This window comes from Micromonospora sp. NPDC047738 (genome assembly GCF_040642675.1).
GTDB lineage: Bacteria > Actinomycetota > Actinomycetes > Mycobacteriales > Micromonosporaceae > Micromonospora.
The window spans coordinates 1-115,343 of the sequence record NZ_JBEYSO010000016.1; the positions used below are offsets into that span (position 1 = coordinate 1).

78 protein-coding genes and 1 pseudogene (1 of these 79 running past the window's edge) are annotated in these 115,343 nt (G+C 72.1%); 35 read left to right on the top strand and 44 right to left on the bottom strand.

Going from position 1 to position 115,343, the window contains the following annotated elements:
- Nucleotides 1-432: 432 nt before the first annotated feature.
- From ABZ783_RS23235 to ABZ783_RS23255, 5 genes are all read right to left on the bottom strand, one after another.
- Nucleotides 433-1,086, bottom strand: coding sequence for a hypothetical protein (locus ABZ783_RS23235; protein WP_357441651.1), 654 nt, complete (start codon nt 1,084-1,086; stop codon nt 433-435).
- A gap of 93 nt (nt 1,087-1,179) precedes the next feature.
- Nucleotides 1,180-1,845 carry a hypothetical protein gene (locus tag ABZ783_RS23240; RefSeq protein WP_357441653.1) on the bottom strand — a complete coding sequence of 222 codons (666 nt, stop codon included), beginning with the start codon at nt 1,843-1,845 and terminating at the stop codon, nt 1,180-1,182.
- Nucleotides 1,846-1,862: 17 nt separating this feature from the next.
- The gene (locus ABZ783_RS23245; protein ID WP_357441654.1) at nt 1,863-2,210 is read right to left on the bottom strand and encodes a hypothetical protein; all 348 of its coding nucleotides are present in this window, start codon (nt 2,208-2,210) and stop codon (nt 1,863-1,865) included.
- 203 nt (nt 2,211-2,413) lie between these two features.
- Nucleotides 2,414-2,953, bottom strand: coding sequence for a hypothetical protein (locus tag ABZ783_RS23250; RefSeq protein WP_357441656.1), 540 nt, complete (start codon nt 2,951-2,953; stop codon nt 2,414-2,416).
- A 132-nt stretch (nt 2,954-3,085) separates the two neighbouring features.
- A complete protein-coding gene (locus ABZ783_RS23255) occupies nt 3,086-5,281 on the bottom strand; it encodes a BTAD domain-containing putative transcriptional regulator (RefSeq protein ID WP_357441658.1) in 2,196 nt (731 codons plus the stop codon).
- Between the two features lie 495 nt (nt 5,282-5,776).
- Here ABZ783_RS23255 and ABZ783_RS23260 point away from each other — a divergent pair, with 495 nt between their 5' ends.
- Entirely contained in the window at nt 5,777-7,108 is a 1,332-nt protein-coding gene (locus ABZ783_RS23260; RefSeq protein ID WP_357441660.1) for a low temperature requirement protein A, read from the top strand.
- Between the two features lie 13 nt (nt 7,109-7,121).
- Here the strand turns inward: ABZ783_RS23260 and ABZ783_RS23265 are convergent, their stop codons facing one another.
- Nucleotides 7,122-7,394 (bottom strand): hypothetical protein, encoded by a 273-nt coding sequence (locus ABZ783_RS23265; protein ID WP_357441846.1) that lies wholly within the window; start codon nt 7,392-7,394, stop codon nt 7,122-7,124.
- On the opposite strand from ABZ783_RS23265, the gene ABZ783_RS23270 reads away from it, so the two are divergent.
- From ABZ783_RS23270 to ABZ783_RS23280, 3 genes are all read left to right on the top strand, one after another.
- Nucleotides 7,359-8,456 (top strand): low temperature requirement protein A, encoded by a 1,098-nt coding sequence (locus ABZ783_RS23270; protein WP_357441837.1) that lies wholly within the window; start codon nt 7,359-7,361, stop codon nt 8,454-8,456. The two genes, ABZ783_RS23265 and ABZ783_RS23270, sit on opposite strands and share 36 nt — an antisense overlap.
- Before the next feature lie 86 nt (nt 8,457-8,542).
- Nucleotides 8,543-10,507 (top strand): multicopper oxidase family protein, encoded by a 1,965-nt coding sequence (locus tag ABZ783_RS23275; protein ID WP_357441662.1) that lies wholly within the window; start codon nt 8,543-8,545, stop codon nt 10,505-10,507.
- Nucleotides 10,508-10,770: 263 nt separating this feature from the next.
- Nucleotides 10,771-12,519, top strand: coding sequence for a hypothetical protein (locus ABZ783_RS23280; protein ID WP_357441664.1), 1,749 nt, complete (start codon nt 10,771-10,773; stop codon nt 12,517-12,519).
- Between the two features lie 72 nt (nt 12,520-12,591).
- Here the strand turns inward: ABZ783_RS23280 and ABZ783_RS23285 are convergent, their stop codons facing one another.
- On the bottom strand, nt 12,592-13,053 hold the full coding sequence (locus ABZ783_RS23285; protein ID WP_357441665.1) for a pyridoxamine 5'-phosphate oxidase family protein: 462 nt from the start codon (nt 13,051-13,053) through the stop codon (nt 12,592-12,594).
- The gene (locus ABZ783_RS23290) at nt 13,050-14,330 is read right to left on the bottom strand and encodes an MFS transporter (protein WP_357441667.1); all 1,281 of its coding nucleotides are present in this window, start codon (nt 14,328-14,330) and stop codon (nt 13,050-13,052) included. The genes ABZ783_RS23285 and ABZ783_RS23290 overlap by 4 nt, the downstream gene beginning before the upstream one ends.
- A gap of 205 nt (nt 14,331-14,535) precedes the next feature.
- On the opposite strand from ABZ783_RS23290, the gene ABZ783_RS23295 reads away from it, so the two are divergent.
- From ABZ783_RS23295 to ABZ783_RS23315, 5 genes are read left to right on the top strand one after another with little or no spacing between them, the layout of a single operon-like run.
- The gene (locus ABZ783_RS23295; RefSeq protein ID WP_357441669.1) at nt 14,536-17,262 is read left to right on the top strand and encodes an amino acid adenylation domain-containing protein; all 2,727 of its coding nucleotides are present in this window, start codon (nt 14,536-14,538) and stop codon (nt 17,260-17,262) included.
- A complete protein-coding gene (locus ABZ783_RS23300) occupies nt 17,262-20,384 on the top strand; it encodes an amino acid adenylation domain-containing protein (RefSeq protein WP_357441671.1) in 3,123 nt (1,040 codons plus the stop codon). The genes ABZ783_RS23295 and ABZ783_RS23300 overlap by 1 nt, the downstream gene beginning before the upstream one ends.
- The gene (locus ABZ783_RS23305; protein WP_357441673.1) at nt 20,381-26,584 is read left to right on the top strand and encodes an amino acid adenylation domain-containing protein; all 6,204 of its coding nucleotides are present in this window, start codon (nt 20,381-20,383) and stop codon (nt 26,582-26,584) included. The genes ABZ783_RS23300 and ABZ783_RS23305 overlap by 4 nt, the downstream gene beginning before the upstream one ends.
- Nucleotides 26,581-36,786, top strand: coding sequence for an amino acid adenylation domain-containing protein (locus ABZ783_RS23310; RefSeq protein WP_357441675.1), 10,206 nt, complete (start codon nt 26,581-26,583; stop codon nt 36,784-36,786). Before ABZ783_RS23305 ends, ABZ783_RS23310 begins: the two co-directional genes overlap by 4 nt.
- Nucleotides 36,787-36,802: 16 nt before the next feature.
- Nucleotides 36,803-37,051 (top strand): MbtH family protein, encoded by a 249-nt coding sequence (locus ABZ783_RS23315; RefSeq protein ID WP_357441677.1) that lies wholly within the window; start codon nt 36,803-36,805, stop codon nt 37,049-37,051.
- Nucleotides 37,052-37,056: 5 nt separating this feature from the next.
- On the opposite strand, the gene pepN is transcribed toward ABZ783_RS23315, so the two are convergent.
- The 3 genes from pepN to ABZ783_RS23330 all read right to left on the bottom strand — a co-directional run bounded on the left by pepN (nt 37,057) and on the right by ABZ783_RS23330 (nt 44,352).
- A complete protein-coding gene (pepN, locus tag ABZ783_RS23320) occupies nt 37,057-39,486 on the bottom strand; it encodes an aminopeptidase N (protein ID WP_357441678.1) in 2,430 nt (809 codons plus the stop codon).
- An 81-nt stretch (nt 39,487-39,567) separates the two neighbouring features.
- Entirely contained in the window at nt 39,568-41,148 is a 1,581-nt protein-coding gene (locus ABZ783_RS23325) for a methyltransferase (protein WP_357441680.1), read from the bottom strand.
- A 90-nt stretch (nt 41,149-41,238) separates the two neighbouring features.
- Nucleotides 41,239-44,352: an amino acid adenylation domain-containing protein gene (locus ABZ783_RS23330; RefSeq protein WP_357441681.1), complete on the bottom strand. Its 3,114-nt coding sequence runs from the start codon at nt 44,350-44,352 to the stop codon at nt 41,239-41,241.
- 230 nt (nt 44,353-44,582) lie between these two features.
- On the opposite strand from ABZ783_RS23330, the gene ABZ783_RS23335 reads away from it, so the two are divergent.
- Nucleotides 44,583-45,197 (top strand): DinB family protein, encoded by a 615-nt coding sequence (locus ABZ783_RS23335; protein ID WP_357441682.1) that lies wholly within the window; start codon nt 44,583-44,585, stop codon nt 45,195-45,197.
- Here the strand turns inward: ABZ783_RS23335 and ABZ783_RS23340 are convergent.
- The 3 genes from ABZ783_RS23340 to ABZ783_RS23350 all read right to left on the bottom strand — a co-directional run bounded on the left by ABZ783_RS23340 (nt 45,154) and on the right by ABZ783_RS23350 (nt 52,169).
- A complete protein-coding gene (locus ABZ783_RS23340; RefSeq protein WP_357441684.1) occupies nt 45,154-46,758 on the bottom strand; it encodes a carboxylesterase family protein in 1,605 nt (534 codons plus the stop codon). The two genes, ABZ783_RS23335 and ABZ783_RS23340, sit on opposite strands and share 44 nt — an antisense overlap.
- Nucleotides 46,759-47,207: 449 nt before the next feature.
- Nucleotides 47,208-48,863 carry a bifunctional 3-(3-hydroxy-phenyl)propionate/3-hydroxycinnamic acid hydroxylase gene (locus ABZ783_RS23345; RefSeq protein ID WP_357441686.1) on the bottom strand — a complete coding sequence of 552 codons (1,656 nt, stop codon included), beginning with the start codon at nt 48,861-48,863 and terminating at the stop codon, nt 47,208-47,210.
- A gap of 162 nt (nt 48,864-49,025) precedes the next feature.
- A complete protein-coding gene (locus ABZ783_RS23350; protein WP_357441687.1) occupies nt 49,026-52,169 on the bottom strand; it encodes a BTAD domain-containing putative transcriptional regulator in 3,144 nt (1,047 codons plus the stop codon).
- Between the two features lie 275 nt (nt 52,170-52,444).
- Here ABZ783_RS23350 and ABZ783_RS23355 point away from each other — a divergent pair, with 275 nt between their 5' ends.
- On the top strand, nt 52,445-53,776 hold the full coding sequence (locus tag ABZ783_RS23355; protein WP_357441689.1) for a low temperature requirement protein A: 1,332 nt from the start codon (nt 52,445-52,447) through the stop codon (nt 53,774-53,776).
- 181 nt (nt 53,777-53,957) lie between these two features.
- Here the strand turns inward: ABZ783_RS23355 and ABZ783_RS23360 are convergent, their stop codons facing one another.
- Nucleotides 53,958-54,941 (bottom strand): helix-turn-helix domain-containing protein, encoded by a 984-nt coding sequence (locus ABZ783_RS23360; RefSeq protein ID WP_357441690.1) that lies wholly within the window; start codon nt 54,939-54,941, stop codon nt 53,958-53,960.
- A 68-nt stretch (nt 54,942-55,009) separates the two neighbouring features.
- On the opposite strand from ABZ783_RS23360, the gene ABZ783_RS23365 reads away from it, so the two are divergent.
- The 11 genes from ABZ783_RS23365 to ABZ783_RS23415 all read left to right on the top strand — a co-directional run bounded on the left by ABZ783_RS23365 (nt 55,010) and on the right by ABZ783_RS23415 (nt 63,333).
- Nucleotides 55,010-55,165, top strand: coding sequence for a hypothetical protein (locus tag ABZ783_RS23365; RefSeq protein ID WP_357441692.1), 156 nt, complete (start codon nt 55,010-55,012; stop codon nt 55,163-55,165).
- Nucleotides 55,166-55,195: 30 nt separating this feature from the next.
- Nucleotides 55,196-55,747 carry a dihydrofolate reductase family protein gene (locus ABZ783_RS23370; protein ID WP_357441693.1) on the top strand — a complete coding sequence of 184 codons (552 nt, stop codon included), beginning with the start codon at nt 55,196-55,198 and terminating at the stop codon, nt 55,745-55,747.
- 27 nt (nt 55,748-55,774) lie between these two features.
- Nucleotides 55,775-56,482: a DJ-1/PfpI family protein gene (locus ABZ783_RS23375; RefSeq protein WP_357441694.1), complete on the top strand. Its 708-nt coding sequence runs from the start codon at nt 55,775-55,777 to the stop codon at nt 56,480-56,482.
- Nucleotides 56,483-56,515: 33 nt separating this feature from the next.
- The gene (locus ABZ783_RS23380; RefSeq protein WP_357441696.1) at nt 56,516-56,914 is read left to right on the top strand and encodes a nuclear transport factor 2 family protein; all 399 of its coding nucleotides are present in this window, start codon (nt 56,516-56,518) and stop codon (nt 56,912-56,914) included.
- 4 nt (nt 56,915-56,918) lie between these two features.
- The gene (locus ABZ783_RS23385; RefSeq protein WP_357441697.1) at nt 56,919-57,299 is read left to right on the top strand and encodes a VOC family protein; all 381 of its coding nucleotides are present in this window, start codon (nt 56,919-56,921) and stop codon (nt 57,297-57,299) included.
- Nucleotides 57,300-57,476: 177 nt separating this feature from the next.
- A complete protein-coding gene (locus ABZ783_RS23390; RefSeq protein WP_357441699.1) occupies nt 57,477-57,614 on the top strand; it encodes a hypothetical protein in 138 nt (45 codons plus the stop codon).
- Between the two features lie 47 nt (nt 57,615-57,661).
- Complete coding sequence (locus tag ABZ783_RS23395) at nt 57,662-58,288, top strand: dihydrofolate reductase family protein (RefSeq protein WP_357441700.1); 627 nt, start codon at nt 57,662-57,664, stop codon at nt 58,286-58,288.
- A gap of 43 nt (nt 58,289-58,331) precedes the next feature.
- Nucleotides 58,332-58,538: a DUF899 family protein gene (locus tag ABZ783_RS23400; protein WP_357441701.1), complete on the top strand. Its 207-nt coding sequence runs from the start codon at nt 58,332-58,334 to the stop codon at nt 58,536-58,538.
- Nucleotides 58,539-58,614: 76 nt separating this feature from the next.
- The gene (locus tag ABZ783_RS23405; protein WP_357441702.1) at nt 58,615-59,136 is read left to right on the top strand and encodes a hypothetical protein; all 522 of its coding nucleotides are present in this window, start codon (nt 58,615-58,617) and stop codon (nt 59,134-59,136) included.
- On the top strand, nt 59,070-60,041 hold the full coding sequence (locus ABZ783_RS23410) for a DJ-1/PfpI family protein (protein WP_357441704.1): 972 nt from the start codon (nt 59,070-59,072) through the stop codon (nt 60,039-60,041). The genes ABZ783_RS23405 and ABZ783_RS23410 overlap by 67 nt, the downstream gene beginning before the upstream one ends.
- Before the next feature lie 193 nt (nt 60,042-60,234).
- Nucleotides 60,235-63,333: a glycoside hydrolase family 38 C-terminal domain-containing protein gene (locus ABZ783_RS23415; RefSeq protein WP_357441706.1), complete on the top strand. Its 3,099-nt coding sequence runs from the start codon at nt 60,235-60,237 to the stop codon at nt 63,331-63,333.
- Nucleotides 63,334-63,355: 22 nt separating this feature from the next.
- Here the strand turns inward: ABZ783_RS23415 and ABZ783_RS23420 are convergent.
- Both ABZ783_RS23420 and ABZ783_RS23425 read right to left on the bottom strand, forming a co-directional pair.
- Nucleotides 63,356-63,529: pseudogene (locus ABZ783_RS23420) on the bottom strand (TetR/AcrR family transcriptional regulator); the annotation flags it as partial.
- Nucleotides 63,530-63,662: 133 nt separating this feature from the next.
- Nucleotides 63,663-63,830 carry a hypothetical protein gene (locus ABZ783_RS23425; protein WP_357441708.1) on the bottom strand — a complete coding sequence of 56 codons (168 nt, stop codon included), beginning with the start codon at nt 63,828-63,830 and terminating at the stop codon, nt 63,663-63,665.
- Nucleotides 63,831-63,894: 64 nt separating this feature from the next.
- Between ABZ783_RS23425 and ABZ783_RS23430 the strand changes: the two genes are divergently transcribed.
- Nucleotides 63,895-69,051, top strand: coding sequence for a PxKF domain-containing protein (locus ABZ783_RS23430; protein WP_357441710.1), 5,157 nt, complete (start codon nt 63,895-63,897; stop codon nt 69,049-69,051).
- A gap of 129 nt (nt 69,052-69,180) precedes the next feature.
- Here ABZ783_RS23430 and ABZ783_RS23435 read toward each other — a convergent pair whose 3' ends face one another.
- The 5 genes from ABZ783_RS23435 to ABZ783_RS23455 form a co-directional block, all read right to left on the bottom strand.
- Nucleotides 69,181-69,678 carry a hypothetical protein gene (locus tag ABZ783_RS23435; protein WP_357441712.1) on the bottom strand — a complete coding sequence of 166 codons (498 nt, stop codon included), beginning with the start codon at nt 69,676-69,678 and terminating at the stop codon, nt 69,181-69,183.
- Between the two features lie 29 nt (nt 69,679-69,707).
- Nucleotides 69,708-75,836, bottom strand: a complete 6,129-nt coding sequence (locus ABZ783_RS23440) for a DNRLRE domain-containing protein (protein ID WP_357441715.1) — start codon at nt 75,834-75,836, stop codon at nt 69,708-69,710.
- A 130-nt stretch (nt 75,837-75,966) separates the two neighbouring features.
- Nucleotides 75,967-79,188: a BTAD domain-containing putative transcriptional regulator gene (locus tag ABZ783_RS23445; RefSeq protein WP_357441717.1), complete on the bottom strand. Its 3,222-nt coding sequence runs from the start codon at nt 79,186-79,188 to the stop codon at nt 75,967-75,969.
- A gap of 198 nt (nt 79,189-79,386) precedes the next feature.
- Nucleotides 79,387-80,004 (bottom strand): LuxR C-terminal-related transcriptional regulator, encoded by a 618-nt coding sequence (locus ABZ783_RS23450; RefSeq protein WP_357441719.1) that lies wholly within the window; start codon nt 80,002-80,004, stop codon nt 79,387-79,389.
- Nucleotides 80,005-80,375: 371 nt separating this feature from the next.
- The gene (locus tag ABZ783_RS23455) at nt 80,376-81,659 is read right to left on the bottom strand and encodes a phospholipase D-like domain-containing protein (protein ID WP_357441721.1); all 1,284 of its coding nucleotides are present in this window, start codon (nt 81,657-81,659) and stop codon (nt 80,376-80,378) included.
- Between the two features lie 242 nt (nt 81,660-81,901).
- Between ABZ783_RS23455 and ABZ783_RS23460 the strand changes: the two genes are divergently transcribed.
- The 3 genes from ABZ783_RS23460 to ABZ783_RS23470 all read left to right on the top strand — a co-directional run bounded on the left by ABZ783_RS23460 (nt 81,902) and on the right by ABZ783_RS23470 (nt 83,668).
- Complete coding sequence (locus ABZ783_RS23460; RefSeq protein ID WP_357441723.1) at nt 81,902-82,030, top strand: hypothetical protein; 129 nt, start codon at nt 81,902-81,904, stop codon at nt 82,028-82,030.
- A gap of 149 nt (nt 82,031-82,179) precedes the next feature.
- Nucleotides 82,180-83,067, top strand: coding sequence for a glucose 1-dehydrogenase (locus ABZ783_RS23465; protein ID WP_357441725.1), 888 nt, complete (start codon nt 82,180-82,182; stop codon nt 83,065-83,067).
- Between the two features lie 181 nt (nt 83,068-83,248).
- Nucleotides 83,249-83,668 (top strand): cyclophilin-like fold protein, encoded by a 420-nt coding sequence (locus tag ABZ783_RS23470; RefSeq protein ID WP_357441727.1) that lies wholly within the window; start codon nt 83,249-83,251, stop codon nt 83,666-83,668.
- Nucleotides 83,669-83,928: 260 nt separating this feature from the next.
- Here the strand turns inward: ABZ783_RS23470 and ABZ783_RS23475 are convergent, their stop codons facing one another.
- The gene (locus tag ABZ783_RS23475) at nt 83,929-85,212 is read right to left on the bottom strand and encodes a hypothetical protein (RefSeq protein ID WP_357441728.1); all 1,284 of its coding nucleotides are present in this window, start codon (nt 85,210-85,212) and stop codon (nt 83,929-83,931) included.
- 248 nt (nt 85,213-85,460) lie between these two features.
- Nucleotides 85,461-86,138: a Crp/Fnr family transcriptional regulator gene (locus ABZ783_RS23480; RefSeq protein ID WP_357441730.1), complete on the bottom strand. Its 678-nt coding sequence runs from the start codon at nt 86,136-86,138 to the stop codon at nt 85,461-85,463.
- Nucleotides 86,139-86,363: 225 nt separating this feature from the next.
- On the opposite strand from ABZ783_RS23480, the gene ABZ783_RS23485 reads away from it, so the two are divergent.
- On the top strand, nt 86,364-87,431 hold the full coding sequence (locus ABZ783_RS23485; RefSeq protein WP_357441839.1) for an LLM class F420-dependent oxidoreductase: 1,068 nt from the start codon (nt 86,364-86,366) through the stop codon (nt 87,429-87,431).
- A 66-nt stretch (nt 87,432-87,497) separates the two neighbouring features.
- Here the strand turns inward: ABZ783_RS23485 and ABZ783_RS23490 are convergent, their stop codons facing one another.
- The 19 genes from ABZ783_RS23490 to ABZ783_RS23580 all read right to left on the bottom strand — a co-directional run bounded on the left by ABZ783_RS23490 (nt 87,498) and on the right by ABZ783_RS23580 (nt 104,836).
- Nucleotides 87,498-88,826: an LLM class flavin-dependent oxidoreductase gene (locus tag ABZ783_RS23490; RefSeq protein WP_357441732.1), complete on the bottom strand. Its 1,329-nt coding sequence runs from the start codon at nt 88,824-88,826 to the stop codon at nt 87,498-87,500.
- Nucleotides 88,827-88,892: 66 nt separating this feature from the next.
- Nucleotides 88,893-89,573 (bottom strand): peroxiredoxin-like family protein, encoded by a 681-nt coding sequence (locus tag ABZ783_RS23495; RefSeq protein ID WP_357441733.1) that lies wholly within the window; start codon nt 89,571-89,573, stop codon nt 88,893-88,895.
- A gap of 34 nt (nt 89,574-89,607) precedes the next feature.
- Nucleotides 89,608-90,861: a cytochrome P450 gene (locus tag ABZ783_RS23500; RefSeq protein ID WP_357441735.1), complete on the bottom strand. Its 1,254-nt coding sequence runs from the start codon at nt 90,859-90,861 to the stop codon at nt 89,608-89,610.
- A gap of 5 nt (nt 90,862-90,866) precedes the next feature.
- Entirely contained in the window at nt 90,867-92,420 is a 1,554-nt protein-coding gene (locus tag ABZ783_RS23505) for an AMP-binding protein (RefSeq protein WP_357441736.1), read from the bottom strand.
- Nucleotides 92,421-92,431: 11 nt separating this feature from the next.
- A complete protein-coding gene (locus ABZ783_RS23510; RefSeq protein WP_357441738.1) occupies nt 92,432-93,166 on the bottom strand; it encodes a class II aldolase/adducin family protein in 735 nt (244 codons plus the stop codon).
- Nucleotides 93,166-93,903, bottom strand: coding sequence for a DsbA family protein (locus ABZ783_RS23515; RefSeq protein ID WP_357441739.1), 738 nt, complete (start codon nt 93,901-93,903; stop codon nt 93,166-93,168). The genes ABZ783_RS23510 and ABZ783_RS23515 overlap by 1 nt, the downstream gene beginning before the upstream one ends.
- The gene (locus tag ABZ783_RS23520; RefSeq protein ID WP_357441740.1) at nt 93,900-94,838 is read right to left on the bottom strand and encodes a thioesterase family protein; all 939 of its coding nucleotides are present in this window, start codon (nt 94,836-94,838) and stop codon (nt 93,900-93,902) included. The genes ABZ783_RS23515 and ABZ783_RS23520 overlap by 4 nt, the downstream gene beginning before the upstream one ends.
- Nucleotides 94,835-95,632, bottom strand: coding sequence for an alpha/beta hydrolase (locus ABZ783_RS23525; RefSeq protein WP_357441742.1), 798 nt, complete (start codon nt 95,630-95,632; stop codon nt 94,835-94,837). Before ABZ783_RS23525 ends, ABZ783_RS23520 begins: the two co-directional genes overlap by 4 nt.
- The gene (locus ABZ783_RS23530; RefSeq protein WP_357441743.1) at nt 95,629-96,684 is read right to left on the bottom strand and encodes a beta-ketoacyl synthase N-terminal-like domain-containing protein; all 1,056 of its coding nucleotides are present in this window, start codon (nt 96,682-96,684) and stop codon (nt 95,629-95,631) included. The genes ABZ783_RS23525 and ABZ783_RS23530 overlap by 4 nt, the downstream gene beginning before the upstream one ends.
- On the bottom strand, nt 96,681-97,799 hold the full coding sequence (locus ABZ783_RS23535; RefSeq protein WP_357441745.1) for a beta-ketoacyl synthase N-terminal-like domain-containing protein: 1,119 nt from the start codon (nt 97,797-97,799) through the stop codon (nt 96,681-96,683). Before ABZ783_RS23535 ends, ABZ783_RS23530 begins: the two co-directional genes overlap by 4 nt.
- Before the next feature lie 3 nt (nt 97,800-97,802).
- Nucleotides 97,803-98,876: a beta-ketoacyl synthase N-terminal-like domain-containing protein gene (locus ABZ783_RS23540; protein WP_357441747.1), complete on the bottom strand. Its 1,074-nt coding sequence runs from the start codon at nt 98,874-98,876 to the stop codon at nt 97,803-97,805.
- A complete protein-coding gene (locus tag ABZ783_RS23545; protein WP_357441749.1) occupies nt 98,873-100,078 on the bottom strand; it encodes a beta-ketoacyl-[acyl-carrier-protein] synthase family protein in 1,206 nt (401 codons plus the stop codon). Before ABZ783_RS23545 ends, ABZ783_RS23540 begins: the two co-directional genes overlap by 4 nt.
- A 3-nt stretch (nt 100,079-100,081) precedes the next feature.
- Nucleotides 100,082-100,336: an acyl carrier protein gene (locus tag ABZ783_RS23550; protein ID WP_357441751.1), complete on the bottom strand. Its 255-nt coding sequence runs from the start codon at nt 100,334-100,336 to the stop codon at nt 100,082-100,084.
- Nucleotides 100,326-100,877, bottom strand: a complete 552-nt coding sequence (locus ABZ783_RS23555; protein WP_357441753.1) for a beta-hydroxyacyl-ACP dehydratase — start codon at nt 100,875-100,877, stop codon at nt 100,326-100,328. Before ABZ783_RS23555 ends, ABZ783_RS23550 begins: the two co-directional genes overlap by 11 nt.
- Complete coding sequence (locus ABZ783_RS23560; protein WP_357441756.1) at nt 100,874-101,335, bottom strand: hypothetical protein; 462 nt, start codon at nt 101,333-101,335, stop codon at nt 100,874-100,876. Before ABZ783_RS23560 ends, ABZ783_RS23555 begins: the two co-directional genes overlap by 4 nt.
- Nucleotides 101,332-102,072, bottom strand: a complete 741-nt coding sequence (gene fabG / locus ABZ783_RS23565) for a 3-oxoacyl-ACP reductase FabG (RefSeq protein WP_357441758.1) — start codon at nt 102,070-102,072, stop codon at nt 101,332-101,334. Before fabG ends, ABZ783_RS23560 begins: the two co-directional genes overlap by 4 nt.
- 163 nt (nt 102,073-102,235) lie before the next feature.
- Nucleotides 102,236-103,429, bottom strand: coding sequence for a CoA transferase (locus ABZ783_RS23570; RefSeq protein ID WP_357441760.1), 1,194 nt, complete (start codon nt 103,427-103,429; stop codon nt 102,236-102,238).
- Nucleotide 103,430: 1 nt separating this feature from the next.
- Entirely contained in the window at nt 103,431-104,606 is a 1,176-nt protein-coding gene (locus ABZ783_RS23575) for a steroid 3-ketoacyl-CoA thiolase (protein ID WP_357441762.1), read from the bottom strand.
- Nucleotides 104,603-104,836, bottom strand: a complete 234-nt coding sequence (locus ABZ783_RS23580) for a ferredoxin (protein WP_357441764.1) — start codon at nt 104,834-104,836, stop codon at nt 104,603-104,605. Before ABZ783_RS23580 ends, ABZ783_RS23575 begins: the two co-directional genes overlap by 4 nt.
- A gap of 137 nt (nt 104,837-104,973) precedes the next feature.
- Here ABZ783_RS23580 and ABZ783_RS23585 point away from each other — a divergent pair, with 137 nt between their 5' ends.
- The 5 genes from ABZ783_RS23585 to ABZ783_RS23605 all read left to right on the top strand — a co-directional run bounded on the left by ABZ783_RS23585 (nt 104,974) and on the right by ABZ783_RS23605 (nt 111,198).
- Complete coding sequence (locus tag ABZ783_RS23585) at nt 104,974-106,605, top strand: AMP-binding protein (RefSeq protein ID WP_357441766.1); 1,632 nt, start codon at nt 104,974-104,976, stop codon at nt 106,603-106,605.
- A gap of 12 nt (nt 106,606-106,617) precedes the next feature.
- On the top strand, nt 106,618-108,003 hold the full coding sequence (locus tag ABZ783_RS23590; RefSeq protein WP_357441768.1) for an FAD-dependent oxidoreductase: 1,386 nt from the start codon (nt 106,618-106,620) through the stop codon (nt 108,001-108,003).
- Between the two features lie 23 nt (nt 108,004-108,026).
- Nucleotides 108,027-108,518, top strand: a complete 492-nt coding sequence (locus ABZ783_RS23595; protein WP_357441769.1) for a VOC family protein — start codon at nt 108,027-108,029, stop codon at nt 108,516-108,518.
- Complete coding sequence (locus tag ABZ783_RS23600; protein WP_357441772.1) at nt 108,515-109,723, top strand: cytochrome P450; 1,209 nt, start codon at nt 108,515-108,517, stop codon at nt 109,721-109,723. Before ABZ783_RS23595 ends, ABZ783_RS23600 begins: the two co-directional genes overlap by 4 nt.
- Nucleotides 109,724-109,788: 65 nt before the next feature.
- A complete protein-coding gene (locus tag ABZ783_RS23605) occupies nt 109,789-111,198 on the top strand; it encodes an FAD-dependent oxidoreductase (protein ID WP_357441774.1) in 1,410 nt (469 codons plus the stop codon).
- Nucleotides 111,199-111,293: 95 nt separating this feature from the next.
- On the opposite strand, the gene ABZ783_RS23610 is transcribed toward ABZ783_RS23605, so the two are convergent.
- Nucleotides 111,294-112,352, bottom strand: a complete 1,059-nt coding sequence (locus ABZ783_RS23610) for an MBL fold metallo-hydrolase (protein ID WP_357441776.1) — start codon at nt 112,350-112,352, stop codon at nt 111,294-111,296.
- 183 nt (nt 112,353-112,535) lie between these two features.
- Here ABZ783_RS23610 and ABZ783_RS23615 point away from each other — a divergent pair, with 183 nt between their 5' ends.
- The 3 genes from ABZ783_RS23615 to ABZ783_RS23625 all read left to right on the top strand — a co-directional run.
- Nucleotides 112,536-114,029: an aldehyde dehydrogenase family protein gene (locus ABZ783_RS23615; RefSeq protein WP_357441840.1), complete on the top strand. Its 1,494-nt coding sequence runs from the start codon at nt 112,536-112,538 to the stop codon at nt 114,027-114,029.
- A gap of 44 nt (nt 114,030-114,073) precedes the next feature.
- Nucleotides 114,074-114,310, top strand: coding sequence for an acyl carrier protein (locus ABZ783_RS23620; RefSeq protein WP_073834367.1), 237 nt, complete (start codon nt 114,074-114,076; stop codon nt 114,308-114,310).
- Nucleotides 114,311-114,560: 250 nt separating this feature from the next.
- Nucleotides 114,561-115,343, top strand: the beginning of a protein-coding gene (locus ABZ783_RS23625; protein ID WP_357441778.1) for an amino acid adenylation domain-containing protein. 3,135 nt of this gene lie beyond the right edge of the window; only the first 783 of its 3,918 coding nucleotides appear in the window; the start codon lies at nt 114,561-114,563; its stop codon lies beyond the right edge, outside the window.

Below are 115,343 nucleotides of genomic sequence, written 5' to 3' on the forward strand. Positions count from 1 at the left end.
GGTCGCGCTGGTCGTCGGGGGCTGGTCAGGCTGCGGCGGCGAGGGCGGGACGGGAGGCGTCATCGGCGCCAGCGGCGATGGTGGCATCCCACGCCACCAGGGCAAGACCGTCATCGACAAGACCAGCGGGCACATGGTCATCCGCACGGTCGTCGACGAGGTCGAAGCCACAGCCGTCATCACCAGGACCAGTCGGGGGGACCGGTCGAAGACCGGCCCTACCCGGCACAGGGCAACACGCCCCGCGCCCAGGCGACGCAGGGCACCCTTCCCCGCTAGACCTCATGGCCTGGCGGGCAAGCGTCCGGAGGGACACGCACCAACGGACCGGACCCGGCTGCCCCGCGCAGCCCACCGGCACCAGGGCGTGAACGCGATCAGCACACCCACCACCGGTCACCGGCCACGCGGAGCAGCACTGGGCGCGGGATTTCACCTGCACGCCCATGCATCCCCGCCACGGTGGGAAACGATCCCGGAAACTCCATCCGACTCAGGATCACTTTGCTGACCAGAGACGCTGATGCCCTCACCGGCTCGTACGGTCAGGACGAGCGTGGATCCCCGGCATTTCACCCCCGGCCCGACGGGCAGCGGCAAGCCGATCCGGCCGGCCGCCGATCCGTTGGTCACCCCGACCGACGCCACGATGCCGACGAACGGCCCGGCACCCGCGACCGGCAGGCCGAGCATGAACCCGAAACGGAACTCCGCAGCCACGACGATGCCCTCGGCACCGATCGAAACGCCACGGATGGACTTCACGATGCTCTCCTGCACGGAGAAGGCCGGCGTCAGGACACTCGATTGGACGTATCCGATGGGTCCGTCGAGGCCCCACTTGCCGGTGGCCTTGATGTTGCCGTTCTTCGCCGAGAACCCGGTGCTGACGAGAAACTTGAACGTCTGCTTGAGGGTCGCCGGGAATCCGCCGATGATGATGGGCTGCTTCACCTCGATGGGCAGCTCGATCCTGACCTTCTTGTTGTCCGCCAACCCGCCTTCGGCACCGGCGGCGATGGTGATGGCGAGCCCCTCGACTCCGTCGATCCGGAACTGCGGGTGGGGGATCACGCCGTTGGTCACCCGGATGTCCCCCCCACGCCCGGAGGTTCCGGAGCAGCAGTTGGATGTCGAAGTCGACCTTGAGACGCTGCACGGCCGTCGAGTGCGAGGCGGTCAGCCCCATCTTCGACTTGTCCCTGTAAGCCTCGATGTCCCAGTCGCCGACCTTCTGGTTGATGCTCTTGGCCCGCGCGAACCCGGCTCGGGCGCCGGGGCGAAGACGATCGGCGGCACGGCGAGCCGGACATCGCCCGCGCCGATCGCGTTCACCCCCAGCCCGGTCGCCTGCCCGGCGTCCGGAACGACCGCCCCGGCCGGACCTCCGTCGACGACCTCGCCGAGCAGGTCAGGCAGCGGGCCGAAGGTCTGCGCCTCAGCGTCGAGCGGTTGGTCGAACGTGAAGTGGCCGTCCCGCACCACATCGGTCAGCCGCACCGGGGCCAGGGTGACGGCCTTGTCGCCGCCGGACCGCTCGATCTTGACCACCCGGCCGACCGCCTCGCTCGTGGCGAACATGATCTTACCGACCGCCACGTCCTTGGCACCCCGGGCGCTGCCGTCGATTACGTAGGTGAACCCGTCCCTGCTCACCGACCGGATGACCCTGCTGCCGCCCTCGACGAGCACCACATCGGGCTGGTAGACCACGGACCTGTCCGGCTTCGGGCCGTACCCGTACCGGTCGTCGGCCGGATCGGATCCGCCGAGGCCGACCTTTCCGCAGCCGGCGGTCAGCAGGATGACGACCAGCCCGGCCGCCATCCGTGCACGCCTACGCATGTTCGCTCTCGCCCCGCTCACAGCCGACCGGCCACCACCTGGATCAGGTCCTGCAACGGCTTGTGGTTCTCTTTCGGGTCGTTGAGCAGCACTAGGCGGATCGCGACCCATGTGCCCGTCTTCTGGACGAAGACCTCATTCGCCTGCGTGTCCAGGTACGCCTCGTCACCGATACCGGGCAGCGTCTCCAGTTCGTGTCCCAGCTGGCGCTCGATGTCGAGCATCTTCTTCGCGCCGTCGCCCACGTAGACCTCCACCTGGCCGGTCGGGCCGGTGGTCGGTGCCGTCCAGGTGCAGCTCTGTTGGCCGGCCTGGTGCGGGTCGAGCTTGAGCCGGGCCAGCGCGGCCGCCTCCTGATCGGTCACCAGGTCGCACGCCGTCGGTTCGGGCTTGTCGGCCGGTGCGGACGATGCGGCGTCTCCCCCGGGAGCCGTGGCAGTGGTCGCTGACGGTTGACCCCCGGCGCTCGCCGCCCGCGGCTCCTCCGATCGTCCGCACCCGGTCGCCGTGAGCAGCAGCACGGTGGCCGGCGCCAGGAGCAGCCGCCGGCCGGTACCCGCCCGCGTGGTCACGACACGCCCACCTGTTCCAGCGACTTCTCGAGCCCCGGGCAGTGCTTCGTCGTGTACTCCGACACCGGCGGCAGCGCCGTCTTGACCTTCGCCATGGTCGGGTTGAGGCGCGCGTAGGCCGCGGGGTCTTGGGCCATGCTCTTGCCCGTGGTGTCGATGACCGCGTCGTAAAATTCGCTGAGCGCCGCGACCTGGGTCTTGATCTCGGCCGGCGCCGCTGCCTTCAGATCCTTCACCCGGGCGTGCGCGCTGGCCACATCGGCTTTCCTGTCGGTGGCGCCCGGCGCGAACAGCGGATCGATCGAGGCGGTGAAGGCCTTCACCGCCTCGCACCAGCGGTCGCCGCCACCCGGCTTGCCCTGGCCTGTCGCGTCCCCGCCATCGGATGTCGCCTGCCCGCCGTCGGCCGCAGCGCTGGCACCTGCGCTGCCAGCCGGGCCGGCACCGCCCGCCGCGGGTGCCGCGTCGTCGGGCCCGCAGCCCGCCAACAGGAGCCCGACCGCCAGTGCGGCAACACTCCCCCGAATTCGTGTCATCGATCCCCCTCTGACGAGAGCGAGCTGACCGCCTCGCATAGGTCCAACCTCGCTGGACGACCCGCGGCACACGCCGGCGGCGTCCACTTGATCAGTCTGATCGGCCGGCTTCGGGAGTCGTTCAGGAATTGTTCAGGCGGACGGGCGCACCCGCTCGGGGAGCGGAAAGGCGACCGGCTCGACGTCCATCTCCCGCATCCGCGCGACGTACTCCTGGTAGCGGCGGCTCGCCTCGCCGTGCCGCCCGGCGGCCGACAACGCGTCGATCAGCCCCAGGTGGGCCGGCTCGTCGTAGCCGTCCTCGACGGTGAGCCGCAGGTACCAGCCGATCGCCGCCTCGGTGCGGCCCAGTTGCCGGCACCGCCTCGCCAGCCGGTGGATCACTTCGCGATGCAGGTCGGCCAGGACGGCACGGGGACGCTGCACCCAGTCTCCGACGACCTCGCCGTCGTCGCAGAGATCGCCGGTGTACCGGGCCACCACCGCCTCGAGGCGGCTCAGCAGCCGGATATCGCCATCGGTGCCCGCGGCCTCTGCCGGATCTGGGCTGCCGCTCGGCCGGGCCTTCGTCGTGCTCGCGCCGTCCGCCGCGATGGCCGCGCGGGCCGCTTCATAGAAGCGCAGCGCGTCCACCGCGACGTGCGCCGGGTTGATCCGGACGGTGGCCGGGTCGGTGGCGAGGTAGCGGTCAGCCGGATGCTGCCGGTCCGGATCGAGTACGCCCCGGACGGTCGAGATCAGGACGGACAGGCGGCGCAGCGCCACGTCCGTCCGGGCCTCCGGCCACAGCGCGGTGGCCAGGGCCTCCCGGGCGACCGGCTTCCCGAGCTGCCCGATCACCATCTTGAGCAGGTCCCGCGCCTTGCGGGACTGCCAGCTACCCACCGGCACGGGCACCCCGGCCAGCCGTACGGTGAACTGGCCCAGGGTTTGCACCTCGACCGCGGGGACGGGCGCCGGGCCGATCGACGCCAACGGGCCGGCGATCTGCCAGGCGCCGTCCTGCACGCCGATCTGCTTCAGCCGCTCGTATGCCATCTCCTCCGCCAGCTGGTCGCCGGAGAGACGTGCCTGCAGTAGGGCGTTGGTGGCGAGGGCGAACTCGTTGCCCAGTTCGGCCCAGATGGTCGCTGCCTCGGCCAGGCTGGCGAGGAGGCGGCGGACCCCCCGGCCGGACGCCGCCTCGGGGCCGGCCCGGTGGGCGGCGAGCGCGGCGAGCTCCATGGCCTCGGCCAGTCCGGCGGCGTCACGACGGCGGCCGGCCTCTGATCGGACCTGTTCGCCGTAACGTAGTGCGGCCTGCGAATCACCGGAGCAGAGGGCGACCCAGCCCGCGGCCAGTTCGGCGACGGTGGGCCCGGCGGCGCTGGGCATGGCCAGGGCGCGCCCGGCGTACTGCTCGGCCGCCACCGGATCGTCCGCGTAGCTGATCCGCGCGAGCCCCGCGCACGCCTCGACCAACACCTGGGCGTTGCCGTCCGGCTCTCCCATCGCCAGCGCCGCCTGGTAGGCGACCATCGCCTGGCGGGCAGCGCCACGGACCCGGTGCACCCGAGCGGCCAGCGTCAACCCGAAGGCCGCCAGCGGCGACCCGGCCTGCTGCCACCGGGCCACGGCCTCGTCCGCGTCGCTGCGCGCCCGGCGCAACTCGCCCAGCCCCAACCAGGCCTCCGCCCGGTTGTGCAACGCCAATGCGAGCAGCGTCTGGTGCCCGAGCAGCTCGCCGAGCCGGACCGCCTCCCGGAGTTCGTCGACGGCCGACCGGTAGCGTCCCTCCTCCACCAGGCGTGAGCCGACGTTGCACCGGATCCGGAGTTGCTGGCCGAAGTCGCCGGCCCGCTCGGCCGCCGCGAGCGCCCGGGCGTACGCGTACTCGTTGTCGGCCCGGTTGCCGTCGCTGAACGCGACCAGCGCCTGCGCCACGTACGCCGCCGCAACCGCCGAGTCGTCCCCGCTCTGCTCCGCGACGCGGACGGCCTCCTCGGCGAGTTGCCGGGTCTGCGCCTGGTCGCCCCTCGCCCAGCGGGTCGCGGCCAGGCCGGCGAGCACCTGGGCGCGGTCCGCCAGCGCGGACGGCCCATGGTCGGCAGCGTCCAGTGCCGCGCGTTGGTAGCAGCGTTCGGCCGCGTCGAACCGCCCCCGATGGTGCAGCAGCACACCGAGGCGCCAAGCCACCGCCGCCGGCAACGGCGCGTCCGCCGGCACGGCCGCGAGATGGCGCAGGGCCTCGTCGTAACGCCCGTCGTGTACGGCCGCCTCGACCAGACCGAGAACTTCAAGCCGGTCAGGACCAACCGGGTCGGTGGTCTTGGCGCCAACGCCTTTCATCGGAGTCACCTGTCACTGGTCCTCGTCATCCGATCCGGGTTGACGGCACCGTCAACTGCCGACCGTATCCCGCATCGTCAAGTGTTCTCGCTGCCTCGTGGTACGCCACGACAAGCACACCGAGGAGGCTGGCAAGGACCAGCCCGACAACAATGCGAAAGCGCATCATTTCTCCTTGGACCCGGGGAGATATGGCGGATTTTCGCAGCCTAGGCCGCTCCGCCCGGTTCGCGGATCAGTGCTACCTCGAATCTGGAGCGTCGCCTCGCCGATGGCGATGTGCGGGCCTCCTTCCCGCCGCTCGGGCCGGCCGGCCGATCCCGGTCGGCCTGGTCGCTGCCGCCAAGTCGGATGTCCGGCGACTTCGTCAGGCCCACGTCGGGCCGCCGCCAGCCGGCGTAGGGTTTGCCCTAGTCACCGCCCCGGGGAAGCCACCCGGCACCCGTTGGTGGCGGTGACGAAGAAGTTGTCCTGTCGGTCCTCGGACTCGCTCGCGTGTCCTGGCCGCGCTTGACCGCGGGGGCGCTGGTGGAGCGGCTACGCCGGGGCTTACGTCCGGTCACCGAGAAGACCAACGTCACTACCGCCGAACTGTTCTTCGACGTGGTGTTCGTCTTCGCGTTCATCCAGGTCACCACCCTGATGACCGCGGAGCACAATGCGCTCGGTGTGGCCCACGGGCTGCTGGTGCTCACCTTGCTGTGGTGGTCGTGGTCGCTGTTCGCCTGGCTGGGCAACCGGGTGAGGGCCAACTACGGTCTGTCGCGGCTGGTGATCCTCACCGCCACGCCGGTCCTGTTCCTGCTGGCCGTCACCATCCGGGAGGTGTTCGACGACCTGCCAGGCGGAGTCGACAGCGGGCTTCTGTTCGTCACCCTTTTCGTCCTGGTACGCGTGTTCTACCTGGCTCTGCGGCTGTACGCCACGCCGGGGCTGCGCGTGCGCGACGTTTCCGCGCTCACCATACCGTTGAGCGTCGCCACCGGCCTGTTGCTGACCGCGGTGCTGCTGCCCACGTCCGGCCTGCCTGCCGAGCGGGTCAGGCTCGGCCAGGTGCTGCTCTGGGGGGTCGCCGTGGCCGTCGACTACGGCTTCGGCATGGCGCTACCGATTCCCGCACGGGCCATCTTTTCCGCCCGGCACTGGGCGGAACGGCACAATCTGATCATCATCGTGGCGCTCGGCGAGGTCCTGGTCGCCATCGGCATCGCGGGCACCGACCTGCCCAACACACCGGGCCTGCTCATCGCCTCCGCGTTCGCGGTCCTCGTCGCCGGCGCGCTGGAGTGGATCTATTTCGACCTCTCCACGCTGACCGGGGAACACGCCATACGCGGGGCCCAACCGGTCCGCCGGGTGGCCCTCGCCCGGGACGGCTACACCTATCTGCACCTACCGATGATCGCCGGCATCATGCTGCTCTCCGTCGGACTCAAGCACACCCCGTCACTGATCGGAGACATCAACGCCTACCACCGTGGTGACCCGCTCGACACACTCGGCCGCTACGCCCTCTACGGCGGGGTCGCGCTGTTCCTGGCGGCCCACGCGGCATTCCAGTGGCGGCTGAGCCGCAGGGCCCGCGCCCTGGTCTGGCCCCGGCTCGCCACAGCAGTCGCGCTCCTCTCGCTGCTGCCCGTCACCGCCCGAATCTCCGCCCTCCAGGCGCTGGGATGGCTGGCCGTGGCCTGCCTGGTCACCGCCGTGGTGGAGGTCGTGGTCAGCCGGCCGCTACGGCGCCAACTGCGACAGGCACTCTCCGCGGAAGCGGAGACTGGCTCCCCCGAAAACCGCGAGGCCGACCCGGGCGGGACGGGCTTCTCATAGTCGCGCCACCACCTCAGTTGACCGGATGGACGGTGATACCCGCCTGGGTGGCCTTGTCGGACGCATCCCTCCGGGTGTACGACGTCCAACCGCCGGTGTGCCGGGGTGGTGTCCGGCGACGATGAGCGGTGTGGGACTGCGGGAAGGCGGTGGAGAGGGTCAGGAGCTGTTGCAGCGTCGCGAGGACGTGCGGCAGGCCAACTTTCTGGAACTGTTCGTCGACCTGGTGTTGGTGTTCGCCCTGGCCGGGGTGGTCAGCCGGGTGGGGCGGGACCTCGTCAGCCACGACATTGTCGTCCGATGGCGGGCGATGGCCTACCTGCTCGTGCTGGCGCTGCCGCTGATCTGGTTGTGGATCACGACCGCGCATATCACCAGCTGGTTCGACCCTCGCCGCCCCAAGATCCAGTGGATCGTGCTGGCCAGCGCCTTCGGGATACTGGTCATGTCGTCGTCGCTGCCGTCCGCGTTCATCGGCCGCGGGTTGGCGTTCGTACTGCCGTACGTGATCCTGCAGTTGGGCCGGCCGCTCATCCTGATGCCCGCGCTGCGCGGACACCCCCTGCAACAGCTCTACCGCCGGTCGCTGCCATGGCACGCGGTCTCGGCGGGGATCTTCTTCGCCGGCGCCGCCGTCAGCGGCGGCGCCCGCGCCGCCCTGTGGGGGGCCGGCGTGACCGTGGACATCGTCGCCGCGCAGCTGCGCTGGCCGGCACCGGGAACGCCCGAACCGCCGGTCAGTGCTTGGGCCACGGACAGCAAGCACCACCTGCCCGAGCGCTACCAGCAACTCCTGATGATCGCCCTCGGAGAAACCGTGCTCGCGGTCGGCACCACGTTCACCAGCGAGCCGATCAGCCTGGCCACCTCGACGCTGCTGGTGGTGGCGTTCCTGTCAGTAGTGCTGCTGTGGCGCATCTATTTCTACCGCTCCGGGCAGATCCTTGCCGATGCCCTCGCCGCCGCAGGGGACAGGGACGCCGCCGGCCGCGCCACCGGCACTGCCCACGTCCTCATGGTGCTGGGCATCGTCGCCACCGCCGTCGGCTTCGAGGCCGTGCTGAAACATCCGGGAGGCACGCCTGAACCCGCGTGGCTCATCGCCAGCCTCGGCGGCCCGGCGCTGTTCCTCTACGGTCGTATCCGTCTGGAACGCATCGTGTACAACCGGCTCTCCATCCGCCGCGTCGTCGCCATCGCCGCCCTGGCAGTCGGCGCCATCCCCCTGTACTTCGCCCCGCCGCTAGCCTCTCCGGTCGTTGCCGGACTCATACTGCTCGCCGTCGCCCTCGCCGACGCCCATCACGCCGCCGGCCGTCCCCCCGAAGCCCCCTCCCCGGCACACTAGGCCGGCCAAGCGAGACGCTCCCGTTGACGTCGCCGGTATGGTCCGGTGGCGGCGGGTAGATCATCGACGTTGAGCAGGGGTGACCGGTGTTCCTCTGGGTGCATTACACCGACATGGTGATCGCGCTGCTGGCTGTGCCCATCGCCGTGGCCGCGGGCTGGGTCGTGATGCGTCCCCCGGCCTCGGCAGGCACCAACGGTTCGCGGATGTGGCGGCTGCTGTCTGGGCTGCTGCTCGGCGGGGCTGCGCTGCGGGTGGTTGCGGCTCTGCTCCTGCTGCCGAACGGGTGGGACTTCGCGGGGCCGAGGTTGGTCTTCGTCGCCCCGACGCTGGCGGTGGTCGCGACGGTTCACGCGGTGTGGGTACGCCCGATGCCGGGGTCGCCCGGTGGCGAGTGGCGGGCAGCCAGGTGGCTCGGCGACTACTGGGCGGCGGCGGTCGCGGTAGGTGCGGTGCTGGTGGCCAGCGCGGCGCAGTTGGCCGGCACGGGCGCCGCTGCGGTGACCGGTGTCGGTGTCCTCGGCGCTGCCGCGGTGGGATCGGTGTGGCGGCGGACCCGATGGAGTCGGCGGTCGGCCGGCCGGTGGTGGCGTACGGCGGCGAAGGGCGCTCTCGGCGCCGCGGTGGCCGCCGCGGTGCTCGCGGCGATGTCCACGGCCAGCCGGCTGCCGGCGAGCAACAGCATGACCGGCGGCCCCGCCGACATCGGCGGCGGCGGCATGGTCGGTCATCGCCACCACGGTGGTGTCAGTGTGACCACGTTGACCGGCACCGACACCGACGGCGTGCCGGCACGCCGGTTCACCTTGACCGCGCAGCCCGCCAGGATTCGACTGGATTCGGGGCAGCAGGTGGAGGCATGGACGTTCAACGGCGTCACGCCTGGCCCGCAGCTGCGGGTCCGGCAGGGGGACCTGGTGGAGGTGACGCTGGTCAACCGGCTGCCCGGCGTGGGAGTGACCCTGCACTGGCACGGCGTGGACGTGCCCAACGCGATGGACGGCGTGGCGGGGGTGACCCAGGACGCGGTCCCGCCAGGCGGCCGGTTCGTGTATCGGTTCCGGGCCACGCAGGTCGGCACCTACTGGTACCACTCCCACGAGATGTCCTCCGTCCAGGTTCGTCGGGGCCTGTTCGGGGCGCTCGTGGTCCTGCCCGCGAACGCGCCCGAGCAGAGCGGTGACGTCGATGAGACGGTGCTGCGGCACACCTGGGTCGACGAGGACGGCGTCGCGACCCTCGGCGTGACCACCGGCGTGCAGCGGCGACAGGCGCCGGCCGGCCAGCAGGTGCGGCTCCGGCTGGTCAACACCGACGGCAACCCCGCCACCTTCACCCTGACCGGCGCCCCGGTACGGGTCGTCGCGATCGACGGCACCGATGTGCACGAACCGAATCTGCTCAAGGGCGTGCGGATCCTGGTCGGCGGTGGGGCCCGCTACGACCTGGCGTTCACGATGCCCGACCGGCCGGTTGTCCTCCGCGCAGACGGCCCGGCGATCGTCTACAGCCCCGACGGGCACGCAGGCCCCGGCCATCCGGGTCCGGCACCGGCGCTGCTGGACCCCGCCCGCTACGGCACGCCCGCCGCCACCCCGTTCGGAGCGGCCAGCCACATCGACCGGCGCTTCACGCTACGCGTCGACGAGCGGCTCGGCTTCTACGACGGCCGCCCGGCGGTGCGGTACACGTTCAACAACCGGTCGTTCCCGGACGTGCCGATGCTCATGGTCTCCCCCGGTGACCTGGTCGAGGTCACCTACGTCAACCGCAGCGGCCAGCACCATCCGATGCACCTGCACGGGCAGCACATGCTGGTGCTGAGCCGGGACGGCAGGCCCACGAGCGGGAGCCCGTGGTGGGTCGACACCCTCGACGTCGGGCCAGGCGAGACCTACCGGGTGGCGTTCCGGGCGGACAACCCCGGGATCTGGATGGACCACTGCCACAACCTCGAACACGCCGCCAACGGCATGATCCTGCACCTGGGCTATTCGGGCATCACCACGCCCTTCCAGACCGGGCACGGCACCGCCAACCATCCGGAGTAGGCCTGCTGGGAGGCCTGACCCGGGCCCGGAATCTCCACGCTGGCGCCACGGCGGACCGTCACCGGCAGCGCCGCCCGGCGTCCCGCCAGCTGCCCTGCCGATCACGCACTGTCGGCATGCCGGGCGCGCCGATCACGTTGGGTCATCGGCGGAATGTCACTTCCCGCACCAAGCTCCAGACGCGGTTCACGCTACAGACTGGCGACGATCACCCCATAGGGTTTCCCAAAAGATCTACCAGAGTGGATCAACGGGAGGACCACGTGATCGACGGAAGTCAACGACGACGGATCCGGCGCCTCGCGGCCCTGGGAGTCGGCGTACTCCTGGCCAGCCTGCTCACGCCCACCCACACCGCCCAGGCGCAACCGGACCCGGCGCCCGCGGTCGGCAAGGCGTCCTTCAGCAAGCCCGCCGCCTTCGACGTCACCGCGCCGCTGCGCGACGTCGCCCGCACCGCCCGGCGCTCGGTGGCGCCCACGCCGCCGCAGTTGCCCGAGGAACGCGGCCCGCGGCTGAGCGACCGCGGCCACACCCCCGACCAGGCGGTCCAGGCCAAGAAGCCGCCCCGCACGATCGGCGGCACCACCGCGAACTTCGAGGGCCTCAGCAACCAGGACAACTTCAACGTGCTGGGCGGCCGGGTCAACCCGCCCGACCCGATCGGCGACGTCGGCCCGAACCACTACGTCGAGATGGTCAACCTGGTCTTCGGGGTCTACGCCAAGACGGGCCGGCTGCTGCTCGGTCCCCTCGCGCTCGGGGACCTGTGGGCCGGCTTCGCGGTCGACGAGTGCACCGAGCACTCCGGCGACCCGGTCGTGCTCTACGACCAGCGGGCCGACCGCTGGATCCTCACCCAGTTCACCACCCGCGGCTCGGACTACCCGAACGAGCCGGCCAACCTCTTCTACAACTGCGTCGCCATCTCCACCACCGGCGACCCGACCGGCTCCTACTACCGGTACGCCTTCAACACCGGCTACAACTTCCCCGACTACCCGAAGTACGGGATCTGGGGTGACTCCTACCTGATCACCACCCGCGAGTTCGGCACCGTCGACCCGTCCGTCTACGGCATCGGCGTCTACGGCCTCGAACGGGACCGGATGATCGCCGGCGACCCGGACGCCCGGGCGGTGAGCTACCTGCTCCAGGAGGGCCGAGTGCCGTTGAACCTCATCGGCGACGGCCTGCTCCCCGCCGACGCGGACGGACCCAAGCCGCCCCCGGCCGGCTCGCCCGCACCGATCGTCGGCACCCAGGACGACGGTGCCGGCTACGGCGCCACCTTCGACGCCGTCAACGTCTGGGAGTTCAGCGTCACCTGGAACGCGGCCCCCACCGCCTCGATCGGGCTCAAGACCCAGCTGCCGACCGCCGGGTTCGACTCGGTCTTCCCCTGCCAGCCGACCGCCCGCGACTGCCTGCCCCAACCCGGCATCACCAACCGCGACCAGTACCTCGACGTGCTCTCGTACCGGCAACGGCCCACCTGGCGGCTGGCCTACCGGACGTTCGGCTCGTACGAGTCCATGGTCACCAACCAGTCGGTGGAGGCGCTGCCCGGGCAGGCCGGCGTCCGCTGGTGGGAGCTGCGCCGTGACAAGCGCGGCACCTACACCATCCACCAGGAAGGTACCTTCGCCCCCAACGACACCGTCAACCGCTGGATGGGCAGCATCGCGCAGGACCGCAAGGGCAACATCGCCCTCGGCTACAGCGTGGTCAACGGCACCGATGTCTACCCCGGCATCCGGTACACCGGCCGCCTCGCCGGTGACCGGCGCGGCGAGCTCACCCTGGGCGAGGCCACCGTCGTCAACGGCACGGCCGCGCAGACCAGCCTCAACTCACGCTGGGGCGACTACAGCTCGATGAACGTCGACCCGGTCGACGACTGCACCTTCTGGTACGTGAACGAGTACTACACCCAGGCCGGGGCCGCCCAGGCGCCCAACGGCAACGGCTGGCAGACCCGCATCGCCAGCTTCCGCCTACCCGGCTGCTGACCGGCACCATCGGGCGGGCGGCCATGGCGGCCGCCCGCCCGATGCCTCTTCCTCACCCCGCCCAGCCGCGCGTCACGGCTGGAACGGGACGCGCAGGTCGTGGCCGTCCGGGTCGAGGGTGTAGTGCTGCACCGCTCGGGCCCGGTACAGCCGGTACGCCGCCGGGGCCACCACGTCCGCCCGCTCCAGCACGGACACCCCGCGGGCCGCGGCCGGCCCGTTGTAGACGTCGATGCCCGCGTCCAGGTCCGGGCCGGTGAGTTCCTCGCCGATCGCCGTCAGGTAGACCGCCCGGCCCTGGTACACCGCCACCCGCGAATCGAAGATCACGATGCTCAGCTCGGGTCGCGTCGCCAGGTTGCGGGAGTGCCGCGTGTCGGCCTTCGAAGCCCAGTAGAACGCCCGGTAGTCTGCCGTCACGAAGTAGACGGGTGACACCCACGGCGCGCCGGTCTCGTCCACGGTGCCGAGCGTCAGGTAGAAGTTCGCGTCGATGACCGCCCTCGCCACGGCGGAAAGCTGCTCGCCGTTCACGCGACCACCTGCAGCTCACGCGGTTCGGCCGTCGCGCGCTGCCGCTCCAGCCGAATCGACCAGCGGCTGGTGAGCAGCAGCCCGGTGCCGGCCGCGAGGAACAGCCCGCCGAGCAGCAGCCAGCCGGGCGCGCCCCACCCGGCGAGCAGCGCGGTGAGCAGGCCAGGGGCGAGCATCATCGCGGCCCCCTCGCCCACGCCGAACATGCCCTGGTATTCACCGTGCGCCTCCTCCCGGGTCATTCCCACCGACAGACCGTACCCGCTGCCGACGAAGAAGAGCTCGCCCAAGGTGTGCACCGCGGCGGCGGCGAAGAGCAGCGCGATCACCGCGGTCCCGGCGCCGCCGTCGGTCGTCGCGAAGAGCAGACAGGACACCGCGAGCGTCCCACCGGACAGGATGGACAGTCGACCAGCGCTACGCACGGTCGCGGCCGCGCGGGTGAACCGGTTGAGCAGCAGCACGATGACCACGCCGTTGAAGGCCAGCAGCACGCCCATCGTCCACGGTGGCGCCTGCGTGTGCGTGGTGAGCCAGACCGGCAGGCCGGAGTCGAGCAGGCCCCAGTTCAGCGCGAGCACCCCGTTGAGCACGGTGAGCACGAGGAACGGCCGGTCGCGCAGCACCAGCACCTTGCGCTTGACCTTGCGCTCGCGCAACGACTCCACATGCGGCACCCGGGACATCAGCAGGGCGAACGCCAGGTTGGCCGAGCCGCAGAACAGCACCAGGGCGACGTATCCGGCCCGGCTGTCGAAGACCAGTACGACGATGCCCACCAGCGAGCCCGCGACCGCGCCGACCTCCTTCATGACATGGCAGTTGGAGATCGCCTTCAGCCGGTCGGCGCCGCTGGTCAAGCCGGACAGCACCGCGATCCGGATGCCCGGCGCCGCCCGCTCGACCGTCACCACCACGGTCGTCACCAGCATGGCCGACCAGAAGTCGCCGACCAGGGCCAGCGACATGGTGGCGAGCCCCTGCACCACCGCCACGACGATCAACACCTCGCGTGGACCCAGGCGGTCGGCGAGGTAGCCGAACGGCATCCCGGCGACCATGCCGACCACACCCGCCGCGGTGATGCCGAAGCCGAACTCGGCCGGTGACAGCCCGACCGAGCGCAGGAAGAACAACGCCCAACAGGCGTACCAGGCGCCCCGACCGACCGCGAGCACCAGGGTCGCGACGTAGATCGGACCGACCGGCGCCTGCCAGAACACGCGCCTGGTCCATCCGGGCCGCCACCGGACGCCCTGCTCCTCGATCGCCGCCACGCAACCCCCTCCGCCGTTGCCCGCCCAGCATCGCGTCGCCCGACGGCCCGGGCATCTCCGATATTGCGCTTTTGTTCCACCGGGCTGCGGGGCGAGGGCCGTGCGCACGATGGAAGACGACAGACCCGAACGGAGGACGCGAGGCTCAGCCGGTAGTCGAAAACCGGGGGAAGGAAACGGTGTGCACGAGCGGGGATCCTCAAACGTGGGCCGGCCGGACGGCGGGGGACGCCCGATACACCACGCGGTCACGCACTGGGCCCGGCGTACACCAGAGGCGCCCGCCGTCACCTGCGCCGACGGCACGTTGTCCTACCGTGAGCTGGACGAGCGGGCCAACCGACTCGCCCACCACCTGCGCCGGCTCGGCGTGGACCGGGACGTGGTCGTCGCGATCCATCTGGACCGCGGTCTGGACCACTACGTGGCGCTGCTCGGCGTCTTCAAGGCCGGCGGCGCCGCGCTTCCGCTGGACACCGGCTATCCCGCCGCCCGCCTGCGGTACATGCTCGACGACAGCGGTGCCCGCGTGCTGATCACCGGGCAGGACCCGCCCGCCGACGGCACGTGCGCCGTGGTCGACCCGCACACCGACGCGACGCTGATCGCCGCGAACCCCGCCACGGCACCGGCCTGCCGCACCCGGGCCGCCGATCTCGCCTACCTGATGTACACGTCGGCGTCGACCGGGGCACCCAAGGGCGTGCAGCTGGAGCACGGCGGGATCACCGACCTGTGCCGCTGGCACGTCGCGGCCCTCGGGCTGACCGGGGCCGACCGCGGCTCGCTCGCCGCTCCGCTGAGCTTCGACGCGTCGATCCTCGACCTGTGGCCGGTACTCAGCGTGGGCGGGCACGCCGTCGCGGTGTCCGACGAGGACCGGGGCGACCCCGAGCGGCTGGTCCGGGCGCTGCGCGACAACGAGATCACGGTGTGCTTCCTGACCACCGCCCTCGCCGAGATCCTGCTCGCCCAGCCCGAGCTGGAGACGCTGTCGCTGCGCTACCTGGTGACCGGCGGCGAGGCGCTGCGGCGCCGCCCCCGGCCCGGACTGCCCTTCCGCCTGATCAACATCTACGGCCCCACCGAGACCACGGTGTACGTGACCTCGGCCGTCGTGGCCGACTCGGCCACCGAGGACGGGCCGATCCCGATCGGCCGCCCGCTCGGCGCGGTGGGCGTCCGCCTGCTCGACCCGCACGGCAAGCCGGTGCCGCCGGGCGAGGCCGGCGAGATCGTGGTCGCCGGCACCGGGGTCGCCCGAGGCTACCTGCGGCGGCCGGAGCTGACCGCCCGGCGCTTCGGCGAGGACGGGGCGGTGCGCACCTACCGCACCGGCGATCTCGCGCGCCGCAACGCCGACGGCCAGCTCGAGTTCCTCGGCCGCATCGACCGTCAGGTGAAGATCCGCGGGCACCGCATCGAACCCGACGAGATCGAGCGGGTCCTGCTGCGGCATACGGACGTGCGGCAGGTGGCGGTGGCCGCCGTCCGGCCGTCCGGCCAGGCCACGCAACTGGTCGCCTACGTCGAGCGGGTCGGCCGGCCCACCGGGACGGGCTGGTCGGCGCCGCCGGAATCCGCCGGAAACGCCGCCACCACGGTGGCCACGGTGCGGGCGCTGGCACCCCGCGCACTGCTCGAGATCGGACCGGGCGTGACCGGGCTCGACCGGGTGTGCGGCACGCACGTCCGGCTGGACTCCCTGATCGCGGGCGGCCGCGCGGACTACGACGTCGTGCTCGTCGACGCCCACGGGGCGCGGCTGCGTTCGGTCGAGGACCTGCTCGCCACGATCGCCGCGGCGATGCGGCAGACCGTCGCCGGCGGCACCGTGCTGGTCAGCGGCGTGCGGTCGCTCCCGCTGCTGCCGGCCGCCGCCGGCGCGGCCGAACTGGCGGCGGCTCCGGACGCGACGACCGGGGACGAGCTGCGCTGGCGGGCGTACGGCCGGCTGCGGGCCGACCCGGCGCCGGCGCTCCACCCCGCGGTCTTCGCGGACCTGGAAGGGGGGTCGGTGGACATCGTGCCGCGGTACGACCGGGACGATCCCGGCCGGTTCGACGTGCTGATCCGGGTCGGCGAGGTGGCGCCGGCGCCGGAGTTCGACTGGCTGGACTGGGGCGGCAACGTCGACCTGGCCGGCATCCGGGACCTGCTGCGGACCGGCGAGCGGCGCGCGGTCGGCGTCCGGTCGATCCCGTACGCGCAGCTGTCGGCGCGGTTCGCCGCCTGGCAGGACATGGCGGGCCCGGTGACCGCCGGCGAGCTGCGCGACCGGGCCCGGCCCGCCGGCGCGCCGGCGCTGATCGACCTCCGCGCGCTCACCGTCGGCCTGCCCTACCGAGTGCGGCTCAGCTGGGCCGCCAGCCGGCCGGACGGCGCGCTGGACGCGGTGTGGCTGCACGACTCCGTGCCCGAACCCGTCCGCCTGCCCTGGCCGGGCCCGGACACCGTGCCGGCCGTGCGGGCGAACCACGCACCGGACGAGCAGGGCGATGAGGAGTTGCGGCGGGCGCTGCGGGAGGCGCTGGCCGCCCGGTTCGTCCCGCACGAGATGCCGGACCTGTTCGTGCTGCTGGACCGGCTGCCGCTGACCCCGGTCGGCAAGGTGGACCGCAACGCGCTGCCGCCACCGCACTGGCTGGGCGGTGAGCGGCAGGCCGCCGCCGGGCCACGGACCCCCGCCGAGGAGGCGGTGACCGGCCTCGCGGAGGAGGTGCTCGGCCGGGCGGGCGTCGGCCGCGACGACGACCTGCGCTCCCTCGGCGCCCACTCGCTCACCTTCGCCCAGCTCTCCACCCGGATCATGCGGCGGTTCGGGGTCCGCGTCCCGGTACGCCGGCTGCTCGAGGAGCCCACCGTCGCGGCGATCGCCGGCCGGCTGGAGAACTCCTTCCCAACCGCCCTCGACCGGCAGGAGGTCAGCTGATGGATGCCCCGCTGTCGTTCGCCCAGCAGCGGCTGTGGTTCCTCGACCAGCTACACCCGGGCGCCACCGGCTACAACATCCCGTCCGCGCACCGTATCCGCGGTCCGCTCGCGCCCGAGCTGCTCGCCCGGGCCCTGACCGAGGTGACCCGCCGGCACGAGGTGGTCCGGGCCGTGGTCGGCGACGGGCCAGCCGGGCAGCCGGTGCACCGGATCCAGCCGCCCGAACCGGTCGAGCTGCCGGTCACGCCCGTCGACGGCGGGTCGACGCAGGAGCGACTGACCCGCGCGGCCGAGCTCGCCCGGGACCACGTGCTGCGGCCGTTCGACCTGCGCCGCGGCCCGCTGCTGCGGGCCGAGCTGTTCCGGATCGGCGACGACGACCATGTGCTGCTGGTCTGCCTGCACCACCTGGTGGCCGACCAGTGGACGCTCTCGCTGCTGCTGCGCGAGGTGTCCGAGCTGTATGAGGCGTTCCTGCTTGACTACGGGTCGCCGCTGCCCGAGCCACCCCTGCAGTACACCGACTTCGCGCGGTGGCAGCGCGAGACGATCGACGAGGATGTGCTGGACGGGCAGCTGCGGTACTGGCGGGACCGGCTGTCCGGGTGCGAGCCGCTCGGCCTGCTCACCGACCGCCCCCGGCCCCCGGTGCAGCGCTGGGACGGCGCCCGCGTACGGCACCGGATCCCCGCCCCGGTGCTCGCCGCCGTCCGCGAGATGGCCGCCCGACACGACGTCACGCTGTTCGCGGCCGTGGCCGCCGGGCTGGCGGCGGTGCTGGCGCGGCACACCGGGCAGACCGACATCATGGTCGGCGCGGCCTTCGCGCACCGCGACCGCCCAGAGTTCGAGGACCTGCTCGGGTTCTTCGTCAACACGGTCGTGCTGCGTACCGACCTCACCGGCGACCCGGGCTTCGGCGAGCTGCTCGCCCAGGTGCGGGAGACCGCCCTACAGGCCCAGGAGAACCAGGACCTGCCGTTCGAGCGGCTCGCCGACCTGCCCGGGCCGGACCGCGACCTGAGCCGGCCGCCGCTGGTCAACGTCGTGCTGTCGTTCCTCAACACGCCCGCCGAGCCGCTGCGCATCCCCGGCTCGGCGGTCACCGAGTTCGTCTTCGACCCCGGCGTCGTCAAGTTCGAGCTCGACGTCATGGCGTTCGAGGCGGACGGCGAGCTGGTGGTGGACGTCGACTACCGCCGCGACCTGTTCGACCGGTCCACGGTGGAACGGCTGCTGGCACACCTCGAGCGGATCCTGGCCGGCGCGGCCGCGGACCCGGGCCGGCCGGTCTCCGCGCTGCCGGTGCTCACCTCCGCCGAGGAGGCCCAGCTGCTGGCCTGGGGCAACGCCACCACCCCGCCGCCCACCCCGGCGAGGACCGTGCCCGAACTGTTCGCCGAGCAGGTCGCGCTCCGGCCGGACGCACCGGCCGTACGGTGCGGTGCCGAGGTGCTCACCTACGCCGAACTGGACGCGCGGGCCGAGCGGATCGCGGCCGCTCTGGCGGGGCTCGACGCCCCGGCCTGCGTCGGTGTCTGCCTGGACCGGTCGGTCGACCAGGTGGCGGCGCTGCTGGGCATCCTGAAGACCGGCGGCTACTACCTGCCCCTGGACCCCGGCTACCCGGCCGAGTGGCTCGGCAACCTGCTCCGCGACGCCGGTGCCGCCGCGGTGGTGACCGGCACCGCGTACGCGGACCGGACCGCCGGCTGGACCGGGCCGAGCGTGCTGGTGGACGACCTGCCCGCGGCCGTCGGCCGGACGCCGGGGGCGACGCCCGGGCCGGAGGATCTCGCGTACGTCATGTACACCTCCGGCTCGACCGGCCGGCCCAAGGGCGTCCGGGTGCCGCACCGCGCCGTGGTACGGCTGGTGCACGAGACCGACTACGTCGACATCGGACCGGGCGACCGGGTCGCGCACAGCAGCAGCATCTCGTTCGACGCCGCCACCTTCGAAATCTGGGGCGCGCTGCTCACCGGCGCCGAGTTGACCATCCTGCCAAAGGAGACGGTGGTGGAGCCGGCGGCGCTGACGGCCGCGCTGCGCGAGCACGGCATCACCGTGCTGTGGATGACCTCGTCGCTGTTCAATCACACCGTCGGCGAGGTGCCGGACGCGGTGGCCGGCATCGGTACCGTCATCGTCGGCGGCGAGGCGCTCGACCCCGCGGTGATCCGCACCGTGCTGTGCCCGGGGAACGCGCCCCGGCGGCTGCTCAACGGCTACGGCCCGACCGAGAACACCACCTTCAGCACCACCCACCTGATCACCGTGGTACCGGACGACGCCGTCTCGGTGCCGATCGGTACGCCGATCCGCGGCACCCGCTGCTACGTCACCGACCCCCAGCTGCGGCTGGTGCCGGCCGGCGTGCCGGGCGAACTCTGCGTCGCGGGCCTCGGCCTGGCGCACGGCTACCTGGGCGCACCGGAGCTGACCGCGGAACGGTTCGTGCCCGACCCGTACGGCCCGGCCGGTGACCTGCTGTACCGCACCGGCGACCTGGTCCGCTGGCTGCCCGACGGCACACTGGAGTTCCTCGGCCGCAGCGACGACCAGGTCAAGATCCGCGGCTACCGGATCGAGCCGGGCGAGATCGAGGCACGGCTGACCGGCTGCCCCGGCGTACGTGCCGCCCTCGTAATGGTGCGCCGCGCCGACGACGGCCCGCGCCTGGTCGCCTACGTGGTTCCGGACACCGGCGTCGAGCTGTCCGTGCCGGAGTTGCAGAACCGGCTGGCCGGAGCACTGCCTGGATACCTGGTGCCGAGCGACTTCGTGCTGCTCGACCAGTTCCCGCTCAACGCCAGCGGCAAGGTGGACCGGGCCCGGCTGCCCGAGCCCGAACGGGCCGATCACGGCACCGAGGTGGCGCCGCGCACCGACCTCGAGGCGACCGTCTGCCGTGTCTGGGCCGAGCAGCTCGGCGCCGGCGAGATCGGCGTCACCGGCAACTTCTTCCATCTGGGCGGCGACTCGCTGCTCGCCACGCGCGTGGTCGGCAGGCTGCGCCGCGAGCTCGGCATCCGGCTGAGCGTGCGGACGCTGTTCGACCACCCCACGGCCGAAGCCTTCGCCGCGGCCGTGGACGACCTCCGGGGGACACGGGTATGAGCACGACGACTGCCAGCGTGCCGGCGACGAGCGTCCAGGAGCGCATGTGGTTCGCCGAGCGGCTGGAGCCGGGCGACGGGCTCTACAACGTGCCGTACGCGTGGCGGGTGCAGGGCAGCCTGTCGGCCGAGGCGCTGGAACGGGCCGTGGCCGTACTGATCGAACGGCACGAGATCCTGCGGACCACGTTCGCCGAGCGGGACGGCCGGCTCCACCAGGAGATCGGTGACCCGTGGACGCCGGTCCTCGACCGGATCGACCTGCGGGACGCGGCGGAGGGCGGCCTCGCGGCGTGGCTGCGCGACTCGGCGCGCCGCCCGTTCGATCTGGACGGCGGCCGGCTGCTCCGCATCGGGCTCGCCGAACTGGACGAGCGGCGGCAGGTCTTCTTCCTCTGCGCCCACCACCTGGTGTGGGACGCCACCTCGACCCAGCTGTTCCTGCGCGAGCTGCGGGACTGTTATGACGCGGCCGCCGCCGAGCTGGACGCGGGCACCGCAGCGGACGCGGTGGACGCCTGGCTCGAGGAGGCCCGCCCGCTGCCCACGCTCTTCCTCGGCCAGGCGGCCCGCACCCCGGACGACACCGCGCTGGTCTTCGACGGCACCGCCCTCAGCTACGCCGAACTCAGCCGCCGCGCGCACGCCGTGGCCGGCTACCTCGCCGGCCGGGGCCTCGGCCGGGGCGACCTCGTCGGGGTGTACGTCGACCGGTCGGCCGATCTGGTGCCGGCGCTGCTCGGCGTGCTGCTCGCCGGCGCGGCGTACGTGCCACTCGACCCGATCTACCCGCCGGAGCGGATCGCCGGGATGCTGGACGACTCCCGGGCCGGCCTGCTCATCGCCGACCAGCCGCCGGGCACGGAGATCGCGGCGACCGGCGTCGAGACGGTCCTGCTGGACAGGGTGCTCGCCGCCGCGCCGAGCACCGCCCCGGCCGCGGTGACCGGGGACGACATCGCATACGTCATCTACACCTCGGGCTCGACCGGAAAGCCCAAGGGCGTCCGGGTCACCCACCGCGGCCTGGCGAACCTGCTGCGGTCCATGGCGATCCGGCCGGGCTTCGGCGACCAGGACACGATGCTGGCCCTCACCACGGTCTGCTTCGACATCGCCGCCCTCGAGCTGTTCCTCCCGCTGATCACCGGCGGCACGGTCGAGGTCGCCTCCGCCGAGGTCGCCCGCGACGGCGACCTGCTCGTCCGGCACCTGGCCCGGTCCCGGCCCACCCACCTGCAGGCGACCCCGGCCACCTGGCGGATGCTGCTGGCCGCCGGCTGGGCGGGCGACGCGGACCTGACCGTGCTCTGCGGCGGCGAGGCCCTGCCCCGCCCGCTCGCCGACGAGCTGTACCGCCGCGCGCGGGCGGTGTGGAACCTCTACGGCCCCACCGAGACGACCATCTGGTCGACCGCGAGCCTGGTGCCGGCCACCGGCCCGGTCACGCTCGGCCAGGCGGTCACCAACACCAGCCTGCACGTGCTCGACGACAGCATGCGGCCGGTGCCGGCCGGCGAGCCCGGCGAACTGTGGATCGGCGGCGACGGCGTCGCGGCCGGCTACCTGCGCCGCCCGGAGCTGACCGCCGAGCGGTTCCGCACCGATCCCGCCGACCCGGCCGGCGGCACGATCTACCGCACCGGCGACCTCGTCCGCGCCCTGCCAGACGGGCAGCTCGAATACCTCAACCGGGTGGACAACCAGATCAAGCTGCACGGGTTCCGGCTGGAGCCGGGCGAGATCGAGTCGATGCTGCGGGAACGTCCGGACGTCGCCGACGCGGTGGTGCTGCTCGACGGCGTCGACACGCTGGCCGGCTACCTGGTCTGCGACGGGGAGCCGCCGGCGGCCGCGGACCTGCGCGCCTTCCTCGGCACGCGGCTGCCCGGGTACATGGTGCCGTCGGTCTTCCGGATCGTGGACCGCTTCCCGCTGACCGGCAACGGCAAGGTGGACCGGAACGCGCTGCGGGCGCAGGGCGGCGAGTTGCCGTCCGCGCCGCGCGCGGAGCCGTCGACACCGACCGGGCGGCGGCTCGCCGAGGTCTTCGCCGAGGTGCTGGACTGCCCGCCGCCCGGCGCCGACGACTCGTTCTTCGAGTTGGGTGGGCACTCCCTGCTGGTGCCCCGGCTCACCGGGGCGATCGCCGCCCGTACCGGGATCCGGATCTCCGTCCGCGACCTGTACCGGCTGCCCAAGCTGGACGACCTCGCCGCCCACCTGGACTCGCTGGCCGGTGAACAACCCGGCGAGCAGCCGACGGCGGCTCCGGCGGGCACGCCCGCGACCAGCATGCAGGAGCAGATGTGGCTGGCCGAGCAGATGGACCCCACCGGCCCGGCCTACAACGTCCCGCTCGCCTGGCGGATCACCGGCGACCTGGACCCGGCCGCGCTGCGGGCCGCGCTCGGCGCGCTGGTCGAGCGGCACGAGATCCTGCGTACCGCGTTCCACCACCGCGACGGGCGGCTCTACCAGGTGGTCACCGAACCGTGGGCGCCCGAGCTGACCACCAGCGCGGAGGATCTCGCCGGCCGGACCGACCGGGAGGCGACGACCGCCTTCGACCTCGCGTCCGGGCGGCTGCTGCGCGCCCACCTGCTCGCCACCGCGCCCGGCGAGCACGTGCTGCTGCTCTGCTTCCACCACATCGCCTTCGACGCGCAGTCGGTACCGGTGCTCGAGCGCGACCTCGGCCACTTCTACGCGCGCGCCCTCGGCCGGCCCACCGGCGAGCTGCCGCCGCCGGTCCAGTTCGCCCAGGCCGAGTGGGACGAGGACCCGGACGGCATCGGGTACTGGGTGGACCAGCTCACCGGCGCGCCCGAGGCGCTCGACCTCGGCGCACCGCCCCGGCGCCCGGAACCGCACGGCGCCGTGCCGGTCCCGTTCGACCCGGACTTCGCCCAGCGCACCGCCGCCCTGTGCGACGAGTACCGGGTCTCCTGGTACATGGTGGCCGTGGCGGCGGTCTCCGCCTGGCTGCACCGCACCCACGGCGGCGACGACGTCACCTTCGGGCTGCCGATGGCCAACCGGGAGGGCGACGGGCTGGCCGACGTGCTCGGGCCCTGCCTGAACACCGTGGTGCTGCGCTCGCGGGCCAAGGCCGGCACCACCTTCGCCGACCTGCTCGGCGAGGTTCGGGACAGCATGCTGGACGCCTTCGAGTACCAGGCGGTGCCGCTACCGGCGGTGCTGTCCCGGCTCGTCCCGCAGCGCCGGCCGGGCCGTACGCCGTACCTGGACGTCATGCTCAACCTGGTCTCGGTGCCGCACACCGGGCAGCCGCTGGGCCCGGCGACGATGACCGCGCTGCCGTTCGACCGCTGGCAGCACGAGACGAAGTTCGGTCTCACGGTCACCTTCGTGACGGACGGCGGCAAGCTGAGCGCGGTGCTGTCGTACCGTGGCGACCGGCACACCGCGGCCCGCGCCCGGCGGCTGGCCGACCGGCTCGGCCGGGTCCTCGATCAGCTCACCGGCCTGGTGGGGTCGCCGCTCGCCGAGCTGCTGCCGGCCGGGCGGCCGCAGTTTCGCGACTTCGCGGCGGCGCAGGCCGAGGAGCGGGAGAGCGCCGGCGGCCAGGACGGCCTCGAACAGTGGACGCGGCGGCTGTCCGGCGCGCCGGCCTTCCCCGCCCTGACCCCGCCGCTGCGCACCGCGGCACCCGGCTCGGTGCCGATCCCGCTGGCCGCCGAGGCGCTGGAGCGGCTGCGTCGGGTCCGCTCCGCGCACGGCCTCTCCTGGTTCATGGTGGCCGCCACCGGGGTCGCCGCGCTGCTGCACCGGTGGACCGGGCAGGAGGACGTCACCTTCGGCTGCCCGGTGGCGAACCGCGACGAGTTCCCCGACCTGCTCGGGCCGTGCCTCAGCACCGTCGTGCTGCGGTCCGAGTGCGACGCGGACACCACCGTGCTGGACCTGGCGCTCGCCATGCGGGAGACCGTGCTGGGCGCGTTCGACCTGGAGCGGGTGCCGTTCGAGGACGTGGTGAGCCGGCTGCGGCCACCACGGCGGCCGGGCTGGACCCCGTACGTGGACGTGACGCTCGCCGCGACCGCCGCCGGACCGGCCGGCGCGTCGCTCGGCGGCGCCCTGCTCACCCCGATCGAGCTGGACCACGCGGGCGCCGGGTACGCCGCCAAGTTCGGCCTCACCGTCGGTTTCGAGGAGATCGACGGCCGGCTGCGCGGCACCATCCTGTACCGCGGCGACCGGGTGACCGGCGGCGAGGCCGAGCGGATGGCCGCCTGGCTGGGCCGGTTCGTCGAGTCCTTCGCCGAGGTGGCGGACCAGCCGGTAGGCACGCTCCACCTGCTCGGCGCTCCCGAGCTGACGGAGATCGCCGGGTTCGAGCGGACCGCCCCGGCCGGCGAGGCGACCACCGTGCCGGCGCTGTTCGCCGAACGGTGTGCCGCCCAGCCGGACGCGCCGGCGATCCGGTCCGGCCGCGGCGTGCTGAGCTACGCCGAGTTGGACCGGCGGGCGGACGCGCTGGCGGCGGCGCTGCGGCCGCTGGCCACCGGCGCGCGCCCGGTGGTCGCGCTGGTCCTGCCCCGCGGCGCGGACCTCGTGGTGGCCATGCTGGCCGCGTGGAAGGCCGGCTTCAGCTACTGCCCGATCGACCCGGTCTACCCGCAGGCGCGGATCCGGTTCATCGTCGCGGACGTCGGCGCGTGCGCGGTGGTCACCGACGACCCAGCAGCGATCGCCGGTGCCGTGCCGCCGGGCGCCCGGGTCGTCGACGTGGCCGAGGCGACCGAGGACCCCGGCGGTGGGCCCGCGGCGCTGCCCGATCCCGGCACCACCGCGTACGTGCTCTACACCTCGGGCACCACCGGCGAGCCGAAGGGCGTCGCCTACCGCCACGGCAGCCTCGCGCACGTCACCCGGTGGCACGCCGACACCTTCGGCGTCGGGCCGGGCGACCGGGTCAGCCAGATCCACAGCGTGGCGTTCGACATGACGGAGTACGAGATCTGGCCCGCGCTCTGCGGCGGCGCGGAACTGCTGCCATACGAGCGCCCGGTCGTGGTGCCGGAGCTGGCGTCCTGGCTGGACGAGCAGGGCGTGACAATGTTCTTCACGCCGACCCCGCTGGCCGAGGCACTGTGGACGGCGGGCACCACCCCGGCGTCGCTGCGCTGGCTGTTCTTCGCGGGCTCGCCGCTGACCTCGGTGCCGCCGGACACGCCGTACGGGATCTGCGACGCCTACGGGCCGACCGAGACCTACATCACCACCACCCACGTGTTCGACGCGGCCACCGCGACCGTGCTGAACTGCGTGGGCCGGCCGGTCGACGGCGTACACGTCTACGTGCTGGACGCGGCGGGCCAGCGCTGCCCGGTCGGCATGCCGGGCGAGCTGTTCGTCGGCGGCGCGACGGTGGCGCAGGGTTACTGGGGCCGCGACGACCTGACCCGCGACCGGTTCACCGCCCGGACCCCGGACGGCGAGCCGGGCTGGATCTACCGCACCGGCGACCGGGCCCGCTGGCTCCCGGACGGCACGCTCGAATACCTGGGCCGGCTGGACCGGCAGCTCAAGATCCGCGGCTACCGGATCGAACCGGCCGAGATCGAGGCGCAGCTGCTGCAGGATCCGCTGATCCACCGGGCCGTCGTGCGCGGTTTCCCGGGCGAAGCCGCGCCGCTGGTCGCCTACCTGGTGGCGCCGGCCGGTTCGACCCCGGACACGGCCACCGTGCTGGCCCGGCTGAGATCCCGGATGCCGGAGTTCATGATCCCCAACGCCGTGGTGTGGCTGCCGGCGCTGCCGCTGAACCACCGCGGCAAGCTCGACGCGGACGCGCTGCCCAAGCCGCGCCGCGAGGACCGGGTCGGCGAGACCGCGTGGACCGCGCCGGAGTCCGAGACCGAACGGCGGATCGCCGCGGTGTGGTCGGCGGTGCTCGGCCTGGAGCAGGTCGGCGTCCACGACAACTTCTTCGACCTCGGCGGCAACTCCCTGCTGCTCGGCACCCTGCACACCCGGCTCGAACGCGAGCTGGCGCTGACCCTGCCCATCCGGCGCCTGTTCGAGCACCCGACCGTGCACGCGCTGGCCCGGTCGCTGGCCGCCGGCGCGGACCAGCCGTCGACCACGGCGGACGTCCGCGGCCGCGCCGAACGCGCCCAGCGCGCCCGCCGGGCCCGGCCCGCCCGCGCGACGAGGAATGGAGAGGACGCATGAGCGAGAGCAACGCGATCGCGATCGTCGGGCTGGCCTGCCGTCTCCCCGGGGCCGAGGACGTCGGGCAGTACTGGCGGAACCTGCGCGCCGGGGTCGAGGGCATCAGCCGGTTCGAGCTCGCCGAACTCCTCGCCGCGGGGGTGGACCCGGCGCTGGCCCGGCACCCCCGGTACGTGCCGGCGCGCGGCGTGCTGGCGGGCGGCGAGTGCTTCGACCGCCGGTTCTTCGGATACAGCCCGGCCGAGGCGGCGGCCATGGACCCGCAGCAGCGGGTGTTCCTGGAGTCGGCTTCGGTGGCGCTGGACGACGCGGGCATCGATCCCGAACGGTTCGGCGGCTGGATCGGCGTCTACGCGGGCTGCGACATGATGAACCCGGCGCTGCAGGGCTCCGGCGGGGACGGCCTGTCCCGGATGATCGGCTACGACAAGGACTACCTCGCCACCCGGGTCGCGTACAAGCTGGGCCTGCGGGGCCCGGCGATGACCGTGCAGACCGCCTGCTCCACCTCGCTGGTGGCGGTGCACCAGGCGGCGCAGAGCCTGCTGAACTTCGAGTGCGACGCCGCCCTCGCCGGTGGCGCCTCGCTCTGGCTGCCACAGGTCACCGGCTATCTGTACGAGGAGGGCTACATCGAGTCGGCGGACGGCCACTGCCGCCCGTTCGACGCCGCGGCCAGCGGCACGGTGGGCAGCAGCGGGGTCGCCGTGGTGGTGCTGCGGCGGCTCGAGGACGCGCTCGCCGACCGCGACCGGATCGTCGCGGTGATCCGTGGTTCGGCGCTGAACAACGACGGCGGCGCGAAGATCGGCTACAGCGCGCCGTCGTTCGCCGGGCAGCGCGACGTGATCCAGTTCGCCCAGGCGCAGGCCGGGGTCGAGGCCGGCGACATCGCGTACGTGGAGGCGCACGGCACGGCGACGCGGGTGGGCGACCCGATCGAGGTGGCGGCGCTCACCGCGGCGTTCCGCGAGTCCACCGACCGGGTCGGGTTCTGCCGGCTCGGCGCGGTGAAGAGCAACATCGGCCACACCGGCGCCGCGGCCGGCGCGGCCGGACTGATCAAGACGGCGCTCATGCTGAGGCACCGGGAGGTCGTGCCCACGCTGCACTTCCGGGAGCCGAACCCGGGCCTGGAGCTGGACACCTCCCCGTTCCGGATCGCCGCCGAGCTCGCCCCGCTGCCCGCCGAGGGCCCGGTCCTGGCCGGGGTAAGCGCCTTCGGGGTGGGCGGCACCAACGCGCACGTCGTGCTGGAGTCGCCGCCTTCGCGCCAGGCCGCGCCAGCCGGGTCGAAGCCCCGGGTGTTCTGCCTGTCCGGGTCGACGCCGGCGGCCCTCCGCACGATGCGGGCCGACCTCGCCGGGCACCTGGAGTCCACCGACGACGCGCTGGACGACGTCGCGTTCACCCTGGCCGTGGGGCGGCGACGCTTCCCGCACCGCAGCGCCGTGGTGGTCACCGACCGGGCCCAGGCGGCCGAGGCGCTGCGCTCCGGGCCGCCGCCCGCCCGCGCGACCGACGAGCGGGACACCGCGTTCCTGTTCCCCGGCACCAGCGTGCTGCGCTCCGGCTTCGGCGCCGCCGCACACCGCCGGCTGCCGGTCTTCCGCGAGACGTTCGACGCGCTCGCGACCGAGTGCCGCCAGCAGTACGACATCGACCTCTGCCCGGTGCTGCGCCCGGACGCCGGCCTGGACTGGCTGCGCAGCCTGCGCAACGAGCAGCTCGCCCTGTTCGCCATCGGGTTCTCCTTCGCCCGGCAACTGCAGGCGTACGGCATCGAGCCGAAGGCCATGCTCGGCCACAGCGCCGGCGAGGTCGTCGCCGCGGCCGTCGCCGGGCTGTGGACCCCCTCGGACGCGCTGCGGCTCGTACATGAGCGCGGCAGCATCCTCAGCGACGTCGAGCCGGGCCGGATGCTGGCCGTGTCCGCGTCCCCAGACGAGGTACGCGACCTGCTGGCCGCCCGGCCGGGCCTGACCGTGGCGATCGAGGCGCCGCGGTACTCGGTGCTGGCCGGCCCGACCGAGCTGATCGACCGGCTGCAGGCCGACGGGGTCGGCGACCGGGTGCTGGACCTCGGCGGCGCCTACCACACGGAGGCGATCCGGCCGGCCGCCGAGCGGCTCGGCCGGATCTTCGAGGAGATCCCGAACACGACGCCCGCCCTGCCGTACCTGTCCAACCTCACGGGCGACTGGGCCGACCCGGCGGCGACCGGCCGCGGCGACTACTGGGCCGACCACGCGACGAGCACGGTACGGCTGTCCGGCTGCGTGGACACCCTGCTGGCCAGCTCGTGCCGGGTCTTCGTCGAGCTGGGACCCGGCCAGACCATGACCCGGATGCTGCTCGGGCACCCGGCCTGGACCGCCGGGCACCTGGCCGTGCCGGTGCGCGGGCGGGCCGAGGACGACGAGGAGGAGAGCCTGCTCGCCGCGCTCGGCAAGCTGTGGGAGCGCGGCTTCGAGATCCCGATCGAAGATCTGCTGGACGAGCCGCGCCGGTGCGCGCTGCCGCCACACCCGTTCGAGCGGATCGACTGCGAGAGCGCCCGGCCCCGGGCGGCGGGCGCGCCGGGTGCCGTGCAGCAGCACGACATGATCGTGACGGTCGGCCAGGTGCGGGCGCCGGAGCTCGTCGCCGCCATGGCCGCGGACCCGGCCGCGATCCGGCCGGCTGCGCTGACCGACGCGCTGGCCACGGCCGAGGGGGCGGTCGCGCCCGCCGTGGCGGTGGCGGTCGAGGACGACCCCGAGGTCCTGGACGGACTGCCGCGGCTCGCCGAGCAGGCCGCCCCCGCGGGGGTGCGGCTGCTGCTGCTCGGCAGCGGCCTGGTCGGCGAGGGCCCGGTGCCGGACCTGGTGGAGCGCCTGCGCCGGGCGGCGCCGATCACGGTGTTCGACCTCGACCACGGCGACGCACCGGTGCACGCGCCGGCCGCCCTCGGCGGGGTGCACGCGTGGCGCGGCGGCCGCTGGTGGCACCTCGACGAGGAGCCGCGCACCACCGACCCGGACCCGCCGGCCGCAGCCGACGCGCCCGAGGAGGACGACGACCTCGCGGACGGGCCGCGCAACGCGACCGAGGAGGCGGTCGCCGCGGTGTGGCGGGAGTTGCTCGGACTGACCGGCATCGGGATCCACGACAACTTCTTCGAGCTGGGTGGGCACTCGCTGCTCGCCACCCAGCTGGCATCCCGGCTGCGGGTGCGGTTCGAGACGGAGATCCCGCTCGAGGCGGTGCTGGACAACCCGACGGTGGCCGGGCTCGCCCGGGTGGTCGGTGGATCCGGCACCGCCCGGCGGCAGGCGATCGTCCCCCGGCCGGAGTCGGACGAGCCGCTGCCGGCCGCGTTCATGCAGCGGCGCCTGTGGTTCCTCGAGCAGTCCGGGGCCGATCTCGCGTACGCCATCCCGCTCGTCCTGGACCTGGCCGGCGCGCTCGCGGTCGAGACACTGCGCGACGCGATCTCCGAGGTGGTCCGGCGGCACCAGGTGCTCCGGACGGTGCTGCCCGAGCGCGACGGCGAACCGGCCCAGGTGGTGCTCCCGCCCGCGCCGGTAGACCTGCCGCTGGTCGACATCACCGGCGCCGACGAGGCGGAGCAGGACCGGCGGCTGGCCGACGACCTGCGCCGGCCCTTCGACCTCGCGACCGGCCCGCTGCTGCGCGCGACCGTCTTCCGGACCGGCGAGAACCGGCACATCCTCGCGATCTGCGTGCACCACATCGTCATCGACGGCTGGTCGCTGGACCTCCTCTGCGACGAGCTCGGCCAGCTGTACAACGCCTTCCTGGCCGGCCGGGAGTCACCGCTGGCGGAACTGCCCGTCCAGTACGGCGACTACACGCTCTGGCAGCGCGACCGCCTCGCCACCATCCTCGACGCCGACCTGGCGTACTGGACCGACCGCCTCGCGGACGTGCCGGCGGGTCTCGAACTGCCCACCGACCGGCCGCGGCCCCGGGTGCAGACCAACCACGGCGCGATCGCGGACCGCTGGCTCCCCGCCGGCCTGCGGGCCGACCTGGAACGGCTCGGCCGCAAGCACGACGCCACGCTCTACATGACCCTGCTCGGCGGCTTCCAGGCGCTGCTGCACCGCTACACCGGCGCCACCGACATCTGCGTCGGCACGCCGGTCGCCGGGCGCACCGAGGTCGAGCTCGAGCGGATGATCGGCTTCTTCGTCAACACGCTGGTGCTGCGCACCGAGGTCGACCGCCGGCTGTCCTTCGCCGGCCTGCTGGCGCGGGTCCGCCAGACCGCGATGGGCGCGTTCGCGCACCAGGAGGTGCCGTTCGAGCGGCTGGTCGAGGAGCTGAACCCGCCCCGCGACCCCAGCCGCAACCCGCTCTTCCAGGTGATGTTCAACCTGCTGAACCTCAACGACAACCCGCTCGACCTGACCGGGATCGAGGTGCGCGACCGGCCGAACCCCGGCCTCGGCAGCGCTCAGGTCGATCTGTCGTTGGACATCTACCAGCGCGGCGACGGCCTGCTGTGCCGGCTGGAGTACAACAGCGACCTGTTCGACGCCGCCACCGCCGACCGGCTGCTGCGCCACTTCGAGACGTTGCTGACCGGGCTGGCCGCCGACCCGGACGCCGAGCTGGGCAGCTGCGAGCTGCTCGACGACGCGGAGCGGCGGCAGGTCCTCGACGAGTGGAACGACACCGGCCGCGCGATCGAGCCGGTGACCGTGCCGGAGTTGTTCGAGCGGACCGCCCGCCGCACGCCGGACCAGCTCGCCGTGGTGGGCCGGGACGGCCGGCTCACCCACGCCGAACTCCACGCCCGCGCGAACCGGCTGGCCCGCTACCTGATCGCGGCCGGGGTCGGCCCGGAGGACCGGGTCGCGCTGATCCTGCCCCGCACCACCGACGTGGTGGTGGCGATCCTCGGCGTGCTCAAGGCCGGTGCGGCCTACCTACCGATCGACCCGGCCATGCCCCGCGACCGGGCCGCCGCGATGCTCGAGGACGCGGCGCCCGCCCTGGTGCTCACCGAGCTCGATGAGGAGCTGCTGGCCGGCTTCGCCGACCACGACGTCGACCCCGACGAGCGGGTCCGGCCGCTGCACCCGCGGCACCCGGCCTACCTGATCTACACCTCCGGCTCCACCGGCCGGCCCAAGGCGGTCGTCGTGGAGCACCGGAGCGTGGTGAACCTGTACCACGAGCACCGGTCCACGCTGTTCGCGCCGATGGCCGCGCGGCGCCCGGTCCAGGTGGCGATCACCGCCTCGTTCTCCTTCGACACCTCCTGGGAGGAGCTGCTCTGGCTGGCCGACGGGCACACGCTGCACGTCATCGGCGAGGAGCTGCGCGCCGACGCCGAGGCGCTCGTCGGTTACGTGGGGAAGCACGGCATCGACTTCCTCGACGTGACCCCCTCGTACGCGGCGCCGCTGCTGGCCGCCGGGCTGCTCGAGGACGACGGCCGGCACACCCCGGCGATGGTGTCGATCGGCGGCGAGGCCATCGACGCCGCGCTGTGGGAGGAGATCGGCGCCGCACCGCGGACCGCCGCTTACAACTACTACGGACCCACCGAGTGCACGGTGGACACCCTCGGCAGCCCGATCGCGGCCGGCCGGCCGGTGTCGCTCGGCCGCCCGCTGGCCAACACCCGGGCGTACGTGCTGAGCCCGGACCTGCAGCCGGTGCCGCCCGGGGTGGCCGGTGAGCTGTACCTGGCCGGCGCCGGGCTGGCCCGCGGCTACCTCGGCCGCCCCGGCCTCACCGCGACCCGGTTCGTCGCCGACCCGTTCGGCGCGCCCGGTACCCGGATGTACCGCACCGGCGACCTGGTCCGCTGGCAGGCCGGCGGCACCCTGGAATACCTCGGCCGGACCGACGACCAGGTCAAGATCCGCGGATTCCGGATCGAGCCGGGCGAGATCGAGGCGGTGCTCGCCGGTCACCCGGCGGTGACCCAGGCGGTCGTGGTGGCCCGGGCGGACCGGCCGGGCGACCCGCGCCTGGTCGCGTACGTGGTGCCGGCCGAGGAGGGCACGCCCGACCCGGCCGAACTGCGTGCCTTCGCCGCCCGGTCGCTGCCGGACTACATGGTGCCCGCCGTCGTGGTGCCGCTCGACCGGATCCCGCTGAACACCAACGGCAAGGTCGACAAGAAGAAGCTACCCGCGCCGGTCTTCGTCGCGGCGGCCTCCCGAGCGCCGCGCACCCCGGCGGAGCGGGCCCTGGCCGGCCTGTTCGCCGACCTGCTCGGGGTGCCGACGGTCGGCATCGACGACGACTTCTTCGCCCTCGGCGGGCACTCGCTGCTGGCCACCCGGCTGATCACCCGGATCCGCGCGGCCTTCGGCGCGGACCTGCCGGTACGGGCGCTGTTCGAAACGCCGACCGTGGCCGGGCTCGCCGACCAGCTCGCCGAGGCGGGCCGCGGCGGGGAGCGGTCGGAACTGCGCGCCCGCGTACGGCCGGAGGTCCTGCCGTTGTCCTTCGCCCAGCAGCGGCTGTGGTTCCTGGACCGGCTGACCGGCTCGGACTCGACCTACAACCTGCCGTTCGCGCTGCGGCTGACCGGCACGCTGGACACCAATGCGCTCCGGCAGGCCCTCGCGGACGTCACCGGCCGGCACGAGGCGCTGCGCACCGTGCTGCCCGAGGTGGACGGCGAACCGCGCCAGGTCGTCCTCGACGCCGCCACGGCGCGGCCCGAGCTGATCGTCACCGAGGTCGCGGCCGGGGAGCTGGAACAGGCGGTCAGCACCGCCTGCGGTACCGGCTTCGACCTGAGCGGGGCCCTGCCGCTGCGGGCGCACCTGTTCCGGCTCGCCGCCGACGAACACGTGCTGCTGCTGGTGCTGCACCACATCGCGAGCGACGGCTGGTCCCTCGCGCCGCTGGCCCGGGACCTCGGCACCGCCTACCGCGCCCGGCTGGCCGGCGCGGCCCCGGACTGGGAGCCGCTGGCCGTCCAGTACGCGGACTACACGCTCTGGCAACGGGACGCGCTCGGCGACGAGGCCGACCCGGAGAGCACCCTGGCCCGGCAGGTCGCGTTCTGGCGGGACGCGCTCGACGGCATCCCGGAGCTGCTCGACCTCCCGACGGACCGGCCCCGCGGCGCCGCCGCCGAAGGACGGGGCGGGGCGGTCGACTTCCGGATCCCCGCCGACGTGCACCGGAGGCTGGCGGGACTCGCCCAGGAGCAGGGCTGCACGCTGTTCATGGCGCTCCAGGCCGGGCTGGCCACGCTGCTGACCCGCTGCGGCGCCGGCACGGACCTGCCGATCGGCTCGGTCGTGGCCGGCCGCCACGACGACGCCCTCGACGACCTGGTCGGGTTCTTCGTCAACACGATCGTGCTGCGCACCGACACCTCCGGCGATCCCACGTTCCGGCGCCTGCTGGCCCGGGTGAAGGACCGCGACCTGGCCGCGCTGGCCCATCAGGACCTGCCGTTCGAACGCCTCGTCGAGATCCTCAACCCGCCCCGGTCGCTGGCCGGCCATCCGCTCTTCCAGGTGGCGCTGGTTCTGCAGAACACCGCCGAACCCGAACTCGACCTGCCGGGCCTGCGCGCCGCACCAGAGCCGGTCGACGACGTGGGCGCGAAGTTCGACCTCACCGTCAACCTGAGCGAGGACGGCGACGGCATCGAGGGCGCCCTGGTCTACCGGGCGGACCTGTTCGACGCGTCCACCGCGGCGGCGCTGGCCGACCGGTTCATCCGGGTGCTGACCGCGGCCACCGCCGACCCGGACACGCCGATCAGCACGTACGAGCTGCTCTCGGCCGCCGAGCGGCGGGCGGTGCTGCCGGCCGGGACCGGCACGCCGGTGGAGCCGCGCACGTTCCCCGCGATGTTCGAGGCGGCGGCCGCCGCGCACCCGGACGCCGTCGCGGTGTCCGACGACGAGGTCACCTGGACGTACGCCGAGCTGAACGCGCGGGCCGACGAGCTGGCCCGGACGTTCGCCGCGCGCGGCGTCGGCCCGGAGGACGTGGTCGCACTGGCCCTGCCGCGCTCGGCCGGCCTGGTCGCCGCGATCCTCGCCGTGCAGAAGGCCGGCGCGGCCTACCTGCCGGTGGACCCGGAGTACCCCGGCGAGCGGATCGCCTACCTGCTGGAGGACGCTCGGCCGGTCCTGCTGGTCAGCACCGGGCCGATCGCACCGGCGCTGCCCACGCACGACTGCCCGGTCATCCTGCTCGACGCCGCCCCACCGGCCGCCCCACCGGACACCGCCGTGCGCCGGCCGGACCCGCGCAACCCGGCCTACCTGATCTACACGTCCGGCTCGACCGGCCGGCCGAAGGGCGCGGTGGTCTCGCACTCCGGCCTGGCCGCGCTCGCCGCGCACCAGGCGGAGCGGTTCGGCGCCGGGCCCGGCGACGCGGTCCTGCAGTTCGCCTCGCCGAGTTTCGACGCGTCGGTGTGGGACGTGTGCCTGGCGCTGCTGACCGGGGCCCGGCTGGTGCTGGCGCCGCCGGAGCAGCTGCTGCCCGGTCCCGCGCTGGCCGAGCTGGTGACCCGGCGCGGCATCACCCACCTGAACCTGCCGCCGTCATCGCTGGCCGCGCTGGATCCGGGCGACCTCCCGCCAACGGTCACCGTGCTGGTCGGCGGCGAGGCCTGCCCGGCGGACCTGGCGGCTCGGTGGTCGTCCGGACGCACGTTCGTCAACGCCTACGGCCCCACGGAGGCGACCGTCGTCGCTACGATCAGCGACCCGCTCACCGGGACCGGCATCCCGCCCATCGGGCGGGCGGTCCGGGACATGCGCCTCTACGTGCTGGACGCCGCGCTGCGGCCGGTGCCACCCGGCATCCCCGGCGAGCTGTACCTCGCGGGTCCCGGTCTCGCCCGGGGCTACCTGCGCCGGCCGGGCGTCACCGCGGAACGGTTCGTGGCGAACCCGCTCGGCGGTCCCGGCGATCGGATGTACCGCACCGGCGACCTGGTGCGCTGGCGGAACGGGAACCTGGAGTTCCTGGGCCGGGCGGACGGCCAGGTGAAGCTGCGCGGGTTCCGGATCGAACTCGGCGAGGTCGAGGCCGTCCTGACCGAACATCCCCAGGTGGCGCAGGCCGTGGCCGTGGTGCGCGAGGACCGGCCGGGCGACCCGCGCCTCGTCGCGTACCTGATCCCGGAGTCCGAGGCGCCGGAGCCGGTCGAGCTGCGGGACTGGTTCCGCGACCGCGTGCCGGCCCACCTGGTCCCGTCGGCCTTCGTAGCACTGGACGCCTTCCCGGTCACCCCGAGCCGCAAGATCGACCGGAAGGCGCTACCAGCCCCCGAGGCCACGACGACCGACCGCGCCCCGCGGACCGCTCGCGAGGTGGCCCTGTGCGGCCTGTTCGCCGAGACGCTCGGGCTTGAACGCGTCGGGCTCGGCGACGGCTTCTTCGAACTCGGCGGCCACTCGCTGCTGGCGGTCAAGCTGATGGGCCGCATCCGCTCGGCGCTGGGCGTGGACCTGGGCATGCGTACGCTCTTCGCCGCGCCGACTCCCGAGGCGCTGGCGCAGCGGCTCGACCAGGCCGCCCCGCCGGACGCCGCGGTCGACGTGCTGCTGCCCATCCGGGCCACCGGTACCGCGCCGGCGCTGTTCTGCGTGCACCCGGTCTCCGGGCTCAGCTGGTGCTACGCGGGCTTGCTGCCCTATCTGCCGGACCGGCCCGTGTACGGCCTGCAGGCTCGGCGCAGCTCCCCGCCGCAGGATCTGGACGCGCTGGTCGACGACTACCTGGCCGAGCTTCGGGCGATCCAGCCCACCGGCCCGTACCACCTGCTGGGCTGGTCGGCCGGCGGAACCATCGCGCACGCGCTCGCCTGCCGGTTGCAGCGCGACGGCGATCAGGTCCGGTTCCTCGCCCTGCTGGACTCCGTCCCGCGGGCCGGCAGCGCGGACCGCGCGGCGATCACGCTGGCCATCGGCGACGACGTGGGCGCCACCGGCGAGGACCTGGACGCGCTCGTGGAAAGCGGCCTGCACACCCAGCGGATCCTCGAGCGGACCCCGCCCGGGCGGTTCCGCGGGAACGTCGTCTACCTCACCGCGGTCCGCGACGGCGACCGGGCGGCGGCCGCCTGGCACGAGCACGTCGACGGCACCGTCGACGAGTACCCGATCGACTGCCACCACACCACGATGATGCGCCAGGGTCCGCTCACCGAGATCGGCCCGGTCATCGCCGCCGAGCTGAAACGCGCCCGCTGATCCCCGAGGAGCGATGATGACGACGAACCCGTTCGAGAACGACGACAGCGAATACCTGGTGCTGGTCAACGACGAGGCGCAGTACTCGCTCTGGCCGGCCGCCGCGGAGGTGCCCGCCGGCTGGCGCTGCGTGCACCCGGCGGACAGCCGGCAGGACAGTCTCGACTTCGTCGAACGGACCTGGACCGACATGCGACCCGCCAGCCTCGCCCGGGCCATGGACGCGGACCGTCTCGCAGAGGGCCAGCCCTCCGCCGGCGGCTGACTGGCTCAGGTGCGGGAGCGCAGCATCCGGCGCAGCTCGTCGGCGCGCTCCCGCACCGCCTTGCGCACGACCGGCGCGGCCGCCTCGGCGGCCGCCTCGGCCCGGGCCGGGAAGTCGGCGCCGATGCCGAACACCGGGAACATCCGCTGGGAGTACGCCATCGCCGGGATCATCCCGGCGCGGTCCAGTTCGGGCAGGACCTTCAGGTACCGGTCGGCGTACTCGGCGAGCAGCGCGTCCTGCCCGGGGCGCCAGAACGCCGTGGTGACCGTGGTGAGCGAGCCGATCGGCACCGTCCGCTCGACCGCCATGGCCTGCCAGACGGCGGCCTTCCCGTCGGCGTCGGGCGCCGCCGCGCGCACCGCCAGCGCCTGGTACCGGGCGTCCGGGTCGGGATCGCGGGCGAGCAGCTCGCGCGCGGCGTCCCCGGTCGCACCGCCGAGCTCGGCGGTGCGGATGAGGGCGCGCCAGTGCAGGTGGACGTCGTCGCCGGCCAGCTCCCGCAGCCGGGCCACCTCGTCGAGGTCGCGGGCGACCCGGGCCAGCCCGCGCAGCGCCACCTGCCGGCGGCCGGGCTGCTCGGCGAGGGCCAGGCACGCCTCGGCCACCGCGGCCAGCAGCGCGTCGCGCCGGTCGTCGCCCGCCCACAGCTCGGCGGCGTTGCCGGCCAGCCGGAGGTACGGCTCGATCACCGCGTCGGACGTCTCGACCGCGAGCACGGCGGTGAGGCAGCGCACCGTTTGCTCCGGGGTCGCCTCGCCGGTGGTCAGCATGTCCCACAAGATGGCGACGACGACGCCCCGGGACACCGCGGTGGGCAGCTCGCCGGCGGCCGCCACCAGGGCCTCCGCCCCGCCCGCCGGCCGGGTCCTGGCGTAGGTCAGGTCCTCGTCGTTGACCAGGTAGAAGTCGGCTCCGGCCGGCAGGTCGACCGGGGTCCGCGGACCCTGCACGTCGACCTCGGCCAGCGCGGTGCGCGCCAGCCCGGCTGCGCCGCGCGTGTAGGCGCCCACCGCCAGGACCTGCGGTCGCGGCGGGCCGTCCGGCCCGACTCCGGCCAGCACCAGGCCGGCGCCGTCGGGCTCCAGTGTCAGCCGGTCGGTGCCGGCCGTGTCCAGCCAGCCGGCTCGCCACCGGTCCAGGTCCCGGCCCGAGGCCGCGGCGAGCGCGTCGATCAGGTCCTGCAGCGTGGTGTTGCCCCAGGCGTGCCGGGCGAAGTAGGCCTTCATGCCGGTGACGAAGTTCTCCTCACCGACATATGTCGCCAGCTGCCGGAGCACCGCGGCACCCTTGGGGTAGGTGATGGCATCGAAGATCGACGCGGCCTCGGCGACGTCCGGCACCGGCTGGCGGATCGGGTGCGACGTCGGCCCCTGGTCCGCCAGGTACGCCGACAGCTTGTCCCCAACAAGCAGGCCCGCCCACGCGTCGGTGTAGCGGGTGGCGCGCGACGCCGCCCAGTAGCACGCGAACTCGGCGAACGCCTCATTCAGCCAGAGGTCGTCCCACCAGCGCATGGTCACGATGTTGCCGAACCATATGTGCGCCATCTCGTGCAGCAGGACGGTGGCCAGCACCTCACGCTCGGCCGGGGTGGGCGCGGCGCGCCGCAGCGCCGCGTCGGACCAGGTGACACACCCGTAGTTCTCCATCGCGCCGCCGAACTCAGGCATGAACACCTGGTCGTACTTGCGCTGCGGGAACGGCATGCCGAAGACGTCACCGAAGAAGGCCAGGCCCTGCGTGGTGACGGTGAAGATCTCGTCGGCGTCGCGTTCGAGGACCGCAGCCAGCGAGCGGCGGGCGAAGATGCCGAGGTCGTGACCGGCGGCTTCGCGGCGGATCTCGTGCAGCGGGCCCGCGTTGACCACCGTGTTGTACGGCGACAGCGGTGGCGTGGCGGGAAAGGTCCAGCGCCGCACGCCGTCCAGGGTCTCCACCTTGGGATCGCCGCTGTTGCTGGTGACGACCCAGGCGGCGGGCGCGGTGACGGCGAACGTGTGCGGGGCCTTCAGGTCGGGCTGGTCGAAGCAGGCCCAGACCCGGTGCGCCGCGTCGGGCTCGAAGGTCATCCACACATACACCTCGCCGTCGGCCGGATCGACGACCTTGTGCACCCCGGCGCCGTCGGTCGTGTCGGCCTGCACGGTCTCCACCCGCAGGGTGTTCTCCGCGGCGAGGGCGGGCAGCGGGATCCGGCCGTCGGCCGCCGGCGGCAGTGGTTCGCCGTTCTGCGTGCCGGCCAGCACCCGGGCGGCGCAGTCGACGAACGTCTCCGCCCCCGGCTCGGCGCAGGTGAACGCCACGGTGGACACGCACCGCACCGCCGGCCCGGTGGGCAGGTCGGTGAAGTCGACGGTTATCTCATAGTGCCGCACCGACAGCAGGGCGGCACGGTGCTCGGCCTCCGCCTGGGTCAGGCTGCCCGTGCTCATCGGTCCTCCTCGGAGGTCGATCGGCGCGGCCGCCGCCGGGCGGAACACCCGGTCGTCGCGCAGGCTCCCGACCTCTTACGGCTACCCGTGCTCGGACGTGAAGTCCGGCGCAGGCAGCGCCGCACGGTCGAGTTCGCCGTCCACCGTCAACGGAAACTGATCGACGACGACGACGGGAACCATGGATCCGGGTACTCGCTCGGCGACGAACCGGCGCACATCGTCGGCCAACACCGAAGCGTGCGGATAGTTGGCGTATCGGGCCGCCCGCTCCAGCGGCTCCCGCGCCTCGTACAGGTCCGTCAACACCGCGCGGTCGCCCGTTTGCGACGCCTGGGCGAGGGCTCCGGGACCGAGAAAGACCGCGTCCATGCAGTCCGGCTGCACCGACCAGGTCACCGCGGCTTTCCAGCCCAGGCGCTCCGCGAGAAGGTGCAGGTCTTCCGGAAGCCACCCCGCCTCCGCCTGCGCGCCACCGTCCGGCGCGGCCAAGGTCGAGGCCGGTTGTCCGCGCCGGATGCGTTGTACTGCAGCGATTTCATTGACCAGCCCACCGTGCGGGATTCCCGTGACGCGCAGGCTCCCGCCGGGCTGCTCACCCATGATCCGTTCAAGGTGGTCGCCGAAGTCTCCGATGTCGCGGCACGCCAGGTCGGCGAACGCGACCCGAGGTACGTCGGCGAGCGAGTGCACCCGAGTCGGGCCCTTGTGCAACACCACGTCGTAGCGGTACCGGGTCAACTCGTTGACCGCGGCGCCACGCTTGAGCTGGATATCGACCCCCGCGACATCGGCCAACTCCCGGGCCGTCGCCACGAAGTACTCCGGAGCGAGCAGCAACTCGTCCTCCGCCGCCACCGCCCGGCGGGCCCGTTCGTGGATCGTCGCCGGCTCCGCGGACGGGTCCCGCGCGAGTTGCACCGCGGTGAAGAACTCCTCGAGCAGACTCAGGTTCCGGATGTCGCCCAGGAACAACGAGCCACCCGGTGCGAGCACCCGCAGCGCCTGCTCGATCACCCGGCGCAGATACCCGTGCCCGGGAAAGTGCATCGCCACCGAGTTGATGACCACCGTGTCGAAGTACCCTTCGGGCAGCCTGTCGGTCTCGATGGCTTCGGCCACCCGCAGGTGCACCCGGTCGGCCCAGGGCACACCTGTGGCCTTCAGGCGGGCCCGCAGCTTCGCGATGGTCACCGGGGAGAAGTCCGTAGCCCGGTACTCCACGCAGTCCGCGGCCAGGTGCGACATCAGCAACCCCGAACCGACCCCGATCTCGAGCAACCTGACGGGTTTCAAGCCTCGGATCCGGTCCACCGTGGCCGCCCGCCACAGCATCATCTCCTCGACCGGAATCGCCCCACCGGTGTAGCTGCTGTTCCAGCCGCTGAAATCCGAACCGAGCCGACCCAGCTGGGGGTCATCGACCGAAATCACCTCGGAGTACAGGTCGTCGTACACCCGGCGCCACTGCGCCACGAAGTCACCCGCGCTGGCATTCGCGGAGGGCCCGGAATCGCCGTGCGGCACAGTGTCTTCGGGGATGACATAGGTCACCAGGCGACGATCTCCGGGGCCGTCCTCGCGGGCGATCACCACGGCACGGTGTACCTGTGGATGCGCGTTGACGACGGCTTCGATCTCGTCGACCTGACCGGCGAACAACTGCGGAACAGACTTACCTGTCATCTCTCCACCAATCCATCCGGCTCCATCAGCAGCTGCTCCCTCGGCGAACGACAGCTGGTCCTACCCCTAGGCGACCGCGTGCTTGGCCAGGGCCTGCAGGTCCACCTTCGCGTTGCTGGTCAACGGGAACGCATCGGTGAACGACCACAGCTCCGGTACCGCCCAGGACGGCAGCGCGTCTGCGATCCAGGCCCGCAGCTCCGCCACGGACGGGGCCGGGTCGGCGACGATGACGCCGGCAAGCAGGCGCCGGTCGGCGCCGGGATCACCGTCGCCGGCCACGACCGCGTCCCGTACCTGCGGGTGCTCGCGCAGCCGCCGCGCCACCGCGTCCGGCTCGACCCGGAACCCGCGTACCTTCATCTGGTGGTCGCGCCGGCCGATGAAGACCAGGCGCCCGCGCCCGTCCCAGCGCACCAGGTCCCCGGTGCGGTACAAGCGTTCGCCCGTGTCCGGCGCCCGCCCCCCGAACGCTCGGGCGGTCTCCTCGGGCGCGCCCAGGTAACCGTCGGCGAGACCGGCACCGCCGACGCACAGCTCACCGACCGCGCCCGGCGGCACCGGATGGCCGTCCTCGTCGAGCACGAACACCCGGGTACCCGGGACCGGCCGGCCGATCGGCAGCGGGTCGCTCACCTCGGCCGGCGAGTCGAGGTGGTGGACCGTGGTGAACGTGGTGCACTCGGTCGGTCCGTACCCGTTGGTGACCCGTAGCCCCGGGTACCGCTCGAGCAGCCGCCGTACCTGCTCCGGCGGGACCACGTCGCCGCCGGTGAGCACCTGCCGTACGGGCGCGAACGCCTCGGGCCGATGGTCGACCACGAGCCGGAACAGGCCGGCGGTCAGCCACAGCACGCTCACCCGACGTTCGACGAGGAACCGGGCCAGCTCGGTCGGCGCGACCGGCCCGTCGGGGAAGACCTGAAGGCTGGCGCCGGACAGCAGGGGCGCGAACAGCTCCAGCGTGGAGGCGTCGAACGCCAGCGGCGCGAGGCGCAGGTACCGCTCGTCCGGGCCGAGCCGGACGTAGCCGGCGTCGCGGACCAGGCGCACGACCGCGCGGTGCGGCACCGGTACCCCCTTGGGCCGACCGGTCGAGCCGGACGTGAAGGCGAGGTACGCGGTCCGGGCCGGGTCGGCCGGTGCCGGTTCGGGTCCGGGTACCAGCGGGTCGGTCGGCGCCCATGGTGGGATCGCCGGGCAGGAGGCCAACTCGGCCAGCTCGGGCGAGCCGATGACCGCACGTGGCGAGACCTGCCGCAGGATCTCGGCGAGCCATTCCCGCGGTGCGTCGGCGTCGATCCCCACGTACGCCGCGCCCCGGTGCAGAACGGCGAGCACGGCCACGACCTCGGCGACCCCGCGCGGCACGGCGAGGACGACCCGGTCACCCGGGCGGACATCGGCCAGTGCGGACGCGTGAGTACGTGCGGCGGCAAGGAGCTCGTCGTACGTCAGCGTCTCGACCGCGACCGCGTCCGGGTGCCGCGCGGCCGTCTCCTCGAACAACTGCCACAGCCCGGCCGCACAGTCGGTGGCCGGCCCGTCGGACAGCGCGGCGAGCCGCTCCCGCTGCCCCGCCGAGATCGCCCGTACCGACGACAGCGGCGCGTTCACGTCCGCGACCAGCTCTTCCAGCGCCGCCGTGAACCCTTCGACCAGATCGACCGCCTCGCCGGGGCCGAACACCGCCGGCTGGTACTCCAGCTGCAGCACCGGGCGCTCGCCCCAACTGGTCAGGAACATTGTGGTCTCCATGTGCGAGGCGCCGCCGTACCCCTCGTGCAGGGTCAGGTCCAGCTCGCCCTCCCGCACCCGCCCGCCCAGCAGCTCGTCGTGCGCCTCGAACACGGCCTGGATGACCGGCATCCGATCGATGACTTCGTCCTGGCCGAGCGCCGGGATGATGTGCTCCAGCGGCAGCTCGGCCCGCTCGGCGGCGGCCGCCCAGGCGGCGGCGCAGGCCCGCAGATGCTCGGCGACGGTACGAGTGTCGTCGAGCCGGCACCGCACCGGCACGATGCGCACGCACAGCCCGAGGACGTCGTGCAGCTCCGCGACCTGCCGACCGGACATGCCGACCCCGACAGCGAGGTCCCGGAGCCCGGCACGCCGCCCCACCGCCGTCGCCCAAGCGGTGAAGAGTACGACGGTGTGGGTCACCCCGAGCTGCCGCGCCGTCTTCATGACCCGGTCCCGCAGCTCGGCGCTGAGCCCGAACGGCAGGTGTGCCCCGCGGACGTCCGGGGTCTCCGGCCGGGCCCGGTCGACGGGCAGCAGGACGGTTCCGGGCAGGTTGGCAAGGTCGGCGACCGCGAGCTGGGTCAGCTCGGCGAGCCGGCCGCTCTCGGTGAGCTCCTGGTACCGGGACACGATCAGCTCCGGCGACGGGCCCGGCTCTGCGGTGCCGGCGGTGTACGCGCGGGCGAACGCGCGCCAGAACTGGGCCAGCGCCCATCCGTCCAGGATCGCGTGATGCACCAGGATCGACAGCAGGTCCGGCCCGCCGTCGACCTGGCTGTGCACGAACAGCACAGGCGGCTCGGTGAACGGCGCGAGCAGGTCGGGGCTGGCCGCGAGCTGGGCGTGCACGATCGTCACCGGATCCACGCCAGGCGGCGGGGCCAGCCGCTGTTCGATCAGCCGTGGCTGCCAGGTGGCCAGTACCCGCCTGGCATAGCCGGTATCGGTGCGGATGAAAGCGGTACGCAGCGCCTCGTGGCTTTTGGTCAGCTCGGCCAGCGTCGCCCGCAGCCGGTCAGGTTCGAACGGCGTGGCGCTCTCGGCGGTGAACAGCACCCGGACACCGCGACCGCCGTGCTGGCCCTCGGCCATCAGCATGCCATCCTGGCTGGGCAGCAACGGCCGGTACGCCGAGGTCGTCGGCGCGCTGGCCGGCACCGGCCGGTATTCGCCCGCCTGAGCCATGGCCTGCGCGAGGGGCACCGACCCGCGCAGGGCGCGCAGCGGCGGCGAGATTCCGAGGCGACGCTCAACCCTGGCCGCGAAGTCGGCCGCGCGCAACGAGGTACCACCCAGGTCGATGAAGGACGCGGTGTCCGCCCGGTCCTGCACCGTCTCGACCGGGCACCCGATTACCTCCGCCGCCAGTGCGGTCCATTCGTCGCGCACGGCGCCATCCGGGCCGGTCACCGCGCGGTTGAGCTCGTCCGTCGTCATCCCGCCTCCTACTGGTTTCGCCATCTCGGGTCGACACTGGGCGCTACATCTGGATTCATGCTCGTCGTCGCCGTCGACGGGTCGCATCTCCCCGCTTGCTATCGCCGTCGCCTGCCCGCCGGCGCACTCGGATCCCAGGTCCTGCGCCCGCGACGCGTCAGCAGGCCTGGACCCTCGACGACCTCCGCTGATAACCCTTCTCACCACGCTTTGGGGCTAGTGTCGGAGCCGTGGACGTCGACTGGGGCTTCGAGTTGGTCGATCAGCTTGAGTGGCACTGGCAGCATCGACTTCGGCCGCGATTGAACGGCCTGACCGACGATGAGTACTTCTGGCAGCCGGTGCCTGGCTGCTGGACGATCAGCCGCCGCGGCGAGAGCTCGGCGCCGATGTCGATCGGCGGGGGCGAGTTCACCATGGACTACGCCAGGCCGCCGCACGATCGCGAACCGGTCACGACGATCGCGTGGAGGCTTGCCCACCTCACCGACGTCTTCGGGCCACCGGCCGCACCCCACTTCGACGGCCCGTCGGCCGATCACTCGGCGGTCAGCTACTCAGGCACCGCACAAGGGGCGCTGCGTCAACTCGATGAAGGGCACGATGCCTGGATCCGGGACGTGCGCCGCCTCGGCACGGCAGGCCTCGCCCGGCCGCAAGGCGCCATCTCACCACCGGCCTACGCGGATGCGCCGATGGCCAGGCTCATCCTGTACACCCATGTGGAGATCGTCCACCACGGCGCAGAGATCTGCTTGCTTCGGGACCTTTACGGGTGGAAAGGTATTCGCGGCGCGACACTCAGTGAATCGCGTTCCAGAACCCGCATCGGTGGGCCCGGCTGAAGTGCGTCGAGGTGATGCCCGCGGTGCCGGCGACCAGCGACAGTAGGCGCCCGTCGCCCCGGTATGCGGACCAGTGGGGTAGCCCCGTTCTGTTGGGATCGCCGGTGGCGGCAAAGTTGGACCAGTACGCGATCATCTCGCGGGACAGCCGCTGTTGCTGCCGGTTGAGGACTGGGGAGCCGCCGGGAGCGTTGTACGCCCCGTCGAACAGATACGGCAGTTCGGCCCCGTGGCCGACACCCATCGCGAAGCCGCCAACAATCTGGCCCGGGTCCTCGGCGAACTCGTAGGCGTAGACCGGGGCCCGCCTCGACGCCGCCTGGTCGGCGGACAGCACCGTACAACCGCCGAACTTGTGTCCCCAGTCGGTGAGCACGGTGGCAAGCGCGACGCCGGGGCTGGCGTAGGCGCTGGCCGGGTACCGGGCCAGCACTCCGGCTGCGTCGGCACCGAACACCTGGGCGAGGACACCCGGGTACTGGTCGGCTGTCAGCGGGTGGCCTTGGAAGTCGTAGTTGACCCCGACGAAGGTACGCATCTCGTCCCGCGTGCTGCCCTGAATCAGCGGTACGCGGGCGGCCAGGCCTCGTCGCATCGCCTCCAGCGGCTGGTACGGCAGCATGGGGGTGCCGGCCACGGGCAGCCAGGGCAGATCGGCGATGCGGGCGGTGGCGGTGAAGACCCGGTCGCCGCCGATACCGACCAGCCGGCTGGCCGCAACGCCGCGCAGGCAGGCCGGTACGTCGTTCGCCGCTGAACACCCGAGGTCGCGGGCCAGCTGGTCACCTCGGGTCTGGGCCACCGGCCGCGTCACCATCGAATTGCCGCACGGGCCGCTCTGCACGATCGCCTTCTGGAACAAGCCGGCTGCCGGCGGTGACGCCAGCTGTGTGCAGGTGCTGTATGCGCCGGCCGACTGGCCGGCGAGGGTGATGTTGTGAGCGTCGCCGCCGAACCGGGCGATGTTGCGTCCCACCCAGCGCAGTGCTGCCTGCTGGTCGGCGATGCCGAAGTTGCCGGCGGCCGGTTCGGTCGAGGCGAGCGCCGGGTGGTCGAGGAAGCCGAGCGCGCCGAGGCGATAGTTGACGGTCACCACCACCACGCGCCCGGATACCGCGAGTCGGGTCGGGTCGTAGTCGCTGCCGGACCCGGACACGAAGCCCCCACCGGGTAGCCACACCATGACGGGTAGGTGCCGGGTGTTCCTACCGGCCGGCGTGGTGATGTTCAGGTACAGGCAGTCCTCGCTGCCGACCACGCTGGATCCGGCCGGCCCGCCCATCTGTAGACACGGACTAGCGGGCCGGGTCGCGTCACGCACCGTCTGCCACGGGTGTGGCGGCAGCGGGGCGCGCCAGCGCCGGCCACCGACCGGAGGTGCCGCGTAGGGAATGCCGGAGAACGTCCGGTGGTCGGTGGCGACCGTACCCCGTAGGGCGCCGGAGTCGGTGACGACGACGGCCTGATCCGACGACGGTTCGGCGCTGGCCGCGCCGGTCTGGGCCGTGAATGCGGTGACCACCGCGGCTAGCGTGGCGCCGATACGAACTGCTGATCTCATGGCCTCGACGCTATGAGCCATCCCGTTGGTGCCTCATCCGCGCCACGGCGACACCTGGCCTACGTCGGCGAACGCAGCAGACCCGGAGCCGCGGTACGCGCCACGGCGTATGCTCGTCACCCTCCGTGTGCCGGCGGACGCACGTCAACATTCGCTTCTCGTCTGGTCTCGACGCGGCTGCCAGATCGCATCATGGCGGACATCGTCGGAAGCAGCGCCACGAGGAGATTCCGTCATGCCCGATCGTCCACTCGGCGGTAGGCTGGCGGCGGATCCGGCCGACTCGTGGCCGCCCGCCGTGGTCGACATCTCGTTGGAGCCGTCCATGACTGCCCAGCTCCGGGGCGTCGCGGCGTCCAGTCGTCCGCCCGCACGCTGAATGCCGTGTACGTCAGCCGATGTACACGCTCTGGTCAGCCGAGCGCCCGCCAACGCCCGCCGATCCCTCGCTAGGCCACGTTGAGGGCGGCCGCCCCGCTGATGGGCTGTGGCGCGCCGAGGGCCGCCGCCAGCATGCGGCCTACTCGCCCGGTCTGGTTGGCCGTTGCGACTGCGAAGACGAACCGGTCCGGCCGCAGCACGACCGCCCCAGCGCGATGCCGGCGCAGCCAGGCGCTGATGATTCCGTCCACATCGATGAGATCCACTTGTGATGCCCGGCCGTACTGGCGGACTGGTGGCAGATCTTCCGGCGCGGTGCCTGCGGGATGCACGACGACGAAACGCACCGACAACCCCTGCCACTCCCCTGGCCTGAACACCGCACTGTTCGCGAGTCCGAGCACGGCGAACCCGGCGCCGAGCGCTTCGTCAAGGAGGTGCGGCGTGGGTGAGGCCCCAGTGCAAATCCGCGGCTGGGGAAACATCGTCCCCACGCCGCCGGTACGTCGATCGCCCGCCATCAGCCCACTTGGGTGAGCGGGCACCGGCTTGAACTCGAAGTGTCGGACGAACCTGCGTACCCGGGGGACGGTCTGGACAGCCTGCAGGGACTTGTCACGCAACCACGCCGCCGACCGGCTCCGCGCCAGGAAGACCCGCCCCAGGCGTACGCTCGTCCGCGCCATCGCCGCGGCGTGTGGGCGCCGCTCGACCTCGTATGTCTCCAGCAGCGTTGGGTCAGCGTCACCGGCGAGGACCAGGGCGAGCTTCCAGGCAAGGTTTGCCGCGTCTCGCAGTCCGCTACAGAGTCCTTGTCCCATGAACGGAGGCATCTGATGGGCGGCGTCGCCGAGCAGGAAGACCCGGCCGGCGCGCCACTGCCGGGCGACGAGGTGGTGGAAGGTATAGACCACCGCGCGGGTCGTGGTGAAGCGCGCCGGATCGACGTACGGCTCCATCAGCGCGTCCACGTTCTGCGGCTGGCATACTTCGTCGGCGGTCTCACCGGGGCGCAGCATGAACTCCATGCGATAGCTTCCCTTCGCCCCCGGTGACACGAAGGCTGGACGCCACCAGTCACAGACGAAGGTCGTCCGCTCGACGCGGATTCCGCCGGGTGCCACTTTCCCCGAAATGGCGAGCCAGGGCTCGGCGTAGCTGGACCCCGTCAGGGCGATGCCGGCGGCGGCCCGGGTGGTGCTGCGGGCGCCGTCGCAGCCGAGCACGTAGCGGGCTCGCACCGTCCAGGTGTGGCGGGTGGCCATGTCCCGCAGGGTCAGCGTCACGTCCTCGGTGTCCTGCCGCAGCGCCACCAGCTCGGTGCCGAGGCGGAGGTCGACGTGGTCGAAACGGTCCAGGCCGGCGCGCAGCGTCTGTTCCAGCGACGGCTGATCGAAGAAGCTCAACGGCGGGTGGCCGAGGCCGAAGTCCACCTCCGACAGCGCGATGCTCGCGAAGGTCTTTCCCTTGCGGTTGACATACTCGGCATCCGCTACCGGGTACATGTCGCGGCCCACCTGCTCGAGGAGGCCGGCCTGCTGGTAGATGCGCAATGCCTCGTCGTCGCACGAGAACGCGCGCGGTTGGCCGTGCGGCAGCCGGCTCCGCTCGACGACCAGGGTACGGACCCCGTGGATGCCGAGCAGGTTGGCGGTCAGCGCACCGACGGGTCCGCAGCCGATCACCGCAACGTCGACGGTGTGGACCGCATCAGTCGGGGACATGGGGTGGTCCTTCCGGGAAAACTCCGCGACGGCCGTCGTCGCTCCTGCCCGTAGACGACACCAGCCGGGTGCGGAGGTCGTGTGGAGGCCGTGTGGAGGCCAGGTGGAGGTTGGGCGCGCGGGTCGGTACCGACCCGCGCGGTCCGTCCCCGTCGGTGCAGGTCAGTGCGAGTGTGCCGGCAGCATGTCGTCCGGAAAGCGGGTCAGCAGCAGCCGCGCGTCCTGCTCGACGGCGAGCCGGGCCCCGGCACGCAACTCCCCGGCGTCGTGCCGGGCGTCGCCGCGGATCCGGCGCAGATCGGCCTCGCAGACCCGCTCTCCCAGCTGCTCCGCCACGGATAACGCCTGCTCGGCCAGCTCCGCGGCGGTGGCTCGCTCTCCCGCCACCAGATACGCGTCGGCGACGGCACAGAGCGTGATGGTGCGGGTGGAGCGCAGCCCGGGATGGTAGATCGCCTCGCCGGCGGCCCGCGCCGCCGCCAGCCGGCCCCGTTCCCCGCTGTAGGCGGCGGCCCACTGCGTGAGGAATTCGCCCGTCGTCACCACGTGCGGCAGCCCGTTCGCCGCTCCGAGTTCCCGGCACCGCTCCGCCGCGAGTCGTACCGCGATGACGTCGCGTTCCTGCAGCGCCCGCCAGCCGTCGAAGAGTGCGGCGTTGGCGCGGCCGTACGGATCGTCGATCTGGTCGGCGAGAACCTCGGCGGCGAGGATGTCCTCCCGAGCCGGTGCGCCCTCGCCGCGCAGCGAGCGGACCAGCGCCCGAAAGTTGTGGACGGCCAGGACCGGCCGACGGCCGACCTGCCGGCCGAGCAGCCGCAGGTCGACCTCGCGCAGCCGGTCGATTGCGGCGGTGAGATGCCGCTCCGCGTCCGGCAGGTGCCCGGTGAAGTAGCCGACCACGCCCAACAGATACTCGCCCGCCGCACTGATCAGGCCGGTGCCGTCGTCCTCGGCGGTGACAAGCCGCCGGGCGAGGTCACCGCAGACCGCGAAGTCGGCGCGGTTGGCGGCGAGCTCGCCCAGCGCCCACAGCGCCGGTCGCAGGTCCACCTCCGGTCCGACCATCCCCAGCAGTTGCCTCGCCCGGGAACAGACCTCGTCGACCGCGTCGCTGCCGACTCCCACTGTCATCTGGAGCAGGGACGCCCGGTGCAGCTGGACCGCCAGCTCGGTACGCGCCGCGTCCGGCGAGATCGCCGAGTTCAGGGCGAGGCCCCGCGCGACGCGGCCGAGGTGCCCGAGGGCGTCCTCGTACGCCACGCGCCGGGTCGCGTCGTCGGCGGCGACCAGCGACCAGCGCAGCTGGTTTTCGTGGTGGCCGAGTCCGATCGCCTGGCCGTAGTGGTAGGCCAGCTCGGCGGGAGTGAGGCCGCCGGTCCGCTCGCCCGCGGCGGCGAGCCGGGCGTGCAGCGCGGCCCGGCGGGGAGGGGGCAGCTCGGCGTAGGCGACCTCGGCGAAGAGCGGATGGCGGAACCGCGTCTGGCCCGGCCCCGCCTCGACGACGAGCGCGGCTGCGTACGCGGGAACGAGGCGCTCGCCCACCTCCCCCGCCGGCGCGCCGAGAACCGCCGCCATCACGAGCAGTTCGAGATCGTGCCCGGCGACGCTGAGCAGGTCCAGGCACTCCCGCGCCGGCTGCGGCAGCTCGGCGAGCCGCAGCCGGACGGTGTCCCGAACGGTTGGCGGCAGCTCTCCGGTCACCGGATCGGCTCCCGACCGGAGCAGCTCGGTGATGAAGAACGGGTTCCCGCCGGTCCGGGTCACCAGGCTCGCCACCGCTTCGTTCCGCGGACGCACCCCGGTACCGGACGCCACCAGGCTCGCCACCGACGACGCGTCCAGGCCGGTGAGCTGAAGCCGCATGAAGTTCCGCCCACGGGCCAGTTCGGCAACGGTCGACAGGAGCTCGGCACTCCGGTCGTACGGCCGCATCGTGACCACGACGAGGGCGCGGGTGCCCGTCAGAAGCGGGGAGAGAAACCGCAGCAGCAGCAACGAATCCGGGTCCGCGGCGTGCAGGTCGTCCAGCACGACGAGCAGCCCCCGCTGCCCGGCCACGGCGCGGATCAGGTCCGCCACCGCCTCATACACCCGGAACCGCGCCATCGGCTCCACGTCGGCGTCGCCCGGCCCGGTCAGCGGCCCGGCGGCGAAACCGTCCAGCGGCAGCGCCGACGCGGCATCACCCGCCTGCGGCATCGCCCGTAGGTTCCGGATCACCTGGGTCCACAGCCAGAACGGAGGCGTCTGCCCCAGATCCGGACACCGCCCCCACACCACCGGAGTGCCGGACGTCGCGGCCTGAGCGCTGAGCGCAGCAGCGAGGCTGGTCTTGCCGATCCCCGCCTCGCCCACGACGGCTACCACTCGGCCGTCGCCGCCGGTCGCCGCGGCCAGCGCCTCGCCGAGCCGCGCCAGCTCCGTGTCACGCCCCGCGAGAGCCTGCGGCGCCTCGACCGTTGCCGCCCCGCCACCCACGAGTGCCGGCCCGGTCGCAGCAGCGGGTTTCCGCACGACCGTTGGCGGGTCGGGCACGACCGCCGCCGCTACGGCCACGGCATGTCCCAGGACCAGCCGGTGCGCCTCGCGTAGCTGCTCGCCCGGGTCGAGCCCGTACTCGTCGGCCAGCAGCCGCCGGCCCTCCTCGTAGACGGCGAGTGCGTCGGTCTGCCGCCCGGATCGGTAGAGGGCCAGCATGAGCCGGGCCCGGGCAGCCTCCCGCAGCGGATGGGCACCCACGAATCTGCGCAGCGCGGGCAGGACCGCCTCGTGCCGGTTGGCGGCAAGGCCGGCGGTGAGGCATCCCTCCTCCGCGTCGAGACGCAGCTCGGCCAGCCGCGCCGCCTCCGGGCGTACCGCGTCCAGATCTGCCGCGGCGGCCAACGGCTCGCCACGCCACAGCGCCAACCCGGCGCGGTAGCACTGCTCGGACCCTGCGGCGTCACCCGCCGCGAGCAGTGCCGCCGCACGATCCACCAGACGCTCGAACCGGACCGCGTCGACGGCGTCGGGCGCGGCTCGCAGCTCGTATCCCCTGGTGTGGCCGACGACGACCACCCCCTGCCCGCGAGGGGCACGGTCCGGCTCCAGGGCCCGGCGCAACCCGGCGACGTACGTGCGCAGCGTCATCTGACCGCTGACCGGCGGCCGGCCGTCCCACAACGCGTCGACCAGCCAGTCGGAGGCGACGAACCGGTTCAGCCGTAACAGCAGCAGGACCAGCAACGCTTGCTGCTTGGGTCCGCCGGCCGGCACCCGTTGTCCGTTCCGGACTACCTCGAGCTGGCCCAGGACATGAAACTGCACACCAACACCACAACGCCCGCGCACATCCCGGTCAAGACACCGGGTGTGCCGGATTAGTGTCACCGCGTCGGCGACCGTGCGGTCGCCGAGGACGCCTACCGGACGCTGCTGCCGTGCGAGGGCTCGTCGTGGGCGGGGTAACCGCCAACCTCACGCGGCTAGACGGCGGCGGCCAACAGCAGGGTCGGGAACGCGGCCACCCAATCCTGACGCAGCAGACGACAGAGCGCCCGGAATCCGGCCCATCGCCGGCGGTCCGCTGGCAGACTCGATCGGTGAGCGGCTTCGGGTGGCGGGGGCGCCTCGGGCCGGCCGTGCCGGTGGCCCCCGGCGCCCGGGTGGACCGGTTCGAGATCTTCTTCGACCTGGTCTTCGTCTTCTCGTTCTTCATCATCACCCGCGCCACCGCGGCGAACATCACCGTCAGCTCGCTGTTCCACGCCCTGCTGGTGCTCGCCGTGCTCTGGTGGTCATGGGTGGTGCACAGTGTGATCGCCACCCGCGTCCGCCTCGGCGAGGGCTTCGTCCCGGTACTCATGACGATCGGCATGGCAGCGCTGTTCACCTTCGCACTCTCGCTGCCACAGGCGTTCCACGACGTACGAGGCACCGCCGCCGGGCCGGTCGTCGCGGCGGTCAGCTACATCGTGGTCCGCGCGGTGCACCTGCTGCTCTACCTGCACGTCGTACGGAACAGCCCGAACCAGCGCCGGCAGTTGATACGGTTCGCCCCGGATCTGGTGGGCAGCACCCTGCTGCTGCTGGCCGCCGCGCTGATCCCGCCGGCCATGCACGGCGCCGCTGCGGCGCCACTCGTCCGGGACGGGCTGTGGGTCCTGGTCGTGCTGATCGAATACTCCATCGGCTTCCGCGCTGGCACCTGGGGCTGGGGCGTCGCCTCGGCCGAGCACTGGACTGAACGGTACGACCTGATCCTGATCATCGCCCTGGGCGAGTCGGTCATCTCGGTCGGCGTCGGAAGCAACCTGATCGGGCAGCCGCCCACCCCAGCGGCCGTGGCGGCGGCGGTGTGCGGCATCTTCTTCACCACCGCGCTCTGGTGGGCGCACTACGACATGATCGGACCGGCCGCCCGGATCGCCCTGCACACGGCACAGGACGGACCCCGGGTCGCCATGGCCCGAGACGCGTACTGGTACTGCTACCTGCCGATGATCGCCGGGATCATCCTCTTCGCGCTCGGCGCCGAGGAGGTCGTACGTCAGATCACCAACCCGCACATCCCCAACTGGGAGCCGACGCGCGGCCCTGGCGACTCCCTCCTCTTCGGCGGGGTGATCCTCTACCTCTGCGGCAACATGCTGTTCCAGGCGCGGACCTTGCACACGCTGAGCTGGACCCGAGTCGGCACAGTGGGGCTGCTCGCCGTCTGCATCCCGCTGGCCGGGCGGCTGCCGGCGCTGGGGGCCCTCGCGCTGCTGACCGTGATCTGCGTGGGCCTGGTGGCCGCCGAGGTGGTGATCTTCGACCAGGGCCGGCGGGCGCTGCGCCAACTGATCTTCGAGGAACGGACGGCCCACGAGGCGCACGAGGCCGCCTACCGGGCCCGCTGGCACGAGCCGAACGAACCGGACGAGGGCGAGTGAAGCTGGACCGAGTCAGGATGCCGGCGGCGGTTGCCGGGTCCTGATAGGCGGCGACGAGGACGCCGAGACTGCGAGTCGATGAAGGCCACGGATAGCGGGCCCTGGTCAGCCGATTTGGTGGTGGAGCGGTCACTGCGGACCGCTGCTGCCGCTCCGGGCCGCTCGGAGGCAGTTTCGAAACCTATGTGCGCCTACGGTGGACCGTGCGGTACTGCGTCGGCGAGATGCCGAACCATGCGCTGAACGCCTGGCGCAGGGTTTCGCCGGAGCGAAACCCGGTCGCCTTGGCGATCGACGAGACGGCCTGATCGGTGGTGACCAGGGCGGTGGCCGCTGCTTCCAGCCTCACTTGACGGACGAGCCGGGCCGGGGTCTGCCCAGCGTGGGTGACCAGCAGCCGGGTGAGGTGCCGTTCGCTCACACCGGCCACTGCGGCGAGCCGGGCGGTGGAGAGCTCCGTATCGGGATTGGCCGTGACGTGGTCGAGGACGCGCCGCACCACGGCGTGCTCGGGGCGTCGGGCACGGACGAACATGCTCATTTGCGCCTGGTTACCCGGTCGCTGCAGGTAGGTGACCATGCCCATGGCCACCCATCGGGCCAACTCGGCGCCGTGGTCGGCCTCCACGAACGCCAGGGTAAGGTCGAGTGCCGCGGTGACGCCGCCGGACGTCCACACGTGATCGTCTCGCACGAAAATCGGCGCAGGGTCGAATCGCACCGCCGGATACGCGGCGGCCAACTCGGCGGTATGGTGCCAGTGGGTGGTTGCCCGCCGGCCGTCCAGCAGCCCGGCCGCGGCGAGCACGCTCGCACCGGTGCACACCGACGCCACGCGGCTTGAGCTCCGGGCCAGCCTCTGGACCTGAGCAAGCAGGCTGCGGTCCGCGGCGGCCGCGGCGTGCCCCAGACCGCCGGAGACGATGAGGGTGTGCGTGCGGCTCACGTCCTGCAGCGCCACTTGGCTGGACAGCTCCAGCCCCGAGTCACAGCGGACCGCGCCCCCGGACAGCGTGGCAAACCGCACGGCGTACGTGGGCGTCGCGCCGAGCCGGTTGGCCATGGCGAGACAGCTGGTGACGCTCGCAACGTCCACCAGCTCGATGCCGTCATAGCCGACGACGACCACACGCCGCTCGTGCACGCTGCCATCGTAGAAGCGCACGAAGCGGTCCGGCAGGACATGTTTTCCAGAATCTCGGACATGATGGCCGCCGCACCTGTCCCCGCAGGGTGCGCGGCGAATACGGTTCCACCTCGTGGAGCTACATCGAACTCGCGCCCTGCCAGAGCTGGCCGGGCAATGGGCTCGACCGCTTCAACGCTTTCGCTGACGGATCGCCCGGCTTCGCGTGGCGTCTTTTCAACACCACCCACGCGTTCTATTGAAAGGGGCCACACCGAATGGGCAGGCTGGTAGTGACCGAATACATCTCCGTCGACGGCGTCGTGGAGGCACCCAGCGGCAGTGAGCATTTCGCACGCACGGGCTGGACCGATCACTTCTCCCGCGGCCAAGAGGGCGAACAGTTCAAGGTGGACGAGACCATGGCCGCAGACGCCCAGCTGCTCGGACGCGTCACATACGAGCTGTTCGCGGCATCCTGGCCGCAATACGAGGGCGAGTTCGCCGACAGATTCAACGGGATGCCGAAGTTCGTCGTCTCTGCCACGCTGAATGACCCGAAGTGGAAGAACACGACGGTTCTCAAAGGCGAACTGGTCGAAGAGGTCAACTGGCTCAAGGGACAGTATGACGGGGACATCCTCGTGCACGGCAGCCCGCAGCTCGCTCAGGCGCTCATCGAGCACGACCTGGTCGATGCCCTGCACCTTCTCGTGTATCCGATCATCGTCGGCGCGGGCAAGCGCCTGTTCGGCGGTACGAGCGAGACGAAGCGCCTGCGGCTCGCCTCGGAACGAACCTTCGGCGACGGCGTTCACCTTCTCGTCTACGAACGCGTCGGCTGAGGGTCGACCCGTAGGGAGCGTGCCTACATGCAGATCGCGATCCTGCTGTACCCCGGCACCACCGCCCTCGACGCGGTCGGTCCGTACGAGGTGCTCAGCCGCATGCCGGGCGCCGATGTCCGCTTCGTGGGCAAGGAAACCGGCCCGCTGCTCGCCGAAGGGGGTGCCCTGCTGCTCGGCGTGACGCACACCCTCGCCGAGACGCCCGCACCGGATCTCGTGCTGGTGCCGGGCGGTACGACGACGCCAACCACGATGGTGGACAGGGAGATCCTCGCCTGGCTGCGGTCGGTGCACCAGGCCACGACGTGGACGGCCTCCGTGTGCAGCGGCGCGGTGATCCTGGCCGCCGCGGGAATCCTCAAGGGTCAGCCTGCGACCACGCACTGGGTCGCGATGGGGCCGTTGCGGATGATGGGCGCAATGCCCCGGCCGGACGAGCGGATCGTGCAAACCGGCAAGATCGTCACGGCGGCGGGGGTGTCCGCCGGCATCGACCTGGGGCTCTGGTTGGTCGGCGAGATCGCCGGACGGGAGCTGGCCGAGGCGATCCAACTGACCATCGAATACGACCCGCAGCCGCCGTTCGACGCCGGCCACCTGAGCAAGGCGTCCGAACCGGTCCGAAAGCGCGCCAAGCAGCTGCTCGACGATCGGACGGACCTCAGACAGACGCTGGTCAAGCCGAGGATCGCCTGGAACCGGCTGATCGACTTCGTGCGTACCGGCAGGTAATGCCTGGATGCGGCCACAGCGAAAGGAGATGTCATGACCGATCCGATCACTACCGAAATCCTCGAGCTCGGGCGGCGCTGGGCCGAAGCCGAGCAGCGCGCGGACGTCGAGACGCTCGACGCGCTCGCCGTCGCCGACTTCGCGATGGTCGGGCCGTTGGGCTTCGTCCTGGACAAGCAGCAGTGGCTGGACCGGTACCGCACCGGCGACCTGATCACCGCGTCGCTGGCCTGGGACGAGGTCGCGGTGCGCCCGTACGGCGATGCGGCCGTCACAATCGGACGTCACACTCAGCAGGCCAGCTACCGTGGGCAGCCGTCGGACGGGCAGTTCCGTGCGACGCACATCGCCGTCCGCGCGGGCGATCGGTGGCAGCTCGCCGGCATTCAGCTCAGCCCGATCGGTGCCTTCCGACCCCCGGTAGGAACCTGACGCCATGGCCGTACAGCTCAACCATACGATCGTCCATGCGCACGACGCCGCCGCGTCGGCGAGGTTTTTGGCCGACATCCTGGGCCTGCCAGAGCCGGCCCCGTTCAGCCACTTCATGGTCGTCCAACTCGACAACGACGTCTCGCTGGACTTCCTGGCCGTCACCGACGTGCGGCCGCAGCACTACGCGTTCCTCGTCGGCGAGTCCGACTTCGACGCGATCTTCGGCCGGATCCGCGAGCGCCGCTTGCCGTACTGGGCTGATCCTTTCCACCGGCACGCCGGCCAGATCAACACCAACGACGGCGGTCGCGGCGTGTATTGGGAAGATCCGAACGGCCACAGCCTGGAGATCATCACCCGTCCCTACGGCAACGGAGGTTGACGTGGCCTACCCCGAGCTCAGGTACCACCGCGACATCGCGAACTGAGCGGCCCGGTTCACCACCTGGCCACCGGCACCCGGCGGCTTCCTGTTCGTTCCCGAGCGTGACGTGTACGCGTTCGGCAACGAGTCAGGCGAGCGCGCGTGTCAGGAGGCGGCGAGGTTGCGGCCTCCTTCGTGACCCGCTGCGCGACGTTCGCCGACCTGGGCATCGATCACGTCAGCGTCATCACGACCGGGCCATGGACGACCGAGGGCGTCGCCACGCTCGTCGAGGCCGCAGACCAGGTCGCCGCGTTCGATGCTGTGCGGTAACGCAAGAGTTCCCAAACCGTCAGCGCGCGCCCGTAGAGGAGAGAGCAATGAGCAAAGTGATCTGCGACCTGTCGATCTCGGCCGATGGTTACTCCGCCGGGCGCAACCAAACCGAGGAGCGCCCGTTCGGTGACGACGGCGGAGACGGCTGGGGCAACAAGCTGCACGCCTGGATCTTCGAAACCCCCGAGGAGAACCGGGCCGAGGTCGACCAGAGGGCGGTACCCAGCGCATTCATCATGGGACGCAACATGTTCGGCCCCTTGCGTGGCGAGTGGGATCGGAAGTGGACGGGCTGGTGGGGCGACAAGCCGCCGTTCCACGCTCCGGTCTTCGTGCTCACCCACTACCCGCGCGACTCGCAGCCGATGGACGGCGGCACCACGTTCCACTTCGTCACCGACGGAATCGAATTCGCCTTGCGACAGGCCCGCGAGGCGGCCGGGGACGGCGACGTATCGATCCTGGGTGGCGCGACCACGATCAACCAGTACCTCGCCGCCGGCCTGATCGACGAGCTGCGGTTGCACATTGTGCCGTTGACGCTCGGCGGCGGCACGCGGCTCTTCGACGGCGTCCCGCCGCTCAATCTCGAGCAGGTGGAGTCGCGGGCGGCCAGCTCGGTCACGCACGTGACCTATCGCTTGCCACGAGACACCCGGAGGACATCGTGACGACCACGCCGGACCGACCATCGCGCTGCCCGGCCGCCCGCCCGTGGTCGACCTGACCACCTGGCAGCCGACTCGCGACTCGCTTCTGGTCCGCGAGCAGGCCCACACCCGCGAGGGCGTTGCCATCGCCGCGGCCCGCCGCCGCCTGCCGATAGCCACCTGGGGCCCGACCAGCCGGCCCGTACCGCAGTGGACCTGCCCCGGCGCAGCCCTCGGGGAGTCCCTCGGCCGGCACGGCCACCATTTCTGAAGGGCCTTCGTCGACGGCGTCGGCAAGGTGTTTGGTGCCGGGCCGAGCCCACGGTGCCGTCCCCACAATCAACGGTTTGGAGACCACGGTGCAACCCGTCTTCCGGTTCTGCGTCCATCTCCTCGAGATGGTCGTGGCCATGCTGGCCGGCATGTTCGCGCTCGGACCACTGTGGGCATTTGCGCTGCCTGGCGCGATCGAGCAGACGGACGTGCACACGCTGACGATGGCGACCGACATGGCCATCGGCATGGCGGTGTGGATGCGCGTACGCGGCCACGGTTGGGCCGGCATCGGCGAGATGACCACCGCGATGTACGCGCCGTTCATCGTGCTGCTCGTGCCGTACTGGTTCGGCGCCGTCTCTGCCGGTGTCGTCATGACCGGAGGCCACGTGCTGATGGTGATCGCGATGGTCGCGGTCATGCTGCGGCGGCGGTCGCAGTACACGCACGGCGGGCACCGGCTGCCGCGCGTCTTGGTACGGATCGGCTCGGTGGCCGTGCCGCGGACGTGGTTGTGGTGCCTGCCATGCCGCGCACCGACGAGCCGGCGGTACTCGACTTCCTCCGGCGGCAGGCCGGCGGCGGCGCGTTGATACTCAGCGTGTGCGTGGGCGGCGGTGTCGCCGCGGCAGCCGGGGTGCTCGACGGGCACACCGCGACGTCGCACTGGTACTACCTGGACGGCCTGGAGAAGGACTTCCCTGAGGTGCGGTGGCAGCGCGGCGTCCGCTACGTCGACGACGGTCAAGTGATCAGCACGGCCGGCGTGCTCTCCGGCATCGACGGCACGCTGCGGGTGATCGAGCGCCTGGCCGGCACGAACGTGGCCGCCGTCGCGGCAGAGGCCGTGGGCTGGCGCCACTACTCACCCGGAACGCCGCTGCCGATTCCCGTGCAGCGCTTCGGTGCCGGCGACGCGATCGCCGCACTGAACCGGTCGTACCGCTGGGACGCGCCGACGGCCGGAGTCCTGCTGACGGAGGGCGTCGGTGAGCTCGAGCTCGCCTCGGTGTTCGTCACCTACACCGAGGCCGTCTACGCCGCCCGGACGCTCGCCGTGTCGTCAGGGGCCACAACCGTCCGCTCCCGGCACGGGCTGACGTTCGTGCCCCGCGCGACGCTCGCGGACGCAGCGCAGCTGGACCGGCTGCTGGTCCCCGGCGCAGCGACCGCCGCCCGGCATGACGCGCCCACGACGCACGACCTCCGGCCGACGTATCTGCACGCGGCGCCCGGGTTCGCCTCCGACGGGCCGCTGCGCGACATCGCGGCGAACGTCGATGTCGCCTCGACGGCGTGGCGGGCCAAACTGCTGGAGTATCCCGCCGGAGACATCACGCTCATTGGCCGGGGCTGGCCCTGGGAGCGCACCCTCCGCCCGGTCGTCCTGGCACTGGCCGGCCTGGCCCTGCTCGCCGGTGGGCTGGCCGTCCGGCGGCGCTGGGCACGCCGGCCGGCGCAGCTGGACGGCCACCGCGCTCCGGCGGAGGTGGCGTGATCAGTAGTTCGAACCGTCGGGGATGCGCCGCGGACCGAGCCAACGCCGACGTGACGGCGGCTGAGATTCGCCCGCTGGGATTCGCCCTGTGGGGTCGATACCAGAAATAGGGGCCGCAAAGGTCACCGGGATTGGCGAGCGACGCGGCGAGGCACTCACACCAGAGCGCATCGGCGTGGCCACGAAGCGTGGTGTGCGGATACGGTTGCGGCCCACCCCAGCGGGCTCCCGCCCCACCCCGACCCCGGAGTTCCGGATGCACCGGTCGCTGTCCAACCTGACGGAACGGATCGAACGCACTCTCCACGAACGGCTCATCCCGGCGCTATACCGGGACGCCGAACCCGTACACGTCGAGGCGGCACACCTGCCCGGCGAGCCGGTGCCGGCAAGTGAGGGACTGGCGATGGCGTACGCGCCCTTCGCGGTGGGCCAGCCGTGGGGGCGCGCCTGGAGCACCACGTGGTTCCGGTTCACCGGAGAGGTGCCGGCGCGGATGCGCGGCGGCCGGGTCGAACTCCTCGTCGATCTCGGGTTCGAGCGGGCCGGGCCGGGATTCCGGTCCGAGGGCCTCGCGTACACGGCCGACGGAACGCCGATCAAGGGCATCGAGCCACGGACGGCGTATGTACCGATCGCCCGGCCCGCCGCCGGTGGCGAGCGGGTCGAGGTGTACGTCGAGGCGGCTGCCAACCCCCGGTTCGACGGCAATGTCTCCCCGCTCGGTGACCCGGAGACGGTTCCCGACCGCCCGCTCTATCGGCTGGACCGGGCGGAGCTCGCGGTGCTGGACGAGGAGGTGCACGCGCTCGTCCTGGACGTACAGGTGTTGCACCAGTTGGCGCTGCAACTGGCCGAGACGGACCCCCGGCACCACGAGATCCGCCGGGCCCTGGAACTGATGCTCGACGAGCTCGACGTCGCCGATGTCTCCGGCGGGGCCGCCGCCGCCCGCGCCCGCCTGTCCGGCGCGCTCGCGTCCCCCGCCGTGCCGAGCGCCCACCGGGTCACCGCCGTCGGGCACGCCCACATCGACTCGGCCTGGCTCTGGCCGGTACGCGAGACCATCCGCAAGTGCTCCCGGACCTTCTCCAACGTCGTGGCGCTCGCCGACGAGTACCCGGAACTGGTCTTCGCCTGCTCCTCCGCGCAGCAGTACGCGTGGCTGCGGGAGCACCACCCGAAGGTGTACCGCCGCGTCGCGGAGAAGGTGGTCACCGGACAATTCCTCCCCGTCGGCGGCATGTGGGTGGAGGCCGACACCAACATGCCGGGCGGCGAGGCGATGGTGCGCCAGTTCACCCAGGGCAAGCGCTTCTTCGCCGCCGAGTTCGGCGTCGAGCCGCAGGAGGTCTGGCTCCCCGACTCGTTCGGCTACTCGGCGGCGCTGCCGCAGCTCGCCCGGCTGGCCGGGTTCCGCTGGTTCCTCAGCCAGAAGATGTCCTGGAACCAGACCAACCGCTTCCCGCACCACACCTTCTGGTGGGAGGGCATAGACGGAAGCCGGGTCTTCACCCACTTCCCGCCCGCCGACACGTACAGCTCGGAGCTGTCCGGAAAGGATCTGGCGTACGGGGTGAGCAACTTTGCCGAACACGGGCGCTCCTCCGTGTCCCTGCTGCCGTTCGGCTACGGGGACGGCGGGGGCGGCCCGACCAGGGAGATGCTCGAAACGGCCCGGCGGGTGGCCGACCTCGAAGGCTCACCCAGGGTCGCCATTCGCACCCCCGCGGAGTTCTTCGCCGAGGCGGAGCGGGAATACCCGGACGCCCCGGTGTGGAGCGGCGAGATGTACCTCGAACACCACCGGGGCACGTACACCAGCCAGTCGGCGATGAAACGCGGCAACCGGCGCACCGAGCACCTGCTACGGGAGGCCGAGTTGTGGTCGTCCGTCGCGGCGCTGCGGACCGGCCGTCCGTACCCGTACGCCGAACTCGACGCCATCTGGCAGGAAACGCTGCTGCTGCAGTTCCACGACATCCTGCCCGGCAGCTCGATCGCCTGGGTGCACCGCGAGGCGCGGCAGACGTACGCGAAGCTGGCGGACCGGCTGGAAGGGATGATCGACGCGGCGCTGACCGCCCTGACCGGCCCCGGGTCGGTGCCGTTGATCGCGAACGCCGCGCCACAGGAGCGGGACGGCGTACCGGCGCTCGGGGTCTCAGCGGGCCGCGACGGCGGCGCCCCAGAGGTGTCGGTGCGGTCCGGACCGGACGGCACGGTGCTGGACAACGGCCTGCTCCGGGTGCGCCTCGACCCCGACGGGACGGTGTCCGCGATCCGCGACCTGGTCGCCGACCGCGACGTGCTTCGGCCCGGCGCCGCAGCCAACGTCCTGCAACTGCACCCGGACACACCCAACAAGTTCGACGCCTGGGACATCGACGACTTCTATCGCAACCGACGCCGCGACCTGACCGAGGTCACGAAAATCGTGGTCGAGGCGGACGATCCCCGGCAGGCCCGGGTCCGGGTGACCCGCGACGACCGGAACTCCGCGTACGTCCAGACCGTGTCGCTCGCGGCCGGCGAGCGCGTGCTGCGCTTCACCACCGAGGTGGACTGGCACGAGCGGGACACGCTGCTCAAGGTCGCATTCCCGATCGACGTCCAGGCCGCGCAGTCCAGTTCGGAGATCCAGTTCGGCCACGTACAGCGACCGACCCACACCAACACATCGTGGGACGCGGCGAGGTTCGAGATCTGCGCACATCGGTGGCTGCACGTCGGGGAGCCCGGTTACGGCGTGGCGCTGGTCAACGACGGCACGTACGGCCACGACGTGACTCGCCAACCACCCGGTGACGTACTGGGGGCGCAGCCGACCACGGTACGACTCTCCCTGCTGCGCGGTCCCCGCTACCCCGACCCGAACACCGACCAGGGCTCGCACCATTTCGGGTACGCGCTGGTCTGCGGCGCAGAGATCGCCGACGCCGTGCGCGAGGGCTACCGGGCGAACCTGCCGATCCGCCGGCACCTGGGCGCGCGACCGGCCGCTCCGCTGATCGAGATGACCAACCCCGCTGTCGTGGTGGAGGCCGTGAAGCTGGCCGACGACCGGTCCGGTGACGTGATCATCCGGCTCTACGAGGCGCACGGCGGCCGCGCCCGTACCCGGCTCACCGCATCGTTCGATCTCGCCGAGGTGCGGGTCTGTGACCTGCTCGAACGGGACGACGCCGAGGTCAGCGCGCTCGCCCCGGTCTCGGTCGAGGGCAACGTGGTGGATCTCGCCCTGGGACCGTTCCAGGTCGTCACCCTCCGGCTTCGCCCGGCACAAGGCTGATCCCGACCCCCGTCTGACCGTCTCACCGGGGTCGGCGCGATGACGTCCAGCCTTGCTGGTGCAGCCATTCGGCGTCCAGCAGCAGGTCCAGCGCGAACTCGAGCTCGAACTGGTCGTCGCAGCCCTGCCCCACGACCGAGGCGTTGTCATGGGACGCCGCTGTGGCGATCTCCGCGAGGTGCGGGAACCGGGCCGCGGGCATCTGACCTGCCAAGCACCACCCCGACCAGGGCCAGATCGTCCCCCGAAGGGCAACCCGGGAGGACGTGCGCGCCGTGGTCAGGTACGGCCGCCGAGGCAGGCTCGGTGGCCGTACCTTCCAGTCGGCGCTAGCGGAGGACGACCCTGCCGGCACCGGCCCAAGCGGCCCACTGGGACGGGTCGCCGACGCTGGCGCCCCACTGGGACGGGTCGCCGGCGCTGGCGGCGTTGGCTGCCAGGACCAGGCTGATGGCCGTCATCAGCGCCACGATCAGGACGCGAATCGACTGCTTCACGCTGCTACCTCTCGCACTCTGCGCCCGGTCCGTCCGGGGTCGCCCTCAGGTTCGCCCAGACGACTTGACCGACAGTTACCGCCGGCTTGCGCCGGTGGTCATGGCGGGTGGCTCGGGTGCTAGTCGCGTCCAAGTCCTCGGCAAGTGCCGGCGGCGACTCTCTCCCTGGCTCGGTCGGCCCTGGCCCGACCGGCGACGAGAGAAAAGGGTTGATGTGAACAGGTGGCGACGGGCGGCAGCGGCCGCCCTGGTAGCGGCGACGGCGGTGACGGGCCTGGTGGCTGTCGGGTCACCGGCGTACGCCAACAGCAACGCGTTGTGGGTCGGGAAGATCGGCGAGACGCACGGGACGTTCGGTGCCAACGCGGCGATCCGGGTCTGGGGCGACCTGGCATTCAAGAATTCCGGGTGCCCGGAGGACGGGGTGCCGGACTTCGTCTACCCGACCAGCGATGTCTACATCGTGGTGCCCGGGACGGCCATGGGGCACCTGGTCGACGTGACCGGCGGCAAGCCGAACACGGTCGTGCAGTACGGCTCGGTGTTCGACGACGAGATCATCGGGATCACCACGCCAGCCGGCCGCCTTCCCGCCGGCGAGTTCGACGTGGTGTTCGACACCTGCCAGGACGGCGTGTTCCAGCCCGAGGACGACGCGGTGTTCTCCCGGGCCATCAAAGTGGAGATTCCCGCCGAGCTGCCACCGCCCGATGCGGCGTTGACGTCGCTGAAGGCTGCGGCGTACCAGGAGTACGAGTCCTGGAAGAACACCCAGCGGATCATGAACGGGGTGTGGAAGCTGGTCCAGAAGGCGCTCAAGAACGGCTGCAAGGCCGGCAACCCCACCGCCTGCGCGCTCAAGTACGGCAACTACTTCAATCCGATCCAGGAGCAGTTCAACGGGCTGCTGCTCAACCAGGGCCAGCACTACCTGGGCATCTACGAAGATCCGCCAAACCCGGACTTCGACCAGCCGGTGGTGCCGGGCAAGGCGGGCGCGTCGAGCGACGCGATCGCTGGTGAAGGCGCGCTCGTCGAGGCGCTGCTGCGCTCGGTCGAGGCGTACAAGGGTGCCCAACACGCGGGCAGCGGGGAATGGGCCCTGGTGCACGCCCGCGAGGTCCGCGACCTGCACCACGCCCTGGCAGGGCAGCTCGCGGCGACATCGCGCCAGCTCGGCGACCTCAAGGCGCGCTACGCCGACGAGAACGCCAAGGATGGTCTCGCCTTCGGGCACCAGTTCCTGAGCCGGATCCGGCAGCAGGGCTTCACTCCCGACGAGCGGCGCACGCTGCGCCACAACGGGATGACCCCACCCCAGATCACCGCGCTCGAGGTGGACATCCGCAACGCGTACGTGCCCGCCTACACGCCGGCCAACGTCCGGGAGGTCCTGGACGCGCAGGTGGCCACCCACGGCAAGACGGTGGCGGCGGTCAACGCGGGCCGCACCGCCTGGAGCGCCATCGTGGACGCGTTGGCGGGCGACCCGCGCGTGCCGGACACCCGCCCGGTCGGCAACGCCGGTGGCCCGTACACCTCGAACGAAGGCGCCTCCGTCACGCTGGACGCCTCCGCCTCGACGGGGACGAAGCCGCTGGCGTACGCCTGGGATCTGGACGGCGACCGTGACTTCGACGACGCGACCGGCGACAAGCCGGCCGTGGTCTTCGACGAGCCAGGTACGGCGTTGGTGGGCCTCCGGGTGACCGACAGCGCCGGCCGCGAGGCGTACGGCTGGACCAGCGCGACCGTGCAGCGCAAGGGGGCCGACCCGCAGCTGCCGGGCGCCACGCCGGACACCGTCCAGCGAATGGTCGAGACCGGCGAAGCGGCCGAATTCAAGGTCACCGCGACCGACGACGGTGGGACGCCCGCCGTGACGTGGACGGTGGACGGCAAGGCGGCCGGAGACGGCAGATCCCTGTCCTGGACCGCTCCGGGCACGCCTGGTGCACACGAGGTGGTCGCCACGGCGACGGACGAGGACGGCCACACGGCGACGCGAGGCTGGGACGTCCTCGTACACAAGGCCGACGGGGACGGCGACGGGTGGACGTTGACCACCGACTGCAACGACACCGACGCGGCCGTGCATCCCGGCCAGATCGAGTTCCTCGGCAACGGCGTGGACGACGACTGCGATGCCGGCTCCCCGGACGCGCCGCCCGGCGGCCTGACCGGCGACATGTACGGCTGGGGCAGCAACACGCAGGGCCAGATCGGCAACGGCAAGATCGGCACCAACTACACCAAGCCGACCAAGTCGGTGTTGCCGGCGAACGTCGTCCAGGTCGAGATGGGCTCGGCCACCGGTTACGCCGTGCTCGCCGACAGCACCGTCCGGGCTTGGGGCTATCAGCACGCCGGCGAAATCGGCGATGGGACGACCAACGCCCGGCTCCAGCCGGTCCAGCCGCTCGGTCCGGGCGGGCAGGGCCTGCTGTCCGGTGTGCGCCAGCTCTCCGCGACGTCCGACCACGTCGCCGCGGTCCGCACCGACGGGAAGGTGCTGACCTGGGGCCGCAACGCCGCGGGCAACCTCGGCAACGGGGCCAGCAGCGGGAATCGCTCCTTCCCGGACTACGTCCTCGCCGACGCCCAGGGCAACCACCTCACGGGCGTACGCGACGTGCAGACCGGCGTCTCGTCCGACTACGCCCTCATGGAGGACGGCACCGTCATGGCGTGGGGCCGGGTCAACTGTGACGGCTCAGGCGCCCTGGAGGACACCCTCTATCCGGCGCGTATCCCGGACCTCACCGACGTCCGGCAGATCGCCGTGTCTCCGGCGATCGTGCTGTTCCTGAAGAAGGACGGCACGGTGCTCTCCTGCGGCGGGACCGACGTACAGCTGGGCCGCAAGTGGAACCAGTCGGATCCGGCGACGAGCCCGTGGCTTCCGCGGCCGGTTGACACCCTCGGCCGAGCCAGCAAGGTCGTGGACATCACGATCTCGGGCGATCAGGCCGTGGTGTTGAAGGAGAACGGCGCGGTCTGGATGTGGGGCGAGAACACCAATGCCGGGCTCGCACCGATCCTCGGCGACCGGAAGGGCACGCTGCTGGTGCCGACCCAGGCGCCGATGCCAGCCGGTCCGCCGATCGTCGGGATCGACAACGGCGACTCACCTACCACGCTGGCCATCCGCGCGGACGGCTCGATGATCGTCTGGGGCGGTAACACGTTCGGTGCCGCCGGTACGGGGACCTCCGGGTTCGTCTTGGCACCGGCTGTGGTCCCGATCGACGGCCAGGCGGTCCTGCAGGTCTCCGCCAGCGGCTGGAACGGCCTCGCGCTCACCCGACCGAAGGCAGATCCGGACCTGGAACTGCCCGCGTCGTGGGTGAACGCGACGGTGGACGACGCGACGCTGTCCGAGGCGAACGGCGGAGCCTTCACCGTCAAGCTCGACCAGGCGCTCAGCGACGACGTCGCGCTGAACTGGGCGCTGCAGCCCGGCACCGCCGGCGAGGACGACGTGACGCTGGGCACCGGCACCGTGGTGGTGCCGGCCGGGCAGATGCAGGCGTCGATACCGGTCGAGGTCGCCGACGACGCCATCGACGAGGACGACGAGACGATCACCTTGGCGTTGACCGGAGCCCGGCTAGGCCTCACGATCACTCGGGCCCAGGCCACGGGCACCATCGCCGACAACGACGAACCGCCGGTGGTCACCGTGCAGCACGCGTCCGTCGTGGAGGGTGGCACCAGCCTGACCGACACACCCGTCACCTTCCGGCTGTCAAAGCCGAGCGGCAAGGAGGTCGTGGCCGCGTACGCCACCGCCGACGGCACCGCCAAGGCCGGCGACGACTACGTCGCATCGGCGGCGATGATCCGATTCGCACCCGGTGAGGCGGAGGACGTGGTCCACCTGGCGGTGAACGGCGACGCGATCCAGGAGCCGGACGAGACCTTCACGGTCTCCGTCGGCGAGGTCACCAACGGCACGGCCGGCGAGTCCGGCACGGTCACCGTGAAGGACGACGAGGTACTCACCGTATCGGTGGCCGCACCCATCATCACGGAAGGCGAGACCGGGGACTTCGTCGTCACCGTCGACCCAGCCCCGCTCCCCGGCACGACCGTGTCGGTGCCGTGGACCCTGGTAGAGCCCGAGCCGAAGGCCGGGTCCGGCGACAAGCCGGGCGACATCGTCGCCGCCGGCGGGACGCTGCGCCTCACCGCGCAGCAGCCGGTCGGAGTGGTCACCGCAACGACGGTCGACGACACGGAGGTTGAGCCGCCGGAGCCGTTCCTGCTCAAGCTGGGCGACCTCACCGCCTCCGATGGGCGAACGGTGCACCGCGGCGAGAGCGCTGCGGCCTGGATCACCGACAACGACAAGGCGAACCAGCCGCCCGTCGTCGATGCTGGCGACAGCGTGACCGCCGTGGAGGGGTCGGCGGTGGCGCTGGCCGGTTCGGTCAGCGACGACGCGGCAGGCGTCACCTCGTCGTGGGCGGTTGACGGGCCGTGCACCGTCACCGGCGAGGGCGTTCAAGCGACGGTGACATGTCGTGACGAGGGCACGTTCGTGGCGACCCTCACCGCGACGGATGTGGCGGGGGCCGCGGCGTCCGACAGCACCACCGTGACCGTCACCAACGCCTCCCCCGTGCTCGGTGCGGTGTCTGTCGACGCCGCCGGCGCGCGAATCGAGTTCACCGACGCCGGCGTGGACGACCAGCACACCTGCACGGTGCAGTGGGGCGACGAGACGACCCCCGGCGTGCTCGCCGGGGCGCTGTCGCCGTGCTACCTGCCGCACCAGTACCGCCCGGGCACGTTCACCGCGACGGTGACCGTCAGCGACAATGACGGTGGTTCGGCATCGGTAACCCGTACCGTCACGGTCCAGGCGCCTGCCTGGCCCTTCCGTGGGTTCCTGCCTCCGGTGGACAACCCACCGGCGGTCAACGTGGTCAACGCCGGCCGGGCCATCCCGATCAAGTTCGGGCTCGGCGGATACCGCGGCATGGACATCCTGGCGCCGGGGTCGCCCGCCTCGGGCCCCGTCAGCTGCGGTGGCGGCGAACCCAACTCCCTCGAGGAGGCCGACGCCGCCAATGGATCGTCCGTGTCGTACGACGCGAACGGCGACCACTACACCTACGTCTGGAAGACCGACAAGACGTGGGCAGGACAGTGTCGCCGGTTGATCGTCACCCTCGCAGACGGCACCCAGCACTGGGCCGAATTCCGGTTCCGCTGAACACCCCAGGAAGGTTGACGTCGTGTCCGTCGAACGGCCGGTCGGGAGACCGAGCTAGTCCGTGAGGCGCGACCGCGCAGACAGGAGCCCGGCACCGAGGGTGGTGCCGGGCTTCTGCCTACCCCACGTTCAGTGGTTTCGATATCCCGCGCAGGCGACTACGGGTGACCATCGTGGTAGCTCAACCAGGCCCGCGAACTCGGGCAGCAGCCCCGGCAGCAGGCTCAAGGCAACCCACTGGCGGCCGGCCTGGTCGCCTTCGGCGCCGGCCTGCTGGTCTCCGCGCTGATCCCACCCAGCCGCTCCGAGCGGCAGTGGGCCGGCCAGGCCAAGGAAATGGCCCGCCAGCACTCCGGCGAACTGCGCGAGCAGGCCAGCCAGGTCGGCCACCAGATGCGGGACAACCTGCGCGAGCCCGCGAAGCACGCGGCCCAGTCGATCGGATCCACCGCCGTACGCGGCGCGTCCGCCGTTCAGGGCCAGGCCAAGTCGGCTGCCCAGCAGGTACAGGGGCAGGCACAGGGAGCTGCGGGTGAGCTTCGGCAGGGCTGAGCCAGGTGCGGCGACGGGGCGGGCCGGCATCAGCAGGCCCGCCCCGCCGCCAAGCCTGGTTGGCTTGGCGGCCACCGCTAGGCCCAACTCCGCGACAGCAGAAACTAGCGGCGGACTCGGATCGGACGGTAGTAGATGTAGGTCTGGATCCAGGTCAGGTATCCGCCGAACTTCGGGACCGGTATGGGGATCCAGGGCGTCGTCTTGCAGCGCCACACGCAGTGCTTGGTCTTGAAGGAGAACGACCGCTTGGTGAGGATCTGGTAACCGACGATCCAGGTGCGACGCTTGCTGGTGTATATCCAGCGGAACAGGCGCATGTCGCGCTGCCGGAACTTGATATACACGCGGTAGATGCCCCGCTTGATCTGTTTCCAGCCGCTCTGCCACACCTTGTTGGGGAGCCACTGCCACTTCCCCGTGGCGTACTGCCCGTTGAGGTCGGTGCAGTTGACCGGGTCGCCGACGCAGTACTCGTAGTTGTTCGCACTGCCACCCGGCACCGGATCGACCTGCAGGAACCGGCCGGTGGTGGGGTTGTAGAGGCGGACACCCATCAACAGGATCCCGCCCGGCGTGTCGGCGGCGCGTTGTTCGGCGCCGAGCCAGCCGTACCGCTGGTTGCCCACGTTCGTCGAGTCGAGCGGGGTGCCGTACTCGGTGGCCTCGCTGGTCCTGCTCAGGCCGGCGTCGTTGCCGCTGATGGCGGCGACGATGTCACCGTGCAGGTTGGCGATCTGCCAGTCGACCACGCCGGTGTCGCTGTTCCAGGTCCCAGCCACGCCGGCCAGCCCGCTGACCGTGCGGGTGTAGGTGCTCGGCGTCTCCTGCGTCCAGACCGGGCTGTCCTCGTCGTCCGCGTAGTGGTGGATTGACGTGGCGGCCGCACCCGAGACGTTGTCGGTCCACGACCGGACCCGCTCGCCCTCGACGTCGATCAGGTAGTCGGTCGTGCGTCCGCCCTGGGTGATGGTGTCGACCAGGTCGGTGGCGTGGTAGGTGACGGTCACGTTGCCGCCGGCCGGGTTCGCGGTGTCGGCCGCCGGGACGGTGGTGGTGCGGGCGAGCGTGTCGTAGGTGTACCCGGCGGTGTTGACCCGGTCCGCGGTGTCGTAGGTCCAGGCCCGGGTGGCCGCCGCCGTCGTGGTCTGGCACGACCCGTCCGAGGCCGGGGCGTACTCCGTCGACGACTTGCGGTTGGTGGCCGCGTCGAAGGCGTACGCCCGAGTGGTGCAGCGATCTCCCAGGATGTTGCGGACCTGGGTCAGCCGACCGGCCGGGTCGTAGGCGTACTCCTGGTTGGAGAGGGTGGAGCTGTGCACCCGCACCTGGTCGCGGGGCGAGGTCTGGACGGACTCGCGGTAGAGGGTGCAGTCCGCGGCGCCGCAGCCGGTCCTGACGTACGACCGTCCGACCTCGGCGCCGGTCGCGTCGATGTCACGGCTGACCACGACGCCGTTGGGCCAGCTCTCCGACTTCAGTCGGCCGTCCCCGTCGTAGCTGCCGGCGAACACGCCGGCCTGGCTGTCGTTGACGGAGGTGAGCAGGCCGCGTCGTTCGCTGCCGCCGTCGTAGGTGTAGGTGCGGGTGGCCTTGCCGTCGGTGCTGGTGGCAACCCGGCCGAGCAGGTCGTACGTGGTGGTCGACACGTTCCCGTCGGCGTCGGTGTACGACGTCAGCCGGCCCAGACTGTCGTAGCCGCGGATGATCTGGGCGGTTACCGTGCCACCGCTGATCGACTGGGTACGCAAGAGCTGGCCGCTGGCCTGGTCGTAGATCCTACGCACGACCGGCACGGCCGTGCCGGGGCCGGTGACCGTGGTCTCGTAGGCCCGCCCCGCGCCGTCGTACGTCGTGGTGGTGGTGCGCAGCGTGGCGGCACTGGTCTTCTCGGTGACCACTCGGGGCTGGTTGAACATGTCGTAGGTGGTCACGGTGGCGGGCAGCTCCGGTCCGCCGGCCGCCTGGCCGCCCGGCTGCACCCGGCAGGGCAGGTTCGCCCATTCGGGCCGGAGGTCGCACTCGCTGTAGCCGGAGCCGGAGGTGGCCCGGTAGTTGATCGCGCGGGTGGTGGCCGGGGTGTTCGTGCTGGTGCCGCCCGCCGGGGTGGTGTTCAGCACCTCCAGCCCGGTGCCCGGGTCGTAGGTGCTGCGGGTGGTCTGGCCAAGGCCGCCGGGGTCCACGGTGGTCACCGTCGGCTCGCGCAGGGACCAGTCGTACTTCGTCGTGGTGGTGCGCAGCTCGGCGTCGGTCTCGGTGCCGGTCGGTCCCCAGTAACGCACCAGCTCTTCCTGCTTGGTGACCAGGTTGTACGGGCCGCCCGTGAGCGGCGCACCCTCGTCGTAGGTGCTCCGGGTCATCGGTCGGCCGCGTACCGTGCTGCCGTCGGCCAGCATCACGTCCCGCTCGGGATTGAGGGTGTAGAGCAGCCGCTGCCCGTCGCTGCTGAAGACATTGCGGGTGGAGTAGCTCTGCGCCAGCATCGTCTCCCGTGCCGCATCGTCGGTGGACGAGTCGGCCAGTGCCCGGGCCCGGTTGGCCGCCGTCAGCGAACGCACGGTGTTGCCGAACTCGTCGTACCAGGTGGCGGCGAGGTATCCGCCCGGCGCGGCGGCGTTGACCTCGCGGGCGTTGGCGTCCAGGTACGTCAACGATGCGCGCTCCCAGGACGAGGGCATGGTGCCGGTGGCCGGGTTGCCGTTCGGTATCTGGTTGGCCGGGAAGATGGCCGTCGCGTCGGTCGGCGCTTCCGGCTGACCCCACCGGGCGGTCTGCCCGGGCGACAGGTCGTACGGCGCACCGGCGCCCGAAAGCGGCACCTGGTAGACCACGGCGCTCGTCGCAGTACCCGCGGCGAGGGCCGTGCGGGTCACCTTGTGCAGCCGTCCCGCGCCCGGGTCACCCGGGACCGTGGTGTAGCTGAACTGCCACGACTCCTCGCCCACCGGCTTGGTCGCGGTGAGCACACCGGTGGCGTCGTAGTCGTACGTCTTCCACAGGTGCCGGGTCGTGCCGGCGTCGGTCCAGTCCAGCCGCGGATCCCAGGCGGCACGGAGCCGGCCGGTGTTGTCGTATGCGTACCGGGCCAGTGGCACGGTACGCATGGCCGGGGTGGGCAGATCCGGGTCCCAGGCGGTGAAGGAGATCTCCTTGACCCGGCCCGGGTGGTCACCCCAGGTGGCCTCGGTGGTGCCGGTCGCGGTGGCGGTGGTGGCGTAGGTGAAGGTCAGCGCTCGGCAGCCCCGGGTCAGGGTGGCGCAGTTGACCCCGTCCGGCACCGGTGCCAGCATCCGGGTCGGCCGGACCACCTCCGCTCCGGCAACGGTGACCCGCTCCCAGCTGTACGTGGTGGTCTGGTTGCTGGCTGACTCGGCCACCAGGGTCGGGAAGTACTTGCCGGTCGCGGTGCCCGCGACGCGGGTGAAGCTCACGGTGTCGCCGTCCTCGTCGGTGAGGGCGTAGGAGTCGGTCGCGCTGTCGTACGTCAACGTCATCGACTCCAGCCCGATCTCCGGGTCGAAGGCGGTGCTGGTGCGTTTGGTGAAGCCGATGGTGTCGCCGTCCGGCAGACCCACCTGCACCAGCGACCCGAACACGGTCAGCGACGTGTAGTTGGCCTCAGCCCCGTCCACCGTCGCACCGGACACCCAGCCCGGGCCGAACATGTTCGCCGAGTCGGTCTCCGTCGCCCGTCGGCTGTGGTACGAACGCTCCACGGTCAGTTCGGTGCCGTACGAGGCCACCGACACATCGCTGTCCGACAGGGTGTAGTTGCCGGTGATCAGGTTCACCTCACCCGGACCGATCTTCTCGGCCGCCGCGGACGCCTGGTTCCGGTCAAAGGTGATCTTCACTGCGCCCGAGGAGGCGGCCGTACCGCCGGTGAAGCTGCCCCGTACCTGCAGGGGGCCGTCCCGGGGCACCTGCTGGACGTCCACCGCGGCGAGGGTGGCCTCGACGTCCCAGTTCAGCTTCGGGAACTGGCCCCCGCCGCTGGTCGGCAGCGGCCAGATCACCGCCCCGCCCCCGGCCGCGACCGTCACGTGCCCGGCCGGGATGTTGGTCCACGTGTCGCTGTCGCCACGCCGCCACTGGTATGTCACCCCGGTCGCATCCGGCCGTCCCACCCCGCTGATCGCGGTCTTCGCCGCGGTGATGTCACCGGTCTTCGGTGCGGTCACCGCGCCGCCGCCGACCGAGAACGCGTAGGAGCGGATCGGCGACAGGTTACCCGCCCGGTCGCGGGTGCGTACGTACAGCGTGTGTGGGCCGTCCGAGGTCGGCGTGATCGAAATGGTGGTGGCGGCACCGAGACTGGGCGCGTTCACGGTCTGGTTCGGCGGGTTGACGTCCACGCCGTACTCGTAGGCCGACACGTCGGCGATGCCGCCGGCGCCGAACGTGAAACCACCGGCAGTGCCCGCCGCGCCGGACCACGCGCCCGAGGGGTAAGCCGTCGATGACACCGACGGCGCCACCCCGGGCGCCTCCGTGTCCACCGTGAACTCACACCACTGCGACCACGAACCCGCCTTCGTGCCGTCACTGCCCTGTACCCGCCACGCGTACGAGCCGTCCTCCACGAACGCGCCAGGCGGCACGTTCGTCGCCAACCACGACCCGGACGCGCCCGGCCCCTCCGTGGCCGAACCGATCAGCGACCCGCCCGCGACGGACCACTCGAACGTGGCGTAGACCGACGCCGCCGCGGAATCGGTGATCTGTGCCCGCAACTGCGGAGTCAAACTCGCGATGTACGGCCGCTGCGCCCCGGTGGCGCACACCGTCGTCGGCGCGGTCGCCATCGCGGTCACCTGCGCCCCCGACTGGTAGGTGATGGTCACCGACGGCGGGTAGGTGCCCTCCTTGGAGTTGAACCGCTTCCAGGTGTAGCTGTCGGTCTCACTCGTCGCCCGGATACCGATGGTCGTTTTGGCCAGATGCCCGGTCGCGGTGCTCTGAAACACGCCGGTGACCGGGATCGTCACCCAGCCGCCACCGCAGGCGCTGCTGTAGCCCTTCGTCTGCGTCGACGTGCCCACCTGCTGCAACCAGGCCGGCTGCGCCGTCCACCGCACCGTGCTGGTGACATCACCGACCCGCCACGCCTGCCACTCCCGCGCCGTACACGAGTACGAGTGGTGATTCCACAGGCTCAGCGTCGCCGACTGCACCTGCTTGTCCCACAACCAGCTCATGTTGTCGAACCGCAGGAACGACCGTGCCTTGTCCGTTCCACCGTTGTAGGTACCCAGCTTCAGCTCGGTCGCCGTCGACTGGTCCGACGTGTACGTGTTCTGCACGAACGCGTCGAAGTTCGGCCCGATCGACTGCGACGGGTCGATCGTCACCGGATACACCGTCGACTCGTCGGCCAGGAACGTCGCGTCCGGCGTCAACACCAGCCCGGTCCGCTCGCCCAGGCCGTCCAGTCGCGTGCCCACCGGCGCGCGCCGCACGTGCTCACCCGAGGCCGGGTCCACCCGCGCGTCCCACATCAGCGCCGGCAACTCACCGACCCGCGCCGCGGTCGCCTTCCCGCCCGACGGGCGCCACGGCATCCGGAACTGCCGCACGTGCGCGGCAGCCTTGCGGTCCTTCACCACCAGCAGCTGCTCAAACCCGGTACGCGTCGCCGACACGACCAGGTCGACACCTGGACGCACCTCCGGGTACGTCGCCTTCGCGCCTTCCAGCACCGGCGCCGGCAACGCGCCCGTCCAACCCAACGTCGAACGCCGCCCCGCCGTACCCAGCGACACCAGGTCGTGCTCGCCGGGGCCGGCCGGCCCGGACAGCGTCAACCCGGCCGGGTGTGCCTTCGGCACCACCGAGCCGTCCGCCTTCCGCTGCAGGGTCAGGTCGACGTCCACCCAGCCGCCCTGGTCATCGCGCATCCGCACCGGCCCGGCGCTGACCTTCGCCTCCACCGACCCCGACGGCAACGCCCAGAACTCCGTGGTCTCCGTCGTCAGCCCGCTGATCAGCACCCGTTTGCCGGTCATCCGCGCCGTCACCACGGCCGCCGCCTCGTCGGGGCGCTCCAACGGCTCAGCCGGTTGCTGTGCCTGGGTCACCGCCGGCTTTGCCTGCGCCGGGCGCGAGACCACGCCGGCCAGCAGCGAGGCCACCAGCGTCGTGGACAGGCCGACAGCCAGCCCGTAGCCGACCTTCCCCGTGGGTAACTGATCGAGCCGAACGCCTGATCTCCGTCCGCGTGCGCGACCTCTCATCACGACCTCCCTCGGGCGCAGCCGATGGCAAATCACTGCCATCAATGGGGTTCTCGCCCACGCGGACCGTAGGGCACGTGCCGGCCGGACGTCGTGTCCCCGATTTACGGGACACGGGACGCGATCAACGTCAGGGACGCCGCGCGGCGCCCTCCCCCCGTCGCAATCGACGGGCTTGCCTGAGTATCGCCAGGGTCCGGATCTTCGCCCGCCGCTGGCCCGACCTCCGCTGCGTCTGCAGGGCCTCCTGGCAGTGGCTGATGCATTGATCGGGATCACCCAGGCCGAGGTAGACCGCGGCCAGGGCGGCGTGTGCGGCGGCTACCTCGGCCATCGCCCCCGATTCCGAGGCCAGGCTCAAGGCCCGGGATGCATAGCGGTGCGCGGATCGGTACTCGACGAGCGCGCAGTGCGCCTCGGCGAGCGTGAGCAGGACCTTGACGTGACCGCCGCGGTGGCCGGTACGCGCCGCTACCTCCAGTGCGGTGTCGAGCCGTGCCACCGCGGTCGAGACCCGGCCGGCCCGGATCTCGATGCTGGCCAGTCCGTTGAGGGCAAGCATCTGGAGTCGCGGGTTGCCGGTTTGCTGCGCGATGTCCAGCGCCTCGTCCAGCGCCTGCTGAGCCTCTCGGTGCCTGCCGGCATCGCGATGGACCTCTGCCGCGGTAATCAACGCCTCCGCCGCCTCGTGACGCAGCCCGACTTCCCGGCAGATCGCCAGCGACTCACGGACCGCGGCCAGGGCCTCGTCGAGGCGGCCCTGTTCGCGCCGGAGCTCCCCCAGATTGATGAGGGCAATCGCTTCGCCGGGCCGGCGACCGACCCGACGCAGCAACGGGATCGCCACGCTGAGGTAGCGTGCCGAGAGTTCCAGGTCACCGAGATCCTTGTAGGTTCCGGCGATGTTCTGGAGGCTGGCCGCCTCGCCAGGTTCGTTGCCGATCTCGCGGTCGAGCGCCAGCGCCTGCGTGAACCGGTCCAGAGCCGGCCGCAGCTGCCCCAGGTGTGCCAGCGACACGCCCATGCTGCGCAGCGTCGTGGACTCGCCCGGCTTCCACCCCGCCTGCCGGTAGAGCTCCACGGCCCGCTCATGCTCGCGGATCGACTCGGCGAACTCCGCCGCCTGGTAACGCAGGAAGCCGAGACAGAAGCGCATGGCCGCCTCGCCGACCACATCGCCCTCCGCTGTCGCAGCAGCCAAGCCCGTCTCGGCGATGGCCAGCCACTGGGGCCGCGACGCCGTCAGATACAGGTGACTGCGCAACGCGTCCGCGAGATGCCAGGCCAGCTGGCGCAGCCCCCGCGCCGCCGCGTGGCGCAGCCCGGCGACCACGTTGTCCCACTCTGCGATCATCCACTCCCTGGCACCGGCCACGTGGGGGAACGCCAACGGCACTACGCCGGCCGGCAAAGGTGGACGCGGCAGTCGGGAGACGGCCGGGGCGGTGGCGGCGGCAGCCTGATCGGTGGTGTGCAGGTAGAAGGCGAGCAGGCGGTCCACGGCAGCGTCCCGCTGTGCGGGCGGATCGCCGGCGGCGAGTTCCGCGGCGTACTCCAGCAGCAGGTCGTGGCAGACGTACCGACCGGCCGCGGTGGCCGTGATCAGGTGCAGCCGGGCCAGGATGTCGAGCAGTTGGCCGGCTTCGTCCACCGCCAGCCCGGCGAGCGCGGCGCCCGCTTCGGCCGACCACCCGGCTGGCGCCGGCACGAGGCCCAGCAGCCGGAAGAGCCGCTGCGCCGGGCGCGGAAGCGCCCGGTAGGAGAGGTCGAAGGCACCTCTGACCGACGCCCGTCCGTCACCGGAGACCCGCAGGCCGGCCATCCGCCCGCGCCGGGTCAGCTCGTCCACCTGCCGGCGGATCGAATGGTGCGGCTGGTCAGCAAGCCGGCCGGCGGCGATCCGCAACGCCAGCGGAAGGTGGCCGCACAGCCTCGCCAGCTCGGCCGCGGCGTCCGGATCCGCCTCAATCAGCTCGCCGCCGGCCGCGTGAGCCAGCACCTCGATCGCGTCCAGCGGCGGCAGCACGTCGACCGTCATGCGGCACGCACCGTTCAACGCCACCAGGCCACCAAGCCGATCCCGACTGGTGACCAGGGCGAGACAGCCAGGGCCGCCGGGCAGCAGTGGTCTCACCTGGTTCGGCTCGGCCACGTTGTCGAGGATGACCAGCAGCCGCCGCCCGGCGAGGGCCGAGCGGTACTGGGCGATCTGCGCATCGCCCCCGACCGGAATCTCCCCAGTCGCCACCCCGAGCGCATGCAGCAACTGCGGCAGTGCGTCCATGGGCGACATACGGGCACCGGGATCGAAGCCACGCATGTCCACGAAGAGCTGACCATCCGGGAACCGATCCATCGCGGTGTGGGCCCAGTGCACGGCCAGGGTGGTCTTGCCGGCGCCGGCTGGACCCACCACCAGTACCGGGCCGTCACCCCGCGCGGCGAGCGCGTCGAGCTGCTCCAACTCCCGCACGCGGCCGACGAGCCGTCCAGGGGCCGGCGGCAGCTGGCGCGCCGGCATCCTGGCCGGCGGCGACGACTGGCGGACGGTCGACGCGGCCGACCGCACCACGGGGACCGGCGGGTTCAGCGCTGGGTCGCCGGCGAGAATCTGTTGCTGCAGCCGCTGCAGCTGTGGCGTCGGTTCGAGCCCCAGCTCTTCGACCAGGCGCTCCCGCAGGCGGGCGTAGAGTTCGAGTGCATCACCGCGCCGGCCCGACCGGTACAAGGCCATCATCAGCTGGGCATGGGGCCTCTCCCGCAGCGAATGCTCAGCGACCAGATGCCCCAACTCGGAGACGAGTTCGGCGTGACGCCCCACCGTCATCATGACCTCGGTACGGTCTTCTGCGACCCGCTCCCGCAGCTCGGTCAGGCGTGCCGCCTCGGTCTCGACGAACCCGCCGCTCACGCCGCCCAGCGCCACGCCACGCCACACCGCGAGCGCCTTGTCGTACTGCTCGACCGCGATCTCCGGCCGGCCCTGGGCCGCCGCCTCCTGGGCCTGGTCGACCGCGTGCCGGAACATGTCCACGTCGATCTGGCCGGGGCGCGCGCGCACCAGGTATCCGGGCTGCCGGGTCAGAATGAGCCCTTGACCGTCACTGGCGAACGCTCTGCGCAGCTCGGATATCAGCAGCCGCACCCGCGCCTCGGGTGACGCCGGCAGCCGCTGACCCCAGACCGCCTCCGCGAGCTGCCTGGTGGCGACCACCCGATTGGCATTGAGCAGCAGGACTGCCAGCAGCGAGCGCTGCTTTCCGTTGAGCGGGAGCTGAATACCTCCCCGGTACGCCTCAACCGGGCCGAGCAGGCGGAACTCCCACTCACCGTCGCCGCCCACGATGGTCACATTGTTTGATCCTGCCCCACCCGATCCCGGACAACAAGATCATAGATTTGTGACCGCACGTCGGCCGATTGTTCACCCCGTTTCTCCGGCTGGCCCGCGAACGGCCCGAATCTGGCAGACGTCGCTTTGTGCATTCAGTCGGCACGGCCCGGTCCGTTATCCCCGCGGGTACCAAGGCGCGGCCGGTAGCACGACCGGTCAGGAGGCGTCGGCGGCCGCCTCGGGGAACGCACCGACCAGCGCCGCCCGCGTCAGCTGGGCCTTGTTGCCGAGGTCGAGCTTGGACCTGATCCGCTTGACGTAGGTGTCCACGGTGTGTCGGCTGATACCCAGCACCCGGGCGATCTGAGTGTGCGTCAATCCTCGCGCGATCTGCCGGAGCACCTGCCGTTCCCGCATCGAGAGCGGAACGGATTCGACGCCGCGCTGATTCGGCTGGCCCGCCGGCTCCGCCCTGCCGAAGAACCGTCCACCGTCGACCACCGCCCGGACCGCCCGCACCACGACGTCGGCGGGCGCGTAGCGGTCCACGTAGCTCACCTTGCCCGAGCCGGGGCAGCGCTCGCCGGGCGTCCGGTGACCACCAAAGGGAGCGAGCACCAACACGGGTGCCACCAACGACACCTCCGCGACGAAGGCCCAGAGGGTGCCCACCCGGACCGCTGCCGGGTCGACCAGAAAGATGTCTGCCTGCCGGCAGTAGTCCCCCTCCGTGCTGGATCTGACCTCAATCACCTCGAAACCCTCCACCGCCAGCAACCCGGCGAGCCCACGGGCGAAGACCGGGCTCGTATCGAAGATGCTGACTTTATCCATCCCGCCTCCTCCTGACCTTCCGCCACCGCCATCCGGTCCGCCGCGGCCGGATCATCGGCTCGCCCGCCATGAAGCGGCGCACGGTGGACATTCGGGCATTCCGATGAATCGCTACGGCGAGTCTCGCCAGCGCCTGCATAAAGGGCGCATGCTCGCCGCATACCAGGCGCTTCGCGCCACCTTGAGGGCGACCTGATCTGCCAACGTCACTTGGCTCTGCGGTTGGGCGTGGCGGGGCATGAGGGCGGGTGAGGCGGTCTCCCCGACGAGTTGGCCTTCTCCCAGGTGATCCCCGTGATCAGGGTACGGCGCTCCGGGCGTCCCGGCGGCGTGATCGACCCGGATCACGGGGATCGTGACGGTGCACCGGCTCAGCGGATCGCCCCGCCGTTGGCCCGGCAGGTGTCCCGGACGTGCCAGAAGTCGCTGAGGTAGTCGTCGTGGATGCCCCGGCCCATGACGCGCAGCATCGCCTCGTCGGCCTGGCGCAGCGCCGAGACGTTGTAGTTGTGGCTGCCGGTGAAGACCCGGGGCACGATGTCGTCGTCGTACGCGCCGTCGATCAGCATGTACTTGTTGTGCGTGCGGATGTCCCGGCCCGGCCCGACGTTGTAGTTGCACTTGGTGAGCTGGACGTTGCTGCCCAGCGCGTTCAGCACCTGCGCGTTCGCCTCGCTGTAGACGACGTCGACCCAGCAGCCGGCGTTGCGCAGCGCGGTGAGCCGCTTGGCCACCTCGGGCCGGTTGAACGAGAACATGTTGACCCGTACGTCGGTCTGCCGGCGGGTGCCGTTGTCGTCGTACCAGCAGGAGGCGACCGAGTTGAGCACGCTGACGATGGTGTCGGTGGCCGGGTCGCTGACCGGCTGCCCGGAGCGCTCCCGCCGCGGAAAGAAGTACGCCCGGAACGTCGTACCTGTCGGGGTGCCCCAGTAGTAGTCGTTGTTCCCGGCCGAGCTGTAGCGGTACGACCGCAGGTCCGCGAAGTACTGCCGGTACGCCTGGTAGGTGGTGGCGTCGCTGAACGTCAGCCCGTTGTTGTACGCCTCGTTCGCGTCCCACCAGCCCAGGTTCGCCGAGCCTTGGAAGACCACGTTGGACACGATCGAGCCGTTGTTGAGCACGATGCTGGACGCGATCAGAAACTTGTTGTGGTTGTAGGCGGTCACCGACGAGTCGGTGTAGTCGATCCGGCGGGTGCCGATGCAGCCACGGTCGGCGCCGGGAAACTTGTCGGCGCAGTGCACGATGTACGACCCGGCGGTGTCGTTGCTACCGAGAACCGGCAGCAGCCGTTGGTACGGCCGCTGGCTGACCTGCTCGTGATCCAGGATGATTTTGACACGTACCCCCCGCCGGTGCGCGTTCAGCAGCCGTCCGGGCAGGTCGGGGGTGGTCTCCGAGTCGACGACGTCGGTGACGTCGAACCCGAACCAGGACATCTGGATCTCGCCGCCGGCCGGCACGCGGTCGATGATCCGCGCGAGCTGGATGAAGATCGCGTTCTGCTGGGCGGCCGTCCCGGTCGGCCGGCTGAAGACCGCGTCGTTCATCGTCGGATCCGGCTCGGCGGCGCTGGCCGGCCCGGCGCCCAACGCCGGTACCCCGAGCGCGCCGGCGGTGAGCATGAAGACGAGCGCCAATCGTGCGGCCAAGCGTGGAGGAAATCTACGTATCCGCATGGCTAGATGGTCCCATCGAACCCCTGACCGGCGGAACCTCCGTTGCCGGTACGGATCGGCCACGCGGCACGGTCCGCTCGGAGGTGAGCGCTCGGAACGTGGATGTGCCCACAACAGGGGTTGGCCTACCTCGTTGGGTCTTCAGATCACTGATTCCAAGGGGGCGCAGTGGTCGTCTCGGCAGATGAGTGATCCGCGCGAGGCCAGGCTGCCGCGTGTCGAGGTCAGCACCCAACGCGCTGGCCGCAGGCGACGTCGCCACCGCCGTGCTCTTCGGGGTTGTCGTCCTGGCCGAACTCCGCGCCCACGGCGAAGCACCCGAGAAGCCCAACCCACCGATCTGACCTGCGACCCGGCGTCGGGATGCCTTACCAGTACACCTTCCAGCAGAAACTCCTCACCCGGTCGTGAAATCGGGTTTGCTGGACAGTGCCTACCCCGACCATCGGCCTGCGCCGGTTCACGGTAGAAGCGCAGGGAACGCATCGCTGACGTGGTCGCCGCCGATGTCACCGGCACCGATGCGCCACCTGGCCCCGCATGCCCCCGCCCGACTCGCCCGCCGGATCGCCTGCCAACAAACCTGCTGCTCATTGAGAGGGCAACCGCAACGATGAACCCGAACTACGACTTCACCGGCCAGGTCGCCCTGATCACCGGCGCCAGCTCCGGCATGGGCCTGGCCACCGCCCGCGCTTTCGCCGAGGCCGGCGCCGCGGTCGCCCTCGCCGACATCAACCGGGCCGCTGTCCAGACCGCCACCGAGACTCTGGCCGCCGCCGGTCACCGGGTGCTCGGTGTGTCTTGCGACGTGACAGACGAGGCCAGCGTCGCCGCCGCCGTCCGCTCGACGGTCGAGGAGTTCGGCCGGCTCGACATGGCGTTCAACAACGCCGGCATTCAAGTTCCGCCCAGCGATGCCGCCGATGAGCCTGCCGAGGTCTTCGACCGGGTCAACGCCGTCAACCTGCGAGGCGTGTGGGCCTGCATGAAACACGAACTCGCCCAGATGCGCAGCCAAGGCAACGGCGCCATCGTCAACTGCTCCTCCCTCGGCGGGCTCGTGGGCCTGCCCGGCCGCGCCGCCTACCACGCGTCCAAGCACGGCGTGCTGGGCCTCACCCGCAGCGCCGCCCTCGAATACGCGCCGCACGGTATCCGGATCAACGCGGTCTGCCCCGGGACCATCGCCACCCCGATGGTCACCGAAATGATCGACAAGGGCGAGCTCGACCGCGCCGAGGCCATCGCCAACCAACCCATCAACCGGCTCGGCGAACCCGAAGAGATCGCCGCTGCGGTGTTGTGGCTGTGCAGCCCCGGTGCCAGCTTCGTCATCGGCGTCGCACTTCCTGTCGACGGCGGCTACACCGCCCGCTGACATCGCGCCTCTGAACAGCGCGACCTTCATGGCCTTCAAGTCCTGTGCCGGGCGGGCGTCAGAGGTGCCCTGCCAGTACGTCTCTCGACAGGGACTCCCTGCGGGCGGAGGAGGCACGTTGGATGGCAGCGGACTGTCCACGGCCTGAACGGGCGAGGCCTGACCGGAAGGGTTTCATCGCATGCGGAAGAAGATTCTCAGGGCGGCGGCAGCGCTCGTGCTGGCCCTTTCCCTCGCCGCGTGCGGTGCGCCTTCCGCCGGCGAGGCCACTCCCACAGCCGCGCCGTCCACGCCGGGTTCCTCGTCGGCACCCCAGAGCGGCCCAAGCCTGGCACCGCCCAGCACCGATCAGACCATCGTGGGCACCATTGTCCGGTTCACCGTGGGCTCCGAGTCAGTGGACGTGACCATCGGTGCAGACAGCCCCGCCACCCGTGACTTCCTGAGCATGCTGCCACTCACCCTCACGCTCGAGGAATTCAACGGCCGCGAAAAGATCGCCGATCTTCCGCGAGCTTTGAGGTACGAGGGATCGCCAGGTTCAGACCCGAAGGACGGCGACCTCATCTACTTCATTCCGTGGGGCAACATCGGCTTCTAATACAACACCGACGGCATCGGGTATTCCGATCAGACCCTTCACCTCGGCACGTACGACGCCACCGCCGAGGAACTCGAACGCCTCGAAGGTCACAAGGCGACCGCAGCGATCGTGCGCTGAACTCAACACTCCGCCCGCTCCTCCGCGCGAAGCACCGGCCGCTCGTCTCCGTAATCGCTTCCAGGATGACCGGGTGCAGATCCAGGAGCCCAGGAACGCCGGGACGCCGGGCCCGCACGGGCCCGGCGTCGTCGGGCGGGTCAGCCGGCTGCGGCCTGCCGAGCGAGCATCTTGACGTCCTCGGCGCGCCGGCGGCGCCAGCCGCGCCACAGGTTACGGCCCCACATCGCCAGGCCGCCGCCGTTGAGCAGCCCAGCCAGCACCGCCACTGTTGCGAAGTCGGCCGACGAGAACCGCGTCGGCTCTCCCATCGCCAGCAGCACGAACTGTTCGAGATAGACCCACAGCACCGGCAGGATCGTGAACACCAGGGCGAACAGTGAGAAGATCCGGCCGAACACCCAGATCGCTCCGTACACCCGCACCTTGCGCATTTCCTTGCGCGGGATACCCGCCTGCGAGACCACCTTGTCTCGACGGAAGGTCAACCGCTTGATCCCGTTGGACAGGAACCGCTCGGTGTCCGACATCAGGTTGCGGCAGTTCAGGGCAGTCGCGATCACGTAATAGATATCGGTCCGTAGGTAGAAGAAGAACTGGAATCCGATGCGCACCAGAAAGGTGAGCAGAGCCGCACTGGCCAGCAGGACCGACCAATTGGGCGCATCGAGGACGCCGTGCCGGGCGCCGAACAGGAACGCGATCAGCAGGGAACTGAAAAACGCGTCCACGAAGAACCCGGCGAGGAATGCCTTGTACCGCGCGCGCTTCGATGCCATCCAGATGCCGCTGATGTCCGTCTGGGCGACCAGGATGTACATCAGGTTGCTGATGCCGAGGGTCGCCGACACACCCACTGAACGAGCCGCCAGCGCGTGCGCGAATTCGTGCAGCGACAGCCCGATCATCGCCAGCGTGACGCTGACCACGGTGAGCACCGCGAAGTTTCCGCCCGTGAACAGCAGCGCCCGGGCGCCGGGCAGCAGGCCCGGATCGCTGGCCGCCATCACCACGCCGGCCAGGATGACCGCGAGGCCCGGCACGATCACGGCAGGACCGGTGAGTCGGCGCGCGGTGGCGGGCGAGATCCAGTCGAAGCTCCACCGCTTGATCGCCCGATGCCCGTGCTCGTGGGCGGGTTCGGTGGCGGGGGCGGGCTCACCGCCGCGAGTGATGAAACCCTCGTCGGCCAGCACGGCGACGAAATCCTCGATGTCCGCGCTCTCGCCGTGCTTACGCTCGTAGATCCGGGCGGTCTCGGCGATGGTCCGGCCCTCGGCGAGCGCATGCAGAATGTCCAGCCCCTCGGCCGGAATGGCGAGATAGACCTTGCGGTCGGTGTCGCCGATGATGACCTCCGCGCCGTCAGTGGTCGAGACGAACGGGCGGACGGTGACGACGGAGTCAGCCGTGTTGACGGCCATGGGGTGATCCCTTCACTTCTGCGGTGCAGACGGCGCTCGGCGGGAACCGGGCGATCGCTCGCGCCGGTTCCCGCCGATCATCGGGCCTTGTCAGGCGGCGGACGGAACGCAGTCCGCGGCGGCGCTGGTCTTGATCGGCTCCAGCTTGCGAACAACAAGCTTCTTCATGGCTAACCTCCCTTACGAGTGAGCTGTTGCAAGGCATCTTCTACCGTTGCCCGCCCGACAGTCTGCTCACTAATGAGCAGTCAATGCGCCGCGGTCGCAATCCACTCGGAAAGGCGCTCCTCGTGCACCGTCAAATGTGACCGAGGGGTGAAATCCACCATTTCTAGTTCGCGGAATCGCTTGAGGAACTGGCCGACTCGGGTCCGCGTGGTACCGACCATCTCGGACAGGTCCTCCTGGGTGAGAGCGATGTCCACCCGGGTGCCGAACGGGCCGCGCCGGCCGAAGCGCTCGGCCAGATCCTGCAGGCGCACCGCGAGGCGCAGCTCGCTTGGCATCGTCACCATGTCCGCCACCACCTTCTGCTGGTGCTGCAGACGGATGCTGAGGTGACGCGCGAGCACGCCGGCGGAGCCTTCGGCGGTCAGCACAGCGGCGGCGCGCGCTGCCGGGATCCGCCGCAGCACGGTTCGGGTCAACGCGATCGCGGACTCCAGCCGCTCCAGTCCGAGCAGGGCGGTCTCGCCGAACAGGTCACCCGCCACGTGCACCGAGAGCAGGCAGCGTTTGCCGCTCGCGGCTACCATCTGGGTCTTCACCTGGCCACGCTCGACGACGTAGACGTGGGCGTCGGGTGATCCAGCACGGTAGATGTGATCGTTGCGGGAGAGCTCGATCAGCGAGGTCCCGGGCACTCGCCCGGTCAGCGCCCGGAGATCCGAGATGTTGAGTCTCGGCAGGGGCTCGGCTTGTGTCACGTCGGCTCACCTTCCGCCCGGCACAGCACACGTAGAGGAAACCACATCCTCGCCCATAGATACTAGCTAAGCCTGCTAAACACTAGAGAACACGAGGAGGCGGCCCGCCTGATCGTCGGCCGGTTCTGTCTGCTCGGACACCGGCCCCGGAACTTGTGGAAACCCTTCGGGATGACGTAGGAAGGCTTGCACATACTCATACATACGATCTCGGGAGTGTCGTCGATGCGGCTGGGCATGCCTCTCAACTATCGCGCCGGCATCACCGACATCGCCGACGAGCTGGTCGACTTCGAGCAGGCGGGACTGGACCTGGTGCTGGTGGCCGAGCTGTACACGTTCGACGCCGTCAGCCAGCTGGGGTTCATCGCCGGACGGACCCGGCGGCTGGGGATCGCCTCCGGGGTGATGCAGCTGTACACGCGCACCCCGACGCTGATCGCCACCACGGCCGCCGGGCTCGACCACGTCTCATCGGGCCGGTTCACCCTCGGCCTGGGCACCTCCGGCCCGCAGGTCATCGAGGGGTTTCACGGCGTGCCGTTCGACGCGCCCGTCGCCCGTACGCGCGAGGTGATCGACGTCTGCCGACGGGTCTGGCGCCGGGAGCGGCTGGTCCACCAGGGCACCCACTACCGCATCCCGCTCCCCGCCGACCAGGGCACCGGCCTGGGCCGACCGCTCAAGCTGATCAACAAGCCGGTCCGGGAACGCATCCCGATCACCCTCGCCGCCATCGGGCCGCGCAACGTCGAGCTGGCCGCGGAGTTGGCGGAGGGCTGGCAGCCGGCCTTCTTCTACCCCGAGCGGTCCGCCGCTGTCTGGGGCGAGAGCCTGGCCCGCGGCGCCGGGCGGCGCGACCCGTCGCTCGGGCCGCTCGACGTGAACGTCAACGCCCTGCTGGCGATCGGCGACGACGTCACCCACCTGCGCCGGCTGGCCCGGCAGGAACTGGCGCTCTATCTCGGGGGCATGGGCGCGGTGGGCGCAAACTTCTACAACACCCTCGCGGCGCGGTACGGGTTCGGCGCGGCGGCCCGCACCGTGCAGGAGTTGTACCTGGCCGGGCGACGAGACGCGGCGGCCGAGGCGGTGCCCGAGGAGTTGGTGGAGGGCACCTGCCTGATCGGGCCCGCCTCCTGGGTGGCCGAGCGGCTGGCCGCGTACCGAGAGGCGGGGGTGAGCACCCTCAACGTGACCCCGCTGGCCCGCACGCACCGGGACAGGCTGCGCCTCGTCGAGCGGCTGCGCGACCTGCTCGCCGAGCCGTCTACGACTGGCGGCCCCCGTTGACCACGAACGACTGGCTACCCGCGCCCTGAAGGACCAGGTCGAGCGGACGCTCAGTAGTCCTTGTCGTCAGGCCTCCGGGCCGAAGTAGCGCTGCCGCAGCGTCTCGCCCTCCCGGTAGGCGGTGCGGAACATGCCGCGTCGTTGCAGCTCGGGGACGAGCAGGTCGCAGATGTCGCCAAGGCCGTCCGAGGGGCTGCACGGGATCAGGTTGAACCCGTCGACGTCGGCGACCTCCAGCCACTGCTCCATCCGGTCGGCGATCTCCTCGGCCGTGCCGAACAGGGTCATCGGCGCGTCCCGGCGGGCCCGCCGGGGGCGGGACACCAGGTACCGCACGTCGCCGATGGTCCACGACCGCTCGGGGCTCAGCCCGCGCAGGAAGCCCAGGAACGACTGGCTGCCCTGGTTCTTCACCTCGTCGACCGGGGTTTCATCCGGATACGCGGCCAGGTCGATGTCCATCCAGCCGCACCACTTCGCCAGTTGCCCCTCCGGGCTCCACAGGTCGTGGTACTGCGCCGCCTTGCGCTTCGCGTCCGCCCGGTCGGCGCCGACCATCACCATTGTGCCCTGTAGGGCGCGCACGCCGCGCGGGTCGCGCCCCGCGTCGGCCACCCGCTGGCGCAGCCGCCGGACCGTCTCGGCCCCGCTCTCGGGATCGGCCATGGTCAGGAAGATCACCTCCGCGTGCCGGGCGGCGAACGCCATCCCCCGGCCCGACGCGCCCGCCTGGTACAGCACGGGTGTGCGCTGCGGGGACGGCTCGCACTGGTGCGGCCCGCGCACGGTGAACCAGTCGCCCCGGTGGTCGATCGCGTGCACCCGCGACGGGTCGGTGAAGACGTCGGCGTCGGTGTCGCGGACCACCGCGCCGTCGTCCCAGCTGCGCTCCCAGAGCGCGCGGACCACCTCGAGGTACTCGTCGGCCCGGTCGTAGCGCAGGTCGTGGTCCAGATATTCGCCGAGCCCGTTGTCGGTGGCCGAGCGCAGATACGAGGTGACGATGTTCCAACCGATCCGGCCCCGGGTGAGGTGGTCGAGCGTGGAGAAGAGCCGGGCGCACTCGTACGGCTGGTGGTAGGTGGTGGAGTACGTGACGGCGAAGCCCAGGTCGGTGGTCGCCATCGCCGCCGCGGCGACGACCGGCACCGGGTCGATCGAGGGGATCTGCACGGCGTGCCGGACCGCGGTCGCCCACGACCCCTGGTAGACGTCGTAGGTGCCGTGGATGTCGGCGAAGAACAGCGCGTCGACGCAGGCGGCCTCCAGCCGCCGGGCGACCGCCGCCCAGTAGTCCAGCGACCGGTAGCCGGTGCCGGTGGCGTCGCCGGGCGCGCGCCACATGCCGACGAACTGGGGCGACGGCGAGCATTCGGTGAACACGTTGAGATGCATGTTTCCCCCTTCGCGAGGGTCGCGCCGCCACCCGGCGCAAGGTGGCGACGCGACCGTTGACGCTGGTCAGGACCGGACCGAGCGGTCCGGGCTCAGGCGTTCGATGGCCGCGAGCAGGTCGGCCGGCTCCGTTCGCTCCCAGTGGCGCGCGTACGCCGTTGCGAAGCGCAGCACGCCGTCGGTGTCGGCGAGGAACACCCCGGGCATCGTCATGCTGTTGCTGTCGTCGCCGTTGATCTTCGAGAAGTCCATCCCGAAGCTGCCCCACACGTCGAGCAGGTCCTGGTTCATCGTGTAGGTCAGGTTGAACCGCGCGGCGTAGATGTTGCCCCGGTCGCTGAGGATTCGGTACGAGAGATTGTTGCGGCGGATGGCCGCGCGCAGCATGGGCATGGTGACGGGCGAGATGGCCACCAGGTCGGCGCCGAGTTCCTTGATCCGCGGGTAGACCTCCTCCAGCGCCTCCAGCTCGAAGTTGCAGTAGTCGCACCAGACGCCCCGGTAGAAGACCACCGCGAGCGGTCCCCGGGACAACAGGTCGGCGGAGGAGATCAGCTCGCCGTTTTCGTCGGGCAGCTCGAAGGACGGGAACGGCGCGCCCACTTTCAGCACCCGGTCCTCGGCGCCCGAGGCGGCCAGTGCGTGCGCCTCCCGGTAGATCACCTCGAGGTGGGCCGGCGTAATCGGTGGCACCTCGCCCGCCTCCTGGCGGGACTTGTACTCTCGCAGCCGTTCGTTGAGGGACATCGAGCTCTCCTCTCCGCTGGTCCGGCCCTGGATCTCAGGTCCAGCCCACAGGCATCGACTTGATGCCGTTGACAAAGTTGGACTCCAGTCGGACGACCGGGCCCGTGGTAGCAAGTCGGGGAAGGTGCGGGACGACGGCGTCGAGCAGCGCGGCCATCTCCATCCGCGCCAGGTGGGCGCCCAGGCAGAAGTGCGGGCCCATGCCGAAGCTGAGGTGCGGGTTGGGTGCCCGCTCCAGGTCCACCCGATGGGGGTCGGCGAAGACCGCGGCGTCGCGGTTGGCGGAGACGTAGAACATGACGACCTTGTCGCCCTCGGCGATCTTGGTGCCGGCCAGGGTGGTGTCCTGGGTGGCGGTCCGGCGGAACTGCATGATCGGGGTCACCACCCGGAGGAACTCGTCGACGGCGGTGGCGGTGGACAGCGGCGCGCCGAGCCAGCGCCGGCGTAGCGCTTCGTCGTGCAGCAGCAGGTGCAGGGCGCCGGAGATCAGGTGGCGGGTCGTCTCGTTGCCGGCGACCACCAGCAGCAGCCAGAACTGGCAGAACTCCCGGTCGGTCAGCCGCCGCCCGTCGACCTCGGCGGCGGCGAGCAGGCTGATCAGGTCGTCGCGGGGCGCGGCCCGCCGCCGTACGGCTACGGCCAGCGCGTACTGGAACGCCTCCGCGAACGTCTGCCGGTAGACCTCGACGTCGCCGCCGCCGTACTCCGGGTCGTCGAAGCCGACCAGGTTGTTGCTCCAGCGGTACAGCAGATGCCGGTCGCCGCGGGGCAGGCCCAGCAGGTCGGCGAGCACGAGCAGGGGCAGTTCCGCCGCCAGGTCGGTGACCGCGTCGAACGTGTCCCGCCGGCGCACGGCCTCGACGAGGTCCCGGGCGTGCCGGGTGACGGTGTCGGCGAGCGAGCGCACGGCGCGCGGGGTGAACACCGAGGTCACCAGGCGGCGGATCCGCACGTGCTGCGGGGCGTCCATGTTCACCAGCAGCTGCCGCATGAATTCCAGGTCCGCCGGGGTGCGCGGGTCGTGCAGGAACGCCCCGCGCAGCGCGGAAGAGAACACCTCGGGCTGCCGGGACACCTCCACGACCGCCTCGTGGGTCGTCGCCGCCCAGAACCCGGCGCCCCGCTGCTGGATGCGGCCGGCGGCGCTGTGCCGCCAGAGCGCCGGCTCCGGCACCCACCCGACCGGCTCCTCGCGGCGGCGCCGGTCGAACTCCTCGTGCGGCACCCCGCCGGCGTAGGTCGCGGGGTGGGCGATGTCGACCGGGGCCGGTCGCGTGGCTGGCATGTCCTTCAGCGCTCCCATCGGTCGTCCCCGCAGAGCGTGCGCAACTGGTCGAGGCGGACCTTGCCGGTCGGCTCGCGCGGGACGGCGTCGACCGACCGCCAGCAGCGGGGCACCTTGAACCCGGCCAGGTGGCGCCGGCAGTGGGCGTCGAGCGCCGACCAGGACCGTTGCCCGCCGCCCGGTTTCCACTCGACGACGGCGGCCACCCGCTCGCCGTACTCGTCGTCGGGGACGCCGAGCACGACGGCGTCGTGAACCTCCGGGTGCCGCAGCAGCACCTGCTCGACCTCGGCCGGGTAGACGTTCACGCCCCCCGAAACGATCATGTTCTGGGCGCGGCCGGTGAGGTACAGGTAGCCGTCGTCGTCGAGGTGCCCCACCTCGCCGTACGTGAACACCCCCGGCGCGAGGTGCGCGGCGCGCGTCTTCTCCGCGGCGTTGTGGTAGCGGAAGCCGCGGCCGGGCCGACGGATGAAGATGCGGCCCCGCTGGTGCGGGCCGAGCTCGCGGCCGTCGTCGTCGATGACGAGGATCTGGTTCGGCGGCACGGCCCGCCCGACGCTGCCGGGGTGGGCGAGCCAGTCGGCCGAGTCGATGAGGGTGACCACTCCCCCCTCGGTGGCCGCGTAATATTCGACCAGCACCGGGCCCCACCAGTCGATCATGCGGCGCTTGACGTCGGGCGGGCAGGCGCCCCCGCCGTGCCAGATCCGGCGCAGGCTGGCTCCCGAGAAGCCGGCCCGGCTGGCCTCGTCGAGGCGCAGCATCCGCACGAACTGGGTCGGCACGAGATGACACTCGGTGATCCGCTCGGCGTCGATGGCGGCCAGCGTCGCGACGGGGTCGAACCGTTCCCGCAGCACCAGTGCGGCCCCGTTGAGCAGCGGCAGCAGCGCGAAGAACAGTTGGGCGGAGTGGTACCAGGGCCCGACCAGCAGGACCCGGCCATCGGTGGGCACGCCGAGCGTGCCGGTGGCGTAGTCGAGCAGGCGGGTGACCCGCTCGAACGGCGCCCCGGTGACGAACAGCCCGTTCAGCACGCCCTTGGGTCGTCCAGTGGTGCCCGACGTGTAGATCATCAGCTGCCCGCACTTCTGCGCCAGCGGTGGGGCGTGCGGGTCGAGCGCCGCGAGCGCCGGCTCCGCCGCGGCAAGGCCGTACGCGTCGCGGTCGCCGGTGACCAGAGCTCGCACGGTGCCCGCCTCGGCCGCCGCCTTGGCGCCCACCTCTGCCCGGGGCGGGTCGACCAGGAGCAGCCGGGCGCCGGAGTCCTCCAGCAGGTACGTCACCTCCGGCGCGGTGAGGTGCCAGTTCACCGGCACCGCGGTAACGCCCGCGTGCAGGCAGGCCAGCAGCGCCTCCACGGCCTCCCGGCGGTTGCCGAGCATCAGCGCGACCGCGTCGCCGGCGACGACCCCTACCCCGGCGAGCAGGCCCGTCCACCGGTTGACCCGGCGGGCCAGCCCGTCCCAGCTGAGGGCGCCGGCCTCGTCGGCGAGCGCCGGCGCGTCGGGGGCGGCGGCGACGCGGGCGGCGAGCAGGGCGGGCGGTAGCTCCACGCGCGGCATCCTCAGTCCAGCAGGTCCGGGTGGCGGCGCAGGACACCCTCGTACAGCGGCTTGAAGTTGTACCGGCCGATGCCGGGCGAGCCGATCACCTCGCGGGTCCGCTCGGCCTCCTCGTGGTCGATGAGCACCGGCTTGCCGGCGGCCTCGGCGGCGAGCTGCACCTGGCAGGACCGTTCCATGGCGACGAACCACCAGGCGGCCTCCTCCACGGTCCCACCCACGGTCAGCAGGCCGTGGTTGCGCAGGATCGCGGCCTTGGCCGAGCCCAGCGCGTCGGCGAGGCGTTTGCCCTCGCGCTCGTCGAGCACCACCCCGCTGTAGTCGTCGAAGAGGGCGTGGTCGCCGTAGAACGCGCAGGCGTCCTGCGTGATCGGGTCGAGCAGGCGGCCCAGGGTGGCGAACGCCCGGCCGTACACCGAGTGGGTGTGCACGGCGCAGATGACGTCGGGCCGCGCGGCGTGCACCGCCGAGTGGATGACGAACCCGGCGGGGTTGATCCGCCCGTTGCCGGCGAGCACCTGCCCGTCGCTGTCGACGAGCAGCAGGTCCTTGACTTTGACGTGGCCGAAGTACATGCCGAACGGATTGATCCAGAAGCAGTCGGGCCGCTCGGGGTCGCGGGCGGTGATGTGCCCGCCGGCACCCTCGTCGTAGCCGAGTTCGGCGAACAACCGCAGCGTCGCGGCCAGCCGTTGCATGCGCTGCTGCCGGATGGCCTGTGTGTCGAGGGGGAACATCATCCACACCCGCCCGTCGTGTCGGTGTCGTAGCCGCCGGAGGTCACGATGGCCTCCGCCCGGTCAGGAAGCCCCGCGTCGTCCGTTCCGGCGTCGGCGGGAACGGGAAAGGGGGGCGCGTCGGGCCGCCACAGCCGCAGGAACCCGTCGAGGCGGTCCAGTCCCCAGAACCGGTGCCGCCCCCACTTCAGGTACGGGATCCCGAAGACGTCGTCGAGGTAGGCGCGTTCGAGGCAGGCCGCGCCCTCCGCCCGCAGCTGTGGGTCGTCGACCGCGCCCGTGACGAGTTCCGGGTCCAGGCCGCTGCGCTCGGCGCACCCGGCCACCACCTTCGGCTCGCAGATGTTCTCGCCGCGTTCCCATCGGGCGGCGACCACCTCGTCGTAGAACGCCTCCGCGCGGCCCGCGCGGCGGGCCGCCAGCCAGCCCAGGTGCGGCACCTCCCAGTGCGGGTCGACGTCGATCGGCCACGCCATCGGCACACCTTCGCGCTGCACCAGCCGTTTCGTGTCCATCAGCAGATAGAGGTGCTTGGCCCGGCTCATCTGCACGTAGTGGAACTCCGCGCCGCGCTCGTCGAGGGCGGCACAGGTGCGCGCGTCGGGGTCCCAGTAAGGGAACCAGTCCAGCTCCGTGAACGCCTGGGGCACCGCTGCGCGCAGCCGGCGGATGGTGAGCCAGCTGTACGGGCTGCGGAAGGAGAAGAAGAGCCGGGGGCGGGCGGGCGCGCGGGTCACTGGTGCCCCCCGGTGAGGATCGCGCACACCTCGGGGTCGAGCTGGGCGAGCTGACCGGCGTTCGGTCCCCGGCTGATCGCGTACCCGTGCAGGATGCTCGCCGTGGCGACCAGCACCAGCCGGTCGTCGCGCTGGACGTAGCAGTCCATCCGGCCGGTGAACATCATCGACCGCAGGACGTCGTCGACCTGGAAGACGGTGTGCACCGTCTCCTCCATGTGGGCCGGCTCGGCCAGGCGTACCCGGGCCCGCGACACCACCGGGATCCACGCGCGTTCCCGCAGCATGCGCCCCACAGAGATGCCCCGGTCGGCGAGGAACCGGTCGACGACCTCCTCCAGGGCGCGCACGAAGCCGGAGTGCTGCACCCGGTCGGAGAAGTGACAGTAGAAGTACGGCGCCCGCCAGGACCACAGGAAGGCCGCCGAGCCGGCCGGGGTCAACACGGAGACGGGGTCGGCGCCGGCCGGCAATGGGAGCTCCGCGCGCAGGCCGGTCGCCGCGCCGAGTCCCGGCGCCTCCCATGTCGCGATGGCGGCCGGGGCGGGCCGGTGCACCGACGCGTCGGTCTCGGGCACCAGGGCGACCGTGACGTGTCCCCGCAGCACCACGACGTCCTGCCCGTCACGGCTCACCGACAGCTGCACCCGCAGCCGGTTCCCGGTGCCGGCGACCACCTCCGCGCGGACCTCGTCGTCCACCTCCAGCACGGCGGGCAGCTGCACCGAGCAGTCGATGATCTCGGTGCCGAGGCCGTGCTCGTGGAAGAGCGCGCGGGCGCCGTGGCCCTGGTCGAGCAGCCACTGCAGGACCGCCTCCTCTACCAGGTACATGAAGTGCTTGAAACCGATCCAGGTGCGGATGTTGGCGCCTTCGTAGCGCGGCCGGCCGGACAGGACGCTCGAGGTGGGCGGGTGCGGGGCGAGGGTTGTCACGTGGCTGCTCCTTTGGGATGACCGGTGACGACGGGGATCGCGTCGACGAAGGCCCGCAGGCGGGACGCGACATCCTCGGGCTGGCGGGCGTAGCAGAAGTGGTCGTAGCCGTCGCCGACCGACAGCGACGCGTGCGGCATGCCGTCGGCGAGGGTCCGTGCGGCCTCCGGGGACAGGGTCGGGTCCGACCCGCCGGCGAGCACCAGCACCCGGGCCGTCACCCGGTCCAGCCGCAGTGACGCGCTGGCGCAGAACTGGTCGAACACGGTCAGGAAGCCAGCGGGGCCGATCCGGTCGACCGCCTTGGCGATCATCAGGTCCACCACCTCGGCCTCCATGGCTCGCAGCCGCTTGCCGAGCCGGCTGCGCAGCGAGTCGTGGATGTGCCGTTCGAAGGCCCGCCGGGCGCGTTCGAACACCCGCCAGGTCACGGCGACGTCCGGCGGCCGGTACAGCGGGCAGATCAGCATGACGGTGTCGGGCACCCGCTGGTCGCGGACGCAGAGCAGTTCGAGCAGGGCGTTGGCGCCGAAGGAATGGGCCACGAGGAGGTCCGGGCGCCGGCCCAGCCGGTCGAGGCCGTCGGCCAGCCACTGGGCGGAGGGGCGGCGCCGCCACTGGTAGTCGTTGCCGGGCCGCCACGGCAGGTCGAGGGCGACCGGGGACCACGCGGGCGGCAGCGCGTGGCTCAACGGCAGCCAGCTCTCCCAGGAGTCCTCCAGCCCGTGGACGAAGGCCACGAGCGGGCCGCCCGGCGTGGGCCGGCGCAGCTCCCGTACGGCCGGCGTCGTCACGGCTGCCTCCCGGTTGTGGTGGCCGGGGTGAGCAGGGCGGTACGCCAGCCGTCGTCGTCGCCGCCGCAGAGCACCGCGACGCCGTCCGCGCCCTCGGCGACGAGCCGCGCGGCCAGCGCCGTCTGGAGCACTCCCTGCGCGCCGTAGCAGTCGCCCCAGGCGGCCGCGGGGTCGAGGTGGCCGGGGCCGACCACGACCCGGGGCCCGGCCGGCCACGGGGGTACGTCCGCGCGACGGCGGACGGCCGGCCCGACCGTCAGGGTGGCCAGCGGGACGGCGGCCCGCGCGGCGGGTTCGAGGACCACGCAGGCGGCCCCGGCGCGCAGCGGCGGCGCGGCGGCGCCGGCGGCGGGGCCCCGGCGCACCGCGACGGCCGTCTCGTCGTCGGGTTCCGCGCCGACGACCAGCACCCGGTCGGCCCGGCCGGCACGCAGGAGCAGGGCGCCCAGGGCGAGCGCGTCCAGGCCGGCGGTCTCGCCGGAGCAGACCATCAGGTTCGGCCCGCCGAACCGGAACCACAGCGCGACACTGCTGGCGATGACGTTGCTGGACGCGTTGGGCGCCGCCATCGGGCTGACCCCCCGGCTGCCCTCGCGGGCGACGGCGCGGGTCACGTCGATGATCGTGCCGACGTTGCCGAGGTTGCTGGCGGCCACGACAGCGGTGCCGGGATCGAGGGTGGCATCGGGGCGGACGCCGTCGGGCAGGCCCAGGGCACGGTGCACGGCGCACAGCGCGAGCCGGGTGGCCGGCTCCTTGTACAGCAGCCCCTTGCGGCCGAGCAGGGTGTGCGCGCGATCGGGCGGGCAGGCGGGGTCCACCGGCGGCAGGCCGGCGACGGCCGCGCCGGGTGCCGAGGTCGCGCTGACGCGCCCGCCGGGTGAGGTCGGCGCCGCAGAGCACGGCGTAGTCGTGGACGCCGGCGGCGCGGGCAGGTGGATGCTCCAGGAGGTGACCGCGACGGCGGTGGCCGGGGCGGATCCCGGTGCGGCGCCGACGGCGAGCGAGGCCGGCGCCGCACCGGCGGCCGGCGGGGCCGGCGTGCTGGTCACGGCGCCTCCACCAGGGTCACCGCGTTCACGCCGCCGAAGCCGAAGGCGTTGACCTGGGCCAGGGTGACGCCGCGGCGGGCGCGGACGTCCCGGACGAAGGTGAGCCCGTCGCCCTCGGGCAGGGGGTCCACCAGCCCGACGACCGGCGGCACCATGCCGCTCGCCAGGCACCGCAGCGCCACGTCGAGGTTGGCCAGGGCGGCGGCGCCCGACAGGTGGCCGACGGCGCCCTTGACGGCGGTGATCAGGGGCGCTCCGGGCCGGGGCAGGCACCGCAGCAACGCGGCGCACTCCGTGGGGTCGTTCAGGGCCGTGCCGGTGCCGTGGGCCACCACCAGGTCCACCTCTTCCGGGCCGCGGCCGCTCCGCGCCCAGGCATCGCGCATCGCCCGGCAGATGCCGTCCAGATCGGGGGCTGTCTCGTGCACGGCGTCGCAAGACAGCCCGGTGGCGAGCAGCCGGCCGACGGCCGGCCCGGTCCAGTCCTCGGGGACCACGACGAGCGCGGCGGCACCCTCTCCGAGCAGCACGCCGGTGCGGCCGCGGTCGAACGGGCGGACCTGCGCGGTGGGCGTCGGGGCGACCTTGCCGATCATCGCGAGCATGGAGGCGGTCATCGTGTCGGCGGCGCCGACAACGACCGCGTCGGCCTCGCCGGCGTCGACCAGGTCCTGGGCGAGCGCGAGGGCGTGCCCGCCCGCGCTGCACGCGTTGGCGATGGTCACCACCTCGGCCAGGCCGGGCGCGGCGTCCCGGACGGCGGGCCCGAAGTGCAGGCGGGACGGGGCCGTGGCGGCGCCGGTGAGCGCCAACTCCTCGACCGCGGCGAGTTCCCGCAGCCCGGTGCCGACGAGCGCCACCACCCGGCCCCGCCGAGGGTCGACGGCTGCCCGCGCCAGCGCCTCGGCGACGCACTCCCGCAGCCAGGCGCCGGCCCGCAGCGCGGCCCCGGGGGCGGGCTCGTCGATCTGGTAGCCGGCCGTCACGTTGAGCCGGCCGGCCAGCGGGTGCCGCAGCTCGCGCACCCCCGTACGGCCGTCCAGCAGCGCTGCGAAGGTGCGCGCGCCGTCGCCGAGACAGGTGCGCAGGCTGCTGGCCGCGATCAGCGCCGGCACGGGCTACCGCCGGACCAGGGCGGCGCCGACGCCGCCGTCGGTGCCCTGGGCCGTGAGCAGGACCAGGCCGGACGGGGGCCGGTCGCCGTGGCCGGGCAGGCGTAGCGCGACGGCCAGGGCGAGGGCGGGGGTGGCGGCCCCGCAGTCCCCCGCCGCCCGGCTGACGACGAGGCCGGCGGGCCGATGCCCGTCGAGCGCCCGCAGCGCGGCGGCGTGCTGCGGGCGGCGGCCGGAACTGGTGGTCTCGCTGGTAACCAGGAGAGTGACGTCGGTCGGGGCAGCTCCCGCGACGTGCAGGGCACGGGCGACACAGTCGGTGAGGGCCTGCTCCGCCGTGCCGTCGGGGCCGTACCCGGTCGCCACGGCGCAAACCGCGGCGCGCCCGGCGGAGCCGGCGTCGCTGCCGATCACGAACACGGCGGCGCCCTCGCCCGCGGCGACCTCGCCGCCCGCGGGGCTCAGCGCGGATGCCCAGGCCCGGTGCGCCGAGAACTCCTCCACCGCGCCGACGAGCATGGTGTCGACGTAGCCGCGGCGGATGGCGTTGCCGGCGTATCGCAGGGCGTTGAAGAAGGCCAGCGGCCCGCCGGTGACCGTGGCGTTGATCCCCTTGAGCCCGTGTCGGATGGCCGCCTGGCCGGCGGCGCAGTTCATCACGGTGTTGGGGAACAGCATCGGGTTGACCAGGTACGGCTTGTCCTGGACCAGGGTCTCGCGGGTGTAGTCGCTGGTGGACTTCAGGCTGCCGACGGTCGTGCCCAGCACCACGCCGACGCGGGCGCGGTTGGTGTCGTCCACCGTCAGCCCGCTGTCGGCGAGGGCGTCGCCGCAGGCCACCACGGCCAGGGCGGTGGCCCGGTCGTAGAAGCTCGTGCCGCGCCGGCCGAGCCGTGCCCGCACGTCGAAGTCGGTGAGGGCGTGGCCCTCGGCGCGCGGCAGCGGTTCGGTGACGATCCCGCCGACGGGAACGCCCGGATGGCGTTCCCCGGCGAGGGCGGCGACCCGTCGGGCGAGCGCCTCCGGCCGGTCACCGGCGGCGCTCAGCGCCGCGAGGCCGTTGATGGTCAGCGGGGTCATCGGGCGGCTCCGAGCAGCACGATCGCGTTGTTCCCGCCGAAGGCGAACCCGTTGTTCTGCACGAGCCGGACGGTGGCCGGCCTGGCCACGTTCGGCACGGGATCGATGTCGGCCAGCTGCGGGTCCGGGTGCGACCAGTTGATCGTGGGGGGCAGGAAGCCCTGGTCGATCGCCAGGGCGGAGGCGATCGCGCCGAACCCGCTGGCGGCGCCCATGGTGTGCCCGATCATCGACTTGATCGAGCTCATGGGCGGCGGTTTCGGCCCGAACACCTCCAGCACGGCCTGCGCCTCGACCAGGTCGTTGGCCGGGGTGCCGGTGCCGTGGGCGCAGATGTAGTCGACCTGGTCCGGGGTGACGCCGGCGTTGCGGTGGGCGATGCGGATGCACTCTGCGATGCTGTCCCGGTCCGGGGCCACCGGATGGTTGGCGTCGCAGTTGAGGCCGTAGCCGAGCACCTCCGCATAGATGTGCGCGCCCCGCGCCTCGGCGTGCTCCCGCGTCTCCAACGCCAGCACCGCGCCGCCCTCGCCGGTGAGGATGCCGGAGCGGTCCCGGTCGAACGGCGAGCAGGCGCTCTCGGTGAGGGCGCCGAGCCGGAAGAACCCGGCGTGCGCCCAGCGGCAGACCGAGTCGGCGCCGCCGGCAAACACCACGTCCGCCTCGCCGGTGACGAGCAGGTCGTAGGCGTACCCGATGGCGTAGTTGCTGGCGGAGCAGGCGGTGGCGAGGGTCAGCGACTCGCCGCGCAGGCCCAGCTCCTCACTGACCGCGTGCGCCAGCCGGCCGGCGGGCAGTTGCTCGACCAGCTGCGCCGGCACCGCGTCGAAGCCCGCCTCGACGAGGCGCGCGGTGAACGCCTCGACGACGACGGACTCCCCGCTGGTGGTGCCGATCACGGCGTGCGCCCGGCCCCGGTCCACCGTGTCCAGGTCCAGTTTGGCGTCGTCCGCCGCGAGCCGTGCGGCGGCCGCCGCGAACTGGCTGGACCGGCCCCACCGCTCGGGCGGCAGCCGGTGCAGCCAGGCGGCGGGGTCGAAGTCGCGGACCTCACCGCCGTTGCGGTGCGGGAACCCGGACGGGTCGAAGCTGGTGATCCGGGAGATGCCGGACCGGCCCGCCCGCAGGGCCGCGCCGAACGCGGTCACTCCCGTTCCGATGCTCGACACCGGGCCGAGGCCCGTCACGACCACGCGCCGCACCGTTCAGTCCTGCCAGCCGGCGTGCCGAGCGACGGCGTCGTAGGTGGCCTTGAGGTTGCGCAGCTCCGGAAGCTCCGACTGCGGGATCTCCACCTTGAACTCCTTGTCGATGCGGGCCAGGATCTCGATGGCGCGCAGCGAGTCCGCCTGGTATTCCTCGGCGAAGTCCCCGGTGTCGGTCAGCTCGTCGGTCTCGACCTCCAACACCTCGGCGATGATCTCCCGGAGCTGCTCGTACCGCTCGTTGTCACCGGACATGTCGGCCTCCTTGGGCACTGGTGTTAGCGGGGATGGTGCGGTCGGCGCCCGTGCCGGTGCGGCCGGGTGCGGGTTCGGCGACCGCGGCACGGGGGCGGCGGGCGGCGATGAGTGAGCCGACGGTGGCGATGCGCCGCTCGCCGGCCCAGCTCTCGCCCGTGGCGAAGGCGGTGTCGGCGACAACGCGTTCCAGGCGTACGACGTGCCGGACGACGTCGCCCGGGTACGCCCGGCCCTCGACGGTGTAGTCGCGGGCACCCACGAAGAGCAGCACGGCGTCGTCGGTGAGCCGGTGCGACGGGGCGGAGCCGTCCAGCCACAGCAGCGCGGCGCTCTGCCCGAACGATTCGATGAGCAGCGATGCCGGGTAGGCGTAGTCCTCGGCGGTGGCGTCGTCGTCGAGGTGGGCGTAGCAGGGCTCGGTCGCGGTGATCGCCTTGACCGTTTCGATGGCGACCCCGGGTTCCAGACTGGTCACCCGGTCCACCAGCAGCAGCGGGTGACGCTGTGGCAGGGCGGCCCGGATCTCGGCGGCGTTCACGCGCCCGCTCCGGCGTCGAAGACGGCGCGCAGCTGGGCGGTGACCGTGCCGTCGTGCCGCCGGCCGGTGCCGCGTACCGTCCAGCCGGGCTCCGCCGTGGAAGCGGCGCCCGCGGCGGGGGCCGCCGGATCCACGTCGAGGGTGAGCTCCATCTCGTCACCGCCGAGCAGCGCCGCGAGAAACCGGATCGAGGTGACCGCGCGCAGCCGGGGGGCGCCGGGCACGGCCTGGGCCATCGCCTGGCACAGGGTCTCGACCACGAACACGCCCGGGTAGATCGGCTGGCCGGGGAAGTGCCCGGCCAGGTTCGGGTCGCGGGGGTCGACGGCGACCCGGGCGGTGATCGTCCATCCGCCGGCGCGGGGAGCGACCCGGAGCCGGTCGACGGCCGGCAACGGGGCGGCGCAGGGGACGGGGGCAGCGGGCCGCCAGGCCGGCGCCGCGGTCGCGGCGGTCACAGGGTCATCCCCCCGTCCACCTGGAACACCTGGCCGGTGACGTATCCGGCCTGGTCGGCGAGGAGGAAGTCCACCATCGCCGCGACGTCCTCGGGGCGGCCGAACCGGCGCAGGCCGATCATGCCCAGTGCCCGGTCCCGGGCCTTGGCGTCCAGCGCGTCGGTCATGTCGGTCTCGATGAACCCGGGCGCGACCACGTTGACCCGTACGCCGTAGGGGGCGAGCTCCTTGGCCAGCGACCGGCTCAGCCCGATGATGCCCGCCTTGCTGGCCGCGTACGCGGTCTGGCCGGCGTTGCCGTGGATGCCGGCGATGGAGGAGAGGTTGACGATGGCCCCGGCGCGGCGCTTCATGAACCGGAAGGCCATGGCGCGGCAGAAGTTCCAGGTGCCGCCGAGGTTGGTGTCGATGACCGCTTCCCAGTCGGGGCGGCGGGCCAGCACCAGCGGGCTGTCCCGGGTGATGCCGGCGTTGTTGACCAGCCGGCTGATCGGGCCCAGCCGCCGCTCGGCCGCGGCGATGAACGCGTCCACGGCCGCGTCGTCGGCGACGTCGCAGGGGGCGAAGTAGCTGGGCACCCCGGTCGCGGCGACCTGCGCCTCGGTCTTCTCGGCGGCCTCACTCGGGTTGCTGTAGCAGCAGGCGAGGCCGTAGCCCTGCTCGGCGAGCCGGACGGCCACCGCGCGGCCGATACCCCGTGAGGCGCCGGTCACCAGTGCCAGCGGTTGCTCGCTCACACACGCCTCCTTCGCCCGCCGCGCCCCGGCCGGGTGCCCCCGATCGGCGACGGGAACTCGTATCCCGTGCTCCTATGTTGAAGCATCTTCGGCTCGACATCAATAGATGCAGCAGGAGACACGGAAGACACTCGTAGATACTATGCAGACAGCAGCGAAAAGCCTATGACCCGTCGGGGCGCGAGGCGGCCTCCCCCAGCACGTCGCGGCTGTCCGCGCCGGCAGCCGGCGCGCCCCGGCGGATCCGGGTCGGCGTGCGGGAGAACTTCACCGCCGGGCCGGTCAGCGGCGCGGTGGCACCGTTGTGCAGCACCGTCGGCTGGAGCATGTCCCGCTCCCGCACGTGCGGATCGGCCGCGACCTCGGCCAGCGTGCGCACCCGCTCGGCCACCAGGCCCGCGGCGCGGAAGGCCGCCATCACCTCGCCGACCGGGCGGGGCCGGCACCAGGCGGCCACGAGATCGTCGACCGCGCCCCGGTTCTGCCGGCGCTGCGCGCCCCGCCCGTAGCCCGGCGCGCGGGCCAGCTCCGGCCGGCCGATCGTCTCCGCCAGCGCCCGCCAGTGCTTGTCGAGGGCGACGGACAAGTAGATGTCGCCGTCGAGACAGCGGTAGACGTTCGACGGGACCGCGAAATCGGTCTGGTTGCCCCACCGCGCCGGCGGCGCGCCGGCCGCGGCCAGCGTCAACAGGCCGCAGCTGCTGGCGAGCAGGCTGTCGAGCATGGCCACGTCGACGTGCTGCCCCTCGCCGGTGCGGTCGCGGTGCGCCAGGGCGGCCAGGGCGCCGACGGCCGCGTGCAGGCCGGCCAGCTCGTCGGCGAGGAACGTCGGCGCCCGGACCGGGCGGCCCGCCGGTTCACCGTTGAGCGACATCCAGCCGCTCGCGGCCTGCACCACCGGGTCGTATGCCGGCCGGTCGACGTCCGGGCCGTATTGTCCCCAGCCGGTGATGGAGACGACCACGATGTCCGGCCGGACGCGGCGGCAGTCGGCGTAGCCGACGCCCCAGCCGTCCAGCGTGCCGGGCTTGTAGTTCTCCACCACGAGGTCCGCATCGCGCACCAACTCCAGGAACGCGTCCCGGCCGGCGGGGTGCCGCAGGTCCAGCCCCACGCTGCGCTTGTTCCGGTTCACCGTCTCACGGAACCAGGACAGCCCCGTGCCGGGGATCTCCGGCGGCACCTCGCCGTCGCGGCCGTGCGGCAGCTCGACCCGGACCACGTTCGCGCCCATGTCGGCGAGCAGGCTCGTGGCCAACGGGCCGGACCACACCTTGGTCACGTCCAGGACGGACAGGCCGTGCAGGGGGCCGTCCCGGTCGTCGCGGGCCTCCCGGTAGAACTCCTCGCGCCGCACGTCACACCCGGGCCAGGATCGTCGCGGTGCCCAGCGATCCCCCGCAGCACATCGTGACCAGCGCCGTCTGCGAGTCGCGGCGCTCCAGCTCGTGCAGCGCGGTGACGAGCAGCCGGGTGCCGCTGGAGCCGAGCGGATGGCCCAGCGCGATCGCCCCGCCGTTGACGTTGACCCGCTCCAGGTCGGTGTCGTGCTGCTGCGCCCAGTTGAGCACCACGCCCGCGAACGCCTCGTTGACCTCGACCAGGTCGAGGTCGGCCAGGGTCATGCCGGCGCGCTCCAGCGCCCGGCCGGTCGCCGCCACCGGCCCGTCGAGCAGGTAGTACGGATCGGCCCCCGTGACCACCTGGGCGACCAGCCTCGCCCGGGGCCGCAGCCCCAGCGCCCGGGCCCGGGCGCGGGACATCCACAGGATCGCCGCCGCCCCGTCCGACACCTGGGAGGTGGTGCCGGCGGTGTGCACGCCATCGGGCACGTTCGGCGCGAGCTTGGCCAGGCCCTCCATCGTGGTCTCGCGCAGCCCCTCGTCCCGGTCGACCCGGTGGCGCCCGGCGGAGCTGACGTCGTCCGACGCCGGCGCGTCGAGACCGACCACCTCCCGGTCGAAGCGCCCGGCCGCCCAGGCCGCCGCGGCGCGCGCCTGGGAGAGCACCCCGTACGCGTCGGCGTCGGCGCGGGTGATGCCCTGCCGGGCGGCGATCCGCTCGGCGCCGCCGAACTGCGCGCGCGGCGGGTCGTCCCACGGGTAGTCGGCGGTCTTGTAGTGGCCCGGTCCGTTGTAGAGGTTGACGCCGATCGGGACCCGACTCATGGACTCCACCCCGCAGGCGATGCCCACGCTGATCGCGCCGCTGCCGATGAGCGCGGCGACGAGGTGGTTGGCCTGCTGGGCGGAGCCGCACGAGACGTCCACGGTCGTGCAGCCGACCGCCGGATCCCACCCGGTGCTGAGCCACGCGTTGCGGGTGACGTTCAAACTCTGCTCGCCCGCCTGGGTGACACACCCGCCCACCACCTGCTCCACGGCGTCGGGCGCGACGCCCGCGGCGTTGACGACGGCTCTGAGCACATGCCGGAGCAGCTCGACGCCCTTCAGCCCGGCCAGCGCCCCGCCGCGCTTGCCGATGGGGGTGCGGACCGCCGCGACGACGACCGGCTCGCGGTCCTCCGCGATCACCGGTCCTCCAACGTGATGGCAAGCTTCGGACAGGCGTTGGCGGCCTGCGTCACCTCGTTCCACAGCTCCTGCGGCGGGTTCTCTTGCAGCACGTGGAGGAAGTCGTCGTCGCGCACCTCGAAGACCGCCGGCGCGGCGAGCTCGCAGAGGCCGTTGCTGTCGCACCTGTCGAAGTCCACCCGTACCCGCATCGCCGCCATCCCCTCTCGGTCACGGTGCTCGTGTTCCACCGTAGTGGAGTACTCGTATCTGGGAAATACGAGCATCGTCTTTGTGAAGGCTCTTGTGTGTCTTCGGGACCGTCGATACCGTGCGTACGGATACCAGCTGGCCGGCTCCAGCCGGTGATCGGCGTACGGGAGGCTCCGTGGCTGCTCGTAAAGGCTTCACCCCTTGGCCGGCGGAGTTCGCCGACCGCTACCGCAAGGCCGGTTACTGGCGCGGCGAGGTGCTCGGCGACCTGCTCCGCCCCTGGGCCGACTGGGACGCCGAGGCCCGCGATCCCGGGCGCACCGCCGTCGTCACCCGGCATGGTCGGCACACGTACGGCGAACTCGACGCACGCGCCGACGAGCTGGCTGCGGGCCTGATCGAGCTGGGCGTGCGACCCGGCGACGCCGTGGTCGTCCAGTTGCCCAACACCGTCGAGTTCGTGGTGACCTGCGTGGCGCTGTTCCGCGCTGGCGCCCTGCCGGTGCTGGCCCTGCCGGCCCACCGGCGGGCCGAGCTGACCTACCTGGCGCAGTACGTCGGGGCCGTCGCCCTCGTCACCTCCGACCGGGTGCCTGGGGTGGACCACCGCGCGGTGGCGCAGGAGGTTAGCGCCGCCTGCCCCACCCTGCGACACGTGCTCGTGGTCGGGGAACCCGGGCCGTTCCTGGCCTGGTCGGACGTGCGCGCCCCGGCCCGGGAACTGCCCCGGCCCGACCCGCAGGACGTGGCCTTCTTCCTGCTCTCCGGCGGGACGACCGGGCTGCCCAAGCTGATTCCCCGCACCCACGACGACTACGCCTTCCAGCTGCGCGCCACCGCCGAGGCGATGTCGTTCGACCACCGGCACGCCTACCTCGCCGCGGTGCCGGTGGCGCACAACGCCGCCCTGGGCTGCCCGGGCGTGCTCGGGGCGCTAAGGGTGGGCGGCCGAGCGGTACTGTCGTCCAGCCCCAGCCCGGACGAGGCGTTCCCGCTCATGGCTCAGGAGGGGGTCACCCTCACCACCGTCATGCCGGCCGTGCTGTCGCTGTGGGTGGAGACCGCCGGCCTGTTCGACGTTGACCTGTCCGAGCTGGTCATCGAGGTCGGTGGGGCCGTGCTGCACCCCGACCTCGCCCGCGCCGTGCGCCCGGCCCTGGGTGCCACGCTCACCCACTGGTTCGGCATGGCCGAGGGCATGCTCTGCTTCACCCGCCCCGGCGACGGCGACGAGGCCGCGGCGACCACCCAGGGCACCCCGATGTGCGCCGACGACGAACTTCTCGTGGTCGATGCCGATGGCACCGCCGTCCCGCCCGGCGAGGTCGGCGAGCTGCTGGTGCGCGGGCCGTGCGCGCTGCGCGGCTACTACGCCGTACCCGAGCACAACCGGACGGTCTTCACCCCCGACGGCTTTCTCCGCACGGGCGATTTGGCGCGGATCGACGATGCGGGCCGCCTGGTCATCTCCGGCCGGATCAAGGACGTCATCAACCGGGGCGGGGAGAAGGTGATGGCCGACGAGGTCGAGGGGCACCTGCTGGCCCACGACCGGGTCCGGGCGGCGGCCGTCGTCGGAATCCCCGATCAGCGGCTGGGCGAGAAGACCTGCGCGGTCGTCGTCGCCGACGACCCGGCGCCCAGCCTGATGGAGCTGCGCAAGCTGCTGTGGGATCGGGGGCTGGCCGACTACAAGCTGCCGGACCGGCTCGAGATCGTCGAGGCGTTGCCGCTGACCACCGTCGGCAAGGTCGACAAGCGGGCACTGGCCGCCGCGGTCCTCGGCGACCTGAGCGTCACCCGGTAGCGGCGGCGCGGCATGACGGCTTCCCCCGACCGGCGTCGGCGGCCGGTGAGCCTGTGGCTGGACACGCTGCCCGCGCCGCTGCGCGAGCGGCGGCCGGCCCTGTCCGGCGACGTGCGGACGGATGTGGTCGTCGTCGGCGCCGGATTCACCGGCCTGTGGACCGCCTACTACCTGACGGAACTGGTGCCGCAGGCCTCCGTGCTGGTCATCGACGCCGAGCGAGTGGCCTACGGGGCCAGTGGGCGCAACGGCGGCTGGTGCACCACCGAGATGCCCGCCCTGCTGGCCAACCTGGTGCAGCGCTACGGCCCGATGGACGCCATGCGCTTCTACCGTGCGGGCCGGCGCACCCTCGACGAGATCGAGCGGGTCCTCGCCGCCGAGGACATCGACTGCGGGTGGCGGCGCGACGGCTCGCTCTACGTCGCCCGCACCCAACCCCAGGTGGCGCGGCTGCGAAACTGGCAGGACATGCGGCTCAAGCTCGGCATCACCGACATGGCGCTGCTGTCGCCCGCCGAGACCGCCGACCGGGTCGGCGTCGCCGGGGCGCTGCTGTCCGGCTTCACGCCGCACTGCGCGGCCGTGCAACCCGCGGTCATCGCCGCCGGACTGGCGCGGGCCGTCGAGCGGCGCGGGGTGACCATCGTCGAGGGCACTCGCGCGGTCGGGCTGCGGCCGGGCGTCGTGGTCACTGACCGGGGCACGATCCGCGCCCGCAGTGTGCTGTGCACCACGGAGGCGTACACGGGGGGACTTCCCGGGCACGCCCGCCGGGTGCTGCCGGTGATCTCCCGCGTACTGGCCACCGAGCCGCTGCCGGAATGGCGGTGGCGCGAGGCCGGCTGGCGGGACCGGGTCACCGTCGCCGACTCCCGCTACCAGTTCGCCTACTTCCAGCGCACCGCCGACGGCCGCTTGCTGGTGGGCGGCCGGGGGGCCGGCTACCGCGCCGGGTCCCGGCCGGACGCGACCGCCCGCTCCGGCGCCCGGGTCTTCGCCCGGCTGCGCGAGTCCCTGGCGGAGAGCTTCCCCGCCCTGGCCGACGCGCGCGTGAGCCACCAGTGGAGCGGCGCGTACGGGATGCACCGCGACGGCGAGCCCGCCGTGGTGTACGACCGCGACAGCGGCCTCGGCCACGCCGGCGGCTACGGCGGCGAGGGCATCGCACTGAGCAACCTCGCCGGCCGCACGCTGGCTGCCCTGGTGGCCGGGGTGAACCGGCCCGAGACGCGGCTGTTCTGGGCCGGGCACCGGCCACGCCGCTGGGAGCCGGAACCGTTGCGGGTCGTCGGCGTCCGCACGGTCAGCGCGCTGGCCACCGCCGCGGACCGGTACGAGGACCGGCTCCGGCGTACGGCGCCCCTGGCGGCAGCCGTCATGCGAACCGTCCTGTGATCGTCTTCTGCGAGAGGAACCCCGTGGTCAACGACTCCGTACCCCCGCTCAACGGCGGTACCCACATCAACCTGACGGTCCGGGACCTCGACCGCAGCACCGAGTGGTACTGCCGGGCGCTGGGCTTCACCGTCGTCCGCGACGCCCGGCCGGCCGAATCGGGGTTCACGTTCCGGACGCTACTGCACTCCCGCGCCCTGACCTCCATCGTCCTCGGACAGGCCGAACGGCCGGTCGAGGAGCCGTTCGACGAGCACCGGGTGGGGCTGCACCACCTTGCCTTCCACGTTCCCGAGCGGGAGGACCTGCACACCTGGGTGGCGCACCTGGACTCCGTGGGCGTCAGCCACGGCGGGGTGCAGGAGCTGTTCCTGGAGGCCGGGCACGGCGTGTGGCTGCGCGACCCGGACAACATCTGGCTGGAGCTGTACTGGCTCAACGCCGACTACTTCATGCGGCAGATGCGGAAGCACCACCGGGCCCGGCGGGCCGAGCGCGTCGGCGGGCAGCCGTGACGCTCCCCGACGCCGTTGCCCGGCCCCGGATCGCCGCGGTCGACCTGGCCTGCGCCGACGATCCCTATCCGGAGTACGAGCGGCTGCGTGCGCAGGGCCCGGTCGTGCGGGGCGAGTTCGGACAGTGGCTGGTGGTCGACCACGCCGCGGTCAGCGCCCTGCTGCGGGACGGCCGGCTGGCCAGCCATTTCCCCCGGGAGTTCATCCGGCTGACCCTGGGCGACGGGCCCGCGGCCGAGTTTCCCTCCCGCATCGTCCTCACCCAGGACCCGCCGGAGCACACCCGCGCCCGCCGGTTTCTCGGGCAGGCGTTCGGCCTGCCCCGGGTGCGGGCGATGACCCCGGCGGTGACCGCGCTCGTCGCGGACCTGCTCGCCCCGGCCCGCGACGCCGGCCGCCTCGACCTCGTCGCGGAGCTGGCCGTGCCGCTGCCGGTCACGGTGATCTGCCGGCTGATCGGCATCCCTGACGCCGACCGGGCGGAGGTGCTGCCCCGGGTGATCGACCTGGCCCGGGTGTTCGACGCGGCGAACCTCCAGCCCGACGAGCGCGGCGGCGTCGACGCCGCCGTCGCCTGGCTGCGCGAGTACGTCACCGACCTGCTGCGGGACGCCCCCGCCGGCGACGCCACCCTGGCCGGCATGCTCGCGGCGGCTCCGGCCGAGGAACGCGGGGACGTCGCCGGGATCGTCGACAACCTGCTGTTCCTGTTCCACGCCGGGTTCGAGACGACCATGGGGCTGGTCTCCAACGGATGCATGGCGCTGCTGGAGCATCCCGACCAACTGGACCGGCTGCGCCGGGACCCCACGCTGGTCCGGTCGGCCGTCGACGAGTTCCTCCGGTTCGACTCGCCGATCCAGAACGCGATCCGGGTGGCCCGGGAGGCCGTCGAGATCGGCGGGCACAAGATCAGGGCGGGCCGGTCGGTGATGCTGCTGCTCGGCGCGGCCAACCGCGACCCGGCGGTCTTCGACCGGCCGGCCGAGCTGGACCTGTCCCGGGCCCCGAACCCGCACCTGGGCTTCGGCGGCGGCCTGCACCACTGCCTGGGCACCGCGCTGGCCCGGCTGATGGGCGAGCTGACGTTCACCGCGCTCGCGACGCGGTTCCGCGACCTCGCCGCCGACGGCGACGCCCGCCGCCGCCAGCACGGGAGCCTGCGCTCCTTCGAGCGCCTTCCGCTGGCCGTCCGCCCCGCGTGACGCCGCCACCCGCCCACCCCGCGACAGCCGTTCCTGCCCGCGACAGCCGTTAAGGAGAAACCCGTATGGCGCAGTTGTCCACAGAGATGTACTGGCACTCCACGCAACCGACCGACGTCGGCCCGCCGCTGGACGGGGATGCCTCCTGCGACGTGTGCATCGTCGGCGCGGGCTACACCGGCCTGTGGGCAGCCCACTTCCTCAAGCAGGCCGACCCGGGCATCTCGGTGCGGGTGGTGGAGGCGGAGTTCGCCGGTAGCGGCGCGTCCGGGATGAACGCTGGGTTCGTGCAGATGACCGCCGGCAAGGTGCTGCGCCGGATGCTCTGGTACTACGGGGCGGAGAAGGCAGGTGGGGTCTACCGGGCGGTCGCCCGGTCGATCCTGGAGATCGGCCGATTCTGCCGGCAGAACGGCATCGACGCCCAGTACGAGAACACCGGCATCCTCCAGGTCGCCACGGACACCAAGCAGCTCGCGCGACTGGAGCTGCAGATCAAGCGGGCTCAGCGGGCCGGGGTGACATCGTTCCGCCTGCTCGACCGGGCGCAGGCGCAGGAGCGGATCGGCTCGCCGACCGTCGTCGGGGCGCTGAAGGTCAGCGGCGCGCTGCTCAACCCGTACCGGCTGGTGCGCGGGCTCGCCCGGGTGGTGCAGGAACAGGGTGTGGTGCTGCACGAGCAGACCCCGGCGCAGACGATCCGGAAGGTCGACGGAAAGTGGCAGATCAGCACCCCGCACGGCACGATCACCGCGGACGAGGTGGTCGTGGCGACAGAGGCCATGCAGGGCGCGTTCCCCGAGCTGTACCCGCGCCAGATGCCGGTGTGGAACTACCTGCTGGTCACCGAGCCGCTGACGGAGGAGCAGTTGGGCCGGGTGGCCTGGCCGGGGCGCGAGGGGGTGGCGAACTCGCTGTCGTTCTCCACGGCGGCCCGACTGACGGCCGACAACCGGGTGCTCTGGGCGGGCGGCCTGTGGTACATGTTCGCCAACCGGGACACCGATCCCCGCCACCGCCGCAACGACGAGGCGTTCGACAAGCTGGGCGAGTCGTTCCGCGAGTTCTTCCCCCAGTGGCGGGACGTCCGGTTCAGCCACGGCAACGGCGGGCTCATCAGCTGGAGCCACAGCTTCATCCCGCAGTTCGGCCGAACCGACTCGGGCATGGTCTACGGGCACGGGTACACCGGCAGCGGGATCGCTGCGAGCCACACCGGCGGCAAGATCCTGCGCGACCTCGTGCTGGGCCGCAAGACCGAGTTCACCGAGCTGGCGTTCGTGACGGTCAACCAGCCCAAGTTCCTGCCCGCCCCGTTCGGTGACAAGGGCGGCGAGTTCTTCATCTGGCGGCAACGGGTCGGCGACCGGCTGCCGCTGCTGCTGCCGTACCGGGCGGCGCTGGCACCCAACCGGTTCTTTGCCCGCCGTACGGCGAGCCCCGGCCGGACCGTCGCGGAACGCGGCAGCGACTGACCCGCGACCGGCGACCGAGGCCCGCCCGGCGACGGCGCCCGCGTGCGGTGGGACCGCACCCGGGCGCCATCGCGAGCCGCTCTGGCCGGCGCCGGTCAGCCGGCGGCCGGCGTGGTCACGGCGCGGTGCAGGGTACGGCTCTCCCCCACCGCCAGGTCCCACAGGTCCTCGGCGGCCCGCCCGCTGGCCTGCCACGCCTGCCTGGCCTGCTCCAGCGGAGCCAACGGCGCCTCGGCGGAGAGCGCGAAGGTCCCCCAGTGCATGGTGGCCATCCGTCGGGCGCCCAGGTCGCCACAGGCGCGCACGGCCTCGGGTGGGCTCATGTGCAGCGGCTTCATAAACCAGCGGGGCAGGTAGGCGCCGACCGGCATCAGGGCGAGGTCGACCGGGCCGTGGCGGCGCCCGATCTCGGCGAAGTACGGCCCGTAGGCGGAGTCCCCGGCGAAGAAGACACGCAGGGGTCCGACCCCGGTGGTGGGGCCGGCACCGGCGTCGGCGGCCGGGTCCACCGGGTCGGCGCCGGCCCGGGCGGCGGGGCCGGCGTCGGCCGCCAGCATCCAGCCGCCCCACAGGCTCTGGCAGCCGTCGAAGAGCGTCCGGCGGCTCCAGTGGTGCACCGGGACGAACTGGAACTCCACCGCGCCGAGGCGGGCGCTCTCCCACCAGTCCAGCTCCACCACGGAGGTGAACCCCAGCCGGCGGAACCACCAGCCGAGGCCGCCGGGCACGAGCATCAGCACGCGGCGCGGCAGCCGGCGGATGGTGGGCGCGTCGAGATGGTCGAAGTGGTTGTGACTGATGACGACGGCGTCCACCGGGGGCAGGGCCTCCCAGCGCAGGCCGGGCGGAGTGAACCGCGGCCGCACCCCGGGGATGCGGCGCGACCACACCGGGTCGGTGAGCACCACGAGCCCGCCGATCTGGAGCACGAATGAGGCGTGGCCGACCCAGGTCGCCACCACCTCGCCCGCGCCGGCGGGCGGCAGTCGGTCGGCGGTGGGGTGGACGGGAATCCGGTCGACCTGGCTGAGGTCGGGCCGCATCCCGCCCTCGGTGATCAGCTTGCGGACCGCCCGGGAGTCGGGCACCGGATGGGTCAGCCGGTCGGCGAAGCTGGTCGGCCAGCTGCGCCCACCACGCTTCTTGGCAAGCATCCTGTCAAAGACGCGATAAACACTCCGCGGATACCTCATGCCCTACCCCGATGTTTTCGTCGGAAAGATTGAGTCTGGCGGCCTGTTACGCACATAGCTACGTCCGATTGACCGTATGCCGAGCGTGGTATTTGCGCTAGCGTGTCGTGCATGTCGGCGACCACAGACACCGACAGGCCACGTATGTCCTGTCTGGACGAATTACCTCGAGAGTTGTTCATCGGAGGCAAGTGGTCGCCCGCGAACGACGGTCGTCTGCTGACGTCCGTATGTCCGTCCACGGGAGAGACACTTGCGACGGTCGCCCACGCCCATGCCACGGACGTGGCCCGGGCCGTCGCCGCGGCGCGCGCCGCCGGCCAGCCCGGATCCCGGTGGCACCGGATGTCCCCAGCCGCCCGGGCCCGGCTGCTGCACCGGGTCGGCGACCTGATCCTCGCGCACGCCGACCGGCTGGCTCTGCTGGACTGCCTCGACAACGGCAAGCCGCTGCGGGTGGCCCGGGCGGGCGACGTCCCGGCCGCCGCCGCGGTGTTCCACTACATGGCCGGCTGGCCCGGCCGGCTGAACGGCGAGAACGCTTCGCTCTACACCGCCAGCCCGGAGCGGCATGTCGCCCTGACCATGCCCGAGCCGGTGGGTGTGGTGGCGGCCATCATCCCGTGGAACTTCCCGCTCTACATGGCCGCGGCGAAGGTGGCGCCCGCCCTGGCAGCGGGCTGCACCGTGGTGCTGAAGCCAGCCGAGCAGACGCCGCTGTCCGCGCTGCTGCTCGGACAGCTGGTGCGCGAGGCGGGCGTGCCGGCGGGCGTGCTGAACGTCGTCACCGGCGACGGTGACACCGGCGCAGCGCTCGCCGCGCAGCCGGGCGTCGACAAGGTCACGTTCACCGGGTCGACGGAGGTCGGGCGCAGCATCGTCCAGGCCGCGGCCGCCGACTTCCGCCGGGTGACCCTGGAGCTGGGCGGCAAGTCGCCGAGCATCGTGTTCGCCGACGTCGACCTGGCTCGGGCGATGGACGGCGCGGCCCATGCGATCTTCTACAACCAGGGCGAGACCTGCGTGGCGGGGTCCCGGCTGTACGTGCAGCGGCCGGTGTTCGACGAGGTCGTCGCGGGGATCCGGGAGCGGGCCGCGGCGATCAGGCTCGGCGACGGCCTGGACCAGGACACGGACATGGGGCCGTTGATATCCGCGGAGCACCGGGCGAGGGTGCTGTCGTACCTGCGCTCGGCGCGCGACGGCGGCGCGCGGGTCACCGGCGGCCAGGCGCCGGACTCGCCGGGCTTCTTCTGCACCCCGGCGGTGGTGACCGGGGCCGACCCGCAGGCGCCGGTGGCCCGCGAGGAGGTCTTCGGCCCGGTGCTGGTGGCGCAGGCCTTCGACACTGTGGAGGAGGCAGTGGCGCTGGCCAACGGCAGCCCGTACGGGCTGGCCGCCGGCGTCTTCACCCGCGACCTGGGGCTGGCGCACCAGGTCGGCCGCCGGCTGCGGGCCGGCACCGTGTGGGTCAACAGTTGGCACGTTCTCGATCCGGCACTGCCCTTCGGCGGAATGCGGGAATCGGGCTGGGGACGTGAAATGGGCAGGGCGGGCGTTGACGCCTTTCTGGAGACAAAGACACTGATCAATGACCTGGGCACCCGCCCATGGGGGGCGGTACCTGCTCCGAGGTGAGCACCGGCCGCATTCGGCGGCCGGGCACGTCATGGGGAGGCATCGTGACAAATGAACAGCAGATGGTCGACATCTGGGAGAACATCTTCGGCCGCCAGGTGCGCCCGGATACCGACTTCTTCGACGACCTCGAAGGCGACTCGATGGCGGCGGCGGCCATCGTGCACTGGGTGAACATCGTCTTCGGCGTACAACTGCCGATGATCGAGGTTTTCGACCGGCCCACCCCGGCGGAACTGACCGAGGCGGTGCACCAACTGCGGGCCGCCGCCGCGCGATAGCCCCCGCCGCTCGCCTCCCTGCGCCCTCTTGCCCGGTCGCCGGGCATCGCCGGTCGACCACATTCCACGGGACCGTCCGGAGCACATCTCCGGTCAGATTATTTGTACCACCTTGTCCACAATCGACCATCCTGGGGGGAACGTAATGGACATCACGGGACCGGAGCACCACCCATCGTCAGCCATCGTCCCACCGGCCCCGCGGTCGGCAGCGTCCCGCGCGGACGCCTCGGGCACCCGCTCGGCGCCCATGAGCGACCTGCAGTACGCGTACCTGCTCGGCGAGCTGGGCGACTTCCAGCTCGGCGGCCCCGCCCTGTTCTACGAGGAGTACGCCTGCCAGGAGCTGGATGTCCGCTCGTTCAGCGCGGCCCTGCACCAGCTCATGCGCCGGCACGAGATGCTCCGGGCGTCCTTCGACGAGACGGGCCTGCTGCACGTCCAGGACGAGCTTCCCGTACCGCTGATCTACCGGTCGCTACGCGGCCAGCCGGAGCATGTGTGGCGACGGATCCTCACCCGCAATCGGGAGCGCTGTTACGACGAGGGGCCACCGCGCGACGGGCACGCCCCGTTCGAGGTCTTCGTCTTCGCCCTGGACACCCACGTTGTGGTGCAGGTGTGCGCGCGGCTGCTGGCCATCGACGGATTCTCGGGCGAGATCTTCGCCCAGGAGCTGCGGGCGCTGCTGAACGGCGAGTCGCTGCCCCCGCTGCGGTACACCTTCCGGGAGTACCGCAGCGAGTTCGAGGGGCGCAAGGACAGCGACGAGCACGAGCGGGCCCGCCGCTACTGGCTCAACCGGCTGGACAGCCTGCCCGCGGCGCCGGAGCTGCCCCGCCGCCGGATGACCGGCGACCCCAGCCCCCGCCTCGTGCGCCGGGTCTTCAAGCTCACCCCCGAACAGTGGACCAGCCTGGCCGCGCGCATCAGGAAGAGTCGACTCACGGGCACCATGGTGCTCGGCGCGGCGTTCTGTGAGGTGCTGCGGCACTGGTCGAAAAACCCCGACTTCACCATCAACATCATGTAC

Excerpts from the sequence above, each read along its gene's own strand:
- ABZ783_RS23470 (WP_357441727.1), top strand. The coding sequence starts at position 83,249 with ATGCGGAAGAAGATTCTCAGGGCGGCGGCAGCGCTCGTGCTGGCCCTT.
- ABZ783_RS23510 (WP_357441738.1), bottom strand. The coding sequence starts at position 93,166 with ATGTTCCCCCTCGACACACAGGCCATCCGGCAGCAGCGCATGCAACGG.
- ABZ783_RS23380 (WP_357441696.1), top strand. The coding sequence starts at position 56,516 with ATGACCGATCCGATCACTACCGAAATCCTCGAGCTCGGGCGGCGCTGG.
- ABZ783_RS23605 (WP_357441774.1), top strand. The coding sequence starts at position 109,789 with ATGGCGCAGTTGTCCACAGAGATGTACTGGCACTCCACGCAACCGACC.
- ABZ783_RS23240 (WP_357441653.1), bottom strand. The coding sequence starts at position 1,845 with ATGCGTAGGCGTGCACGGATGGCGGCCGGGCTGGTCGTCATCCTGCTG.
- ABZ783_RS23395 (WP_357441700.1), top strand. The coding sequence starts at position 57,662 with ATGAGCAAAGTGATCTGCGACCTGTCGATCTCGGCCGATGGTTACTCC.
- ABZ783_RS23375 (WP_357441694.1), top strand. The coding sequence starts at position 55,775 with ATGCAGATCGCGATCCTGCTGTACCCCGGCACCACCGCCCTCGACGCG.
- ABZ783_RS23255 (WP_357441658.1), bottom strand. The coding sequence starts at position 5,281 with ATGAAAGGCGTTGGCGCCAAGACCACCGACCCGGTTGGTCCTGACCGG.
- ABZ783_RS23410 (WP_357441704.1), top strand. The coding sequence starts at position 59,070 with ATGCCGCGCACCGACGAGCCGGCGGTACTCGACTTCCTCCGGCGGCAG.
- ABZ783_RS23610 (WP_357441776.1), bottom strand. The coding sequence starts at position 112,352 with ATGCTTGCCAAGAAGCGTGGTGGGCGCAGCTGGCCGACCAGCTTCGCC.
- ABZ783_RS23590 (WP_357441768.1), top strand. The coding sequence starts at position 106,618 with ATGACGGCTTCCCCCGACCGGCGTCGGCGGCCGGTGAGCCTGTGGCTG.
- ABZ783_RS23500 (WP_357441735.1), bottom strand. The coding sequence starts at position 90,861 with ATGCCAGCCACGCGACCGGCCCCGGTCGACATCGCCCACCCCGCGACC.
- ABZ783_RS23495 (WP_357441733.1), bottom strand. The coding sequence starts at position 89,573 with ATGTCCCTCAACGAACGGCTGCGAGAGTACAAGTCCCGCCAGGAGGCG.
- ABZ783_RS23305 (WP_357441673.1), top strand. The coding sequence starts at position 20,381 with ATGAGCACGACGACTGCCAGCGTGCCGGCGACGAGCGTCCAGGAGCGC.
- ABZ783_RS23330 (WP_357441681.1), bottom strand. The coding sequence starts at position 44,352 with ATGACGACGGACGAGCTCAACCGCGCGGTGACCGGCCCGGATGGCGCC.
- ABZ783_RS23315 (WP_357441677.1), top strand. The coding sequence starts at position 36,803 with ATGACGACGAACCCGTTCGAGAACGACGACAGCGAATACCTGGTGCTG.
- ABZ783_RS23340 (WP_357441684.1), bottom strand. The coding sequence starts at position 46,758 with ATGAGATCAGCAGTTCGTATCGGCGCCACGCTAGCCGCGGTGGTCACC.
- ABZ783_RS23615 (WP_357441840.1), top strand. The coding sequence starts at position 112,536 with ATGTCCTGTCTGGACGAATTACCTCGAGAGTTGTTCATCGGAGGCAAG.
- ABZ783_RS23450 (WP_357441719.1), bottom strand. The coding sequence starts at position 80,004 with ATGGATAAAGTCAGCATCTTCGATACGAGCCCGGTCTTCGCCCGTGGG.
- ABZ783_RS23385 (WP_357441697.1), top strand. The coding sequence starts at position 56,919 with ATGGCCGTACAGCTCAACCATACGATCGTCCATGCGCACGACGCCGCC.
- ABZ783_RS23440 (WP_357441715.1), bottom strand. The coding sequence starts at position 75,836 with ATGAGAGGTCGCGCACGCGGACGGAGATCAGGCGTTCGGCTCGATCAG.
- ABZ783_RS23485 (WP_357441839.1), top strand. The coding sequence starts at position 86,364 with ATGCGGCTGGGCATGCCTCTCAACTATCGCGCCGGCATCACCGACATC.
- pepN (WP_357441678.1), bottom strand. The coding sequence starts at position 39,486 with ATGAGCACGGGCAGCCTGACCCAGGCGGAGGCCGAGCACCGTGCCGCC.
- ABZ783_RS23345 (WP_357441686.1), bottom strand. The coding sequence starts at position 48,863 with ATGTCCCCGACTGATGCGGTCCACACCGTCGACGTTGCGGTGATCGGC.
- ABZ783_RS23475 (WP_357441728.1), bottom strand. The coding sequence starts at position 85,212 with ATGGCCGTCAACACGGCTGACTCCGTCGTCACCGTCCGCCCGTTCGTC.
- ABZ783_RS23490 (WP_357441732.1), bottom strand. The coding sequence starts at position 88,826 with ATGCATCTCAACGTGTTCACCGAATGCTCGCCGTCGCCCCAGTTCGTC.
- ABZ783_RS23300 (WP_357441671.1), top strand. The coding sequence starts at position 17,262 with ATGGATGCCCCGCTGTCGTTCGCCCAGCAGCGGCTGTGGTTCCTCGAC.
- ABZ783_RS23550 (WP_357441751.1), bottom strand. The coding sequence starts at position 100,336 with ATGTCCGGTGACAACGAGCGGTACGAGCAGCTCCGGGAGATCATCGCC.
- ABZ783_RS23250 (WP_357441656.1), bottom strand. The coding sequence starts at position 2,953 with ATGACACGAATTCGGGGGAGTGTTGCCGCACTGGCGGTCGGGCTCCTG.
- ABZ783_RS23540 (WP_357441747.1), bottom strand. The coding sequence starts at position 98,876 with ATGACCCCGCTGACCATCAACGGCCTCGCGGCGCTGAGCGCCGCCGGT.
- ABZ783_RS23310 (WP_357441675.1), top strand. The coding sequence starts at position 26,581 with ATGAGCGAGAGCAACGCGATCGCGATCGTCGGGCTGGCCTGCCGTCTC.